A 110,860-nucleotide genomic window follows, 5' to 3' on the forward strand; every position below is an offset into this window, starting at 1 on the left:
TCTGTCACCTACCCCGGGGACCCGTCCCCGCCCCGCACCATGAGCACCCCTGTCGAAGAGTTCTTCAACCACATCAACGGCGAATGGGTCCGCAGCCGCAGCGGGCGCACGTTCGACAACATCAACCCGGCCGACACCCGCGAGAACCTGGGCCGCTTCCAGGCCTCGGCCTCGGCCGACGCCGAAGCCGCCGTGGGCGCGGCCGCCGCTGCCTTCGAGGGCTGGCGCAAGACGCCCATCAGCCAGCGCGCCAAGGTCCTGAACAAGGCGGCCGATTACCTGGAAGCGAACGCCGATCGCTTTGGCGAGGAGCTCACGCGCGAGGAGGGCAAGTCCCAGGCGCTGGGGCGTGACGAGTTCCTGCGCGCCGCACAGACCTTCCGCTTCTACGCCATGGAGAGCCAGACCTTCGGCGGTGAGACCTACCCGCAGGACGACCCGGCGATGCAGGTCTACAGCCAGCGCGAGCCGCTGGGCGTGGTCACGGTGATCTCGCCCTGGAACTTCCCCGCCTCCATCCCCGCGCGCAAGATCGCCCCGGCCCTGGCCATGGGCAACACGGTGGTCTTCAAGCCTTCGTCGGACGCGCCGCTCTCGGGCCTGCGCCTGACCGAGGCGCTGGTGCAGGCCGGTCTGCCCAAGGGCGTGCTCAACTTCATCACCGGGCGCGCCGGTGACGTGGGCCCGATCATCACGACTTCGCGCGCGATCTGCGCCATCTCCTTCACCGGCTCCACGCAGGCGGGCATGCACATCCAGCGCACGGTGCACCTGACCACGCGGCTGCAGATGGAGCTCGGTGGCAAGAACCCGCTGATCGTGATGGAGGATGCCGATCTGGACCTGGCGGTGGACCTGGCGGTCAAGGGCGGCTTCTCGCTCACCGGCCAGGCCTGCACGGGCACCAGCCGCCTGATCGTGGTGAGCGCGGTCAAGGCCGCCTTCACACAGAAGCTGCTGGCGCGCGTGCAGCAGCTCAAGATCGGCCCGGGCCTGACGCCGGGCATGGACCTGGGGCCGCTGGCCACCGAGAAGCAGTTGCAGACGGTGCTCTCCTACATCGAGATCGGCCAGGGTGAGGCCACGCTGCTGTGCGGCGGCGAGCGCCTCACCGGCGGGGTCTACGAGCACGGCTACTACGTCTCGCCGGCGGTGTTTGACGGCGTGAAGCCGAGCATGCGCATTGCGCGCGAGGAGATCTTCGGCCCGGTGCTGGCGATCATCGAGGCGAGCGACTTCGCCGACGCGATGGCCAAGGCCAACGACAGCGAGTACGGCCTGTCCGCGGCGATCGCCACGCGCAACCCGAAGTACATGCACGACTTCGCGCAGAACATCCAGTCCGGCACGGTCAAGATCAACCGCACCACCACCGGCAACCTGGTCAACGCCCCCTTTGGCGGTGTCAAGAACTCCAGCACATCCACCTTCCGCGAGTCCGGCAGGGTCGGCATGGAGTTCTTCACACAGACCAAGATCGTCTACCGCGCCGCTTGATGACCATGAGCGTCTATCAGACCCTGGAGGCCCTCCAGATCCGCTTGCCGGGTGTTCGCCAGCCCGCAGCGGCCTACGTGCCGTACGCGATGGCCGGCAAGCTCGTTTTCCTGAGCGGGCACACCGCCCGGAAAAACGGCCAGCCCTGGGTCGGGAAACTCGGCGTTTCCCTGACCACCGAGGAGGGGCAGGCGGCCGCCCGGTCGGTGGCCATCGACCTGCTCGGCACGCTGCAGGGTGCGGTGGGCGACCTCAACCGCATCGCCCGCATCGTCAAGCTGACTTCGCTGGTGAATTCGGCCCCCGACTTCACGGAACACCACCTGGTGAGCAACGGCGCCAGCGCCCTGATCGCCCAGGTGTTCGGGATCCAAGGCGAACACGCGCGCAGTGCGTTTGGTGTGGCCCAGATTCCGCACGGCGCGTGCATCGAAATCGAACTGATCGCCGAGATCGTGTGAGCATGCGGCGCCACCGCCGCTACCCAGCGCGTTATTCCGTGCGCTGGGGGTCGAGCGCGCCGGACCGCGCCTGATGTTTCTCGGGTGGCTGCCAGCGGAAGAACATCGGGTAGACCTTTTCCACCACCGGGCCGTTGAAGTCCCAGGCCAGGCACTGGCCCAGGTGCATCGGCGGGCGGCCATCGGCAGTGGGTGCGAACGACGCCGATCGTGTCTGGAACGCGGCGGTGGCCAGGTTGAACAGCAGTTCGCGCAGGTGGGTGCAACCCTGGATGCCGCCGAGGTGGCGTTCGATGGTCTTGCGCCAGCCGCGACCCAGCGTCTCGCCGATCAGGCCCTGCATGGGTTCCATGGCCTGCGGGCAGGGCGCGTGCGGGTGGGCGTCCATGGCCACCGCGACGTCGCGGATCACCATGTTGTTGTCCAGCGTGACGCGGAGGTGCATGTGGTGGATGGGCTCGTGGGGTGCCCACTCGCCCTCGCCCTCGATCTCGAAAGCGTGGGGTTTGGTGTCGAGCAACTCGCCTTCGATGTCCCACAGGCCGTCGTCGCGTTCGAACCCCCGGTATTCGACTTTTCGGGTGTGCATGGGCTTGCGGGGATGGGGCGTGGGCAGTGGCAAAACGGGACCTCGGCGAACTAGGGCCTGTTCACACTATTTTTCCAAGTGTGAATGGGCTGAAAACAGCGCCAATCTAGGCGCGGGACGACGGCCAGACTGGATGTCTGGCCTAGGAGGGCAACAACGAGTGGCGCTGTTTTCAGCCCATTCCCTTCGGGTTGCGGCCAAAAAGGCCATGCGCGGCGTTGCGAAGCCTTGCCGGGGGGCGACCCCGGCTGCGTTTCGCGCCTTGCGCATGGTCTTTTTGATCCGCAACGCATCTTGGAAAAATAGTGTGAACAGGCCCTGGTGACTGAACCCCGATTTTCCCCGATGCAAACGATCACCGTCCCGGGCCGGCCGCAATACCTTCAAGGTCATGGGGTGCGTGGATACTGCAGTACCTCCATTCCCTTTCCATCCCGATTCGTGATGACCGCTTCGAACCGACTGCAGGCACAGGATGTGCTCGACCTCGCCCGGCGTCAGTGGCGCGACACCTGCACCGCCTGTGCGCCCTTCGCCAGCCCCGGCTGGGACTCGTTTCCCGGCACGGTCAGCGACGAGGCCCTGCAATTGCTGGGTGCGCTGTGGCTGCCCGGCGACGAGGAGCCGACGCTGGAGGAACATCGCCCGCCCGGCGTGGACCAGTGGTCGGCCGAAGCGCCGATCGCCCTGCATTTCCATCCCTGCAACCGCTGCCAGGTCTGGGCCTGCAAGGCGTGTGGCAAACCGTTCCTGCGCTACACCGAATACGGGGGCTACTACGAAGACCGGCGCATCCGGGAGCTGGATCCGGGGCGGGTGGACCTCGGCGAACCGGAGGTGTGAGCGGTGCAGGCGGGCCCTGCGCATAGCTCCATCGGCGCCCGGCCCTAGTTCCATCGGCGTATTCAGCGGGCGCAGGGCAAGTCGATGAATCCTCATCAGGCCGTGGTGTGCACGCGCCAGGGGATTTTCATGGGGTTTGTTTCAAGGTTTCGTATCGGTACCCGTCTGGCGATGGGCTTCGGGTTGATGCTGTTGCTCATTGCGGGAATGATCGTCTCGTCTTACGGCACGCTGCAACGCATTGGCACAGAGAACAGCCGGTTGATTGACCAGGAACTCGTGAAGGTGAGCGCGGTGGCCGTCATCGACACGACCACGCGGGCCAACGGCCTGAACACCACCGAGCTGCTGCTGGTGGAACCTGCCCAGCTGCCGGTGATCCAGGCGCGCATGCAGCAGAACCGCCTGGCGATCGACGAAGCGCTGAAGACGCTGGACCGCCTCGTGGTCAAGCCCGAAGGCCGCGCCGCGTTGTCCGAGCTGCAAACGGCGCGCGCGGCCTATGTGGCTTCGTTCGTGAAGATTGCGCCGCTGGTGCAGGCCGGCCAGATCGACGAGGCGCGGCAACTGGTGCACAAAGAAACCCTGCCGGCGCTGGCCCGGCTGCAGCAGCCCATCGACACCCTGCGCCAGCTGCAGGACACGTTGGCGCAACAGCACGGCGCCGCGGTGACGGCCGGCATCACCAGCGCCCGCAACCTCATGCTGCTGCTGGGCGGGGCCGCGCTGGTTCTGGGCCTGTTGGCTTCGGCCCTGCTGGCGCGCAGCATCGTGCTGCCGCTGCGGAACGGTGTGGTGGTGGCCAACCGCATCGCGGCGGGCGACCTGACCCAGACGGTGGAGGTCAGCGGGAAGGACGAAGTGGCCGACCTGCTGCGCGCGATCGGCACCATGCAGGCGGGTCTGCGCCAGTTGGTGGCACAGGTGCACCAGGGGGTGGAACACGTGGGCTCGGCGTCTTCGCAGATCGCCAGCGCCAACAAGGACCTGAGCGGCCGCACCGAAGCACAGGCGAGCGCGCTGGAGCAGTCGGCCGCGGCGATGGAAGAGCTGACCAGCGCGATTGCCATCAACGCCGACAACGCCCACCAGGCCCGCACGCTGGCGGTGAACGCCTCGACGGTGGCCGAGGCCGGTGGTGAGACGGTGGGCTCGGTGGTGCGCACCATGCGCAGCATCGACGAGTCGTCGCGGCGCATCGGTGAAATCATCGGCGTGATCGATGGCATCGCGTTCCAGACCAACATCCTCGCGCTCAATGCCGCGGTGGAAGCGGCGCGCGCCGGCGAGCAGGGCCGCGGCTTTGCCGTGGTGGCCTCGGAAGTGCGCTCGCTGGCGGGCCGCTCGGCCGAGGCAGCTCGGCAGATCAAGCAGCTGGTCGCGGCGAGCATGGAGCAGGTGAACTCGGGCACGGCGCTGGCCGACCAGGCGGGCCACGCCATGACCGATGTGGTCAGTGCGATCAAGCGCGTGAGCCAGCTGGTGGTGGACATCTCCACCGCCATGCGGGAGCAGAGCACCGGCGTCGGCCAGGTGGGCGAAGCCATCGCGCAGCTGGACCAGACCACGCAGCAGAATGCGGCGCTGGTGGAAGAAACGGCGGCGGCTTCGCAAAGCCTGGACGACCAGGCGCGGCACCTGGTGGCCTCGGTCGCGCTGTTCCGCATCGATGCGGCGGCACAGATGGCTTGATGCGGTAGCGGGTTGATGCCCCGGGGGCTGCACAGGCAGCGGCCAGGCTGGCACACTGGGCGCACCACCGTCAGGAGACCCGCCATGTCACACGAGCACGAGCACCCGCATTCACACAGCCACGAACACGAGCCGGCCTGGAAGCACGACGGCGTGCGCGTGGTGCCGGGCAACCAGCTCGACGGCAACGTGCCGAGCACGCCGGGCATGGACCGCAAGGCGGCGATCAATTTCGCGCGCGTGGGCGCGCAGAAGCTCTGGGCCGGCACCGTCACCATCCACGCCAACGCCAAGACCGGTGCCCACCACCACGGCCCGCTGGAGAGCGTGATCTACGTCGTGAAGGGCCGGGCGCGCATGCGCTGGGGCGAACACCTTGAGTTCACCGCCGAGGCCGGACCGGGCGATTTCATCTACGTGCCGCCCTATGTGCCGCACCAGGAGATCAACGCCAGCCCGACCGAGGTGCTGGAGTGTGTGCTCTGCCGCAGCGACGGCCAGGCGGTGGCGGTGAACCTGGACATTGAGCCGGTGGAGAAGCCGGAACAGGTGCTGTGGGTGGACCCGACGCACCCACATGGGGGTGTGTGAAACATCTCCGGTTCATCAGGTGGCCTGAACAAGGACTGCTTCGCCCATGGCTTGCACTGCGATCCCGGGTGAACCCCTCAAGGAGTTGGTCCTTCTAGACAGGTTCTCTTGATTCAGCGCAATGGACAAAAAACGGAAGCCGTCCAGACTGTTCTTGGAGTGGGTTTGCAACTGAAAGAGACCTATCCCACACGGAAGTATGGCAAGCCATTACGAGGTATTCACATGAAACTCAAGTCCTGGATACTCATCACTTGTTCTCTGCTGATGGGAACTTCGGCCTTCGCTGCTCAACCCACCTACAAGATGGGTGAAACGATGTTTGTTGAAACCGGCGTGGAAGCACCGGACCTCAACCCCACCTGGTATGCCGCCATGGTGGCAAAGTCTTACGCGCCGGTGTTTGAGATGCTTGCGACCCAAGGCACGCAAGGTCGCTACTACCCATACACCTACCCCGTCACCTTGAAAGACATGGTCAGGTTCCACGGCCATGACTGTGAGGGGACGACCACCGCGGCCAACTCGGCCTGGGTGGCTTTCAAACTGCTGTTTCCGGATGGGGTCATTGACCGCAGCGTACTCAGGGGCATCAGCGGCGAGTCGCCCTGCTGGTCTGATGCGGTCGCCTATCTCACTGGCGCCCGGATCCAATACGGCAACCTGGGTTTTTTCAAGGACCGTCGGTACAGCCACGCCATCATCCTCTACCGCGAAGACACCCAGATGGCCGTGCTCGCCACCTGGAAAGAAGGCATCAACAACATTCCAGGCGAACCGGTCATGCTGCCCGGGAAGATCACATGGAAACCCAAGGTCACCATGAAGGAAGTAGAGGCACTCAAGGCAGCCGTCAAGCAAGCGGGTGGTCGGCCCACGCCGTATCAGGTTGACCTGATGCGCTACCAGCAATGGGTGCATGTCAACGATATCCTGGAGCGGCCACTTGAAGAAAGCTACCAGGCCCAGGTGATCGAAAACTTCAAGTGGGAAGACTGGATCGATCCGACCAAGGTGGTCGCGAAGCCACACGAGCGCACCGACACGCGCCTGAAGAACTACCCCTATCGCGGCAGTCCGATCGAAGGCCCGAAGTAACCTGCCACCAAGCCAACCGGAGAAAACTCCGTCACAGCGGGATTGCTCGCAAGGTGCCCCTGAAGGGGGCACCTCGTGTTGTCCGTCAACGTGACACTTCGCCGGCTTTCGGTGGACGGCGGTGCAGCAGCCATTGCGCGAAGGCACCGCACAGCGCCAGGCCCAGCATCAGCCACCCGAGGTTGAGCGCGCCTTCGTGGCGGAACAGGCCGACGGCAAAGCCGCCGACGGCGCCCATCATCTGCTGCATCAGACCGGCCACCGCCGCGGCCGAGCCCGCCAGCGCGGGCACCAGGCCCACCGTGCCCGCGAGCGCTGGCGGCACCAGCAGGCCGTGGCCGATGCCCACCAGCATCAGCGGCAATGAAAACGCGAGCGGGGTGTTCAGGCCGGCCAGGGCCAGCACCACCACCAGACCGATGCCCGCCAGCGTGCAGCCTTGGCCGAGCCCCATCATCAGGCGCTCGCCGGTGCGGTGCGCCATGTGCGAAGCGAGGTAGTTGCCCACGATGTAGGCCCCCGGCACGCACATGATGTAGAAACCGATGCCGTCGGGTCCCACGCCGTAGCTGCCGAGCACGATGGGCGCGCCGCCGAGAAAGGCGTAGAAGGTGGCGGTGGTCATGGAGAGCAGGGCCACGTAGAGGATGAAGGCGCGCTCGCGGCCGAGCCGCGCGTACGACGACAGCATGGCGCGCAGCCAGTGCGGCTGCACGGTGGTGGCCTTCTGGTGGTCGGGCAGGCCGCGCCACGCCGCTGCGAACAGCACCACCGCCAGCACCGCCATCACCACAAAATTGGCCTGCCAGCCCAGGCGCACGTGCAACTGTCCGCCGAGGATGGTGGCCAGCGGCGGGCACAGGCCCATGGCCATGCCCACGTAGGCCATCACGCGTGTGCGCTCGGGGCCCTGAAACAAGTCCTGCACCATGGCGCGCCCCACGACCATGCCCGCCGCGGCGCCAGCGCCCTGCAGCACGCGCGCGGCCACCAGCAGCGGCAGGTTGGGCGCCAGCGCAGCCAGCACCGAACCCAGGAACGCCACCGCCAGGCCAAACAGCAGGATTTTCTTGCGCCCGATGCGGTCCGACAGCGGGCCGTAGAGCAGTTGCAGGGAGCCGTAGGCCACCACGTAGCCGCTGAAGGTGAGCTGCACCGCCGCCTGGCCGGTGTTGAAGATGGCGCCCCATTCCTGCATCGAGGGCAGGCAGATGGTCATGGTCAGCAGGCCGAAGGCGAGTTGCGCCAGCAGGTTGGCGATCAGCAGGCCGTGGGGCGCGGGCCGGGTTGTCGGAGACGTCATGGAAGGGCGGAAACGGTGGTCGGCACCACACGGGAGGCCGAAAAAACAAGGGGTGGCTGGGCGAAAAGGTCACACGGCCGGGCGAGGCCGTCCGGTGGCGGCACCGGCGTCAGCGAAGGCGCAAGGCTACCCGGAATTCGCCCGCACCGTGGGATTCAGGGTCGCAGAGGCGCACGCTCCAGGGCATCGGACCACATCGCTTTCCAGGGCGCCCAGTCGTGGCCGCCGGGCGCGCTGAGCAGGTGATCGGCCGGCAGCAGACCATCGAACAGGCCGGGGAACGGCTCCAGCCGGTCGCGGGTGCCGTAGCCGATGTAGAGCACCGGGCGCGCCTGCGCCGGGTCGCCATAGCCCTTCAGCCACCGCAGCAGATCGCGCTGGAAGTCGCCGGGCTGCAGCGGCAACGCGGGTTGCCAGCGTGCGATTCCGCCCGCCTCGGCCACTTCGCTCAGCACGCTGTGCGAACCGATGAACGGGGCCAGGGCGATGAGACCCTCGATCTCGCCGGGTGCGCTCTTCGCATACAGCAGGGAACCCATCCCGCCGAGCGAAATGCCGGCCAGCCAGATCGACCGGTAGCCCCGGGCGCGCGCCGGCTCGATCACATCGGCCCGCAAGCGGGCTGCAAAACTGCCGTTGCGGAAGTAGCCCATGTGCGCGTCCGCCACCACCATGTCCACGCCCGGGTGGCGCAATCGCAACTGGTCCACGAAGCCTTCGCGCACGATGTCCTGTGGCACCTCCTGCGACCCCGGCATGAACACGACCAGCGTGTGGCCCGGGCCGCTCGACGACGCCGGCAACCACAGCGCATCCATGGGCACTTTCGCAGGGCGTGGCAACGCGCAGCCCACCAGCAGAACCAGCACCCCCGTCATGAGCAGCCACAGGGCGGGGCGTAGGCGAAGGGGCGTGTGGGCGGTGGTGATCGTGGGCATGGCGGGGCGCCGGGGCGTGTGGCAGGCTGGGCTACTGTAGCGCCAGCATGGGCTTCGATGTCTCGCTAAGATGCCGCGATGACCCCGTACTGGCTGATGAAGTCCGAGCCCGAAGAGTGCTCGATCGACGACGCGCTGGCCGCCCCGCAGGCCACCGTGCCCTGGACCGGCGTGCGCAACTACCAGGCCCGCAACTTCATGCGCGATGGCATGCGGGTGGGTGATGGCGTGCTGTTCTACCACTCCAGCTGCGCCGAGCCCGGCATCGTGGGCCTGGCGCGCGTGGCCTCGGGCACACGCCCCGATCCGACCCAGTTTGACCCCGATTCACCCTACTTCGATGCCAAGTCCAAACCCGAAGCACCGCGCTGGCTGCTGCTGGACGTGCAGGCGCTGAAAAAGACCCGCCTGATCGGCCTGCCCGAACTGCGCGCCACACCCGAACTGGCCGACATGGTGGTGCTGCAGCGCGGTAGCCGCCTGTCGATCACGCCAGTGAGCGAAGCGCACTGGCGCTGGATCACACAAAAGATGCTGGGCGGTTGAACACCGCGGTTCCGTTCAGCCGCGCGGTGCGGCAAAACGCTGCGCCGACCGCTCGCGCGCCTTGACCGCCTCCACCTCGCGGTTCTTCGGCTCGGCGTTCGTCACCATCGACCGGATGAGCCGCCGCGCCGAATCCGCCACCTCGGCCACCGCGCGCTCGAACGCTGCTTCGTTTGCCTTCGAGGGCACGCTGAAGCCGCTGAGCTTGCGCACGAACTGCAGCGAAGCATCGCGGATCTCCAGCTCGCTGGCGGGCGGCTCGAAGTTGAACAGCGTCTTGATGTTGCGGCACATGGGGCGCTCCTGCGTTGAGAGATGGCGCCATGGTACGAAGCCGGCGGCGGGGTTTCAAGCCGGCGGGAAGCGGTGAGGTGAAGCGCAGTCCGGGGCTTTTCGGTCGATCACGGCAACCGGGATGAAGGCGTTGTTTTAGCGATGCGCTCCCAGTCCCGCAGCGTCTGCTGCAAGCGGTTCCGGGCATCGGGGTGGCCGTCGCTGAAGGCCCCGGTCAGCCGCTGTTTCAGCGCCTCGACGGGTGGCGGTGCACCGGTGGTCTTGAGCCGGTCGATCAGCAGCATGACGGTCTGGAAGTTCCGGGATGTGATGGCCAGCTCCAGCATGCTCTGGCCGCTGTCGGTGAGATCGTGAACGTTCGCGCCGTGTTCGAGCATGTACTTGAGCAGGCCGGCCTTGCCTTCCCGGCAGGCCCAATGCAGGGGCACCAGCCCGCCATCGAGCCGGGCCGTGAAGTCGGCGTCGGGGGCCAACAGGTCGGCGGCCAGTGGCCAGGCCGATGCCTTGATCATTTGCTGGTGTTTCCAGTCGGACATGGGATGGGTGGGCTTGGGTGGATGCGCTGCGGGTTCTGGGGTGGGGCAGTCTCTCACAGACGGCAAGGTGGACCACAGGCGGGTGCTTTCAATGAAAATCCCGGCTCTCCGTCGCCAGCCGGCCCAGCAGCGGCGTCAGGTCTTCCAGGTGACCGGCGATGAGGTTGCAGACTTCGCCTTCGCGCTGCCACACGCCGTGCACCGCCATCAGGCGTGAGCGGGTGAGGGCGCTGCGCTGGCGCTCGCGCAGGGCTTTCCAGACGATGACTTGCACGACGCCGGTTTCGTCTTCCAGCGTCACGAACACCACGCCTTTGGAGGTGCCGGGTTGCTGGCGCCCGGTGACGATGCCGCAGGCGCGCACGAGGCGGCCGTCGGGCGCGTCTTTCAGCGCTTCGGCGGTCATGAAGCGGCGCGCCTGCAGGCGCTCGCGCAGCAGGGCGAGCGGGTGGCGGCGCAGGGTGAGGCCGAGTGACGCATAGTCCCAGACGATGGCTTCGCCTTCGGGCGCTTCGGGCAGGTCCAGCGTGTCTTCTTCGACGGGGGCTTCTTTGAGCAACGCGGGTGGGGTTTTGAGGGCGGCGGCGTCCCAGACTTGCTGGCGGCGGTGGCCGCTCAGGGATTGCAGCGCGTCGGCGGCGGCGAGTTGTTGCATGGTTTGCTGGTTCAACCCGGCGCGGCGGGCGAGGTCTTCTGAATCCGTGAATGCACGGCTCGCGCGTGCCGCCACGATGCGCTGCGCTTCGTCGTGTGACAGGCCGCTGACCAGACGCAGGCCCAGGCGCACGGCGGGCAGTGTGGGCTCGGGGGCGGCCCTCCCCTCTGCCCTCTCCCAGGGGGAGAGGCCGTCGAAGCCCTGCTCTTCCAGCGTGCAATCCCAGTCGCTCTCCATCACGTCCACCGCGCGCACTTCCACGCCGTGGCGCACGGCGTCCTGCACCAGCTGGCTCGGCGAATAGAAGCCCAGCGGCTGGCTGTTGAGCAGGGCGGCGAGGAACTCGGCCGGGTGGTGGCGCTTGATCCAGCAGCTGGCATAGACCAGCAGCGCGAAGCTGGCGGCGTGGCTTTCGGGGAAGCCGTAGCTGGAGAAACCCTTCACCTGCTCGACCACACGCTGCGCGAAGTCGAGCGGGTAGCCGCGCTCGGTCATGCCGCTGATCAGGCGCTCCTGGTACTTGCCCAGACCACCTTTGCGTTTCCACGCGGCCATGGCGCGGCGCAGGCCGTCGGCCTCGCCGGGCGTGAAGCCGGCCGCGATGATGGCGATCTGCATGCACTGCTCCTGGAACACGGGCACGCCGAGCGTGCGCTTCAGTGCGGCGTCCAGACCCTTGGGGTAATCGATGGGCTCCTTGCCCTGGCGGCGGTTCAGGTAGGGGTGCACCGCGCCGCCCTGGATCGGACCAGGGCGCACCAGCGCGACCTCGATCACCAGGTCGTAGAACTCGCGCGGCCGCAGGCGCGGCAGCATGCTCATCTGCGCGCGGCTCTCGATCTGGAACACGCCCACAGTGTCGGCGGCGCAGATCATGTCGTAGGTGCTTTCGTCTTCCGCCGGGATGTCCTGCATCTGGAAGTCGAAGCCCTTGCGCTGGCCGATGAAATCGAGCGACTTGCGGATGGCGGTCAACATGCCGAGCGCGAGCACGTCGACTTTCAGCAGGCCCATGGCGTCGAGGTCGTCCTTGTCCCATTCGATCACGGTGCGGTCGGCCATGGCGGCGTTTTCGATCGGGACCATGCGCGACAGCGGCATCTGGGTCAGCACGAAACCGCCGGTGTGCTGCGAGAGGTGGCGCGGAAAGCCCATGAGCTGGCCGGTGAGCGCCACGAGCTGACGCACCTTCAGGCTGTCCGGGTCCAGCCCCGCTTCGGTGATGCGCTCGGGCGCAAAACCATCCTCGCTCCACCAGCGGTGGCCGCTGCCCAGCGTGTCCAGTGCAGCCTCGTCGAAACCCAGCGCCTTGCCCACGTCGCGCAGGGCGCTGCGGGGTCGGTAGCTGATGACGGTGGCGGTGAGCGCGGCGCGCTCGCGGCCGTATTTGGTGTAGAGGTACTGGATGACTTCTTCGCGCCGCTCGTGTTCAAAGTCCACGTCGATGTCGGGCGGCTCGTTGCGCTCTTTGGAGATGAAGCGCTCGAACAGCACCGCCGTGCGCGCCGGGTCCACCTCGGTCACGCCCAGGCAGTAACACACCGCGCTGTTGGCCGCCGAGCCGCGGCCCTGGCAGAGGATGTGCTGCGAGCGCGCGAAAGCGACGATGTCGTACACGGTGAGGAAGTAGTGCTCGTACTGCAACTCGCTGATCAGCGCCAGTTCGTGCTCCACCTGTTGCTGCACCGAGGCGGGCACACCCGCGGGCCAGCGCCGGCCCATGCCTTCGTAGGCCAGCTGGCGCAGGTAGCTCGCCGGCGTTTCGCCCGGCGGCACCACTTCGCTGGGGTACTGGTACGCCAGCTCGTCGAGCGAGAAGTGACAACGACCGGCGACCTTCAGCGTCTCGGCCAGCAAGGCCTCGGGGTAGCGCTGCGCCAGCGCCAGGCGCGAGCGCAGGCGCTGCTCGGCGTTGGGCGCGAGCGCGTGGCCGCATTCGGTCAAGGGCCTGCCGATGCGCGTGGCGGTGAGCACGTCCTGCAGCGCCTTGCGGGAGCGCACATGCATGTGCACGTCGCCCACGGCCACCAGCGGCACGGCGGTGAGCTCGCTGCTCTGGCGCAGCCGGTGCAGGCGCATCTCGTCGTCCATCAGTCGCAGCTGCTCCACGCCGAGCCAGCAGCGGCCGACGAAGTGCAGCAGCAGCCAGCGCGCCACGGTGTCCATCTGTGCCTGCGTGCTGCCGCGCTGCGGCACGGCGATCACCAGGCAGTCGGCCAGCGCATCGGCGCTGATGTGCTTCAGCGTCAGGCGGTACGTGCCCTTGGGCGCCGTGCGGCGCAGCCGGGTGATGAACTCGCAGAGGTTGCCGTAGCCGTTGAGATTCGTGGCGAGAACGACGAGGGTGAACGGCGCGTCGCACTGCACCTGGAACTGGCTGCCCACGAGCAGCTTCAGGCCTTGCTCTTTGGCCGCCACGTGTGCGCGCACGATGCCGGCGAGCGAACATTCGTCGGTCAGGGCGAGGGCGGTGTAGCCCAGCGCCTGCGCGCGCTCCACCAGCTCTTCGGGGCGGCTCGCACCGCGCAGGAAGCTGAAGTTGGACAGGCACAGCAACTCCGCGTAGGAGGGAATGCCAGAGGGTTGTGGCGTCACGGCGAGAGTGCCCCCTCCGGCGCGAAATGCCCGAACCCAGGATGCGGTGGAACCGGCTTTGCCGGGCCACTCGCATCGCGGCGGGGGTCAAGAAAATATGCCATGCAAGAACCACGCAGGCGCCTCGTCCAGCCGCGTCTGGAACACCCACAACACGCCCGCGTGCGCCGACTGCGCGACCCAGTAGTCGCGCACCACGTTGCGGATCTGGCCGGCGGCCTCATCCCGGTCCCACCAGCCGCCTTCCACCCGCTGCGGGCCAGCGAGCAGCTGCAGTTCGCCCTGGTAGTACGGCCGGTTGGCGCGCACCAGCAGCTTGAGCGGGGCGCTCAGGATGAAGCCCGGCTGCGGCAGCTCGCTGCCCATGGCGGGCTTTCGGGGCAGGGGCTCGGGCGCCGGTTGCCAGCGGCACATCCACTCGGGCCGGTGGTCTTCGCACAGCACCGGGCGCATCACACGCTGAGGGCCGAGGCGGGCGGCGATGCGCTCCAGCACCAGGGGCAGCGTCTCGCTGCCGGCGTTGTCGTCGGGCAGCCAGGAGGCGCTTTTTTCCTCCAGCGGCATCACCGCGTCGGCGACCAGTTCCAGGTCGCCCACCGGCGCCAGCAGTTCCACCCGGGCCAGGTGCTCGCCGAGCAGGCGGCAGAGGTGCTCCAGGTTGCGCGTGGGCTCGGCGGTGCGCACGGTGAGGCTGCCGCCATCGCCCGCCGATTTCGCGCGCATCGCGTCGTGCGCCCAGTGCAGCGTGAAGGCGGTGGTGCCGCTGTGGCGCGCGGCGAGCCAGCCACACAGCGCCAGCAGCAGGCGGCGCGCGCCGAACAGCAGGGCCGATGCATCGTCCACGCGGAACATGAGTTCCAGCCGCTGCGCGAAGCGCTCGGGCAGCGCGATCCAGCGGTGCACCTCGGGCGCGCGGCCGTAAGCCTGGTCGAGCGCGGCGAGCAGCTGTTTGTCAAAGCGCCGGCCGACGCCGCCGCGCGGCAGCCGCCGCACATCGCCCAGGCTGAGGCAGCCGATGTGCGCGAGCGTGAGGCGGTGCGGACGCACGGCGCTGAGCGTGTCCATGGGCAGGGCGTCGAGCAACACGTCCAGGGGTTGGCGAAAACCGTCTTGCACGCCAGCGCGCGCCAGCGCCAGCGCGGCCAGGCTGTTGGGCGCCCAGGCGATCCGGCTCACGCCCAGCTCGGTGCCCTCCGAGACCACACGATCACACAGCGCGTGCCAGCCGCCAAACAGGCGCACGCTCGCCGCCAGCTCCATGACCACGGCTTCGTCAGCGACAGCAACCCGGGGCGTGAATTGAAGGGCCCAGAGCGCCAGCGCCTGCAGCGCCGCGTCAGTGGGCGAGGCGGTGTCGTCGGGAGCCGGCAGACGGAGCGCTGACCAGAGCATGGCCGGCCTCGCTGGGAAGAGGGAACGGGGCGGTCTGCGGTGCCGGTTCGAGCGGCAGCAGGGTGCTGGGCTTCTGCAGCCGCGGCGTCAGGATGGCCTGCAGGCCGCCGGGCACCGAGGGCAGGTGCAGCGTGGTCTCCAGCGGCGGGCCCTTGCGCTTGAACACGTCGACCAGCAGTTCCCAGTCGGCCCCCACGCTGGCCAGCAGGCGCAACGGCGCGGCCGACGATTCGCGGGCCGCCGTGGCGGGCCGGCACAGGAACACCGGGCCGGCGCAGCCCGCGGCCAGCACCTGCAGGCGGCGCACCTGCTCGGCGCGCACCTGCGGCAGCCAGGCGATGAGCGCACCGCAGGCGTTGGCCTTGACCAGCTGTTCGGTGGACCACAGGCGCTCGGCCGGCGTCTCGGCCATCACCCAGACCAGTTGCTGCTCGGCGATGCCGTCCAGCCGCAGGCCCGGCGGGTGTGGCGGCCGGGGCGGGCCGACCAGCACCACGCTGCGACCGGCGGCACACACCTGGCGAAGCAAGGCCCCAAGCAGCCGCCATTCCAGCGTGCCGCTCTGGGCGCTCAACAGTTCGGTGACGCCGTGGCCGGGCCAGCCGCCGCCGGGCAGCACGGCGTCCAGCGCCTCGAAGCCGCTGGACCAGGTGGCCGCGACCGGGCTGCCCAGCTGGTCGGCGCGCCAGAGCGCGGCCGCCACGGCCGCAGGCAGGGCGCTGGAGAGCGCGCCCGGCGCAGGCACCGGGCGGGGGGCATTGTGGGCAGGCCGGGCCAACGGAGGGTCGGACGGGCGGGCTGGGGCGGGGGAGGGCATGATCCATCAGATACTGTTCATGCGTACAGTATCTGAAAGTCGACCCGCTGTCCAGCCGGGCCTAGGGGACGGGTGTTCCGGCGTTGTTCAAATCCGTTTCCATAGCACCGAAGCGCCACCCGCTAGGCGTGAAATGGTCCAGCCCAGGGCACCGCCGGGCCGGCTTTGCCGGACGGCCAGTGCGCCTTGCAGGCCGCAGCCTCGCCAGAGGCGAGGCTTCTTCGGGCCGTCCAAGCCTGCGCAGGCAGGCTCGGAGCCGCGGCCCTCAGCCCCCTTTGAGGGGGTCGCGCGAAGCGCGGCGGGGGTGTTTCATCCCAGCTCAGATCCGGGACTCGGTGTAGGTGCACGAAAGGTCGGGGTTGGCCGCCTGCGCATCGCGGCACATGGCGTCGAAGGTGGCGCGATCCCGTTCGGCCTCGTTGGTGTTCCACACACCCATGCCGGCCGCCACACCCAGCACCGGGCAGAGCGCGGCGAAGGCGCCACCCGAGGCGATCGTTCCGATGATGCAGAGGTTGTTGGCGGCAGCACCCCAGCCGAAGGCGCCGTACATGCCCCACAGGCGGGGTTGCTCGGCGGGCGGAGCTTCCTTGATCTGCTGGTAGGCCGCGACCTTGATGCCCAGGGTGAGGATGCCCAGCGGGTTGGCTTCCGCGGCCCCCATCAGCAGGCCGATACCGGTGGAGCCCACGTCGGCGATCTGGCCGTTGACGGCCTGGCTCTCGCCGACCTGCGGTGTTTCGGCGCGGGCCGCGTTCCAGGCCAAGACCATCGCAGCGGCCATCAGCAGACGCAGCCCCAGGGTCCGACCACGGGTGTGCCAGCGGGTGCCCGGGTGTTCACGCTGGTGCACCCCTGCGGTGATGCGGGGGGCCAGGCAGGTCAACGGTTGGACTGAGGCATTCATGGCGCGATTCCTTTAGTACTTAAGTCCCGGGTCCGAAAACCGGTTGAGCGGTTCATGACCAGAACACCTTTCTTATCGGCCGGCGATCCGGAAAATTTCGGCCAATTTCGGGCCTTTCTGTCAAACGATGAGCAGCCGGGCGTGTGGTAGCCGCTGCGCCCGCGCGCAGTCACCCGGGGCCGAGTTGGTGGATGGACACCACACCGGGCCGGATTTGGTGCTTGAAAAGCAAACATCCGGGCAGATGGCCGGGGACGGTGACAAAATGTTCGAAGCCACGCCACCACCCACCATGTCACCACCCGCCGGGCGCCCGGACTCACCAACGAACCACCCGGATATGCACCGGCCGAGTGGGCGGCGGCTGGCATGGCAGCGCTGGCAGACAGCGGCCCGCGCGGGTCTGTCGATCGGTGTGCTGACCGTGTGGCTGGGTCTGGCGGCCTGCAGCGAGCCGCCGGTGCCCGCGCTGACCGTGGGCATGAACACCTGGGTGGGCTACGACCCGCTGGTGCTGGCGCGAGACCGGCAGCTGATCGACACGCAACAGATCCAGGTGGTGGATCTGTCGTCCGGCTCGGAGACCCTGCGCCATTTCCGCAACGGCCTGCTCGATGCGGCCGCGCTCACGCTGGACGAAGCCTTGCGCCTGACCGACGAGGGGTTCGATCTGCGGGTGGTCGCCGTGCTCGACACCTCCACCGGTGCCGACGTGGTGCTGGTCAACCCGGCCGTCCAGAGCCTGGCGCAGCTTCACGGCACAGGCATCGCGGTGGAGGGCACCACCGTGGGCGCGCTGATGCTGGAGCGCCTGCTGCAGGCGGCGGGGCTGGAGCAGACCGATGTGAATGTGGTCAGCATGGAGGCCACCTTGCACCTGTCCGCGCTGCGCAGCGGGCACGTGAGCGCGGCCGTGTCTTACGAGCCGGTGGCCGGTCTCCTGCGCGCGGCGGGCTACAAGGACATCTTCGACAGCCGCCTGATGCCGGGCGATATCGTGGACGTGCTGGTGGTGCGTGCCAGCACGCTGCAGGAGCGCCCCGCCCAGGTCGATGCCCTGCTGGCGGGCTGGCAGCGCGGACTGCAGGCGCTGCAGGAGGGCCCCGAGGCCGCGGCCCGCCTGCTGGCGCCCGGGGTGGAACTCTCGCCCGAGGACTACCTCGCCACGCTGCAGAAGCTGACCTTCTATTCGACAGAGCAGTCGCTCGAACTGCTGTCGGGTGCGCCGCCGGTGCTGGGGCAGGACGCCTCGCGGCTGGTGACGACGCTGCAGACCATGGGGCTGATCAAGGTAGCGCCCGACTGGCGCCGCCTGCTGGCCCCCGAGCCGGCCCGGCGCCTGAAGGAGGTTGCCGAATGAGCTGGACCCGCTGGCCCTTGGCCATTGCCGGGCGCTGGCTGGTGCCGCTGCTGATGATCGTGTTCGCGCTGGCGGTGATGAGCATGCATTACCAGCACCAGATGCGCCAGATCGATCAGGATGTGTCCGCTCAGGAAAGCCAGCGTCTGCGCGAGCGGCTGAGCATCGAACAGGCGCGAATCGATGAGCAGGCGGGCCTGGGCAACAGCTTGCTGCAACACCGGCTGGTGGGCGGTCTGGCCCTGCACCAGGGGCTGAACCAGGCTTATCTGGTCGGGCCTGAAAAACGGGTGTTGTCCTCGCTGTCGCGGCTGGACATCGGGCAGCCGCTGAGCGCGGTGTTGTCCCGGGTGGGGGGGGCTTCGAGCCCGCTTCAGGCACTGGCGATGGCGCCGTTGCCGTCGGCCATCGTGGTGCAGCGGCTGGCTCAGCAGCCGGTTTTCGTCGGGCTGGTCCCGCTTCAGGGGAACCAGCGTTTGCTGGTGCAGGTGGACATGAGTTATCCGCTGGCGCTGCGCCGCGTCAGCGAGCAGGCCGAGCTGGTGCGGGAGGGGCTGGTGTTGCTGGTCGCGGTGGTGCTGCTGGCGGTGCTGTTGCACCTGCTGTGGTTCCGCCGCGCGAAGAGTCTGGCCCTTGCGCTGACCGCCATGGGCGCGGGCAACCTGTCCGTGCGCACCGGCCTGATCGGGCGCGACGAACTGGCCCACATCGGCGAGGTCGCCGACCGGATGGCCGAGCAGTTGCAGGCCGGGCAGGATCGCATCCGCCGCATGAGCGACATCCTCAACCGCTCGCCGCTGGTGGTGATCGAGTGGCGCAACACCGAAGGCTGGCCGGTCCGCTACGTGAGCGATTCGGTGAGCCAGTGGGGCTACGTGCCGGCCGATCTGCTCAACGGCCCCTTGCAGTACATCGACCTGATCCACCCCGACGACGTGCAGCAGGTGAGCGACGAGGTGACGCGCTACTTCGCCCAGGGGCCCGACGAGTACCGGCAGGAATACCGCATCCGCAAGGCCGACGGCGGCTGGGTCTGGATCGAAGACCGCACCTCGCTCACGCGCGACGAACGCGGTGAAGTGGACACCATCAGCGGCATCCTGCTCGACACCACGGTGCAGAAAGAGGCCCAGCTGGCGCAGCGCGAGCAGGCCGAGCAGCTGCGCATGTTCTACGAGCTGCCGTTCCTGGGCATGGCCATTTCTTCGCCGCTGGACAAGCGCTGGCTGCAGGTGAACGACCGCCTGTGCGAGATCCTGGGCTACCCGCGCGAGGAATTGCTGGACATGAGCTGGGCACAGATGACTCCGCCGGGCGACCTGGAGCGCAACGTGGCGCTGTTCGACGAGCTGCTGGCGGGGTTGAGCAGTGGTTACCAGATGGCCAAGCGCTTTGTGCACAAGGACGGCCGCATGGTGCACACCGAGATCGATGTGCGCGCCGTGCGCGACCGCGACGGACACATCCGCCAGCTGTTTTCCACCATCCAGGACGTGACCGTGCGCACCCAGGCCGAAGCGGCGTTGAAGGACTACAAGGAAATGCTGGAGCAGGCCGAAGCGCTGGTCCAGCTGGGCAGCTGGGCGGGCGACGTGGAAAGCCAGCAGTTGACGATTTCTGCGCAGCTCGTTCGCAATATCGGGCTGGACCCGGCAGGGCGGATGCCGTCGGACGCAGAGTATCTTGCGCGCATCCACCCCGATGACCGTGCGATGGTGGCCGAAGACATGCAGTGCATCCGAACCGGGGGGGATGCGGGCGAACTGGTGTTCCGCACCGACCCGGCCCATGGCCCGATGCGCTGGCTGCGCCGCACCGTGCGCCGCATTTCGCGTGAAACCGAAGGCCGCGGGCCGCGCTACATCGGCACCCTGCTCGACATCACCGAGGCGGTGGCCGCCGAGGCGCAGCTCAAGCGCCTGAACCAGGAGCTGGAAGAGCGCGTGACCGAGCGCACCGCACAGCTGAGCCAGGCCAACATGGAGCTTGAAGCCTTTTCCTACACCGTGTCGCACGACCTCAAGGCGCCGCTGCGCGGGATCGACGGCTACAGCCAGCTGCTGGTGGAGGAATACGGCGACCGGCTCGACGACGAAGGCCTCCGGTTTGTCGAGCGCATTCGCAAGGGCGTGCAGCAGATGAGCGACCTGATCGTCGATTTGCTGGCGTATTCGCGCATCGAGCGCCGAGACATGGTGCACGAGCCGGTGGCCCTGCTGCCGCTGGTGGAACAAATCGTGGACAGCTACCACGCCGACATCGAGAAGCAGGGCGCCGAGGTGCGCCTGGCGATGGAGCCTTTCACGCTGCCGCTGGACCGCGAGGGCATGGCGGTGGTGCTGCGCAACCTGATCGGCAACGCGCTGAAGTTCAGCCAGGGCAGCGCGTCGCCCCGCATCGAGATCGGCGCCCGCCACGAGACGGGCCGGCGTATCCTGTGGGTACGCGACAACGGCGTCGGCTTCGACCTGAAATACCACGACCGCATCTTTGGCATCTTCCAGCGCCTGCACCGGGCCGAAGAATTCCCGGGCACAGGCGTGGGCCTGGCACTGGTGGCCAAGGCGGTGCAGCGCATGGGGGGCCGTGTCTGGGCGGAGAGCCAACTCGGCGCCGGTGCCACTTTTTATCTGGAGTTTCCTGAATGAATGCCACAGTTGCCGTGCCCCCGATCCTGCTGGTGGAAGACAACCCGATGGATCTGGACCTGACGCTGCGCGCGTTCAGCAAGAAGAAGTTCACCAATCAGATCCAGGTCGCCCGCGATGGTGAGGAGGCCCTGGCTTTCCTGCCGCGCTGGGAGGCGGGCGAGGTTTTGCCGGCGGTGATCCTGCTCGACATCAACCTGCCCAAGGTCAATGGCCTGGAGGTGTTGCGCCAGCTCAAGGCGCACGAGCGATTTCGCCGCATTCCGGTGGTGGTTCTGACCTCGTCGCGTGAAGACCGGGACCTCACGACCGCCTACGACTTGGGCGTCAATTCCTACATCGAGAAGCCGGTGAACTTCAGCAAATTCATGGACGTCGTGGAGCACATCGAGCTGTACTGGTGCGTGCTCAACGAGCGCCCTCTCTGACAGACCACAACCGTCCCATTTCACGAGCCCAGAGGAGAGCTTCAATGATCAAGATCCTGATTCCTGTAGACGGTTCCGAGCACGCCTTGCTGGCGGTGCGCCATGCCCTGCGACTGGTGAGCGCGGGTCTCAAGGCGCGTTTCGTGGTGGCGAATGTGCAGGAAACGGCGACGCTGTACGAACTGATGGTGGCGCACGATCCGGCGGTGCTGGAGCAGGTGAACGAGGCCGCAGGCCACGATCTCATGCGCTCGGCCGTGCACCTGCTGCAGGCAGCGGGGCTGTCGGTGACGCAGGACACGGCCACCGGAGACCCGGCGAACATGCTGGTCGAGATGGTGGAGCGCAACGGCTGCGAGGCGGTGATCATGACGGCGCACGGTGGCGGTCTGCGCGCGGCGGTGCTGGGCTCGGTGTCGCAGGAGATGGTGCGGCTCTCGCCGGTGCCGGTCACTCTGGTCAAGCCGCCGGTGGACGAGCCGGTCGATGACGCGGTTGACGACATCGCTGGCGAAGCGGGTATCTGATTTTTCTCGCTTCTCGCCCTTTCGGGTGAGTTGCCGACGTGTCGGGTGGCGGCGCGTTGCACGCCCAAGGGTGGGGTTGCCGCGAACGCCGGGCGGTCAACTGCGCTCATGTCCCCCGGCGGCCTGCGGCCGCCTCCTCCTTTACTTCGCTGCGTCAACCACCCGCCGTTCGCGGCCTGCACATGGGTGGACGCTCATAGCGGGAATACCCGCGCGCAAGTCACTGGTGTTTGCAGTCGGCCTGCACGCCGGCGATCAAGGCAGGCCTCTTCGTTCGCTTACCCACGCGCCACCGGTCTGGCGAGGTGGGGTGTTCTGCATAGCGAAGTAAAGGAGGAGGTGGCCGCAGGCCGCCGGGGGACATGAGCGGCGCAGAGCGCCCGGCCTCGCCAGACCCGCCAAGACCCAGACGGACCCAGAGCGGTTCCTCACAGCACCTTTCCTTGCATCCCGCACATCCGGAGGGAACAATCAGGATCACCGTTTTGATGGGTTTACAAATTACGTTTAGAGAAACGTATTTACTGATGTGAAATTATCGGCTACAGTCCAACCCTGACAACGCCACCGCTTTTCTCCAGCGGAGGTGACAACGAAGGAGCAAACACCGGATGGCCACCTACACCTACCCCACCTTCCCGTACACCGGCCCGGCCGACCTCATGCAGGGCGCGCCGCAGCGCAAACCGCTGGTCGTCATCGGCGCCGGTCCGGTCGGCCTCGCCGCCGCCATCGACGCCCGCCTGCAGGGGCTGGACGTGCTGCTGTTCGACGAAGAAGACAGCGTCTCCTTCGGCTCGCGCGCCGTCTGTTACGCCAAGCGCGCACTCGAAATCCTCGACCGCCTCGGCGTCGGCGACCCCATCGTCGACAAGGGTGTGAGCTGGAACGTGGGCCGCACCTTCCTGCGCGAAGAAGAGGTCTACCGCTTCAACCTCGTGCCCGATGCCGGCCACAAGCGCCCCGGCATGATCAACCTGCAGCAGTACCACCTGGAAGAAGCGCTGGTGCACCGTGCCGAAGCGCTGGGCGTGGACCTGCGCTGGAAATACAAGGTGGTCGGCGTCGAGCCGCTGGCCGACGGTGCGCGCGTGAGCATCGAAACCCCCGACGGCAACTTCGAGATCGACGCCGACTGGCTGATCGTCGCCGATGGGGCGCGCAGCAACGTGCGCCGCCAGCTCGGCCTGGACATCGAAGGCCACGTGTTCAAGGACCGCTTCCTGATAGCCGACGTGATCATGAAGGCCGACTTCCCGGCCGAGCGCTGGTTCTGGTTCGACCCACCGTTCCATCCCAACCAGAGCGTGCTGTTGCACAAGCAGAGCGACAACGTCTGGCGCATCGACTTCCAGCTCGGCTGGGACGCCGATCCGGAAGAAGAGAAGAAGCCCGAGAACATCATTCCACGCGTGAAGGCCATGCTGGGCGACGAGCGCGAGTTCGAGCTGGAGTGGGCCAGCATCTACACCTTCCAGTGCCGGCGCATGAAGAACTTCCGCCACGGGCATCTGCTGTTCGTGGGCGATGCGGCGCACCAGGTCTCGCCGTTCGGCGCACGCGGTGCCAACTCCGGCTTCCAGGACACCGACGACCTGATGTGGAAGCTGGCGCTGGTGATGAAGGGCCTGGCGCCCGAGCGACTGCTCGACAGCTACGACGCCGACCGCACCTACGCCGCCGACGAAAACATCCGCAACTCCACCCGCTCCACCGACTTCATCACACCCAAGAGCGCGGTCAGCAAGCTGTTCCGCAACGCCGCGCTGGAGCTGGCGCGCACGCAACCGTTTGCCCGCAAGCTGGTGAATTCCGGGCGGCTGAGCGTGCCGGCCTTCCTGGTGAACTCGGCCCTGAACACGCCCGACGCGGATGCTTTCGACGGTGACATGGTCCCGGGCGCGCCGCTGGACGACGCGCCGGTGCGGGTCGCGGGGCAAGACGCCTGGCTGCTCGATCAGCTGGGCAACCGCTTCCAGTTGCTGGCCTTTGCCGACAGCGTGGAGCAGCTCGACCCGCTGGTGCGCGCGCAGGCCGCGCCGCTGTCCAGTGCTTCCATCCCGGTGGAGGTGGTGCTGGTCACGGCGCACGCCGACAAAGTGTCGGACAAGGCGGCTGGCCTCACGGTGCTGCACGACCGCGACGGACTGATGGCCCAGCGCATGGATGCGCGTCCCGGCACCTGCTACCTGATGCGCCCCGACCAGCACGTGGCCGCGCGCTGGCGCCGGTTTGACGTCGCCGCCGTGCGCGCCGCGCTGGCCCGTGCGACCGCACAGACCACCCCTGAAACCGTGGCGGCCTGAACACCACCCGAGGAGACACAACATGCCCTTGCAACTCCAGCCCAACCTCGCCGAACCCGGCCAGCGTTACTTCCGCGACTTCACGCCCGGCGACGATTTCTACGAAGCCCTGATCGAGACCCACCGCGACCTCAGCGACGAACAGAGCCAGCTGCTCAACGCCAAGCTGATCCTGCTGCTGGCCAACCAGGTGGGCGACATCAGTGCCCTCAAGCAGGCCCTCGCCATCGCCCGCGAAGGCGTCTGAACCCATTCACCCGAAGGAAAACACCATGTCCAACATCCGCAAGATCCACCATGTCGCCTACCGTTGCAAGGACGCCAAGACCACCGTCGAGTGGTACCAGAAGCACCTGGGCATGAACTTCGTGCTCGCCATCGCCGAAGACCAGGTGCCCTCGACCCACGCACCCGACCCTTACATGCATTTGTTCATGGACGCGGGCGGCGGCAACATCCTGGCCTTCTTCGAGCTGCCCAATGCGCCCGAAATGGGCCGCGACCCCAACACCCCCGACTGGGTGCAGCACATCGCGCTCGAAGTCGATACCGTGGCGGAACTGGAAGCCACCAAGGCTCGCCTGGAAGCCGCCGGCATCCCGGTGGTCGGTGTGACCGACCACACCATCTTCAAATCGATCTACTTCTTCGATCCGAACGGCCACCGCCTGGAGCTGGCGGCCAACACCGCCACGCCCGAGATGATGAAGAAGCTCGACGACGTGAAATGGGACATGCTCAACGAATGGTCGAAAACCAAGCGCGCGCCCAAGCACGCCGCCTGGATGCACGAAAAAGAGTTCACATCGGTCTGAACACCCCCGCCGCGCTTCGCGCGACCCGCTCAAGGGGGCTGAGTGCCGGCCCGGCGGTGCCCCTTGGCTGGGGCTTCTCATGCGTTGCGGATCACGCTCCGGCGCGGTGAACATCGGGTATCCGATTTTTGTGCTGCCGTTCGTCGGAACAAGGCGGTGAAAAGGGCTCAAGTTCGGGGATGCACGGCCGAAACCTCAGAGGACCAGCGGAATTGTCTTGATCCGCTGGTCCCGTTCTCAAGGGGTTTGCCATGATCAGTTTCACAACCAGCCAGCCGGTGCATTGGCCGCCAGCCGCGTCCCCCGTGGTCGCGCCAGTGGCCATCGTCTCGGCCGTCCAGCCCACGCGGGCCCTCTCGCGAGACACGCAGACGGGCACGAACACCGGTGGACGAGACGGTCAGGCGCAGGCCACACGGATGGCCAGCGGTGGAAAAGACGCGGCCGAATCCACCGCGCCGTCAACCGCGCCTTTGTTGCCACGGGAGCAGGCCGACGGGGGCCGCGAAAACGCCCCGACCAGCCAGGCCGAGGCGGCGGAAAAGGCAGAACGCCTGGCAGCCGAAGCCCTGGCACAGGAAAAGGCGGCCCAGAAACTGCCACTGCAGGACGTGCTCACCAGCGTCTGGAAGGCCAGCGCTGCGGTGGTTGACGTGGTGCTCGGCCGGGAGCAACAGCTGCAGGTCGCCGAGAGCTCGACCGGCGTGGGGTTATCGGCTGCGATCACACCGGTGGCCACCGATACAAGCCCGGCCCAGGTGACCGGCACCGCGGTCCCCACGTCGGTGTCGAACAACGCAGCGTCTACGCAGCCGGGCGAAGGCCGTCCCGGCCAGGAGCCGGTGGCCTACACCGAGCAGGGCACCAGCAGCTGGGCGCCGCTGGAAGCGGGCAGTCTGATCAGCCGCCGGGTCTGATCAACAACCACGCCCAAAACAAAGGGCAGGTGCCATGCACCTGCCCTTTGTTTTGGCGGGACTGCCGACCGAATGGAGGGCCGTATCGGTACTTTCATGGCGCCGGAGCACACCCCGATGCACGAAGCGGTGCAAACCAGGGCGCCGCCGGGCCGGCCTTGTCGGACGGCTTCATGCCGCCTGGCGCAACTCGAAGTGGCGCAAGGCCTTTTGTGTGAGCTCCATCTCGCGCAGCAGTTGCTGACCCAGCGCCACCGGCACCACGTCCTGCGTCTGCGTGGCCAGGTGTTCGATCTGGGCAGACGTTTTCACCAGCGCGCGGAAGCCCATCAGCATGCAGGTACCCTTGAGCTTGTGGGCGTTGTAGCCCACCGCCGCGTGGTTGCCTTCGGCCAGCGCCGCCAGCAACACGTGCACCGTACCCTCCGGGGGTTCGAACACGGTCTTGAGCAGCTCGTCGAGCGAGTCGTCCGGCATCATGGCCACGATCTCGGTGTACGACTCGGTGTCGACCAGGCCCGCGGCTGAAAGGCTCAGGTCCGGCAGACGCACCGGCAGCTCGTACGACGACAGCGGGAACGGGTTTGACGCGCGCGTGTTCAGCGCGCCCAGCAGCGATCTGTGGCCAGGCTCGTCGAGCAGGCCGCAACGTGCCAGTGCACGCTGCAGGTCGCTGGCCTGCAGCGGTTTGCTGGCGAACTCGTTCACACCTACGTCCAGCGCGCGCTTGCGCGTGTCGTTGACGACGTCGGCCGTGACCAGGATCACCTTGATCTGCGACGCCGGGCCGTCGAGCTGGCGGATGGCTTCGGTGGTGGCCATGCCGTCGAGCACCGGCATGTGGTAGTCCAGCAGCACCACGTCAAACGTGTGCATCGCCAGCAACTGCAGGGCTTCCTGACCGTTTTCGCAGAAGGTGGCTTCGTGCCCCATCTTGTCGAGCAGGATGCTCATGTACTTCAGGTTGATCGGGTGGTCTTCGGCCACCAGCACGCGCAACTGGCGCGTCTGACCGCTGCCGGCCGGGATGACATGTTCCTCGGCCGGGTCCTGCGCCTCGGGCAGTTGCAGGCGCACCGTGAACACCGAGCCCACGCCGGGTTGGCTGCTGACTTCGATGTCGCCGCCCATCATGCGGGCCAGGTTGCGCGAGATCTCCAGACCCAGACCGGTGCCGCCGATGCGGCGACGCAGCGAGTTGTCGGCCTGGTAGAAGCGGGTGAAAAGACGCTCCAGGGTTTCCGGGTCCATGCCCACGCCGGTGTCGCGCACCGCCAGGACCACACCGGACTGTCCGTCGGGCGCGCGCGTGAGTTCGGCGATCACGCTGCCCTTGGGCGTGAACTTGATGGCGTTGTTGATCAGGTTGAACATGATCTGGCGCAGGCGGGTGGCGTCGGCCATGACCCATCCGGGCAGGTCGGCTGCGGCGTACATGTTCAGGCTCAGGCCCTTGTCGCGCGCAGCGACCTGCATCAGACCGTCCACCTCATGCAGCACACCCGGCAGGTGGATCGGCGCCACCGACAGCTTGAGCGTGCCCGACTCCAGGGTCGAGACGTCGAGGATGTCGTTGAGCACACCGAGCAGGTGCAGCGCAGAGTCGCGGGCGGTGCCCAGGTAGTCGCGCTGCTGGCTGGACAGCGTGGCATCGTCGAGCAGGTTGAGCATGCCCAGCAGGCCCTGGAACGGGGTGCGGATCTCGTGACTCATGTTGGCCAGGAAGACGCTCTTGCCGTGGTTCGCCGCTTCGGCCTGGTCGCGCGCTTCGGCGAGCTCCTGGCTGAGCCTTTCCAGCTGGATATACTGCCGCTGCTGGCGCCGGATGTGGCGGATCAGCAAGCCGAGGAAGAGCAGCATGATCACGATCTGGCCCGCGGCCAGACCGATCACCAGCAGGCCCTGCTGTTGCAGCTGCTGGTTGCGTTCGTCGAGGAAACGCGCGACGGCCCGGTTGGCCTCGCGCGTGAGTTCGGCCAGCGGCAGCTGCAACGCGTCAACGCGGTTCAGCAGCAGCTGGCGCTGCTCGGGGTTGTCGATCAATTGCTGCGATTGCGCAAACAGCGGATCGGCGATCTTGACGAAGTCGTTGATCAGCGCCACCGTGGTGGTGTATTCGTACGATGCTTCGAGCAGGTCGCGGCGGGGGATTTTGGTCAGCAGGTCGATGCGGCTGAGGAAAACCTCGTAGCGTTCGACCAGTGTTTCGCCATCCACTTCGGGGCTGCCGGCGTGCGTCAGGCTCTGCCTGAGCCGTCCCAGTTCGCGTTCGAGCTGGTAGGCCTGCCACATGATCGAATCGACCTGGTTGTTCGACACGTCGTCGAGCAGGCGGAACTGCCGCCACTGGATCCAGCCCAGCGGGGTGAGGGTGATCGCCAGCAGCAAGGTGAGGGCAATGACCCATTGCCGACCTTGCCAGCGGGCCAGATTCGGCAACTGGAACATCATTGCACTTCCAGGGCCTTGAGTTGCCAGATCGAACGTTCGTAGTAGGTCGAGGTGCGCAGTTCGGCGGCGCTGTCAAAGTTGTAGACCACAAACAGCGGGCCCTTCTCGCGCACAGGGATGGCCCGGTCGTCGATCAGGCGAGCGACCACCAGCTTGTACTTGGTGGTGTCGTCCACGGGGATGCTGATCTTGTAGTCGTTGATGGCCACGGCGCTGATCTTGCTGCCGCTGGCCTTGACCGCGGCCAGCACGTCGGCCAGCAGCGGGCCGGTGAACTTGACCGGCTTGTCAAACCAGGGCGTGCTGGTGGTGAAGGTGTGCTGCGGCAGGGCCTCGATCATCTTCATGTCGAAACGCGCCTTGTCGCCGGCGTTCTTTTCGGCGATCTTGCCGGTGATGGTCAGGATGGCGCGCTCCTTGGGTGCGTCCAGCGCGAGCGCGGCACCGGAGATCAGGAGACCGGCGAGCAGCAGCCCGGAGGTGAAGGTGCGGCGGGTGTTCATGGGCGTCATGTTCAATGTCAGGGTGGTGGGGCAATGGACTTCAGATGCGGTGGCGCACCAGGGCGGGGTTGCTGGCCAGGCGGTTGAGCAGGGCGGGGGTGATCTGCGAAAGCGGCAGGACCTCGTGCGCCGCGCCGGCCTGAATGGCCATGCGCGGCATGCCGAAGACGACGCAGCTGGCCTCGTCCTGCACGTAGTTGTAGCTGCCGGCGTCCTTCATCTCGCGCATGGCCTGCGCACCGTCGGCACCCATGCCGGTGAGCATGATGCCCAGCGCGTTGGGGCCGAGCACGCGCGCGGCCGACTTGAACAGCACCTCCACCGAAGGGCGGTGCCGGTTGACCGGCTCGGTGTCTTCGACCACGGCGACGTAGTTCGAACCGCTGCGGTCGATGCGCAGGTGGTGGCCACCGGGCGCGATGTAGGCGTGGCCGGGCAGGATGCGCTGGCCGTGGCGCGCTTCTTCCACGTTGATGCGGCAGAGCGAATTGAGCCGCGCCGCAAAGCTGGTGGTGAAACCCGGTGGCATGTGCTGGGTGATCACGATGGCGGGTGAGTCGGCCGGCAGCGGCACCAGCACCTCGCGGATGGCCTCGGTGCCGCCGGTGGAGGCGCCGATGCAGATGATTTTTTCGGTCGACAGGCGCGGCAGCGGTGCGCGGGGCGGCTCGCTCACGCTGAGACCGGGTGCTGCACCCGCTGCCGGTGCCGGCGAGGCGGCGGGCGCGGGGCCCAGGCGCTTGACGTGGGCGCAGGCGGCGACACGGATCTTGTCCACGATGTCGGTGGCGAGTTCCTGCAGGCCGCTGCTGATGCCGATGCGCGGTTTGGCCACGTAGTCCACGGCGCCCATTTCGAGCGCGCGCAGGGTGATCTCGGCACCCTGCTCGGTGAGGGTGGAGACCATCACCACCGGCATCGGGCGCAGGCGCATCAGGCGCGAGAGGAATTCGAGCCCGTCCATGCGCGGCATTTCCACGTCGAGCGTGATGACGTCGGGGTTGAGTTCGCGGATCATCTCGCGCGCCACCAGCGGGTCGCTGGCCGCCCCCACGCAACGCATGTCCGGCTGGCGGTTGATGATCTCGGTCAGCAGGCTGCGCACCAGCGCCGAATCGTCGACCACCACCACTTTGATCTGGGCCATTTCAATCCTTTTTGGGGAAACGCGTGCCTTGCCCAAAAACACCGTGGAACCGGCTTTGCCGGGCCACTGGTGTTGCCCCCTTGAGGGGGGATGCGGCTGCGCGCAGCGAGCAAGCGACGGGGGTGGTTGTCATGTGTTCAGAACAGATCGACCGAGCCGCCGGACGTGGTCTTGGCCACCATCGCCGCGCTGCCCTTGCGCTCCTGCGTTTCCAGCGTCTCGGGGTGCGAATGCGCCAGGCGCTTGCACATGGCTTTGCCGGTGGCCGGGAAATAGCACACCTTGCGCGGATGGATGTCGAGCACGTCCCTGGAGATCACGGCGATGCGTTCGGTCTGCAGGTAGTCGAGCACGAATTCCGTGTTGCGTTCACCGACATTCATGGTGGTGAAGCTGTGCATCACCTGGCCACCGCCGAACACCTTGGCCTGCATGGTCTCGCGCCGGGCGCCGAGCTTGATCATCTCGTTGATCAGCAGTTCCATGGCGTAGGAGCCGTAGCGCCCGGAGGTGTCACCGTTGCCCTCGGGCAGCATGAAATGGTTCATGCCGCCGACGCGGACCTTGGGGTCCCAGATGCAGGCGGCGATGCAGGAGCCGAGCACGGTCATGATCATCATGTCCGCGGTGGTCACGTAGTACTCGCCCGGCAGCACCTTCACGGCGTCGTGCTTGAAGTGGTGGTCGTGGTAGAGGAACGAGGCCTCACCCGGCTTGCGGGGTTGTGCCTTCAGGGCATCCAGGCTGGGACTGCGCATGAGACCCGTCGCAGCGAAGGCGGGCATGGGGGGGCGGACCGGGCTGGGGGCGGCATCATATGCGCTCATACACCGTCTTTCCGTGCAGGGTGAACAGGCTGCGCGCGTCGCTGAAGTTCTCCGCGTGACCGACGAACAGCATGCCGCCGGGTTTCATCACCCGGTGGATGCGCTCCAGCACCTGGCGCTGGGTGGCGGCGTCGAAATAGATCATCACGTTGCGGCAGAAGACGACGTCAAAGGGTTCGCGAAACGGCAGGTCCTGGATCAGGTTGACGCTCATGAACTCCATGTGCTTTTGCAGCTCGGGTTTCACGCGCATGAGGCCGGCGTTGTTGCCCTTGCCACGCATGAAGTAGCGCTGCAGCCGATCGGGGCTCAGGCCCTTCACGCCTTCGCTCTTGTAGACCCCGCGCGCGGCGGTGGCCAGCACCTGGGTGTCGATGTCGCTGTTGACCAGGCTGAAGTTGCCGCTGCTGCCCAGCGCCTCGGTGGCCGTCATGGCGATCGAATACGGTTCTTCGCCGGTGGAGGCGGCCGAGCACCAGATGCGCCAGGGCTGGGTGCGTTTCGCGGCCAGCAGATCGTGCAGGATTTCAAAGTGGTGCTGCTCACGGAAAAACGCCGTGAGGTTGGTGGTCAGCGCGTTGATGAACGCCTGCCATTCGGGACCGTCGTGTTGCTCCAGCCCGTCCAGATAGCTCTTGAAGCTGGTGTGGCCGGTGTCGCGCAGGCGGCGCGAGACGCGGCTGTAGACCATGGCGTGTTTGCCGTCGTGCAGGCTGATGCCCGCCTTCTTGTAGATCAGCGCCTTGATGCGCGTGAAATCGGCGTCGGACCAGAGGAACTCGCGGCCCTGGGACAGGGGGCCGTCGTCCAGCCCCGCCAGATCCTGTGGAGGCTGGGTGGCGCGAAGCGGAGGGCGGGTCGATTGCAGCATGGAGACACCAGGTGGACGGCGGACTTGGAACGCGGAATCAGTGCCTCGAACGGCGCACCAGACCCGAGGTGTCCAGGATCAGGGCCACCTTGCCATCGCCCAAGATGGTGGCGCCCGAGATGTTGGGCACCTTGCGGTAGTTCGACTCCAGGTTCTTGATCACCACCTGTTGCTGTCCCAGCAGCTCGTCCACCATGAGCGCCACGCGGGCGCCGTCGGACTCCACCACCACCATGATCGGGCTGGCCGGGTTGTATTCGAAACGCGGCACCTGGAACACCCGCTCCAGTTCGATCACCGGCATGTATTCGTCGCGCACCTTCACCAGCTGGGCGCCCTGCGCCACGGTGTTGATGTCGCTCGGCCGGATCTGGAACGACTCGATCACCGACGACAGCGGCAGGATGTAGACCTCGTCGCTGACGCGCACGCTCATGCCGTCCATGATGGCCAGCGTGAGCGGCAGGCGCACCTTGACGCTCATGCCATAACCTTCGGAGGAGTCGATCTCGACCGTGCCGCCCAGCGAGGCGATGTTCTTCTTGACCACGTCCATGCCCACGCCACGGCCGGACACGTCGGTCACGACCTCGGCGGTGGAGAAGCCTGGCGCGAGGATCAGGTTCCAGACCTCGGCGTCGCTCAGCGAGTCGGGTGCGTCCATGCCTTTTTCGCGTGCCTTCTTCAGCAGCTTCTCGCGCGAGAGGCCCTTGCCGTCGTCGCGCACCTCGATCAGGATGGAGCCGCCCTGGTGCGAGGCCGAGAGCGTGATGTTGCCGTGGTCGGACTTGCCCTTGGCGCGGCGCTCGTCGGGCATCTCGATGCCGTGGTCGCAGCTGTTGCGGATCAGGTGGGTCAGCGGGTCGGTGATCTTCTCGATCAGGCCCTTGTCGAGTTCGGTGGCCTCGCCGTGGGTGATCAGCTCGACCTTCTTGCCCAGCTTGCCGGCCAGGTCGCGCAGCATGCGCGGGAAGCGGTTGAACACCACCGACATCGGAATCATGCGGATCGACATCACCGCTTCCTGCAGGTCGCGGGTATTGCGGTCGAGGTCGGCCAGACCGGCCAGCAGGGGCTGGTTGGCGGTGCTGTCGAGCTCGCGGCTCTTTTGCGCCAGCATGGCCTGGGTGATGACGAGTTCGCCCACCAGGTTGATCAGCTGATCCACCTTGCTCACCGACACGCGCAGCGTGCTCGATTCGGGCGAGGTCGGGGTGGGCGCGCGCGCCTCAACTTTGGGGCCAGCGGTCGCCACCGGCGCTGGTGTCGCCACCGGTGCGGTGTTGGCGGTGGGCGCCTCCACGGGCACCCCCGGGGCGCCGTCGAAGAAGCCGAAGTCGGCGCCGGGTGTCGGGCCTGGCGCCTGGGTGGCCTGGGCGGACTTGTCCACGATCTGGATCTGTTCCTTGCTCACGTGGAACGTGAACAGGTCCATCAGGTCGGTGTCGCTGGACGTGGTGTGCACGCGGTAGACGCGCCGGTCCGCTTCATCGCAGGGCAGCGCTTCGATGCGGCCCAGGCCGGTGATGTCGCGGAACAGTTCGGCGATGCAGTCGGCCTCGGCCGGGTTGTCCATCGGACCGATGTGGATGTCCAGCTCACGTTCGCCACTGGCGGCGGGCGGGGCGGCGATGACCGGTGCGGCCTGCGGCGTGTTGACCGGTTCCGGCGTGCTCACCACGGGCGCGGCCACAGGTACCCCGTGGGCCAGCCGGCTGATGCGGCTGACCAGATCGGATGTGCCCGGAGAGTCCACGTTGCGGCCCTGGTGGCGCGCCAGCAGCAGGCGCAGCGCGTCGGACGATTCCAGCAGCACGTCCACCATGGGCGGCGTGGGCTGCAGTTCGTGGCGGCGCAGCTTGTCCAGCAGCGACTCCATCTGGTGCGTGAGCTCGGCCACGTCGGCAAAGCCGAAAGTGGCCGCGCCGCCCTTGATGGAATGCGCGCAGCGGAAGATGGCGTTGAGTTCTTCGTCGTCGGCCTGCTCCAGGTCCAGGTGCAGCAGCATCTGCTCCATCTGGTCCAGGTTTTCGCCGGCTTCCTCAAAGAAAATTTCGTAGAACTGGCTCAGGTCGATGTTGCCACCGAGGTTCGCGCCTTCATTCATCATTTCACCCATGTATGGCTCCTGGATCGGGGACGTGTCGTGGCGGTCTTCAGCGGATGACCTTCTGAATGACCTCGATCAGGCGACCCGGATCAAACGGCTTGACCAGCCAGCCCGTGGCACCGGCGGCACGGCCGGCCTGCTTCATCAGGTCGCTCGACTCGGTGGTCAGGATCAGGATGGGCGTGGTCTTGAATTTGGGGTGCTCGCGCAGCTTCCTGGTCAGGCCCAGGCCGTCAAGCCGGGGCATGTTCTGGTCGGTCAGAACCAGATCGATGGCGTGGTTCTGGGCCTTTTCAAGGGCGTCCTGGCCATCCACCGCTTCCACCACGTGAAAACCGGCACCGGTCAGGGTGAACGACACCATTTTTCGCATGGACGCCGAGTCGTCAACGGCAAGAATCGATTGCATGGAGTACTCCGTGTTTCGAACACATATCGGCAAAAAGGGCCGGCTGCTTTAGCTTTAGAACAGGTCGATGGAACCGGCGTCCATCTCGTTCTGGGTGACGGGGCTGGGCCGGTCGGGCGTGGGGTCGATGTACAGAGGCAACTCGTCTTCTTCGGGCTCCATGGTCTCGTCGGCGAGCTTCCAGGCGCAGCCCTGCAGCACCTTGCCGGTGTGCACGATGAGCTGGGTCGCCATGTCGTGGAACTGCAGCTCGGTCACGGCCTGGTGCAGGCTGTGGCGGATGCTCAGGAGATCGTCGGTGTCTTTCTGCGACGCCAGGTTGCCCAGCGCGTGGTTGGCCGTGCTGAAGCGCTCCAGCAGGTTGCCCGTGGCGTGATCAAGCAGGCCTTCGAGCCGCTTCAGATCGGTCATGGCCATCAGCAGCGAGTCCTGGATGTCGGCCACCAGGTTCACGGGCAGGGACACAGACGGTGTCGTCTGCTGCATCATCGGGTGGTCCATGGTGTGCGGTGCGTTGGGTGTATCGGGCTGTGGGTGAGACAGGTCTCGGGCTGTCGGGCATTACAATTTTCCCGACCATAGACATCCTGTATCGGCAGATAACGGGTCAAATTCAGCAGCATTTCGCCGCCTTGCCCCCGGGAGTCTGGCCACCCGTCCGACCCATCCACCAAATAGCGGCATGCCAGAACACACCGACAAGCGCCTGGTGCGCATCCTCCACCTCGAGGATTCCCGGGTCGACCACGCGCTGGTCAAGTTCGCGCTGCAACGCAGCCAGATGAACTGCCAGCTCACCCTGGTCGACACCCTGGACGATTTCCGGCGCGAACTGGCGTCCGGGCAACACGACCTCGTGCTGGCCGACTACCACCTGCCCGGTTTCACCGGCATGGACGCCTGGGAACAGGCCCTCCAGAACGGCATCGACATCCCCTTTGTGATCCTCTCGGGCGCCATCGGCGAGACCGCTGCGGTCGATGCCATGCACCGCGGCGTGAGCGACTACCTGCTCAAGGACAGCATGAACCGTCTCTCGCACGTCATCGAGCGCGCGCTGGAGGTGAGCGAAACCCGGCGCGCCAAGGCCCGCGCCGACGCCGAACTGGCCGATTCGCGCCGTCGACTGGCCGAGCTGGCCGAACACCTGCAGACCAGCATCGAACAGGAGCGCGCCGACATCGCGCGCGAAATCCACGACGACATCGGCGGAGCGCTGGCGGCGGTCAAGCTCGACCTGTCGTGGGTGGCGCGCCGCACGGTCGAAGCCGACATGCGCCAGCACATGGACACCGCGCTGGAGATGTTGCAGCACGCCCTGGGCGCCAGCCAGCGCATCATGATGAACCTGCGTCCACCCATCCTGGACCAGGGCCTGGTGGCCGCGGTGCAGTGGCTCGGCGCCAGCTTCGAGCAGCGCACCGGCCTGCGCGTGCACGTGCGCCGCTCTTCGGAGCAGATGGATGTGCCGCGCGAGCTGCAGCTGGTGGCCTACCGCACCGCGCAGGAAGCGCTCACCAACGTCGCCAAACACGCCCACGCCAGCGCGGTGGAGATCGACCTCAGCGACCGCGAGGGCGTGCTCACGCTGGAGGTCAGCGACAACGGCCACGGCATGAGCGCCGACGCCCTGCGCAAGGCCCAGTCGTTTGGCCTGCTCGGACTCAAGGAGCGCGCCGAGAAGGTGAACGGCTGGCTCGACGTCAGCTCCTCCGGCCGCGGCACCTCGGTCATCTTGTCGGTGCCGCTCGGCGGCTCAGGCACCTCCAGCAACCATCAGGAAGACCCCCATGATCAAGGTGATTTTGTGTGACGACCACGCCATGGTGCGCCGCGGTATCCGCGACACCATCTCGGAGGCGGTCGACATCCAGGTGGTGGGCGAGGCCGGCAGCTACCCCGAGCTGCGCGAGCAGTTGCGCAAGAGCCCCTGCGACGTGCTCGTGCTCGACCTCAACATGCCCGGGCGCGGTGGCCTGGAGGTGCTGGCGGCGCTGAGGGAAGAGGGCTCCCCCGTCAAGACGCTGGTGGTCTCCATGTACCCGGAAGACCAGTACGCCATCCGCTGCCTGCGCGCGGGCGCCCGTGGCTACCTCAACAAGGCCGGTGACCCGGCCGAACTCGTCAACGCCGTCCGCACGGTGCAGCAGGGGCGCAAGTTCGTCACCCCCGAAGTGGCCCAGATGCTGGTGGACAACCTCAACGCGCCGGAAGACCAGGAACTGCACGCCAGCCTGTCCGAACGCGAACTGCAGACCCTGCAGAAAATCGCCTCCGGCAAGAAACTCTCTGAAATCGCCGAAGAACTCATGCTCAGCCCCAAGACGGTCAGCGTCTACCGCGCGCGGGTGCTGGAGAAACTGCACCTGAGCAACAACGCGGAGCTGACGGTTTACGCGATCCGCAACAGCCTGGTGTGAACCCAACGGGCCGCCGGGGTCCGTGCCTTGACCAGGGACCTGACCACTCAAGAGGTGCATCGTGAACATCGAACAATTCATGCAAGGCTACAAGGCGGCGTGGGAACAACGCGATGAGTCCCTGTTCGTGGCCCTGTTCGCGGAAGACGGCGAATACCACAACACCCCGTTTGCCGTTCAGCGTGGCGCCACCGAACTGGCCGCCTACTGGCAGCGCGTGAAGCTGCAGGAAGACGTGCACGTGGCGTATGAAGTGCTGGCTTCCAGCGCGACCGGTGGCATCGCGCACTGGCACGTCACCTACCAGGTGGCCTCCGAAGAACTGTTCCAGATCTGGGCCCAGTCCACTGGCACCCACCTCGTGGCCCGAAACCCCGGCGACCCCTTGCCGCGGATGGTGCTGGATGGGGTGTTGAAAGCTGAATTTGAGGGTGACGTGTGCCAGCGCTGCCAGATCTGGTGGCACAGCCAGCCGCAGACCCCGTGAACGCACACGTGCCATCCTTCTCGACAAGGGCATCGAACAGGGGCGGGGGTTCAGACATGAAGCGGCGGATTTTCATGGGCGTGCTGTTCTGCCTGACTGTCGGGCTCACAGCCTGCAGCAAGGACGATCCCCAGGCTTCTCTCGAAGCCGCCGTGCAGCAGTTGCAGGACCAGATCGAAGCCCGCGACACCGGGGCGGTGATGGACCTGCTCGGTGCCAAGTTCCGCGCGCAGGACACATACGACGCCGACTGGGCGCGCAAGACCATGACGCTGATGTTCCTGCGCTATGCGCAGGTGAAGGTGATCGCGGTGTCGCGCAACAGTCGCATCGATCCACCGGGCTCGCCCATCGGTCTGACCGAGGCCCAGGTGGTGGTGACGGGCGCCCAGGGTCTGATCCCCGAGCGGGTGGCGCCGTATGCGGTGACCCTGGAGTGGCGCCGCGAGGGCGCGGACTGGAAGCTGCGTGATCTGCGCTGGGAGTGAGGGGCGCGCTGCGGGGGTGCTTCGTCGTCAACCGCCGGTGAAGATGTCTGTCGCCAGTTTCAGCAGCGCGACCACCGGGCCGTCGAGCATGGGCAGCGTGGCGGCGATGCCGATCAGGCCGGCCGTGATGGTGAGCGGGAAGCCGATGGCGAAGGCGTTCATCTGCGGTGCGATGCGCGAGACGAAGCCGAGCACGATGTTGATGAACAGCAGCAGGCCGATCATGGGCAGCGCGATCCACAGGCCATAGCGGAACACCACGGCGCCGAGCTCGTGCAGGCGCAGGCGGTTGATCGATTCGAAGGCGCTGCCGCCGAGCGGAAAGGTCTCGAAGCTGGACACCACCGCCTGCAACACCATGAGGTGACCGCCCAGCACCACGAACAGCAGCATGGTGATGTTGCCGAAATAGCGGCCCACGGCGCTGGTCTGCGAGTTGGTGGAGGGGTCGAAGAAGCCGGCGTAGTTCAGGCCCATCTGCAGACCGATGACCTCACCCGCGAGCTCGACCGAAGAGAACACGATGCGCACCGCCAGGCCGATGGCCACACCCACCACCACCTGCTGCAGCACCACGGCAAACGCGTCGGGATCGGTGAGGCCGATGACGGGTTGCTCGGGCAGGACCGCCTGGGCACACAGCGCGATCAGCATGGCCAGCGCCACCCGCGTGCGCATCGGCACCGACCGGGCCGAGAAGATGGGCGCGCTGGAAAACACCGCCAGGATGCGCAGGAACGGCCAGAACACCGGCGACACCAGCGCCATGATGTCGGCTTCGCTGAAGGTCGGCATGTTCGGGACCTACAGAAGGGCTGGCGAGGGGGAGGCCAGCCCCAGGGCACCGCCGGGCCGGCTTTGCCGGACGGCCAGTGCCGCCCCCCTGGGGGGGTGACGCGAAGCGGCGCAGGGGGGAGCCATCTAAATGGCGTAGTCGGGGATCGACAGGATGGTGGTGCGCAGGAAGTCCACCAGCGTGGTCATCATCCAGGGTCCGGCGATGGCGAACACCGCGATGGCGGCGATCAGCTTGGGCACGAAAGACAGCGTGGCTTCGTGGATCTGGGTGATGGCCTGGAACAGGCTCACCAGCAGACCGACACCCAGCACCGTGGCGAGCACCGGCGCGGACACCATGAGGATCAGGAAGAGGGCGTTTTGACCGAGGGTGAGGGCGGCTTGCGGGTCCATCAGTATTCCTTGTCGAAGAGATATCGGGCCGCCGCCGGGCCGCTCCCAAGGCGGACCAGCCCCCTCGGGGGGCAGCGACCCGCGGAGCGGTGGAGCGTGGGGGTGCTCATGTCGCGAAACTGGCGGCCAGCGAACCCAGCAGCAGGTTCCAGCCGTCCGCCAGCACGAACAGCATCAGCTTGAACGGCAGCGCCACCAGCACCGGCGACAGCATCATCATGCCGAGCGACATCAGCACGCTGGCGACCACGAGGTCGATCACCAGGAAGGGGATGAAGATCATGAAGCCGATCTGGAAGGCGGTCTTGAGTTCGCTGGTGACGAAGGCCGGCACGATGACGCGAAAGGGCGCGGTCTGCGCGGTCACGTCGGCGGGCAGTTTGGCGAGCTTGGCGAAGAGTTCGAAGTCGCTCTGGCGCGTCTGCTTGAGCATGAAGGCGCGCATGGGCTCCTGGCCGCGTTCGAGCGCCTGCTCGAAGCTGATCTGGTTGGCGGTGTAGGGGGCGTAGGCGTCCTGGTAGACCTTGTCGAGCGTGGGGCCCATCACGAACAGCGTGAGGAACAGCGACAGGCCGACCACCACCTGGTTGGGTGGCGCCGACTGCGTGCCCAGCGCCTGGCGCAGCAGCGAGAGCACGATGACGATGCGGGTGAAGCCCGTCATCAGCAGCAGCACCGCGGGCAGGAAGGAGAGCGCGGTGAAAAACAGCAGGGTCTGGATCGGCACCGAGTAGCTGGCGCCGCCCGCGCCCTGGCCGATCACCAGCGGCAGCGAAGCGCCGGCAGCGGGGACCGGCGCGGTCTGGGCGATGGCCGCGCCGGACAGGCCGAGCAGCAAGGCCAGGGCCAGGGGCTGGCGCCAGCGGAGGTCAGCGGGGGCCATGGGGGCCTTTCGTGAACTGGGCCAGCCGGGCCGCGAAGCCACTGGCCGGCGCAGCGCCAGGCGACACGGGGGCGACCACCTCGGGGGGCAGCGGCATCTGGTGCAGCGCGGTGATGCTGCCGGGCGCGACACCGAGCACCAGGCAGACGCGGTCGGCGCCTTCGCCCAGCTGCACCGTGACCACGCGTTGCTGCGGCCCGAGCGAGAGCGTGTTCATGAGCTGCAGCGCCGGGCCCTTCTGGCTCGCGATGCCGGGCAGGTGGCGGCGGTAGCGCTGGAGAAACCAGGCCGCGGCCACCATCAACAGCAGCAGCACCAGCGCGGGAGCGGCATTTTGGAACATGTCAGTTCTTCGAGACCCGGCGCATGCGCTCGGAGGGCGTGACGATGTCCGTCAGGCGGATACCGAATTTGTCGTTCACCACCACCACCTCGCCCTGGGCGATCAGGTAGCCGTTGATGAGCACGTCCATCGGCTCGCCGGCCAGCGCATCGAGCTCGACGATGGAACCTTGCGCGAGCTGCAGGATGTACTTGATCGGCACCTTGGTTCGACCCAGTTCAACCGTCAGCTGCACCGGGATGTCCAGCACCATCTGGATGTCCTGCATCGGGTTGCCGTGGGCGGTGACGGGCTGGGTGTGGCTCTCGAAGGCGGGTGCGCTGTCGGCCGCTCCAGAAGGCGCGCTGGCCTGTTCTTCCAGGGCCTGGGCCCAGTCGTCGGCAACGCTGTCTTGGTTCATGGTTTCGGTGCTCTCAGTTGACATAGGAATCTCCCAGCCAGGTCAAATCGGGTCCGCGCAGATTGCGCTCGATACGCAGGGCGTACTTGCCTTTGTGTGTGCCGTACTGGCATTCGAAGAGCGGCACCCCGTCCACATGGGCGCGGATCGCGGGGAGGCGGTCGAGTTCGAGGAAGTCGCCCACCTGCATCGCCAGCAGTTGCTCCACCGTGGCCTCGGTCTGGGCCAGTTCGGCCACCATGGTCACCTCGGCCGCCTGGATCTCGTGGCTCAGCAGCTTGACCCAGCGGCGATCGACTTCGATCGCGTCGCCCTGCACGCTGGAGTACAGAACATCGCGGATCGGCTCCAGCGTGGCGTAGGGGATGCAGATGTGCAGCGAGCCCGTGATGTCGCCGATCTCCAGCGTGAAGCTGGTGGAGACCACGATCTCGCTCGGGGTGGCGATGGTGGCGAACTGGGGCTGCATTTCCGAGCGCTGGTAAGACAGCTCCAGCGGGTACACGCCGCGCCAGGCCTTCTTGTATTCCTCGGCCACCACCTCGACCAGCCGGTCGATCACGCGCTGCTCGGTGGGCGAGAAGTCGCGCCCTTCGATGCGGGTGTGGAACTTGCCGCTGCCGCCAAACAGGCTGTCGATCACGCCGAACAGCAGGGTCGGCTCGCAGACCACCAGACCGTTGCCGCGCAGCGGGCGCACCGCCATGATGTTGAAGTTGGTGGGCACCACCAGCTCACGCAGGAACGCGCTGTACTTCTGCACCTGCACCGAACCGACCGAGATCTCGGGGCTGCGGCGGATGAAGTTGAACAGGCCCAGCCGCAGGTTGCGCGAGAAGCGTTCGTTGACGATCTCCATGGTGGGCATGCGCCCCCGCACGATGCGCTCCTGGCTGGAGAGGTTGTAGCTGCGCACCCCGTCGGTGGGGGCAACGTCTTGCTCCAGCTTCTGGCTCTCGCCGGTGACGCCTTCCAGCAAGGCATCGACTTCTTCCTGGGACAGAAACGAGTCGGACATGGTGGACTGCCGGTTTACTGGACGATGAAGCTGGAGAACAGCACACCCTGTACCGGGTTGGCCGCTGCCTGGCTGCGCTTTTTCTTGCCTGCGGCGCCTTCGGCCCCGGGCTGGGCGGTTTTGTAGCCCATGACCGTGGCGATCTCGCCCATGATGTCCGCGGCCAGTTTTTCCTTGCCCTGGATCGTCAGGATCTCGTCGGCCGTGCGCTGGGAGATCTGGATCAGGATGCCGTTGCGGATGGTGGGCATGTAGACCTTGATGTCTTCACCGGTCTGGGCGTCCTTCAACTGCAGGGTGATCGAGGTCTGGATGAAGCGGTTGCCGCCCGGATCGGCGAGGTTGACCACCATGCTGTCCAGCGGCAGGAAGGTGGGCGGTGACTTGGGGTCGTGGCTGTTCTGTTCGGCCACCACGCCGTCCTCGTCCTCCTCGTGGTCGGCGGTGTTCTTCTTCAGGACGAAGAGGGCCGCACCGGCGGCCAGCAGTGCCAGCACGACCACGCCAACGATGATGAACAGCAGTTTTTTGCTCTTCGGCTTGGCGGCTGTGGCATCAGCGGCGGGGTTGGCGGGGGCGGCAGCGGCAGACATCGGGTTCCTCCAGTGGGCGCCCTGTTGGGGGCGGCACACGCTCGAAAACGTGTGGGGTACGGAAGAATTATTGAGCGCCCCTGTCGCTCGCGTAGCACGGAAAAGAGCGGGAAAAGCCTGTTATTCGACGGCCTCAGCCACCCGGACCGCGCCGCCGCTACACGAACATGTCCAGCGGCTGGCTGCCGTCGCTGCGCGGACGGGGCTGCGCCGGCGCCTGGACCGACGAGGCCGCGGCGGCGTCGGAGGCTGCAGGCGCGCGCGCGCCGCGGGTGCCGGTCTGGGACCCGGGTTCACCCGGCTGGCCAGGCTGCCCCTGGCCTTGTTGCTGCGCGCCGACCGAGACACCGCCGAGCTGGATGCCGCTGCGCTGCAGCAGGTCCGAGAGCTGGGCGCCAGCGCTCTGCTGCAGGCTGGCCCGGGTTTCGGCGTTGTCGCTGCGGAAGTCCACGTTCAGCTCTTCGCCGGCGAGCGAGAGCCGGATGTCGATGGCTTCTTCGCTGCCTTCGCCCACGCGCAGGCTGGCCTGGCGCAGGTTCTGCGGGTTCCAGGCCCCGAGGCCCGCGGCGTCTTCTTCGGCCAGGGTCTCGAAGGGGGCCGAAGCATCGGCTTCCTCCAGTGGGTATTCCGCCGGCCCCGGCGAAGCCTGTTCGCCGCTCTGGCCGGGCTGGCCCGAGCCGGCATCGGCACCCGGCATGGCGGCCGACACCAGGCCCGCGCCCACGGCCCCCGCCGCCAGCGGGGCGGTGGTGGCGGCTGCGTTGAAGCGTTCGTCCAGCGTCACGGTGCTGCGCACCTGGGCGGCCAGGCTGTCGGTGTGGCCTGTCACGCTGACGTTGAAGGCGTGCCGGGTCGTCGACACCGACTGCGCAGCGGCGTTGCCGATGGCCGTGGTGCTGTGCCAGGCGGCGGGGTGGGACGTGCCTTTTCCGCTGGCGTTGCGGGTGGCATCGGTCGCCGGCTGGCCCTGGGCGTTGCGCAAGGCCTCGGCGCCTGCACTGCCCGGGGCGGCCGTGGCGCGCGACAGGGCGGCCAGGGTCTGCGCATCGGGCTCGGTGGCGTGGTCGAGCACGGTCATGTCGGCCGGCAGCGGTGTGGCGCCGGTGGGACCGTCGGCGTTGGTGGCGGGTGTCTGGCCGGCCTGTCCGGTGAGGCGTTCGTTGCCGGCGGCGCCAGTGCCAGCCGGGTTCGCGCCAGGCAGCTCGGCCGCAGCATCCATCGCCACAGGCGCGCCGGGCCAGGCCAGCAGCGCGGCCAGGGGGTTGTCCGAGGCCTCGGGCAGCAAGGCCTGGGTCGGGTCCTCGCCCAGCTCGTCGCTTCCCTGGCCCAGGGTCTTGCGGCCAAGGGCCGGCGGGTCGTCAGCCCCCAGGCCGGCGCCATCGGCCGGCAGGTCGCGGGTGGCGCTCAGCAGGCCGAGCAGGCTGGCGAACAGGCTGTTGTCGCCCGCGGCGGGTGTGCCGGGGCGCTGGCCGGTGGCGGGCGCGTTGCTGCGGGTGGTCGGGGCGGCCTGGCTGGCGCCGCTGGAGGCGGTGGCGGGTGTGCTCATGATCGAAGTCCCTGGGACTGCGCCAGGCGGTGGCGCAGGTGGATGGTGAGGGCCATTTCGTCGGTGCTCTTCTGGTCCTGGCGCAGGGCACGCAGGTTCAGGGCATCCAGTTTGCGTTCGGTGTATTTGCGCAGGCCGGCCACGTCGCGTTCGGCCGCATAGACCTGGGCCTGCCCGCGTTGGATCAGTTCGTCGCGCTGGGCCAGCACACCGCGCTGGAACTCCCTGGCGTGGTCGATCTTCTGCATGAACTGGCGGTGGTGGTGCAGCAGCGCGGCGTCCACACCGGTGCTGGTGCAGCGGGCGTTCCAGCGCTGCTGGGCTTCGTCGGCGTAGGTCTGCAGCTGCTGCATCTGTTCGTGGGCGACCTGACGTTCGCGCTGGAGCTGGCCCAGCGCGCTGAGCGCTTCATCGCGGCGCTTTTCCGCGAGTTCCACCACCTTGTTCAGCGTCTGGATGTTGCTCATGTTCTATAGGGGTTCTGGTTGGGTCGGGCCTGGCGGTTCGGGGCCTCGCGGCCAGCCTTGTCTTCCTGCAGTGCGCCCGCGAGCTGACTCAGGCAGTCTTCCATGCCGGCGGCTTCGTTCATGTCCTGCATCAGGAAACGTTGCAGCGCGGGGTAGAGCAGGATGGCACGGTCGGTTTCCGGGTCGCTGCCGGCGGCGTAGGCGCCGAGCTGGATCAGGTCGCGGCTTTTCATGTAGCGCGAATACAGGCTGCGGAACTTGCGCGCCAGCTCCAGGTGCACCGCACCGGCCACGTTGTGCATCACGCGCGAGGCCGAGGCTTCGACGTCGATGGCCGGGTAGTGGCCCGATTCGGCAAGCGAACGCGAGAGAACGATGTGGCCGTCGAGGATGGCGCGCGCGGCGTCGGCGATCGGGTCCTGCTGGTCGTCGCCCTCGCTGAGCACGGTGTAGAAGGCGGTGATCGAGCCCTTGCCGTTGAGGCCGTTGCCGCTGCGCTCCACCAGCTGCGGCAGCTTGGCGAAGCAGCTCGGCGGGTAGCCCTTGGTGGCCGGCGGTTCACCGATGGCCAGGGCGATCTCGCGCTGCGCCATGGCGTAGCGGGTGAGCGAGTCCATGAGCAGCAGCACGTGCAGCCCGTCGTCGCGGAAACGTTCGGCGATCGCGGTGGCGTAGGTGGCGCCCTGCATGCGCACCAGCGGCGGCGCGTCGGCGGGTGCGGCCACCACCACCGAGCGCTTGCGGCCTTCCACGCCCAGGATGTCTTCGATGAATTCCTTGACCTCGCGGCCACGCTCACCGATCAGGCCGACCACGATCACGTCGGCCTTGGTGTAGCGGGCCATCATGCCGAGCAGCACGCTCTTGCCGACGCCGGAGCCGGCGAACAGGCCCAGGCGCTGGCCGCGGCCGACGGTGAGCAGGGCGTTGATGGCGCGCACGCCGGTGTCCAGCGGTTCGCGCACCGGGTCGCGGTCCATCGAGTTCAGCGGCTGGCGGTCCAGCGCCTCGATGTCCACGTGGGTGATGGGACCGAGGTGGTCGAGCGGGTTGCCGTGCGAGTCCACCACGCGGCCCAGCAGACCCCGGCCCAGCGGCAGGCGCAGCGCACCGCGGTCGTTGGGGGAGGGCGGTTTGTTGACCTGGCCCACGCGCGGCACGGGGCGGTAGGGCGCGAGCGGTGTGACGGTGGCGCCGCTGGACAGGCCGTGCGTATCGCCAGCGGGCATGAGGAATGCACGGTCGCTGGAGAATCCGACCACTTCGGCCAGCACCGGTTCGCGCGAGCCGTTGCCGATCAGGCATTGCGAGCCCACCGGTACCTTCAGGCCCACGGCTTCGAGCACCAGGCCAGCCAGCCGCGTGAGCGTGCCGCGCACCTCCAGCGGCGTGTGCACACTCGCGTTGCTGCGCACATCGTCCATGAAATGGCCCCAGCGGCTTTCACCACCGAATACGCTGTCGGTCATGTCAGTTTCTCCAGTTCGCCGGAACGCGATCCGCAACGCGAGCAGCCATCCAACCCAGGGCACCGCCGGGCCGGCTTTGCCGGACGGCCAGTGCCGCCCCCTGGGGGGTAGCGCGAAGCGCTGCAGGGGGGACCCATTCAAACATCGGCGTTCTCCGGATTCCATGGCGCATTCAGGCCCAGGTTGGCGATCGCGCGCAGCCAGCGCTTCTCGATGGAGGCGTCCACGCCGGTGCTGGCCGACTCGACCAGGCAACCACCGGGGCTGATGTTGTTGTCGGCCACGAAATCGGGTGCGGACGGGCCAAGGTTCTCCAGCAGCGCGCCTTTCATGAGCGCGAGATCGCCCGGGTTCATGCGCACCGTGGCGGGCAGGCCGTCGTCGACCAGCTGCGCCAGCGCCTCGGTGATCACCGGCCTGAGGTGCTGTGTGTTGCACTGCATTTCCTGGCGCACCACCTGGCGCGCGAGGTCGCAGGCCAGATCCAGGATGTGGCGGGAAATCTGTGCCTCGCTCTTTTGCAGGTGTTCTCGGGTGTTGTGCAGCAGCTGGGCCATGCGCACCGCGGTTTCCTCGGCGGTCTTGCGCACGGTGGCCTCCAGCGCGTCGCGCACTTCCTGGCCACCGGCGGCGTGGCCCAGGGCATAACCTTCGGCATGCGCCTGTTCGCGGATTTCGTTCAGGGCCTCGGCTGAGGGGCCGTCGATCACGGGCTCGCTGGTCTCCGCCACCACGGCCGGGGCGTCTTCGCTGCCGTCCATGGCCGAGAAGCGCCAGGCCGAGCAGCCGTCGATCTCCTCCCGCGGAATGAAGCGGGTGTGAGCGCTGGATTTAGACGAAGCCTTCATCGTCGCCTCCTCCCAGCACGATCTGCCCTTCGTCCGACAGGCGCCGCACGATCTTCAGGATTTCCTTCTGCTGGGCTTCCACTTCGGACAGCCGCACAGGGCCGCGCGATTCGAGGTCCTCGCGCAGACCTTCGGCAGCGCGCGTGGACATGTTGGCGAAGACCAGTTCGCGCAGTTCCGAGGTGGCGCCCTTGAGTGCGATCACCAGCGATTCGGAAGGCACTTCCTTGAGCACCATCTGGATCGACTTGCCGTCGAGCTTGAGCAGATCTTCGAAGGTGAACATCTTGTCCATGATCTTCTGCGCCAGGTCGGCGTCGAAGACGCGGATCGACTCGATCACGGAGTTTTCGATCTGCGTGCCCATCATGTTGATGATCTCGGCCGCGGTCTTGACACCGCCCATGGAGGTCTTGCGGATCTTGTCGCCACCCGCCAGCACCTTGTAGAGCACCTCGTTGAGGTCCTTCAGCGCCGTGGGCTGGATGCCTTCGAGCGTGGCGATGCGCAGCATCACCTCGTTGCGCGTGCGTTCGGTGAAGTTCTTCAGCACGTCGGCGGTCTGGTCCGCCTCCAGGTGCACCAGGATGGCCGCCACGATCTGCGGATGCTCGTTGCGCAGCAGTTCCGCAATCGACAGCGGATCCATCCACTTCAGGCTCTCGATGCCCGAGACATCGCCACCCTGCAGGATGCGGTCGATCAGCAGCGAGGCCTTGTCGTCACCGAGGGCGCGCTTGAGCACCGCACGCACGTAGTTGTCGGTGTCGGACACCAGCAGGCTGTGCGAAGCGGCTTCGTCGGTGAACTTCTGCATCACCTGGGCGACCCGGTCGTGCGACACGGCGCGGGTCTTGGCGATGGTCTCGCCGAGCTTTTGCACTTCCTTCGGGCTCAGGTGCTTGAACACCTCGGCCGCCTCTTCCTCGCCCAGCGACATGAGAAAGATCGCGGCGTCCTGGATTCCCTGGTCTTCCATGATCGTGTTTCCTTAGCTATGCGAAGAACGCATGCACGCCGGGGTCGAACCCAGCGCATCCGGAGCGAACTGCCCCAGCCGAGAACGCGGCGGAACTGGCTTTGCCAGGCCGCATCGCGTTGCCCCCTTAAGGGGGTCGAGCGAAGCGAGGCGGGGGTGTTTCATGGTCATGCCGGCGCCTCGCCATTGACCCAGCCCTTGACGATGTTGGCCACCGCCATCGGGTTTTCCAGCGCCAGGCGCTTGGCGTCGGCCAGGCGCAGCGTTTCCGGCGTCGCCTCGTTGCTGGTGGTGGGCATCGGCAGGCCGGGGCGCTCGGGCTGGTCGTTGACCATGGCGTTGAGCTTGGCCTCGGCGGGTGGCAGGGCGGGCATCTTCATCAGCTTGAGGCCGGGGCGCACCATGCCCAGCAGCACCAGCAGGCCCATGCCCACCATGCCCAGCGGCCAGGCCAGGCCACGCGCCAGTTCCATGTTCTCGGGCTGGCGCCACCAGGCGACAGCCACCTCTTCGGGGGCTTTGGAGACATTGAAGACCGCGTTGACCACGTTGACCGAGTCACCTCGATCCTTGTTGAAACCGATGGTCTCGCGCACCAGGGCGGTCATCTGTTCGAGTTGCTCCGGGGGGATGGCCGCCGTGGTTTCCTTGCCGCCCTTGTCGGTGCTGCTGCGGTGGTTGACCACCACGGCGGCGCTCAGGCGGCGCACGGTGCCGCTGGCTTCGCGCACCACCTTCACGGTCTTGTCCACTTCGTAGTTGATCAGCGACTGGCGACGGGTGCTGGCCGCCTTGTCGGCCGCACCGGCCGCGCCCAGGGCCGCGGCTTCGCCGTTGATCGGGGCGGTGCCGGTGGTGGGGGGCTGGTTGGTGGTGGCACCGGGCACGCCGGCGGGCAGGGCGGCGGCGGGGCTGCCGTCTTCGACGATCTGCTGGCTGCGCACGGCGCCCGCTTCGGCGGACTGGTTGGGCTTGTGCAGTTCCGAGGTCGACTCGACCAGCGAGAAGTCGACGTCGGCGCTGACCTGCGCCTTGACATTGCCCTCGCCCACCAGCGGCTCGATCATGTCGAGGATGCGGCGGGTGTACATCTGCTCGATCTGCTGGGTGTACTGCAGCTTCTGGGTGTCGGCGCCCTGGGACTGGCCTTCGGGGGTGGACGACAGCAGGTTGCCCGCATCGTCCACGATGCTGACCGCCTTGGGGTTCATCTCCGGCACGCTCGACGCCACCAGGTGCACGATGCCGGCCACCTGGGCCTTGTCGAGCGTGCGCCCGGGGTGCAGGGTCAGCAGCACCGAGGCCGAGGGTTTCTGCTGTTCGCGGAAAAAGCCGTTCTGGTTCGGCAACGCGAGGTGGATGCGCGCGGTCTGCACGGAAGAGAGCGACTGGATCGAGCGGGTGAGTTCACCCTCCAGCCCACGCTGGAAGGTCAGGCGTTCCTGGAACTGGGTCATGCCGAAACGGTTGGCTTCCATCAGCTCGAAGCCGTTGACGGTGCCCTTGGGCAGGCCCAGCGAAGCCAGGCGCAGGCGCGTGTCGTGCACCTTGTCGGCCGGCACCATGATCGAGCCACCACCTTCGGAATGTTTGTAGGGCACGTTCATCTGGGAGAGCTGGGCGACGATGGCGCCGCCGTCCTTGTCGCCCAGGTTGGTGTAGAGCACGCGCCAGTCGGGTTGCTGGCCCATGAAGAACAGCGCCAGCGCGATCGCCACCAGCGCCAGCGCACCCAGGCCGAGGCGGGTCTTCTGGGTCCTGTCCATGCGCGACAGACCCTCGCCCAGAGCGCTGCGGCTCATGGGGCGGATATCCAGTTCAGCGACGGTGTTGCTCATGGCAGGGCTCGGGAGTTCGGTCAATGTCGGGGGGAATCACCCCTGTTGCGACCGATTATTCGGCTCCCGGGCCGGTGCCATAGCGGGGAAAAGGCCCCGGTTTGACCCCCTATTCCCGGAGCGCCGCCTGGCGCCCTTCAATAGCATCAAAGCCTGCTCACTTTGTGTAGAAGGACACCGCCATGGACCTGCGAATTTCCCCCTTGTCCAGCCAGGCACTCAACCCGGCTGGCCAGACCAAGCGCCCCGGCGCGGCCGGTGGTGTGGGCGGCGGTTTTGCCGACAACTTCAAGACCGCGCTCAAGGACGTCAGCGCGGCGCAGAACGAAGCCACCCGCCTGCAGAAAGAAGTCCAGCTCGGCAACCCCAACGTCAGCCTGGAAGAGACCATGCTCGCCATGCAGAAAGCGCAGATCGGCTTCCAGGCCACGCTGCATGTGCGCAACCGCATGGTTCAGGCGTACACGGACATCATGAACATGAGTGTCTGACCCTCCCCCGTTGCTTGCTCACTGCGTGTAGCCGCATCCCCCCTCAAGGGGGCGATGCCCTCGGACCGGCAAAGCCGGATCTTCGGCATCTCTGGGTTGGGGCACGTTCTCCGGCCAGTTCCCTGCGGTTCGGTTTCTCTTCTTCTTTCTCGCTTTCTTCTGCTTCAACGGCGTGCATCCGGCGCGAAGTTTCTTGAACCCAGAACGCCGCGGAACCGGCTTTGCCGGGCCGCCAGCGTTGCCCCTTGAGGGGCGGAGCTGGCTACACGCAGTGAGCCAGCGATGGGGGTGGTCCTCGTCCTGCGCGGGGGGGTCTCAGTGCACCCGGGTGTCCATCATCAACGCCAGGTCGTTCAACCACGGCTCGGCCAAGTTGCGGATCTCGGCGTCGGTGCGCAGGATGCGTTTCATGATCCGGGTCTTTTCGGTGCGCTCTTCGGGCGCCAGCCGGACGCTGCGGGACTTGCTGCGCAACTGGGCGATGAGCAGTGTGCACGCGCCTTCCAGACGCACCACCTGGTCCCAGTTTTCGGTCTGGGCGGCCTCCAGCATCTTCTGGCTGGCGTTTTCGATCGCTTTGTAATAGTCCAACAAGCTGTGCTCCATGATCAGGCTCCACGGCCCGTGAGGGGCTGAAGGGGGGTGGGCAGCGAACCCTTGATTTGTTGCCACGACTGCGCCAGGGGTTCGATGAGCTGGGTCACCTCTTCGAGCGGCTTGGGGTCGTTGCGCAGGTTTGCCTGGGTCAGGCGCACCACGCAGTAGCTGTAGAGCTGCTGCAGGTTGGCGGCGAGGTCGCCACCTTGTTGCAGGTTCAGGCCGGCCTTGAGGCCTTCTTCGGTGATGCGCACCGCCTTGCCCAGTGCGGTGCCCTTGGCCTCGACGTCACCGCGCGACATGGCGCCACGCGCCTGGGCGATCGATTGCAGCAGGGCGTCGTACAGGAGGCCAACAAGCGTGTGCGGGTCGGCCCCCTGAACGCTGGTTTCGACGGCGACCCGCTTGTAGGCCGATGCGGCGCGTGAATTGACAGAGGTGAACATGGTGTCATTTCCTTGTGTCTGATGCCTTTTTTTATCGGCATCTGCGCCCGGGACTGTAGTTTCTGACATGTTCAATTGCGACGAATTGTTCCAGGTACTCAAGGACTTGAAGGCGCGCTACCCTGCCTCGGAAAATGGCCGGATCTGCCGGTCAAACGGCCATGCCCGTGCGTTGGCAGCAAGGGTTCAGCTAGCCCTTGTTCCACAGCGTGATCTGCTGGCTGACGAAGGCGTTGAGGCCACTGAGCTTGGCCACGGCGGCGTCCATGGCGTTGTATTGCGCCAGGTAGCGGGTTTCAGAGCGGGCAGCACGGTCGTTGACTCGCTGCTGCTCCAGGCCATTCCGATCGATCGATTTCTGCAGCGCGCCGGCCTTGGTGCTGACCAGGCCATCGGCATCGATCAGGCCCTCGGCGAAGGCCTTGATCTTGCGACCGAAGCCTTCCGTTGTGGCACTGCCGGTGTCCACCGTGAACAGGTTTTTGAGGCCATCGAGGTTGGACAGCGAGGCGTCGAACTTCCCGGCGTCGAGGGCCAGGGCACCACCCGTTTTCAACTCGATGCCGACGTCGGTCAGGCGCGTGTGGGGCGTGCCTCCGGTGACCGAGCGCATCATGCCGCGCAAGGCGTTTTGCAGCCCGGTGGCGGTGGAGTCGCCTTGCAGCGCGCCCGCCTTCTTGGTGCCAGCGTCGTAGCGTGTCGCATTGGACAGCGTGCTGTTGAGCGTGTTGTAGGCGTCGACGAAGGCCTGCACGTTGGCGCGCACCGCTTCGGTGTCGGCGCTGACGTCGATCTCCACCGGCGCGGTGGTGACCTGGCTGAGCTGGATGGTCATGCCGGGCAGGGTGTCAGCGAGCCGGTTGCTGGCCGATGAGACCGACACACCGTTGACGGTGGCCAGGGCGTTCTGCCCGCTTTGCGACAAGGCCATCCCATTGGCATTGCCCACGCTGAAGGCCAGGCGCGACAGGCCGCTGGCATCGGTGTCGTTGCCGTCGTCGTCAGCGACTGTGATGCGAAAACCGTTTTCCAGGCCGGTCTCTTTCGAGCGCACCAACAGGCGTTCACCCGAGGCGTCCTTGAGCACGGTGGCGCTCACGCCCGCGTCGGCGTCGTTGATCTTGGCGGCGATCTCGGCGAGCGTGTCTTCGCCGGGGTTGATCGTCACGGAGACCGGTGTGCCACTGCCCGCGGTGAAGCTGCTGCCGCTCCAGGCACCGAGTTCGATCGTCATGCTGCCGGAGCCGACGCCACTGCCCGTGGCCACAGCGGTGGATGCGGTGGACTGCGCCTTGGCCAGCTGCTGCACGGCCATGGTGAGCGAGGTGGCGGGCGCGCCGGCGGCGACGGTCACGCCGATGGCCGCGCTGTTCGACGAAGTGGCGGTGACCGAGCTCCAGCCATTGGGGGACGCGAGCTTGGCGGCTGCGTCTCCCAAGGCCGAAAACTGCGACTTGATGGTGCCGTAGGTGGAGAGCCTGGTCTGGAACGAGTTGGCCTGGGTCTGCAACTGCTTGAGCGGTGCCTTTTCCAGCGCCACCAGTTGCGAGACGATGCTTTGCACGTCGAGCCCGCTGCCGATGCCGGGCGAAGAGATGGTGGCCATGTGGTGCCTTCCTCAGGATGGACGCACCGCACGCGAAGGCATGCGGTCTGTGCATCCCACGAATGGGAGCGCGGCGGGGCAGGGGTCTGCCGCCGCCGCTGGCTCGCACCACCCTGCGGGTGGTGCGCAGCGTTCGGTGCCGATCAGCGCAGCAGGGACAGCACGCCCTGGGGCAGCTGGTTCGCCTGGGCCACCATGGCGGTGCCGGCCTGTTGCAGGATCTGGCCGCGCGACAGGTTCGAGGTTTCCGTGGCGAAGTCGGCGTCCATGATGCGGCCGCGCGAAGCAGCCTGGTTCTCGGACGCGACCTGCAGGTTGGAGATCACGGCGTCGAAACGGTTCTGCACGGCACCGAAGGTGGCACGGGCGGTGGTGATCTCGTCGATGGCATCGTCGAGGTCGTCCATGGCGGCCAGGGCGTTGGTGTCGGAGGTGATGTCACCCGCCGTCACGGCGGCCACACCCGTGCCCGTGGTCAACACGGTGGTGGACACGGCGATCTGATCGGTGGTCACGTTGTTCGCGCCCACCTGGAAGGAGAGGCTGGCGGCCGTGTTCAACAGATCCACGCCGTTGAACTTGGTGCCGGTGAGAACGCGGGTGACTTCGTCGTTGAGCTGCTGGTATTCGGCGTTGAGGTTGGTGCGGTCCGACGCAGAGTTCGAGGCGTTGGCCGACTGCACGGCCAGTTCACGCATGCGCTGCAGCGAGTCACCCACCTTGCCCAGTGCGCCTTCAGCGGTCTGCGCCATGGAGATGCCGTCGTTGGCGTTGCGGATGGCGACGTTCATGCCCTTGACCTGAGCGTTCATGCGCTCTGCAATGGCAAGGCCGGCGGCGTCATCTTTGGCGCTGTTGACACGCAGACCCGAAGACAGGCGCTGCATGGAGGTGGCGAGGGCTCCCGAAGACGCATTCAGGTTGCGCTGGGCATTCAGGGACATCACGTTGGTGTTGATCGAGCTCATGTTTAACTCCTAAAAATTTACAAAGTAGTCCGGCATCACTGCCAGTCCCAACGACAGCCACAGGGCTGGCCGCCATGACCGGAGCTTCCGCAGCGCCAAGTCGGCTGGGCCCAGGGCCTCCGACCGTCTCGCCGCTTCTGCTTGCCGGACGACGAACCTTTTTAGAAGTTCGTTGAGTTCAATTTCGGTGGTCCGGGCCTATTCTTTAGCGTCCTGATGCAAAGATTTCTCTGGATAAGCGCGGGATGCGTGTGCCATTTCTCGCGTTATCGCAGCCGCCCGGTGCGCGCAGGGCTTGGCGCCGGAGGCCCGTTGGTGTGGCATCGGCACGCCGCGCCATGTCTTGATGACCGCTGGATGGTGGGGCACAAAACCACCGCCAGGCCCCGGCCCGCCCCGGCCGCACCCGCCACCCGTGCCCGCCGCCTATCCCGCCGTGTGTAACAACGATGTAGGAAAAAACCTGACACGGCACGGCGCACTGCCTGACAGTCCAAACAGCCATTCGCCGATTCAAGAAATTTTTACGCTCGACACAATTACATACATCGGGAAAGCAGATGTAAGCAAGTCGCTCACCAAGCCGACCCGGGACTCAAGGAGAATTTCATGGACAGCGAACAAATCTTGGCCGAAATCCGCGAAGCCAACCTGACCTACCTGATGCTGGCGCAGAACCTGATCCGCAAGGACCGCGCCGAAGCGCTGTACCGCCTGGGCATCACGGAAGAAGCCGCTGACCTGCTGGGCATGCTTTCCACCGCCCAGCTCCTGAAGATCGCTTCGAGCAACATGTTGCTGTGCCGCTTCCGGGTGGACGACGACCTGGTGTGGAACCTGTTGACGAACCACAACGTGAAGAAGGTCGACAACACCACGACGACCCAGCTGCATGCGTCCATCCTGATGGCTGGCCGGTTTGCCGAGTCGATGACCCCTGCACATTGACCCCCCTGCGCCGCCTGCGGCGTCACCCCCCAGGGGGCGGCGCTGACGGCCCGGCGAAGCCGGTTCCTCGGCGCCCTGGCATTTCAATCGTCTTGTATCTGGAGTTCGCATCATGGCCACGCCCAAAAGCATCTTGAACGAGTCCCGCGACATCGAGCGCGCTGTGGCCCTGATCCAGCTGGGTGCGCGCCTGCAGGTGCTGGAGTACGAAACCAGCCTGTCGTATGAGCGTCTGCTGCGCCTGTACAAGGAAGTGGCGGGCAAGTCGCCTTCGAAAGGCCAGTTGCCTTTTTCGACCGACTGGTTCCTGACCTGGCAGCCGAATGTGCATTCGTCGCTGTTCCTGAACATCCACGAGTACCTGTCCAAGACCAGCGAGCTCGAAGAGATCGACACCGTGATCAAGGCCTTCCGCCTGTACAGCGAGCAGATGACGGCCAGCGCCATCGAACCCCTGTTGTCCATCACCCGCGCCTGGCGCCTGGTGAAGTTCGTCGACAACGGCATGCTCACGCTGACCAAGTGCTCCTGCTGCGGTGGCCACTTCGTGACCGAGCCGTACGAAAACGCCCGCAACTTCGTCTGCGGCCTGTGCAAGCCGCCGGCGCGTGCGGGCAAGGGTGTGGCCAATGGAGGCTTGAGGTTGCACTGACCCCCCGCGCCGCGCCCAAGGGCGCGTCACCCCCTCAAGGGGGCGATGCGAGTGGCCCGGCGAAGCCGGTGCCACCGCATCCTGGATACAGACACTTCGCACCGGTTGTCAAGCTTTGAAAAGGACCCCTCAGTGGGTCCTTTTCGCGTTCATGGCCTCCTTCACTCGGCCCTAAAGTTGACCGATAGAAATCTCAGTTGCTGGAATTCCCTGGTGTGTGCCGATCGTGGTGAAGCTGCGAGCCCGGCCTGCGGTGGAGCCGGCTTTGCCGGGCCACTGCGGGCGCCCCCTTGAGGGGGTGACGCCGAAGGTGGCGCAGGGTGATCCTTTCAAAGGTCTGGAACATGTTTGTCGTCATTGGTTTTCTCGTCTCGATGGCCTGCATCTTCGGGGTGTACATCTTCCACGGCGGCAACATCGGCGTGATCCTCACCGCGTTGCCGTTCGAGCTGATCACCATCCTGGGTGCGGCCATGGGGGCCTTCTTCATGAACAACCAGATGAAGGTCGTGAAGGCTTCGGCGAAGGGCCTGGGCGCTTGTTTCAAGGGCAGCAAGTACACCAAGTCGCGCTACCTGGAACTGCTGGCGCTGCAATACGACATCCTGCAAAAAGCCCGCAAGGAAGGCCTGATGGCGATCGAGCAGGATGTCGAGAACCCCGACCAGTCGCCCGTGTTCAAGAAATACCCCACCGTGGGCAGCGACCACCACGTGGTCGAGTTCATCACCGATTACCTGCGCATGATGGTCTCGGGCAACCTCAACGCCCACGAGATCGAGTCGCTGATGGACGCCGAGATCGAGACCCACCACCAGGAGGCGCATGCACCGGTGGCCGCCATCGCGCGTCTGGCCGGCGGCCTGCCCGCTTTCGGCATCATTGCCGCCGTGCTCGGTGTGGTGAACACCATGGGCTCGGTGGGCCAGCCACCGGCGGTGCTGGGCGGCATGATCGGCTCGGCCCTGGTGGGCACCTTCCTCGGCATCTTGCTGGCCTATGGCGTGGTCGAGCCCATGGGCGGCCTCATGGAGCAGAAGATGGAAGAAAGCGGCAAGGAATTCCTGTGCATCAAGACCACCCTGCTGGCCAGCATGCAGGGCTACGCGCCCAGCACAGCGATCGAGTTCGGCCGCAAGGTGCTGTTCTCCGACGTGCGCCCCAACTTCGCGGAGCTCGAAGGGCACGTGAAAGGCAAAAAATGAGGACGCACCATGGCTGACGGCAAGAAGCTCCAGCCCATCATCGTCAAGCGCATCAAGAAGGGCGGACATGTCGCGCACGGGGGTGCGTGGAAGATCGCCTACGCCGACTTCGTGACGGCCATGATGGCTTTCTTCCTGCTCATGTGGTTGCTGGGCTCGACCTCCAAAGGCGACCTCGAGGGCATCGCCAGCTACTTCAATGCACCGGTCAAGGTCTCGCTCCTGGGTGGCGACGGCACGGGCAACAGCGACAGCATCCTGCCCGGTGGGGGCCGTGACCTGGCCAAGTCGGCGGGTCAGGTGGACGGCGGCGACGCCGAACGGGCGGCCAAACTCATCGGTGCGCAGATGGCGCGTGCCGAACTGGCGCGCAAGGACGCACAACGCATCGACGCGCTGTACGAGAAGATCAAAGACATGGTGGCCAACAACGCCGCCTTGCAGGACTTCGGTTCGCAGATCAAGCTCGAACGCACGGGCGACGGCCTGCAGATCCAGATCGTGGACGATCAGAACCGCCCCATGTTCGACGTGGGCAGCGCGCTCGTCAAACCCTATATGCGCGACATCCTGCGCGCCATCGGCGCCACGCTGGTGGATGTGGACAACCGCATTGCGCTGGCCGGCCACACCGATGCCACGCCGTATGGCAGTGGCGATCGCGGCTACAGCAACTGGGAGCTCTCCAGCGACCGGGCCAATGCCTCCCGCCGCGAGCTGGTCCTGGGAGGCCTGCCCGACAGCAAGCTGGCCCGGGTGGAAGGCCTGGCGTCGAGCCGCCTGCTGGATCCCGAGCAACCGGTTGCCGCCATGAACCGGCGCATCAGCATCCTGGTGATGACCCGCGAAGCGGAGCAACGCATGATGCCCGCGGGTGATGCCCCCGGGGCACCCGGTGAAGACGCCACCCTGCCGCTGGAACCCGGCGCCACAGGTCCGGCGGCGGCGTTGCCGGCCACCGAAGCACCCGCACCGGCCGCAGCGCCCCCGGTGGCCACCGCGCCGCCGCGACCTTTTGGTCTTCCCGATCTACAGAAACTGGCCGAAGTGCCGAAACCTCGGGAAGAGTTTGGTGTCCCGAAACCCCGTTGACCTTCCTCAAGTTCCCGCCCCCGGAGGCCCACCATGTCCAGCCCCATGAAATTCCTGATCGTTGACGACTTCTCCACCATGCGCCGCATCGTGCGCAACCTGCTCAAGGAAATCGGTCATGCCGATGCCGACGAAGCGGAAGACGGCGTCATTGCCCTCGCCAAACTGCGCAACGGCACGTTCAACTTTGTCGTCAGCGACATCAACATGCCCAACATGAACGGGTTCCAGTTGCTGACCGAGATCAAGAAGGACGAAACCCTCAAGCACCTGCCGGTGCTGATGGTGACGGCCGAGGCGCGCAAGGAAGACATCGTGATGGCGGCCCAGGGCGGGGCGGCAGGCTACATCGTGAAGCCCTTCACCAAGGCCACGCTGGAAGAAAAGCTCGCCAACATCTTCAAAAAACTGGGCCTTTGAGCCTGTCAGGGAGTTCAGCATGAGCAGCGACAACGTTCAAGACAGCCAAGGCAACCCCGAAATGTTCCAGCAGCTCGGCAGCATCACGCGCCAGCTGCACGATGCGCTCAAAGAGCTCGGCTACACCGACAAGCTCAAGGGCACGGTCGACCAGTTGCCCGATGCGCAGAGTCGCCTGTCCTACATCGCCCGCCTCACCGGCGAGGCTGCCGACAAGGTGCTCAACCACGTGGAAGGCGCCAAAACCGAACAGGCCCAGATCACGCGCCGCGGCCGCCAGCTGGTGGACTCGATCAGCACCGTGCCGGGGCTTTCCTCGGCCATGCCCGAGTTGCTCAAGTGGTCCAACGAGGTGGTGCAGAACAGCGAAAAGTCCGACGCCCGGCTGACCGAAATCATGATGGCGCAGGATTTTCACGACCTCACCGGCCAGGTGATCGCGCGCGTGGTCCAGCTGGCGTCCACCATCGAGGAACAGTTGCTGGCGCTGTTGCTGCAATCCGCGCCGTGTGGTGTGCCGGGCCAGGACAAGGTGCTCGAGCTCGACGGCCCGGTGGTCGCCCCCGAGGGACGGACCGATGTGGTGAGCGACCAGGCGCAGGTGGACGATCTGTTGGCGAGTTTGGGGTTCTGAGACACCCCCCCGCGCCGCGCCTGCGGCGCGTCACCCCCCAGGGGGCGCCACTGGCGGCCTGGCAAAGCCAGTTCCGCGGTGGCCTGGGCTCGGGCATTTCTCTCCGGTGAGGTGCCTGTTCATTTGAAGATATTCCGGGGCCGCTGTTTTCTGGCCGCCGCTCCCGGAAAAGCGGGACCCAAGAGGGCTTTATCGCCCTTTAGTTTTTCCCCCTGACTTCCACAATCTGACCCATCAACCCGATGTGTCAGCACCATGGACTCTTCCAGTCAGGACAAGAACCTACCCGCCACCGCGCAGCGCCTGAAGAAGGCCCGCGACGATGGCCAGGTGGCGCGTTCCAAGGACTTGTCGAATCTGTCGGTGCTCGGTGGCGGCGCGGTGTTGCTGATGGTGCTGCTGCCCATGGGCTTTGAACAGTTGCGGACCAACCTGCAGCAGCAGTTGCACTTTGACCACCTGGCGCTGCAGCAGCCGCAGATGGTGGTCGAGCGGCTGACGGGGGTCTTCGGCCAGGGGCTCATGCTCTACCTGCCGATGGGTCTGCTGATGATCGCGCTGGCCATCGGTGTGGCGTTTGCCTCGGGCAGCTGGGCACTGAGCACCAAGCCCATGACGCCCGACCTGAGCCGCCTCAGCCCGCTGGCCGGTATTGGACGCCTGTTCTCGCGCCAGCAGCTGGTCGAGACCGTCAAGCTCACCGCCATCACGGCCGTGCTGGGTGTGGTCGCCTGGCAGTTCGTTGCATCGCATGTACAGCCCTTTGGCACCCTGCTGCTGCGTCCGCTCGAAGGCGCGCTCGGGCAGCTCGGCGCCTGGATGAGCACGGGCGTGGGCTTTCTGCTGCTGGTGGTCACCGCGGTGGCCCTGGTGGACGTGCCGCTCCAGAAATTCCTGCACGGTCACCGCCTGCGCATGTCGCTCGAAGAGGTCAAGCGCGAGCACAAGGAAAGCGAAGGTGACCCGCACATGAAAGGCAAGCGCCGGCAGCGCCAGCGCCAACTGGCCCAGCGCAACAGCATCGGCGCGGTGCCCCGGGCCGACCTGGTGGTCATGAACCCGACCCACTACGCCGTGGCCATCCAGTACGACGACGCCTCCATGGGCGCGCCGCGCGTCATCGCCAAGGGCGCCGACCTGCTGGCGCTGAAGATCCGCGACGTCGCCAAGGCGCACAAGATCCCGGTGCTGCAGGCGCCCATGCTGGCGCGCGCTCTCTACGCCCACGCCGAGATCGACGACGAGATTCCCTCGGCCCTGTACACCGCGGTGGCGCAGGTGCTGGCCTATGTCTACCAGCTCAAGGCCGCCATGGCCGGGCGCGGTGCCATGCCCGGCGACATGCCCACGCCGCAGGTGCCGCCCGAGCTCGATCCCCACTTCAAGAAAAAGCCTGCCCCGGAGGTTGCTGAATGAACGCCCAACTGAAGTTCCTCCAGCAGTGGTCTGCCCGTCACGCGGCCTGGCTCAACGGCCTGGCCGCGCCCATGCTGGTGATCACCGTGCTGTCGATGATGGTGCTGCCGCTGCCACCCTGGCTGCTGGACACCTTCTTCACGCTCAACATCGCGCTCGCGCTGGTGGTGATGATGGTCTCGGCCTACATGCGCCGCCCGCTCGACTTCTCGGTCTTCCCCACCGTGCTGCTGCTCACCACGCTGCTGCGCCTGTCGCTCAACGTGGCGTCCACCCGCGTCGTGCTGCTCGAAGGCCACACCGGTCCGGGCGCGGCCGGTGCGGTGATCGAGGCCTTCGGCCACTTCCTGATCGGTGGCAACTTCGCGGTCGGTTTCATCGTCTTCGCGATCCTGGTGGTGATCAACTTCGTGGTGATCACCAAGGGCTCGGAGCGCATCGCCGAGGTCTCGGCGCGCTTCACCCTGGATGCCATGCCCGGCAAGCAGATGGCGATCGACGCCGACCTGGGCGCGGGCCTGATCGACGAGAAGGAAGCCAAGCGCCGCCGCCTCGAAGTGGGCGACGAAGCCGAGTTCTTCGGCTCCATGGACGGTGCTTCCAAATTCGTGCGCGGCGACGCCATCGCCGGCATCATCATCCTGTTCATCAACATCATCGGCGGCCTGATCATCGGCATGGTGCAGCACGGCCTGGGCGCCGGTGAAGCGGCCGACAGCTACATCCTGCTGGCCGTCGGTGACGCGCTGGTGGCGCAGATCCCCTCGCTGCTGATCTCGGTGGCTGCGGCCATGGTGGTCTCGCGCGTGGGCAAGGACGAAGACCTGGGTGGCCAGATCGTCGGCCAGATGTTCGTCTCCAGCAAGGTCATGGGCATCACCGCCGCCGTGCTGTTCATGCTCGGCATCGTGCCCGGCATGCCGCACGCGGTGTTCCTGAGCTTCGCGGCCATCGTGGGTGTCATCGCCTGGTTCCGGTTCAAGGAAGAAAGCAAGCCCGCACCGGTGGCGGACGAGGCCCCCGCCGCCAACGACGGCGAAGCCACCTGGGACGACCTGCAGCCGGTCGACCTGCTGGGCCTGGAACTGGGCTACCGCCTGATCGCCATGGTCGACAAGACCCGCCAGGGCGACCTGCTCACGCGCATCAAGGGGGTGCGCAAGAAATTCGCCCAGGAGGTGGGTTTCCTGCCGCCGGCCGTGCACGTGCGCGACAACCTCGAGCTGCGCCCCAGCGCCTACCGCATCACGCTGCGTGGCGTGGTGGTGGGCGAGGGCGAGGTGTTCCCCGGCATGTTCCTGGCCATCGACCCGGGTGGCATCGGCACCCCGCTCATCGGCACCCCGACCACCGACCCCGCCTTCGGCCTGCCGGCGCACTGGATCGAGGACAAGCAACGTGAGAACGCGCAAATGGCGGGTTTTACCGTGGTTGATTCCGAGACCGTGCTGGCCACGCATCTTTCACACTTGATGCAAGTCCAGGCCGCGAGATTGCTCAGCCGGACGGAGACCCAGGACCTGGTCGAACACGTGACCCGCCTGGCCCCGAAACTGATCGAAGAAGTCGTGCCCAAGATGATCTCCATCGCCACCTTCCAGAAAGTGCTGCAGCTGCTGCTGGAAGAGTCGGTGCACGTGCGCGACATCCGCACCATCATCGAGGCCATCGCCGAACACGCCACCGTCACCACCGACCCGGTCGAGCTGGCCCGCCGTGTGCGCATGGCACTGGCCCCGGCCATCGTGCAGCAGATCTACGGCCCGGTGAAAGAACTCGAAGTGATCGCCATCGAACCCGGTCTGGAGCGCTTGCTGATGCAGGCCCTTTCCGGTGCCGCCGGTGGCGCGCTGGACCCCGGCGTGGCCGAGATGCTCAGCAAGTCCGCCACCGACATCGCCAACAAGCAGGAAGAAAAGGGCGTGCCCGCCTGCCTGCTGGTGCCCGACGCGATCCGCAACGCCATGGCGCGCCTCCTGCGGCGCGCGGCACCCCGTCTCCAGGTGCTCGCCCACAGCGAGATCCCTGAAACCCACCTCATCCGTATCGGCCCGATTCTTGGGGAGCTTGCAGCATGAACATCCAGCGATTCACCGCGTCGACCTCGCGCGAAGCCATGGCCAAGGCGCGCAACGCCTTTGGCGACAGCGCCGTGATCCTCTCGTCCCGTTCCACCGGGGACGGCTTCGAGGTCATGGCCGCGGCCGAAGAAAGCCTGGCGCCGATGGCCCCTCAAGCCCCGCAGACCGGTCGTGGCGAGCGCCTGCCGCCCATCGTGACCCGGCCTTCGGCCGGCCGCGCGGCGCAGCCCCTGCCACCGGGTTCCGACTCGGTGGAAGAGGACACCGAAGCGCTGTCCATGAGCACGCTGTCGTTCCAGGAATACGTGCGCGAGCGCATGCTGCGCAAACGCCGCGCCGCCCTCTCGGGCGAGCCGGTGGCGCCGCAAGCCCAGCAACCCGCCGTGGCCTCCGAGCCGCGCCGCATGGCCGCCGAACCGCGCACGGCCTCTCAGATCCAGGTGCCGGTGCAGCGCTTCAACGGCAGCGCCGCGGCCACGCCCCGCGCCGAGGCATCGCCCCTTCCCATCCGCACCCGCGCGGTGGTCCAGCCCAGCTGGGAAGACTCGCTGCCGCCGCAGCGCCAGGCCGAACACGGCGGCCCGAGCGTGGCTGTGGAACTCTCGGCGCTCAAGGACATGATCGAGGAGCGCTTCAACACCCTGGCCTGGCTCGGTTCGTCCAAGCAGAACCCGATCCAGTCGCAGCTGATGCTCAAGCTCATCCGCGCCGGCTATTCGCCCGCCATGTCGCGCGCCGTGCTCGAACGCGTGCCCGCCGACAGCGCCGCGCCCGACGCCATGCGCTGGCTGATGGACGTGCTCAGCCGCAACCTGAAGACCGCCGCCCCTGGCGCCGGCCTGTGCGACGAAGGCGGCGTGATCTCCCTGATCGGTGCCACCGGTGTCGGCAAGACCACCACCGCCGCCAAGCTCGCCGCCCAGTGCGTCAAACAATACGGCGCCGGCAGCGTGGGCATGATCACGCTCGACACCTACCGCGTCTCGGGCTACGAACAGCTGCGCGCCTACGGCCGCATGCTCGGTGTCGTGGCCCACCTCGCACACGACCGTGCGGCGCTGGTGGACCTGCTCAACCTGCTGGCCAACAAGCGCATGGTGATCATCGACACCGCGGGCCTGGGCCAGCGCGACCAGCGCATCCAGGACATGCTCGACGTGCTCGACGTGCCCAAGGTCAAGAAGACCCTGGTGCTCAACGCCGGCTCGCACGGCGACACGCTCGACGACGTGCTCACCGCCTTCAAGTCCAGCACGCTGCACGGCGTGGTGCTCTCCAAGGTGGACGAAGCCGTCAAGCTCGGCCCGGCCATCGATGCCCTGATCCGCCACCAGGTGGTCTTGCGCGGCGTGGCCAACGGCCAGCGCGTGCCCGAGGACTGGCAGAACCCCGACGCCGCGTCGATGGTGCGCATGTCCATGGGCACCGAAGGCAAGTCCGCCTACGACCCGGTCTCCACCGACATGGGCTTCTATTACTCGCAGGCCTCGTCCCGCGGCCTCGACCTGGGAGCGTCCCATGTTTGAATTTGGCTGGGACCAGGCCGCCGGCCTGCGCTCCGAAACACCCCCCAACGGCCCGGCCATGATGCCGGTCGCCAGCACGGCGCAGCCGGCACGGGCCTACGAGCTGCTCTGCACGCTCGCCACCCACCTCGGTGCCCTCGGACACCAGGCCGTCATCGTCGATGGCACGGCCAGCGAATCGACACCGCGCCGCGGCAACGATGGCGGCCACCTCGGCTTGCTGCACGTGCTGCAGGACCCTTCCATCGCCGGTCTGGGCCGCGCACCCGAAGGGGCGGAATGGCTGGTCATGCCCGGTGCGCAAGGCCTGCAGACCCTGCAGCAGACCGCCCGTGCGGCGGGTGCCCCGGTGGCGCTGGCGCGCCTGCTGGTGCCTTTTTCCCCGGGTACCCTGGTGCTGCTGTACGCACCCGCCATGCACCTGGCTTCGCTGCTCAAAGGGTCGCAGGCGCGCGCGCTGGTGCCCGTGCTGCCGCTGGCGCAGGCCAGCATCGACGCCTACGGCTCGCTCAAGCTGCTGCACGGTGCCGGGCTGTCGCCGGTGCTCGCGCCGCTGGACCACGATCTGGAGCCCGCGCAGGCCCCGCTGCAGCAGGTGGTGCAGGCAGTGACCGATTGCGCCCGGCGCCACCTCGGCTATGCGGTCGACACCTGGCCACTGGAGAACTGGGCCACGCGCGTGCAAGCGAGCGCCCAGGTCATGCCCGTCACCGAACACCTGCACACCCACGAAGGGCAGCGCGGTCAGCGCCACACTGCCCCGGGCGCCCGCCAGCTGGCCGCCCACACACCCTGGAGTTGACGACGATGTACACCGCCAAAGGCACCCTCAACCGGGACGACCAGTTGCGCAAATACAGCCCGCTGGTGCGCCGGCTGGCACACCACATGATCGCCAAGCTGCCGCCCAGCGTGGAGATCGACGACCTGATCCAGGTCGGCATGATCGGCCTGACCGAAGCCATCGCCCGCTTCGAGCCCGCGCAGGGCGTGCAGTTCGAGACCTTTGCCAGCCAGCGCATCCGCGGCGCCATGATCGACGAACTGCGCGAGGGCGACTGGATGTCGCGCGGCTCGCGCAAGAGCCAGAAGGACATCGAAGGCGCGGTGCACCGCCTGCAGCAGAAGCTGCACCGCGCACCGCTGGAATCCGAGATCGCCAAAGAGCTGGGCATGACCCTGGTGGATTACCAGTCGCTGCTGGCCAAGGTTCGGGGCACGCAGCTGGTGTACCTGGAAGACATCAGTGGCCACGGTGACGACGAAGACAGCTTCCTCGACCGCCACATGGGCGAAACCGATGCCGAGCCCTCGGCCGTGCTGCAGGACCACCGCATGCGCGTGGCCCTGGTGGCCGCGATCAAGGTGCTGCCCGACCGCGAACAGCAGATCATGAGCATGTACTACGAGCACGACATGAACCTGAAGGAAATCGCGGCCGTGCTCGGCGTGACCGAATCGCGCATCTGCCAGCTGCACAGCCAGTCCATCGCGCGCCTGCGGGCCAAGTTGCGGGAGCACTAGGGTCTGTCAACTGTGGGCGCCGACGCCCATTTGAGCCACCATGCCGGCTGAATGTTGAGCCAGGGGGTGGAGGCCGGCTCGAGAGGGGCGGCCGTGGACAGGGGCAGGTGCTGTCCGGCACGCTCTTCTACAACCCCTTTCTCAGGCGCTGGCCGCGTTGCAGAAGTCCGGGTCAAGGTGCGTCGGCCTTCGATGCCTGTCTGAGTCCGTCGAGGAAGGTCGTGAGTTGCCTGGGCTGTTCGCTGCGCCGGTACTTCAGTCGGTGTCCACCGGTTTGCGAATGAACGAGGGAACACAGTAATGGCTGTATTTCTCAAGCTTCAGGCGGTGATTCTTCAAGAAATCATCGACGGCATCTGTGGCGCCGGCCACCGCGTTGTAGTCGTCCAGGACAATCAGGCCACCCGGCACGACGCGTTCATAGAGAAGTTCCAGAGCGAAGGAAGTGGGCTCTTTGACGTCCATGTCCAGATGCAGAAAGGCGATTCGCGTCGCCGGATACCTTTCCAGGAATTCCGGGACGGTATCAAAGACGTTGCCCTCGTTCAGAATGAAATTCTGGAAGTTCTTTTCCTTGAAGATGTGTTCCACTTCCTGGCGTGAGAGTCCTTCGCCGCCCGCTTTTTCAAAGTCTTCAATGAAATCCAGATCCACTTTCTGGGTGATGTGGTTGACAGGAAATTTCCCGAAGGCATCGAACCCGACAATTTTCCTGGAGTGGTCGTTCTCGAGCAGGTTCCTGAATGTGGCGAGTCGAACCAATGAGGCGGCTTTGTATACGCCCAGCTCGAAGATGTCGCCCGGCAGGTCGATGATGCTTTTGTACAGCTCGTAGTGGGCCAGCATCTTGTTCATTCGCGCGGGATGGCTGAACCAATAGAACGCGTTTTCGTAGTCCCACACCTGGCTCTTGGACAGGCCTCTGATGGCTGGGGACTCTTGCCGGGTGTGCGTATCCATGGCTGTTTTGGTGTGTGAAGGTGGTTTCGGGGGCGGTTGGCGAGTGCGGGTGTCTGCGGTCACCAGGCGGCTGCGCCAAAGGCGGGATCACGGGTTTTATGGTGCCCAGGCCAGAAGAAATTCGTTGATGGCCTCATCGAGGTCGGCACGCAGGGGCCGCTCAAAGTTCCTGAGCAGAGCGGCGAGACGGTGTGCGCTGGCGCTGACCTGGGTGGGCGCGATATCCAGAAGAAAGTGTTTCAGATAGAACGCCATGCGCTGTTCGATGGTCGCTTGCCGAGACGGCCAGTCGGCACCGTCCACCAGCTGGTTCATGAACGTGCGGATGTCCGCGCAGTCTCCGTGGTAGTACGGGCCACCGTCCACATGCAAGAAGCTCCTGGCCAGCAGTCCGAAGCTCTTTTTGTAGGCCACCGCGTAGGCTTGCACCGTGCTCAGGGTGAAGATGAAGTGGTCGGCGGCATCGAGCAATGTGTGCACGTTTTCGCGCAACGAGATGACACCGGGCTCGCCATGGATGCGCAGCTCGTGGGCTTGGCCCCGGTTGAAGGGGTGTTCCTGAACGAGCAGGTAGTGGCCACCTTCCGTGCAATAGCGCTTGATCTCCTCAAAGATGTGGAGGTAGTTGCTGCGGCTCAGGCCGTGGAGCTCGGCCAGGGTGCCGTCGCCCGCAAACAGGAAGGGCTCGCTGTGCGTGAACAGCGCAAACACCTTGGCATCCGCTGCGATGCCCAGGCGCTGGCGCAGTTCCGCGCCACTTTGCACTGGCGCTGCGGCGTATCGACCGTTCTTGTCGCTCATCAGCCGCTGCCTCATGTGGTCCAGTTCGCCAGGACTCGGCGCGTAGCTGTTGATCAGGCTTTGGGCCACCAGGCTGCGTCCCACTTCGGAGAGGTGGTGGTTGTCCGCCACGTCGAACATCAGTGTGTGGGGCATCCAGCCGCGTTCGGCCGACCAGGTGGGCAGGCTGTGGCGGCGTGCCACCTCCAGCATCAGTTGGCTCAACGGATGGGTCGATTGCCAGGCGATCACCGCGACCGGACCCAGGGCCGTGATGAGTTGATGGAGGAATGCCGAGGCAATCTGGATGCTGGCGCGGGCCAGCGTCTGGTCGCAGCCGTACCAATCCTGCACCTTGCGCTCGAACAACGGGCACGGAAGCGGTGCCGACGACAGATCGATGCTGGACGGGTACTGGGCCGGGAAATCGGTCAGGAGGTAGGGGACCGGCAGGCTGTTGAGCGCTGGGGCCATGGGTGTGGTGCTGGCGATGACCAGGGAGTGCCCTTGCGCTTGGAGCGCGCTTGACGCGCTGTGCCAGAACGCATGGATGCCCGGCTCCACGTCTTCCGGCACGAAATTCAGTGCCAGCACGATGCCGCGGGCCGGCACGGCCGGTGGCGCTTCCGCCGCGGGCAGCAGGTGGCAGGATTCGATCGGTGCGTTCATGGTGAAGAAGGCGCGCGCGGCGCTTCAGAAGAAGCCGTAGTCGCTGACCAGGGAGTCGACGCCCACGCCCAGGGAAATGTCGACCAGGATCTTTTTTTCGTTCGAAATGCGGCGGTACACCTCGTCCAGAACCTGTTTCTCGATCTGGCTGGGGATGACCACCACGCCCTCGGCGTCGCCAAACACCAGGTCGCCCGGGCTGATGCTCACGCCATAGAGCTGGATCTTCTTGTTCATGTGGGCCACGGTGGCGCGCTTGCGGACGTCCTGGCAGGAGTAGCCCGCCGCGAACACCGGCAGGCCGATGCGTTGCACCTCCACGGAGTCGCGCGTCTTGCCGCCCACCACCACCGCCGATGCGCCCGAGCGGATCGCCAGGTTGGCGTTCAGCTCGCCGAAGTAGGCGTAGTCCGCCGCCTCGTTTTCCACCACGATGATGTCGTTGGGCACGATCTCCTTGTAGGAATGCAGTGCGCTGTAGATGCCCCGGAAATCCTCTCCCTCTTCGAGCAGGCGCAGCTTCAGCGTCTTGGCCCGACCGAGGAACTTGGCGCTGGCGATGTTGGGCGCCAGTCCCCGGACGATCTGGTTGGTGTAGCCCAGATCGTCCAGCAGGTCGGACAGCAGGCAGCTGTTGAGGTGGTTCTTGATGTTGGCGAGCAGGTGGCGGTCTTTCTCGCGCATGCCCGCGGCAATCAGATTCGCCATCTCGAAGTCTTCGGGCCAGTTCACATCAAAGGCTTCCAGCGGCGACGCCTCGATCATGGCCGGGTGGTCACCGACGCGCCGCCCGGTCTTGAGCGCGGCTTCGCGCGTGATGACATACAGGCCCATGGTCTCGGCGATCACGTCGGGCAGGTCCACGCTGTTGGGGATGTGCTCGATATCGTAGGCCGGGCGGCCGTTGGCCCAGAGGTAGTGCTTGTCCTTGCGGACCAGCACCGCCGAGTCGTGGGCGCCGCCGGGCGTGGCAACAATGTCCACCGCACGGCGCAAGGTCTCCACCTCGATGAACGGGCTGGTGCCCAGGATCTGCACATAGACGTCGGCTTCGACATGGGCCACCTCGTTCATGAACAGGCGGTTGCCGTCGGTCTGGTTGGAGGCGAGCGCCGGGTCGCGGCGCATGAACTTGCAATGCACCTCGCTGGCCATGTCGATGATCTCCTCGGACTCGGTGTCGAGGTACACCTCGTCGATGAAGTCGCAGGCCGCCAGCTTCTCCAGCGTGTGCAGGAACAGGGGTTTGCCATCGAGCAGCTTGGTGTTCTTGTTGTTGATCCGGGCGCTGGCGCCCTTGGCGGGCAGGAATGCAACGACCTTCATACGGACTCCTCAATGGGACGTGGGGTGGATGTCTGGGCAGGGGCAGTTGCTCCGCGGGTGCCTTGCGATGGCTCGATGTTTGAACCGTCGCGTACCAGCACCGGGCGGAACACCACGCGGATCATGAATTTGCCGTGTTCCTCCGAGCCGCAGGCCGGGAAATACATCATGCCGCCGGTGCTGAACTTGACCAGCGTGCCTTCGACCTGTTCCAGGCCGTCGAGAAACACCGCCTCGCCCAGCGCCAGGTCTTCGCCCGGTTCCTTGTCGTCCAGTGGCACCTTCTGGATGCTGTCGAGCTGCAGCCACTCGTGGGTCTGCCCCAGCAGCAGGCTCTGGTCGAAGGCGGCGCTCATGGGCAGGTGCAGTCGGTAGTAGCCGTCGAAGGTGGCGGTGGCCAGCGTCTGGACGAGGGCGTGCTGGTCGCGGTTCGCGATCAGCGTCGGAATGCTGGTGCTCCGGAAGCTGGCTTCGGACGGTGCGAGGCTGTAGCCGAACCGCTGCGCCGACAGCAGCGTGGTGGCCAGCGAGATGTCCATTTGCCGCATCTCCATGGGGTAGCTGATGCGCATCGCCTTGAGTTCCTGGGTCATGAGGGCGAAGCCCTCCCTGCGGTACTCGTGGACACCGGCCTGCAGGTTGGCCGTGGGCAGCAGCAGGTCGGTCCCCAGGTTGAAGTCGAACTCGAACGCGGAGAGGCATTCGATCTCTGGCGCACTGGGGAAGTAGAGCAGTCGGCCGAGGTCGGCCGCCGCCTGCTGCGCCAGTTCGAGTGGCGTCTGGCGCGGTTGGTGGCGCTCGGGTGTGTGCGCCATGTCGGCCACGAAACGCAGGCAGGCGGCCTGGATGTCGGCCACCACCTCCGACTGCGGACGCGCGGTATTGGACTGGCTTCGGATGGGTTCACCCTGTTCGGTGTAGTCCACCGTGCTGGCCTCGGGTGTGGTGCACATCATCTCGAACAGGCCGATGTACGCCGTCATGGCCAGGATCAGGCGTTCGTCGGCCCAGCTGGCATCGATCAGGCCCTTGCGGTCGGTCTGCAGGCCCTTGACGCGGCTCGCGATGAGGTAGAGGCCAAAGAGATCGACATCCATGGCCTGCTTGAACACCGGGGCCAGCCGGGTTTGTGCCGTGCCGCTGTAGCCGAGGTCCACCAGGACCAGGGTCTCCCCCGGTGCCAGACCGGTGCGCTGCCTGACATGGGTGAACATGCGCTCGCGAAAGGCGGCCGACTGTTGGAACACCAGTTTCAAGGTGTCGTCGCGCAACACCAGGCGGGTGAAGGTGTGGGTCGGCTGGTCCGATCGGTTGGCCTGGTCCAGCAGCGCCTGGGCCTTGGCGGACGGCAGCAGCAGCTGTCTGGCCATGGCCGGCATGGAGCTCTCCGACAGGCTGCCCGCCAACAGCTGGACCACGTCGGCCTTGGTCTGGAGCGAGGATGCGATGGCCGTGAATCGCGAGAGGTTGATCTGGTGCAAACCCTCGGCGCCCATCAGGACCTCGCACACCTTCGCGGGCAGGTAGCCGTCGCGCAGCAGAAAGGCGATCCTGACGCGCTTGCCGGCCGCCTGGAGCGCCTGGAGTTGCTGCTGGATGAAGCGGCCAAAGCTGTAGAGAATGGGGCCCAGCGAGCGGTAGCCGATTTGCTGCGCCGCGCTCAGCGTCTCGGTATCGGTCGCGGCGAGCAGGCCGTGAAAGTAGCTGGGCAGGGCGTGCGTGTGGCGCAGCTCGGGCATGAGCTGAACGGCGGCGCTGGCGCGCTGCTCCAGTTGGCTGGTGACGGACGCCGGATGTTGTCGCAGCCAGGCCGAGGCGATGCCATGCGGCGCCGGGCCTTGCAGGTCGGCGTGGCGGTTGTCCCCCAGATGAAACACCTGTTGCGGCTGGATTTTTTCCCGCCGCAGCACCTCTTTCCAGATGCCCGAGGTCTTGGAAGCACCGAAATCGCATGAGCAATAGATGTGCGAAATGGCGTCGGCGGTCTCTCCCATCAGGGCGCCGAGCATGTGGCCGAGCTGCTGGCCGGTGAAGTAGATGTCGCTCACCACGATCACGCGCAAGCCCTTGGCGCGCGCGCTGCGGATCAGTCGCGCGATCGGTTCGAAGATGAAGGCGTGCGCGATCTCGCAGGCGATTTCGACCTCGCCGGCCTCGACGATGCCTTGGGCGTCTGCGTGCGGCAGCAGTTCCCGGTGGATGTCTTCCAGGGTGACTTCGCTGTTGCCGGTGAGCAGCTGCTTGCGGCGGCGCAGTTCCGATTCGCCTTTGGCCCGCAAGGCGGCGGTGATGCCGGCCGAACGGAAAGGCTCCAGCGACTGCAGGCTGAAAAACACATCGGTCGGTCGGGCCACCTTGCGCCACAGGATGGTGTCAAAACAGTCGAGCGAAAGGACCTTGGTCTGGGGCGCAAGCTGCTCCAGCAAGGTGTCCAGTTCGTGAGCGCCAATTTCTTGATTCATGGGGGAGACTTCCTGCCGGGCATGGAGCCGTGAGCGCAGGGCTGGCCGAGGTCCTGCCTTGCGGGGTGAAAGTCAATGTAGCAGCGCGCTTTCGGGCTGAAGCCCTGAACACATCGCCCTGAAGACGGTTGTTCGGACGATTGCCCCATGAACAGGCCCTGATCGGCGCGCCCGCCCCGGGCGGCACGATCACCGGCTGAATCAATCCACCAGGTACTGCGCCACGGCGTCCTCGTCCCATTCGATGCCCGTGCCCGGCCGGTCGGACACCACGGCCTGGCCGAGTTCGATGCGCAGCGGCGACCGCAGCACCGGATTGGCCCAGTCCACGTACTCCAGCCAGTGGGCGGTGGGTGTGGCGGCCAGCAGGTGGGCACTGACTTCGGGAAACAGGTGGCTCGACAGCGGCATGCCGGCTGCCTCGGCCAGGGCCGCGGCGCGTTGCCAGCCCGAGACACCGCCGATCTTCATGGCATCGGGCATGCCCAGGTCCGATGCACCGGCCGCCAGCGATTTGGCCATGTCGTGCGTGCCCCACCAGTTCTCGCCCATCTGCACCGGAATGCGGGTCTGGCTGCGGATCTGCGCGTGGCCGCTGAAATCGTCGGCCAGCGTCGGCTCTTCCACCCAGTGCAGGTCTTCGTCCTGCAGCGCGTCGGTGCGCCGCACCGCCTCGGCCACCGACAGGATCTGGTTGTAGTCGGCCATCAGGGCCACGCGCTCGCCGATGGCGCGCCGCACCGCCCAGACCACTTCCACGTCGGTCCGCGCCTCGACATAGCCCAGCCGGACCTTGATGGCCTCAAACCCGTGGACCAGCAGGTGCTCGGCTTCGACGGGGGCATCGTGGCTGCCGATCATGCCCAGCCCGCAGCTGTTGTAGGCCGGTACACGGTCGCGGTCGGCGCCGAGCAGCCGGGCCAGCGGCAGGCCCTGGGCCCGCGCCTGCGCGTCCCAGGCCGCCATGTCGATGCCCGCCAGTGCCATGCCCGTCACCCCCTTGAGCCCGAGCAGGCGGAACATTCCCTGCAGCTTGCGCTCCAGCGCCAGCGGGGCCACCGGGTCGCCCTGGATCAGGGGCGACAGGTTCTCCAGCAGCTGCACCACCGGCTTGAGCACCAGCGGCGTGTAGCAGAACAGGTAGGTGTGCCCGGTGACGCCCTGTTCGGTGAGCAGGTCGATCAGGGCCAGCGGCGCGATCTGGATCGTGCCGCTGCTGGTGCGCAGCGGCAGTGGCATGGGCACATGAACCGCGCGCACGCGCAGTTCACGGATGGTCAGCAAGGCGGTGGTGTCCACGGGCATCTCCTGCGGCGGGAGCGGCGCGATGGCCGGACTTCGGAGTTGCACGTTAAATCCGGCCGAACGGCGGGTCAAGTGCCAGGGCGGCGGGGGGTCCGGCGCGCAGGCACAAAAAAACCGGCCAGGGCCGGTTCGTTTTGGTTTTCCATGGCACCCGAGTGCCACCTGCAACGCATCAGGCAACGCCCCCCAGAGGCACCGCCGGGCCGGCTTTGCCGGACGGCCAGTGCCGCCCCCTTGAGGGGGTCGCGCGAAGCGCGGCGGGGGTGTTTCAGCTCAGGCGGAGAGATAGCCCCGACCGGCGCCACCGATGGAGGAGGCCGGGCCGGCGAGGCGGTTGTAGGTGGAGGGCTGGGCCTGCTGCGGCAGCAGGCTGTTGAGTGCGCGCTGGCTTTGCGCACCCGCGCGCAGCACGGTCTGGCGCAGCTGCCCAAAGCGCTGCGCGGCCTGCAGCATGTCGATGCGCAGGCTGCTGCCGGGCACGGCGAATTCGGCGGTCTTCGGGGCCTTCTGCAACACCGTCTGGACCTGGGCGCTGGCCTTCTCCACACCGTCGGGATCGCTGTCGAGCAAAGCCCGTTCCAGACGGTCCAGCCCGGTCTGCAGCGAGGCGATCCAGGGGTGGGTGTCGGGGGCTTGGCTCATGGCGGTGGTCTGGTGAGGGGTGATCAGGCGCGGTTGCCGCTGGCGCCGCTGAGCATTTCAGCCGCGTTGGACAACATTTTGTCAGCAATCGCTTCGGCGTTGACCTGGAAGCTCCCGTTGGCGATGGCCGCTTTCATGGACTCGACCTTTTCGGCGTTGAACACCTCGTTGCCGCTCGCGGTGGCGCTCTGCATCGCCGACACGGTCGACGACGACAGCGTGACGGTCACGCCCGCATTCGCCTGCGGCTTGGCCGTCGCCCCGGCAGCGGCCGCACCCTGGGCGCCAGCCGACGGGTTGTCGGCCGTCTTCTGCGGCCCCCCGGCGACGGAACCAATGTAGGAATCCGGTGATGATGATTCGACTTTCATTTCACTCTCCAAACCTCGAATTCGAGGCGTTGTGGAATGACTATCGGCACAAAAGAGGGCGTACTTAAGGTCTTTTTTGCTGAATAGATCACGAAAACTGCTGACAAAGCGGTACTGGCGGGCTCAAAGCCGGACCTCCACCAGCGGTCCATCGCGCACCGTCCCGGTGACCACGCGACCGCCGTTGAGCCTGACGCGGACCGTCTGGCCCACGACGCCCACCCCCATGGCCTCGCCGCTGACCACCACCTGAAAGCCAGTGCCTTCGCTTTTTACCTTGACCTGAGCGCCCCGGTCAAATGCCGGCACCGGGCGCACCATGTTCTCGCGCAGGGTCTGCCCCGGGTTCAGCGCAAAGGCCGCCTGCTGGCCGATCCAGCTCTCGGGCGTGGCCAGCACGCTGGCCGACTGCTCGGCCCAGTCCATTTCGGCCAGTTCGGCGTCTTCTTGAACCAGGGCGGTGCCGGCGGGCACCGGGCGCCTGAGCACCCAGGCCGGGCCCCAGGCCTTGATGGTGACGGGCACAAACACGTTCCAGCGCACCTGGCCTTCGAGGCAGCGCAGGCCGATGCGGCTGCGCCCCCAGAGGCGGGTGCCCGGGGGCAGATAGGGTTCGATGCGCGGGCAGGGGCTCAGGCGCAGGCGCGAGTCGAGCGCGCCCATGACCACCTCGGGCCGCAGCACGCCGCCGGCGTTTTCAGTGAGGGCGTTGGCCAGGGCCGGTTCGACATAGTCGCGCGCCATCTGCGCGAGCAGGGCGCGGTCGTCGGCGCTGGTGGCCGGTGCCACGGCGAACTGCGCCCGGGCCGGCCCGCTCAGGCCGGCGAGCAGCAGCCCGGCGGCGAGCCACCCGGCGGCGCTGGCTCGGGCGGATCGCAGAAAACAGAAAGAAGTGTGCTTGTTCATCGGGAAGACCTCTGCAGGCGGTCCGGCTGCTGCCGGCGCAAAGGCGGACGGGGGTGCCCAGCCCATGCCTGCTGTGAGCCACTTTAGGCCGGCCCGGCAACCATCAAAGCGGCGAAATGCCCGACTAAGTGGCGTTTGTTCCGGCCATTGCAGGGGCTCAAGTTTTCCCATACTTGCGTTCATGTCGGTGCAAGCCTGCGCTTTTGCCGCCCCCTCAACCCTGTCTGGAGAACGCCATGCTTGAACAGATGACCGCAGGACTGAACTTCCAGTCCAACGCGCTCCTGCTGCGCTCGCAGCGCCAGCAGGTGATCGCCAGCAACATCGCCAACGCCGACACGCCCGGCTTTGTGGCCCGCGATTTTGACTTCGCCGCCGCGCTCAAGGACGCTGCGGGCCTGCAGGATCCGTCGGGTCTGCGCTCGGCGCCGGACCGCACCCACGCGCAGCACCTGCGCCTGGGTTCCACCGATCCGCGCAGCCCGGACATGGCCTACACCGTGCAGACCCAGCCCAGCCAGGACGGCAACTCGGTCGACCTGGATCGTGAGCGCGCCAACTTCGTCGACAACAGCATCCGCTACGAGTCCACGCTGCGTTTCATCAATTCGCATGTGAAAACCATGTTGAGCGCCATCACTGGTCAATAAGGAGCTTGTCATGTCCATGTTTGCCATCTTCGGTGTCTCGGGCAGCGCGATCAGTTCGCAGTCGCAGCGTCTCAACGTCGTGGCCAGCAACCTGGCCAACGCCGATGCCGTGGCCGGACCGGACGGCCAGAGCTACAAGGCGCGCCAGGTGCTGTTCCAGACCGTGCCCATGGGTGGTCCGGGCAACGCGGGCGTGAAGGTGCAGGACATCCAGGAAAGCGACGCGCCCGGGCGCCGCGTGCACAACCCCAGCCACCCCAGCGCCGACGCCGAGGGCTACGTCACCCATTCCAACGTCAATCCGGTGGAGGAGATGGTCAACATGATGTCGGCCTCGCGCTCCTACCAGAACAACGTCGAAGTCATGAACACGGCGAAATCGCTGCTGCTCAAAACGCTCCAGATGGGGCAGTGAAAGGCCTTTGAACCATGCTCACGTCAGCCCTCGATCTCAGCAACCTCGGCACCACCGTGGGCAGCACCACGGCGGTCAACAGCAACAACGCCTCCGATCCCCAGGCCTCGCAGGACCGTTTCCTCAAGCTGCTGGTCGCGCAGATCAACAACCAGGATCCGCTCAACCCGATGGACAACGCGCAGATGACGACCCAGATGGCGCAGATCAACACGGTCAGCGGCATCCAGGAACTCAACGCCACGCTCAAGGGCATGGCCGAGCAGTCGGCCGCACTCGGCTCCCTGCAGGGTGCCGCGCTGATCGGCCGTCAGGCACTGGTCGAGGGCGATGCGCTGGCCTTTGACGGCAGCACCGGCAAGGGCGCCTTCAACCTCGCGGCCGATGCCGGCTCGGTGGAAGTGGACGTGATGGGCAGCACCGGCCAGGTGCTGGACACGATCAAGCTCGGCGCCAAGGGCGCGGGCCAGCACAGCTTCAGCTGGGACGCCGGCAGCATCGACCCGGCCACCGTGTCGCGCTTTGTCGTGCGCCCGGTCTCCACCGGCGGCGAGGCGGTGGCCAACACGGCGCTGTCCCCCCAGCGCATCGATTCGGTCAGCTTCGCCAACGGGGCGATCTCGCTGCAACTGGCCAACGGTCGAGCCGTGGCCTACGACCAGGCCCGCGGCTTCATGTGAGCACGGCTCTTTCTTCATCCCACTTTTCAAGGACATCACCATGGCTTTCCAGCAAGGTCTCTCCGGTCTGAACACCGCCAGCCGCAACCTGGACGTGATCGGCCACAACATCGCCAACGCCAACACCGTGGGCATGAAGGCCTCCCGCGCCGAGTTCGCCGAGCTCTACGCCAGCTCCATCAACGCCTCGGGCGGCGTCAACTCCGGCATCGGCGTGACCGTGGCCACCGTGTCGCAGATGTTCACCCAGGGCAACATCAGCGTCACCGGCAACGACATGGACGTCGCCATCAACGGCAACGGCTTCTTCGAGCTCGCCATGCCCGATGGCTCCATGGCCTATTCCCGCGCCGGCATGTTCAAGCTGGACCGCGAGGGCGCCATCATCACCAACACGGGCGGCCAGCTCATGGGCTACCCCACCGACGCCGCGGGCGTGCGCCAGGGCTTCGATTCCGTGCCGCTGACCCTGCCCACGGGCGGTCCGATCCCGGCCAAGCAGACCACCGCGATCGCGGCCGAATTCAACCTGGACGCCAGCGCACCCATCGCCGCCACGGTCGTGCCGCCCACGCCGCTGGGCACCTACGCCACCTCGCTCAACGCGTTTGACGCCCAGGGCCTGGAGATCCCGGTCGGCCTGGTGTTCGACAAGATCGGCAACAACCAGTGGAACGTCTACACCAGCGTCAACAACGCCGACCCGGCCCTTTCGGTCCCGTTCGCCATCACCTTCCTGGCCGACGGCTCGCTCGACCCGGCCACCGTGATCCCTCAACTGCAACTGGCTTCGCCCAACGACCCGGCCCTGACCTTCAACGTGGACCTGGACTTTGGCGCGGCCACGCAGTTCGGCGCCGACTTCTCGGTCTCCGACCTGACGCAGGACGGCTACCGCCCGGGTGAGCTCACCAGCCTGGGCATCGACGAGTCGGGCGTGATCATGGCGCGTTATTCCAACGGCCAGTCGCAGGCCGCGGGCCAGATCTCGCTGGTGAACTTCCGCAACGTGCAGGGCCTCGTGCCCACCGGCGGCGGCAACTGGGCCACGACCTACGAATCGGGCGAGCCGGTGCGCGGCGCGCCGGGCGAAGGCAAGCTCGGTGCCCTGCGCTCGGGCGCGCTGGAAGACTCCAACATCGACCTCACGGGCGAGCTGGTCAACATGATGACCGCGCAGCGCGCCTACCAGGCGAACGCGCAGACCATCAAGACGCAGGACCAGGTGCTGAGTACCCTGCTCAACATGCGTTGATGAACGCTGAGCGCGACGCGAACAGGAGTCTCCCATGGACCGCATGATCTACACCGCCATGACCGGCGCCAACGCGGCGCAGCAGCGCCAGCAGGTGCTGGCCAACAACCTGGCCAATGCGTCCACGCCGGGCTTTCGCGCCGAGCTCGCCACCTTCCGCGCCGTGCCGGTGCGCGGCGACGGCTCCACCACGCGCGTCTTCGCGCTCGAAGCCACCGCCGGTCACCTGGACACCCCCGGTCCGATCAACCCGACCGGGCGCAGCCTCGACGTCGCCGCCAAGGGCGACGCCTATTTCGCGGTGCAGGGCCTGGACGGCACCGAGGCCTACACCCGCGCCGGTGCCTTTGAAGTCAACGCCGATGGCACGCTCGTCAGTGCCCAGGGCCTGCCCGTGCTCAGCGACGGCGGCGCGCCCATCGTCGTGCCGGCCAACGCGCAGATCGACATCGGCGCCGACGGCAGTGTCAATGCCCGCGTGGGCGACCAGCCGGCGCAGGCCCTGGGCAAGCTCAAGCTCGTCACATCCGATGGCGAGAACCGCCTCAGGCGCAGCGAAGACGGTCTGTTCCGCGGCACGCAGGGTGAGCCGCTGCCCACCAACGCACAGGCCCGCGTGCAGAGCGGTGCGCTCGAAGGCAGCAACGTGAACCCCATCGAGGCCATGGTCGGCATGATCGCCGTCTCGCGCCAGTTCGAGCTGCAGATGCGCATGATCCAGAACGGCGAAGCCAACGACAAGACCGCCAGCCAGCTGCTGAGCCTGAACGGTTAACCACCCCATTTCACGCGGAGATCACCATGATCAATTCCCTCTGGATTTCCAAGACCGGCATGCAGGCCCAGCAGACGCAGCTGGACGTGATCTCCAACAACATGGCCAACGTGTCCACGAACGGCTTCAAGCGCGCCAGCGCCGTGTTCGAGGACCTGATGTACCAGAACCTGCGCCAGGTCGGCGCCGCCGACACCGAGCAGAACAACCTGCCCACCGGCCTGCAGATCGGCCTGGGCGTGCGTACCGTGGCGACCTCGCGTTCGTTCACGCAGGGCAGCCTGCAGCAGTCGGGCAACCAGCTCGACCTGGCCATCAACGGCAGCGGTTTCATCCAGGTGGCCCTGCCCGACGGCACCACCGGCTACACCCGCGACGGCAGCCTGCAGGTGGACGCCCAGGGCCGGCTCGTCACCGCCAGCGGCCTGCCCGTGGCCGGTGACATCACCATTCCCGCCGAAGCCCAGAGCGTCACCGTCGGCAACGACGGCGTGGTCACGGTCAAGCTGCCGGGCAATGCCCAGCCGCAGCAGGTGGGCAACATCGAACTCGCAAGCTTCGTGAACCCGGCCGGCCTGGAGCCGCGCGGCGGCAACCTCTACACCGAGACCGTGGCCTCGGGCAATCCGGTCAACGGCGCGCCCGGCTCAGCGGGTCTGGGCACGCTGATGCAGGGCTATGTCGAGACCTCCAACGTCAACGTGGTGCAGGAGCTGGTGACCATGATCCAGACCCAGCGCGCCTACGAGATGAATTCCAAGGCGATCCAGACCTCCGACCAGATGCTGCAACGCCTCGGCCAGTTATGACCCGCCCCCGTTGCTTGCTCGCTGCGCGTAGCCGCATCCCCCCTCAAGGGGGCGATCCTGGCGGCCCGGCGAAGCCGGTTCCGCGGGATCCCTGGTCGAAAACCCTTCGCGCCCCCGCAACGCTGCATCGAAAGACCATCATGATCCGCGCTTTCCTGTTCCAACTCGCCCGTCCGCTGGCCTGCCTGGGCGTTGTGATCCCCCTCACCGCCTGCATGACCAAGCCGGTCGAGGTGGTGCCGGCCGGTCCCATCAACTACCCGGCCGTTGCGGTCGCTACGCCCACCAACGGCAGCCTGTTCCAGACCGCGCGCTACCGCCCCGCGTTTGAAGACCCGCGTGCGCGCTGGCCCGGTGACACCCTGACGGTCCAGATCACCGAGAAGATCAGCGCCAGCCAGTCGTCTTCCGCCTCGATCGACCGCAGCGGCAGCGCCTCGGGCGGCGTCTCGGCCCTGCCGGGCATCGTGGCCAAGGAGCTCACGCGCGACCGCAACTTCAACCTCGGCGGTGAGTCCGAAAACAACTTTGCCGGCAAGGGCGACAACGAAAACGCGAACGACTTCTCGGGCGTGATCACGGTCACCGTGCAGCAGGTGCTGCCCAACGGCCACCTGCTGGTGGCGGGCGAGAAACAGATCGGCGTCAACAACAACGTCGACGTGCTGCGTTTCTCCGGCACGGTCGATCCGCGCCACGTGCGGCCCGGCAACGTGGTCGCGTCCACGCAGGTGGCGAACGCGCGCATCGAGTCCAAAGGGCGCGGTGCGGTCAGCGAAGCGCTCTCAATTGGCTGGTTGTCGCGGTTCTTTTTGAACGTTTTCCCGTTCTGATGCGGCCTAGCATCAGGGTCATGAAGTCCCAGTACCCGGTGAACCCCATGCACCCGCCGTCCCACCACACCCGCACGGTTGCCCGCACCGGCCGCATGGCCTGGCTGCGCCAGCTGATGGTCTGGAGCAGCCTGCTGCTGGCGGGCCTGGCCTGGCTCGGCTGGCCACAGGACGCGCACGCGATCCGCATCAAGGAAATCGCCGCGGTGCAGGGCGTGCGCACCAACCAGCTCACCGGTTTCGGCCTGGTCGTCGGTCTCGACGGCACGGGCGACCAGACCACCCAGATGCCCTACACCTCGCAGGGCATGAGCAACTACCTGCAGCAGCTCGGCCTGAACCTGCCAGCCGATGCCAAGGTGCAACTCAAGAACGTGGCGGCGGTGCTCGTGACCGCGCAACTGCCGGCGTTCGCCCAGCCGGGCCAGATGATCGACGTCACGGTGTCCTCCATGGGCAACGCCAAATCGCTGCGCGGTGGCACCCTCATCACCACGCCGCTCAAGGGCGCCGATGGCGAGATCTACGCGCTGGCCCAGGGCAACCTGCTGGTCGGTGGCGCGGGTGCTTCGGCCGGCGGCAGCAAGGTGCAGATCAACCACCTGAGCGCCGGGCGCATCCCCAGCGGGGCGCAGGTCGAGCGCAGCGTGCCGACCGCTTTCGCCCTTGGTGACACCATCGACCTCGGCCTGAATTCGTCCGATTTCCTGACTGCGAGCCGGGTGGCCGAGGCGGTCAATGCCAAGATGGGTGCCGGCACCGCCAGCGCCGTGGACGGTCGCGTGGTGCGCCTGCGCGCGCCGGCCAACCCCGACGCCCGCGTGAACTTCCTGGCCGAGGTGGAAGAGCTCCAGCTCGAAGCCACGATCCCGGCCGCGCGCGTCATCATCAACACCCGCACCGGTTCCATCGTCATGAACCAGGCGGTCACGCTCGGCTCCTGTGCCGTGGCGCACGGCAACCTTTCGGTCACCATCAGCTCCACGCCGGTGATCAGCCAGCCCAACCCGCTGTCCAGGGGCGAGACCGTGGTGGCCGAAAAAGCCGACATCAAGATCAGCCAGGACAGCGGCGCCATCATCCAGATGGACGCAGCGCCGCAGCTGTCGGATCTGGTGCGCATGCTCAACGGCCTGGGCGCCACGCCGCAGGACCTGCTCGCCATTCTCCAGGCGATCAAGGCCGCCGGCGCGATGAACGCCGAGCTCGAGGTGATATGACCCACCCCCGCCTCGCTCCGCTCGTCCCCCTCAAGGGGGCAATGCCTGCGGCCCGGCAAAGCCGGTTCCGCGGCATTCTGGGCTCAGACACTTCGCTCGGGAGGAACCGGTCGTGAACACCCCTGGTCTGTCCAACCAACGCCTGGCCAGCGACCCCGGGTCGCTCAACGCGCTGAAGTTCAGCGCGGGGCAGGAAGGCGACAAGGGCAAGGCCGCGCTGAAGGAAACCGCGAAGCAGTTCGAGGCGCTGTTCATGCGCGAACTGATCAAGAGCATGCGCGAGGCGACCATGAAGTCCGGCCTGCTCGAAGGCGAGGGCGGCAACCTGGGCAACGACCTGCTCGACCAGCAGTTCGCCGTGCAGCTCTCGGGCATGCCCGGCGGTCTGTCGGGCGCCATCGAGCGCCAGCTCAGCCGCCAGATGGCGCCTGCCGACCCGGCCGCCGCCGATGCCGCGAAGGCCGCACCGGTGGCGAACGCCGCCCCCATGGCCAGCACCGTGTCGCGCGCCTCGGGCGGTACGCGGCAGGCCGGCTTCGTGGACCAGCACAGCCAGGCCGCGGCCCAGGTGGCGCGCGAGTCCGGCATTCCGGCGAGCTACATGATCGGCCAGGCCGGCCACGAAACCGGCTGGGGCAAGAGCGAGATCCGCCACCGGGACGGCTCGCCGTCGTTCAACCTCTTCGGCATCAAGGCCACGTCCGCCTGGAAGGGCAAGGTCGCCGAGATCACGACCACCGAATACGTCAACGGCACACCGCGCAAGACGGTGGCGAAATTCCGCGCCTACGACTCCTACGCCGATTCGTTCCGCGACTACGCGCGCCTGATCACCAAGAGCCCGCGCTACGACCAGGTGATGGACCAGGTCGGTTCGGTGCAGGGTTTTGCGAGCGGCCTGCAGAAAGCCGGCTACGCCACCGACCCGCAGTACGCGGCCAAGCTCAGCCGGGCCATCAACATGACCCTGAGCCTGCAACGGGCGCAGACATGACCACCCCGCTGCCAGCCCACTTCGTGAGTCACTGACATGTCCTCCGCCCTCAACATCGGTGCCAACGCGCTGTCCACTAACCTGGCGGCGCTGCAGGTCATTGGCCACAACATCGCCAACGCCAACACGGCCGGCTACTCGCGCCAGACGGTCAATACCCAGACCGCCGGCTACCAGCAGCTCGGCGGCAACTATTTCGGCAAGGGCGTCGAGCTGGGCACCGTCTCGCGCTCGCACGACGCCTACCTCACGCGCGAAGCGCAACTGGCCACTTCGGTGGCCGCGGCCGACACCGAGCGCCTGGCCAAGCTCACCAAGCTCGAATCGCTGTTTCCCACCGGTGCGAGCGGGCTCGGTGCGGCCATGAACGACATGCTCAACGCCTGGGCGGACGTGGCCTCCGCGCCCACCAACCAGTCGGCCCGCGTGGTGGTGATCGCGCGCGCCGACGAGCTGGCCGCCCGCCTGCGCGACACCGCCGGCCAGATGGACGCGCTGGCCTATGGCGCGCAGCAGCAGGTGGAAAGCTCGGTGACGGCGGTCAACCGCCTGGCGCAGGACATCGCCACCATCAACCAGCGCATCATCGACACGGGGAGCTCGCGCGGCGAGCCCAACGACCTGCTCGACCAGCGCGACGCCCTGCTCAGCGAACTCAACCAGTACGTGCAGACCAGCACCGTGGCGGCCGACGATGGCAGCGTCAGCGTGTTCGTGGCCGGCAGCCAGCCGCTGGTGCTGGGCCGCCAGGCCAACGCCCTGGTCGCCACGCGCGACACCACCGACAACTCGCAGCTGCGTGTCTCGTTCGTGCAGGGCGGCGTGACGCGCGAGCTGCCCCAGACCGCGCTCGGCGGCCAGATCGGCGGCGACCTGGAATTCCTGAACGAAGACCTGCCAGAGATGCAGAACCTGCTCGGGCGCATGGCGCTGGCGCTCAACACCGAGATCAACACCCAGCACAACCTGGGCGTGGACCAGCTGGGCAATCCGGGTGGCGACTTCTTCGTGCCCGCGCCAGATGTCGCCGGCCTGCCCGCCGCCAGCAACACCGGCACGGCGCAGATCCACAGCGAGGTCAGCGACCCGACCGCGCTGATGGCGTCGGACTACCGCGTCCGGTTCGAGGCCGGCGGGGTCAGCATCCAGCGCCTGTCGGATGGCGTGAGCACCTCGTTCGCCAGCCTGCCCGCGGATCTGGACGGCCTGAGCTTTCAGCTCGACGCCGGCGCCAGCGCCGTGGGCGACAGTTTCCTGGTGCGCCCCTACGTGAACGTGGCGCGCGCCATGACCCTGGCCATCGGTTCGCCCGACAGCCTGGCCGCGGCCAGCCCGGTGGCCGTGACGCCCGGCACCGACAACGCCGGCGGCATGAGCATCGAGAGCCTGTACGCCACCGACCCCTCGGCCAACCTCACCGACCCGGTGAACATCACTTTTCTGGCCGACGGCAGCTTCACCGCCACCGGCCTGGGCCCGGGCAACCCGGCGCCCGACAACGTCGGCCCGCCCGCGAGCTACAACTACACGCCGGGCCAGCCGATCCAGCTCAACGGCTGGAGCCTCACGCTGCGCGGCAGCCCGAGCGCGGGCGACAGCTTCGACATCGCCGCCGCCCCCGCCGGCAGCACCCAGCAGAACGCCGGCAACGCCAAGGCCGTGCTGGCGCTGCGCGACCAGGCCACCTTCGAAGGCGTGGCGCTGGCCGACGGCTACAACAGCGTCCTGTCCCACCTCGGCACCCAGGTGCAGGGGGCCAAGTTTTCGGCCAGTTTTTCCGGCCAGCTGGCCACCAGCACCGAGACCGCGCGCGCCGCGGTCTCGGGCGTCAACCTCGACGAAGAGGCGGCGCGGCTGCTGCAGTTCCAGCAGGCCTACCAGGCCTCGGCCAAGTTCCTGCAGATCGCGCAGAGCACGTTCGACACGCTGCTGCAGACCGTGGGCCGCTGAGTGAACGCACCCGAAGGAACCCCGCCATGAGAGTCGCCACCGCCAACAGCTACGACAACACGATCGCCGCCCTGAACAAGCGCCAGGCCGACCTGACCACCCTGCAGGAACACATCTCCACCGGCAAGCGGGTGCAGCGCGCCAGCGACGACCCGGTGGCCGCCGTGCTCTCCGAAGCCGCGCAGAACCGCCTGTCGCGGGCTGAGGCGGACAAACGTTCCCTCGAAGCCTCGCGCACCAGCCTGACCCAGGCCGAGAGCGCGCTCGGCGATGCCGGCGAGCTGATCCAGGACGTGCGCGACTTGCTGGTGGCGGCCGGCAACGGCGGCTACGGCGGCAACGAATACAAAGACCTGGCGCAGCAGATCGAGGGCCTGCGCGAGCGCCTGCTCGGCGTGGTCAACCAGAAGGACAGCTTCGGCCGCACCCTCTTTGGCGGCCTGGGCGGCTCGTCCACGCCCTTTGTCGAGCTCTACGGCCCCAGCGGCGCCGGGGTGGTGCGCTTCGACGGCCAGCGCGGCCAGGAAGCCACCGGCATCAACAGCCTGCCGCAGACGCTGGACGGCAACGCCATCTGGATGCGCGTGCCCGAAGGCAACGGCACTTTCCGCCTCGACCTGCCGGCTGGCAACACCGGCAGCGTGCGCACCGACATGGGCCAGGTCACCAACCCGAGCGCGCTCACCGGAAACGACTACAGCATCGGCTTTGCCCAGGTGGCCGGCGTGATGCAGTACACCGTGACCAACACCACCACCGGCACGCCGGTGGCCGGCCAGGTCGGCGTGCCCTACATGTCGGGCAGCTCCATCGAGTTCGACGGCATGTCCTTCCAGATGCTGGGCCAGCCCGCCAGCGGCGACACCGTGGAGCTGCTCCCGGTGACGGCGCCGACCGATCTGTTCCAGGTGATGCAGAACGCGGTGGACGCGCTGCGCGGCGCCAGCACCGGCCAGTCCGCCCAGCTCACGCAGACCATCGGCCGCTCGCTCACCGAGCTCGACGCCGGGCACGACCGCGTGCTGCTGGCACGCGCCCAGGCCGGCGAATGGCTCAACCGCGGCGAAGCGGTCGACGGCCTGCTGTCCGACCGCATGGTGGACCACGAGAGCGAAAAATCGCGCCTCGAAGACCTGGACATGATCAAGGGCATTTCGGACTTCCAGAACCAGCAGACCGGGCTGCAGGCCGCGCTGCAGTCGTATGCGCAGGTGCAGCGCCTCTCGCTGTTCCAGTACATCGGGTGATGCATGCTCCACCACCACACGGTTCTTGACAGCGTCGCGCTGACCTACCAGCCGGTGTGGAACCGCCGCCGCCAGCTCGCGGCCGTGCGCTTGAACGTGCTGACCGTGCACCACGAGTCGGTGGACGCCCAGCACCTGATGCAGAACCTGGGCGGCGACTGGCCCGCCGCCGCGCCGCTGCTGATCCTCTCGTTCGCCTCGGCCGCGCTGCTGGAGCAGGCCCTCAACACCGAGCCGGTGCACCACACCTGGATCGAGGTGCCGGGCGCCTGGTTCACCACACCCGAGGGCATGGCCCGGCTGGCCGTCGCCATCCGCCGAGGCCACCAGTTGCTGCGCCACGCGCCGCTGGCCGATGTGCGCCGCGAAGTGATCGCGCCGCTCGATGTGCGCAGCCTGCTGTGCCCCAGCGCCGAAGAAGCGTTGGAGGCCCTGCGTTCCCGGCCGCTGGACGGCGCGTCTCCGGTGGTTCGGCGCAGCCCGATCGTGCCCGGCCAGTTGTACGAAGGCGTCTGCAGCCACGCGCTGGCCACCCACTGCCTCGACGAGGCCGAGGCCTGGGGGCTGGCGGGCTGGCCCGAAGACGACGTGCTCCACACCTGGCGCCACCAGCCCATGGCCTGTGACGCCAGCGTGATCGCCCAGATCCGTCAGGCCATCGACCGCGACAGCTCGCTCGACCAGATCGAGCGCTTCGTGCGCCAGGACCCCGTGCTCGCCTACCGGCTGCTGCTGCTGGTCAACTCCGCCGCCTATGGCCTGAAGCACGAAATCGACTCCCTGCGCCACGCGATCATGATGCTCGGCTTCACCGCCCTGGGCACCTGGCTCTCGACCCAGCTCCCGGGCAGCGACACCGATGCCGCACTGCACCCGATCCGTTATGCCCAGGTCATGCGGGCCCGCCTGGCCCAGCACCTGCTGGACCCGAGTTCTGAAGAAAACCTGCGCGCCGAGGTCTACCTTGCGGCCCTGTTCGCCCAGCTCGACCGCCTGGAACAACAACCGCTGGACGATTTGCTCAACAAGCTGCCGCTCTCGGGCCGCATCTACGATGCCCTGCTGCGCCAGGACGGTCCTTACCACCCGCTGCTCGACATCGCCCGCGCGCAGGGCGAATTCGATCGCCCGCACCAGTTGCCGGCCATCTGCGAACAGCACGACATGGGTCTGGAGGTCGTCAACCGTGGCCTCATCCGCATGCTCGCCACCAGCCGCGACCACGGCGGCGCACCGGAGCCGGCGCACCGGGCCTGAAGGGCCGGCGCGGCGTCAAAGGGCGCGCTACCATCGCGCGCATGAACCCGTCGCCGACCTCAGCCCCCCACCACACCAGCGCGCTCGTCCTCTTTTCGGGCGGGCAAGACTCCACCACCTGCCTTGCCCACGCCCTCGCGCGCTACCCCCGCGTCGAAACCATCGGTTTCGACTACGGCCAGCGCCACAGCGTGGAGCTGCAGGCGCGCCTGGTGGTGCTGCGCGAACTGCGCGAGCGCTTCCCCGCCTGGAGCGAGCGCCTGGGCGAAGACCACATGCTCGACCTCGCCGTGCTCGGCAAGGTCAGCGAAACCTCGCTCACGCGCGACATGGCCTTCCGCATGGAAGAAAGCGGCCTGCCCAACACCTTCGTGCCCGGGCGCAACCTGCTGTTCCTCACACTCGCCGCCGCGCTCGCCTACCGCCGCGGCATCCAGGTCATCGTCACCGGCGTCTGCGAGACCGACTTCAGCGGCTACCCCGACTGCCGCGACGACACCATGAAAGCCCTGCAGGTGGCGCTCTCCCTCGGCATGGACCACCGCTTCCTCATCGACACCCCGCTGATGTGGATCGACAAGGCCGCCACCTGGCGCATGGCCGAAGAACTCGGCGATGCGACGGGCGTGGCCGGTGGCGGGAAAGCCATGATCGACCTCATCGTCGAACACACCCACACCTGCTACCTCGGCGACCGCGAGCACCGGCAGGCCTGGGGTTACGGGTGCGGGAGCTGCCCGGCTTGCGAGTTGCGGGCTCGGGGCTGGGCAGGGTATGCAGGGATGGAATGAGCCGGCGAGTGAACAGTAGCGCAACCCACTTGAAAGAGGATCGATCATGGCCACCACGATTCCCGAACCCACGACCGATGTCCTGCAGGCCTTCGCCGATGCCTGGAATCGCCACGACATCGATGCTCTCATGGCGTTCATGACCGACGATTGTGTTTTTGAATCGTCGGCAGGGCCCGACGTCTGCGGCACCCGCTACGCCGGCCCTGAAGCCGTTCGTGCGGGATTTTCAGAGGTCTGGACGACCTTTCCCGATGCCCACTGGGGGCATGCGCGTCACTTTGTTCAGGGGGAGCGCGGCGTCTCGGAGTGGACCTTCACAGGGACGCGGGCTGATGGCAGCCGCGTGGAAGTGCACGGGTGTGACCTGTTCACCTTTCGGGACGGCAAGATCGCCTTGAAGAATTCCTATCGCAAGAACCGCTCACCGGCCAGCGCCGGGGCGAATCCGCCACGCTGAAGTCGCCCGGCGAGCTGGAGATATCAACCGGAGTCCGTGCACCCGAACCCGTTTCAGGCCGGGTCGCTGGCTGGCGGTGTCACCCGCACCGGCCCCTGGTGTCCCACAGCCGGGCGCGAGCGCGCATCCACCACCGCCCAGGCGAACACGCCCAGCCCGGCCAGCGCCAGCAGCGCGCCCACCCAGCCGGTGGACGTCCAGCCCAGGCCGGCGCTGATGGCCACGCCACCGAGCCAGGCGCCGAGCGCGTTGGCCATGTTGAACGCCGAGTGGTTGAGCGCCGCGGCGAGCACCTGCGCTTCACCCGCCACGTCCATCAACCGGATCTGCAGCGCCGGACCGATGGCGACCACGGTGCCGATGAGGAAGATGTTGATGGCGCCGGCCACCACGTGGTGCGCGGTGAAGACAAAGGCCACCAGCACCACGACGGACCACACCAGCATGCCGCCCACGGTGGGCATGAGCGCACGGTCGGCCAGGCGCGAGCCGAGCACGTTGCCGATCACCATGCCGAGGCCGAACAGGGCGAGCACCACCGGCACGCCGGCCAGCGGCAGGCCGGCCACTTCGATCATGGTGGGCTTCACATAGCTGAACACCGCAAACAGGCCACCGAAGCCGATGGCGCCGATGCCGAGCGTGAGCCACACCTGTTTGTTGCGCAGCGCATCGAGCTCGCGCAGCGGGCTGGCGTCGGCGGGTGCCGCGATGGCGGGTACCTCGCGGTGGATCATGCCCGCGGCCAGCAGGGCGATGCCGCCCACCAGCACGAAGGCGGCGCGCCAGCCGAACAGCTGGCCCAGCCAGGCCGCCAGCGGCACGCCGAGCAGGGTGGCGAGCGTGAGACCCGTCATCACCAGGCCGACGGCACGCGCCCGCTGGCCCGGCGCGGCGAGCCCGGCCGCCACCAGCGCGGCCACGCCGAAGTAGGTGCCGTGCGGCATGCCGGCGATGAAACGCAGCGCGTTGAGGCTGGCGTAGCCCGGTGCGGCGGCGCTGGCGAAGTTGCCCAGCGCGAACACCAGCATCAGCGCCACCAGCAGGGCGCGGCGGCCCCAGGTGGCGGCGAGCACGGCGAGCACCGGCGCGCCGATCACCACGCCGAGCGCGTAGGCGCTGATGACGTGGCCGGCCTGCGGGATGGTGACGCCAATGTCCAGCGCCACCTCGGGCAACAGGCCCATGATGACGAACTCGCCGGTGCCGATGGCGAAGCTGCCGAGACCCAAGGCGAGCATGGCGCGGCCGGGGTGCGCCGCGGGGATGGCGGGGGAGGTCGAGCCAAGCTCGGAAACTGAGGGACTGGACACGGGCGGCGGGTGGGAAAGGGCTGGGCCACGCAGGCGACCCGGTGCGGAAGTGGGAGCGGGGGCAGGGAGCGCTCAGGCTGTGTGCGCGAGCGCGAACCCGCGATCGTGCCACCGCTGGCGAAACCGGGTGCAGAACCTTGGTAGAAACCCTTGGTTTTGCACGTTCATGCGCAGTGCCCGCAGGGCGCTCAGGATGCCACGAGCTGGTAGCGCGGCGGTTCGTCCGGCCCGCGGCTGTCCGCCTCGGGCTCCAGCGTCCAGAGCCGCTGGTGGAAGGCGGCCACGGTGGGCCGGTGGGCAATGGACACCATGGCGCCGTTCTCTTTCGCCACCATGGCGTTCAGGCGTTCGTACAGCGTGCGTTCGGCGGTCTCGTCCAGCGCGCTGCTGGCTTCGTCCACAAACAGCCAGCGCGGTTTTTTCAGCAGCGCGCGCGCAATCGCCAGGCGCTGCTGCTCACCGCCCGAAAGCTTCTGGCCCCAGGTGTCTTCGCGGTCGAGTTCGTCGGCCAGGTGCGGCAGCAGCGCGTCGCGCAGCGCCTGCTGCAGCGCGGCGTCGGTGTACTGCCCGGCCAGCGCCGGGTAGGCCAGCGCGTGGCGCAGCGCGCCGTTGGGGAAGTAGGGTCGCTGCGGCAGGAACATCACGCGCGCATCGAAGTCGGCCGGCCGGCGCACGCGGCTCTTCGCCCAGGGCCAGATGCCCGCGAGCGCGCGGAAGAGGGTGGACTTGCCGCTGCCCGAGGGGCCTTTGATGATCAGCGTGTCGCCCGCGGCCACCTGCAGGCCGGCCAGCGCCAGCAGCTCGCGGCCATCCGGCAGGCCGAGCTGCAGGCTGTCGATGGCCAGTGCATCGGGTGCGCCGGTGGTGGTGTCGGTTGCGGCGGCGGCCACCGCGGTCTGCAGTTGCTGGAAGCTGGCCTCGAAGCTGGTCAGGCGGTCGGTGGTGGCGCGCCAGGCGGCCAGGCTGTCGTAGTTGTCGACGAACCACGAGAGCGAGTCCTGCACGCGGCCGAAGGCCGACGAAATCTGCATCAGCTCGCCAAGCTGGATGGCGCCGCTGAAGAAGCGCGGCGCGGCCACGATGAATGGGAACACCACGGCGGCCTGGCCGTAGCCGCTGGTGAACCAGATCAGGCGCTTCTGCATGCGGATCAGGTTCAGGTAGTTGGCCAGCACGGCGCTGAAGCGGCCGCCGACCTGTTCGCGTTCCACCGGCTCGCCGCGGTCGAGCGCGATGGACTCGCTGTATTCGCGCACGCGCACCATGTGGTGGCGGAAGTCGGCTTCGACACGCTGCTGGCGGAAGTTGAGTGCGATCAGCGGGCGGCCCAGGTAGTGCGCGATCACGCTGCCCGCCGCCGCGTAGAGCACCGCCATCCAGACCATGAAGCCGGGGATGGTGTAGGCGCTGCCGTTGTACGAGAACGCGAAGCTGCCCGAGAGCGTCCACAGGATGCCGACGAAACTCGCCAGGGTGACCACCGCGTTGAGCAGCCCCATGGAGAGGCTCACGGTGTAGGTGGTGAACTGGTTGATGTCCTCGGAAATCCGCTGGTCCGGGTTGTCGGGAATCGCGTCCTCGGCCTTCGAGAAGCGCGCGAGCTCCAGGTGGTAGAAGGCCTTGTTGGCGAGCCAGCGGTCGAGGTAGTGCGCCGTCATCCAGGCGCGCCATTTCAGCTCCAGCAACTGGGTGAGGTAGAAGCGGTAGACCGCGATGATGATGAAGCCGAACGCGAGGTAGGTGAAGCGCCCCAGCTCGCGCCAGAACACGGCGGCGTCCTTGTTCTGCAGCGCGTCGTAGAACACGCGGTTCCACTCGTTGATGAGCACCAGCATGTAGACCGCGCCCAGGTTGAGCGCCACGATGGCCGCCAGCAGACCCCGCGCTTTCCATTTCTCTTCCGACTGGAAGTAGGGCAGGGTGAGCGCGCCGACCTTGGCGGCGAACTGGCGGAAGCTCTGGAGTTTGGACATGGGTTCGGTCATGGAGTCATCCGTTCGAGATGCCGCTGGCCACATGCCCGGCCGGCACGTGCATCGCCGCCGACTCGATGTGGCCGGTCTGGTCGTCGAAGAAGAAGTCGGGTTCGAACTCGCGCAGGAACTCGCCCTTGGGCAGGCCACCGAGGAACATGGCCTCGTCCACTTCGATGTTCCAGTCCATCAGCGTGCGGATGGCGCGTTCGTGCGCGGGGGCGCTGCGCGCGGTGACCAGCGCGGTGCGGATGTGCATGGCGCTGGTGCCCTCGGCCTGCAGGCGGTGCAGGGCTTCGAGCAGCGGCTTGAACGGACCACCCGCGAGCGGCTGGCCAGCGTGGCTGGCTTCATGTGCCTGGAAAGCCGAGAGGCCTTCGGCCTGGTAGACGCGTTCGGCCTCGTCGGAGAACAGCACGGCGTCGCCGTCGAAGGCGATGCGCACCTCGTGCGGGTGCGCGTCGCTGGCGTGCACCGACAGCGGGTACACCTGCGCGGCGGGCACGCCGGCGTCGAGCGCGGCGCGCACGTCGGCCAGGTGGGTGCTGAGGAACAGGTTGGCGCGCAGCGGCCGCAGGTAGCGCCAGGGCGGCTGGCCGCGCGTGAAGCTGCCGCGCTGGATCGGCAGGCCGTAGTGCTGTGCCGAGCGGAACACCCGCATGCCCGAGACCGGGTCGTTGCGCGAAAGGATCACCACTTCCACCCGCTGCGTGCTGACATCGTTGAACGCCAGCAGCTTCCGCACCAGCGAAAACGCCACACCCGGCTGGGCAGGCACCTCCAGCCGGTCCAGCTGCAGCTTCATGTAAGCCCGGTCGTCACCGGTCTCGAAGAGGTGGTTTTCTTCTTCGAAGTCGAACAGCGCACGCGATGAAATCGCGACAACGAGCTGACCGTCAAGCGTTACAGGCATGGGGAAAGATCTCCGCGAACAAAACCATCAGAAGCCGGAAGCGTAGCCGAACAGCGAAGAGGGACGACAAGAGAGGGGAAGCCCACCGGAAACGCGGCGGAACCGGCTTTGCCGGGCCGCGCGCGTTGCCCCCTGGGGGGTGACGCGCCCTTGGGCGCGGCGCGGGGAGTCAGCGGACCAGTTGGTTGAGCTGAATGATCGGCATCAGCACCGCCAGCACGATCAGCATCACCACCGCGCCCATGCCCACGATCAGCAGCGGCTCCAGGATGGTGGCGAGGTGCATGGCGCGGCGCTGCACCTCGGCGCCGAGTTGCTTGGCGGCCCGGCCAAGCATGGCCGGCAGCTGGCCGGTCTGCTCACCCATGCGCGCAAACATCGCCAGCAGCGGCGGAAAACGCTTCTTGCTGGCCATGGCCGATGCCAGCGGAGCGCCTTCGCGCACCAGCACCAGGGCGTCCAGCGCATCGGCGCGCATGGCCTGGTTGCTCAGGGTTTCGGCGGCGGTCTGCAGCGCACGCAGAATGGGCACGCCTGCGGCCGCCAGCATGGCCAAGGTGGCGGCGAAGCGCGCCGCGTTGTAGCCGCGCGCGAGCTTGCCCACCAGCGGCAGGCGCAGCCAGGCGGCGTCCATGACCAGGCGCATCGCCGGCTGGCGCCGTGCCACCACCAGCCCGCCCGCAGCAGCGATCAACACGCCCAGCATCAGCCAGCCGTAACTGCGCACGAAGTCGCTGAGGGCCAGCATCATCACGGTGAGGACGGGCAGGGCGCGCTTGCTGCTGGCAAAGACGCCAGCCACCTGCGGCACCACATAGCTGACCAGAAACACCACGATGACGATCGCCACGATGGTGACGATGGCCGGGTAAAGCGAGGCGGCGATGAGCTTGTTCTTGAGCGCTTCGCGTTCTTCCAGGTCATCGGCCAGGCGTTCGAGCACGGTGCCGAGTTGGCCGCTTTGTTCGCCCGCGGCGATCACGCCGCAGTAGATCTCGGAGAACTCGCGCGGGTGTTGGGCGAGCGCGCGGGCAAAGGGTGAACCGCCGTTGACCTCGGAGCGCAGCGAAGCCACGAGACGCTGCTGGTCTTCTTCCTCGGCCTCTTCGGCCAGTGCGGACAGGGCACGTTCCAGCGGCAGCCCGGCCGAGACCAGACCGGCGAGCTGGCGCGTCCAGATGGCGAGGCGGGTGGCGTTGAAGATCCGCCCGCCCCAGAGCGTGATGTTGAGTCCGCTGCCCGCGGCCGATCCCTGGGCACTGACCGCGGGCTCGACCAGCAGCGGCACCAGGGCGCGCGCACGCAACAGGCCGCGCGCAGCACGGGCCGTGTCGGCGTCGATCAGGCCTTTTTGCGTGGCGCCCTGGGCGTCCAGGGCCTCGAAGGAATAGGCGGGCATGCGGTGATGTTAGCGTGGCCTGTGCGCCACCCGGCCACGACCACCCGCGCTGCGTCGCCTTGGCCTCAGGTGAGTTCCAGGATGGTGCGCAGGATCTGGCGGTGCGAGCCGAGCGCGGGGGACATGGTCCAGCGCTCCAGCCGTTCGTTGCCGATGCGCACCATGCCGGTGTGCTGGTTGATGTCGGCATCCAGGGCCTCGGTGTCCCCGACGAAACCGAGCTTGCGGCGCACCAGGTCCACGTCCTGCGGCTTGCCCGTCAGGAAGGTCCAGCCGGGCTGTATGTCGTACTGCTTGATGTAGTCGCGCAGTGCGGCGCTGTTGTCAAACTCGGGGCGCAGGGTGATGGAGTACATGAAGACGTCCTTGCCCAGCCGTTTGCCCAGCGCCTGCTGCACCTGTTTGAGGTTGGCCGTACTGGAGGGGCAGATGCCGGTGCAGATGGAATACATCATGTTGATGGCGACCACCTTGCCCTTGAGCAGGTCGTCATAGAAACGGACCTTGCGGCCGTCGTGGGTTTCGAGCACGACGTTGGGGAAGTAGTCGGCCATGGAGTTGGGCCGCTCGGGCGTGCGGCGGGGCGCACGCGCCTCGGCCGGGCTCACCAGGGACGCGAGCGCCGCGCCGCCAGCGAGCCGAAAGAAATCACGTTTGCTGTTCATGTCGGTTCTCCAGAGTCGTTGGATTGCGGTGTGGTCGCGGTGACCTAGTCCTCGACATCCCAGCGGACCATCATGGCGTGGTCTTCGTGCGAGAGGTTGTGGCAATGCATCAGGTACTTGCCGGTGAAGTCGCGGAAGCGGATGAGGACACGGACCACCTCGTCCGGCGCGAGAACGTACACGTCCTTGCGGCCACGCTCGTGGGGCGGCGGTGGCACGCCGTTTCGGCTGAGGATGCGGCCTTCCTCCAGGTGGATGTGCACCGGGTGGTGCCAGGAACCGTTGCCCTTGAGCACCCAGATTTCAGCGGTGTTGCGTTTGACCGTCGCACCGGCCTTTTCCGGGTCGAAAATCTTGCCGTTGACAGTCCAGATGGCGTTGTCCTTGTCGAACTCCCAGCGCCGGGTCTTGATCACTTCATCGCGCTTGAGGGGCGGCAGCGGGCGCAGTTTCGCGGGTACCTGGCTGACGTCGGGTTCCAGCGGATCGAAGTCCACGTCGAAGCGCAGCAACTGTTCTCCGGGGGTGGTCAGGCCGTCAGGTCCCTTGCCACTTTCCATCAGCAAACGGTTCACCAGGTACAGGCGCGTGCCGTGCGGGTACTGGCTGAAGTCGATCACGATGTCGCCGCGTTCGGCCGGCGCCAGGCGCACGGCGTTCATGGTCAAGGGTGCGGGCAGCAGGTTGCCGTCGTTGGCGATGTAGGTGAAATTCTGGCTGGTGCTGCCGTTCATGAGGTAGAACTCGTAGAAACGGGCCACGCTGGCATTGATCATACGGAAGCGGTACTTGCGGCGCTGCACCTTGAAGAAGGGTTTGATCTTGCCGTTGACGGTGATCTTGTTGCCCAGGTGCCCAGGGGTTCCGGCCAGGGGGTTGTAGGAAACGTAGCCGCTCTGGTCAAACAGGAAGTCGGCGATCACCAGCGGGATGTCGTACTTGCCCACGCCGCTGGGCAGGCGCAGGGCGCGCGGGTTGGTGTCGTGTTCGTTGCCCGAGTCGAACGCGTCGAACAGCAGGTAGGTTCCGGCCATGCCGCGGTAGACGTTTTGCTCCGTGAAGTCGTGCCGGTGGTCGTGGTACCACAGGGTGCCCAGTGCCTCGCGCCAGTCGCCACGGCCATTGGGGTCGGTGGAGAAGCCGGGGTAGCGGTTCATGAACGCATGGTCCTTGAACAGACCGGGCCGTGTGAGTGTGGGTCCGTATCGCAAGGAGCCCCAATAGTCACCGGCAAAACCATCGCTTTCCGAGGCGCAGTGCAGGTTGTGCAGGTGCACCGAGATCTCGGGTGAACCAAAGCCGACCGCATAGGGATCGAGCTCGTTGTGGAAGCGCACCAGCACGGGCTGGTTGTACCGGGCCACGATGCAGGGCCCCGGGAAAATGCCGTCGTAGCCCCAGATGGGCTGGGTGGGCAACTGCGGGTGGAAGGAGTGCATGCCTTCCTTCACATGGATCTCATACAGTTTCCTGGGCGCCTGCCCGGTCCAGGTCTGGTGGGGAAGCCGACCCGCCTCGCCCTCCACCGGGTATTCGCCGGGGGGCGGATTCAGCGACGCCACCGTCTTCTTGGGCACCGGCACCGGCAGGGGCACCATCCAGGCCGAGGTGGTCGGGCCTGGGGGGGGCAGCTTGGGCTGGTCGCCACCGGGAACGGCCTGGGCGCGTGCATCCCGGTTCAGATGCAGGGCGCCTGCACCGGCGATGGCAACGCCCAATGCGCCAGCCTGGATGGATTGCCGCCGGCTCAGCCGCGGCATGGTTTGAGTGGTGGTATCGGACATTTCGTTTCTCCCGAGCGGGTGACTGGGGCAAGGGCCGGGGAATGCCGGTTTCCTGCTACCTGGGCGGGCTGACATGTTTGTCAGTAGGGTTCTGTAACGGCCGTTGGGTCCGGAGCAGAGCACACGCTTTTGATTACATGTGTGACCCGTTGACGTCAGTGTTTTTCGTGCGGTGTAACGCGTCAATCAATAGAAATGGGTACGCAAGACCTTGGTTGTTAAATGGATAATGTTTCCTTAAGTACTCAAAAGTATCCAAACATTGATACCTGAATGTCGTCAGAACACCTTGAATCAGCCTGGATTGATATCTGTCAGTTGTTTCAGAGTGTTTGTATCCTTATGTAACTTTTACATTAATAAGTTTCATGTGACGTTTTTTCCTTCCCATGAGGGATGGCGTTGACGGGCTGCTCGACCCCCAAGGTCTGGGTCGGACGTCAAAGCGCAGCATCACGGCGTGGTCCTCGTGGGAGAGGGAGTGGCAGCGCATGAGGTCCCTGCCGGTGAAGTTCCTGAAGCGGATGAACACATCCACCCGTTCAGCTCCCAGATCTCGGTCGTACCCCGTTTGACGTCGACGGCGGATTTTTCAACGTCGGGGTCTTTTCGTTCACCACCCAGATGTCGTTCAGTTCCTTTTTGAACTCGAACTGGCGCCGGTTCACCACCTGATGCCGGGCGGTCGGTGGCAGGTCCCGGAGCTTGGCCGGCACCTGGCTCACGTCGGGTTCGGCGGGTTCGCTGTCGACGTCGAAGCCGCGGCAACGCCAACGGCCTCCTGCTGGATGGACTGCCGACGGTTGAAGCGCGGCCCCTGATGGGTGGTGGGTTCCGACATGCTGTTACCTCCGGGCTGGCTGAGGGGAAACCGCCAGAAGATGCCTGGTCTGGCCGCCAGGACGGGTCCGTCACGTGTGTCAAGGGGGCACGCAGGCTTCAGCAGAAGTGCGCCTCCTCTCCCCGCGCATTTGTTTACACGTGTGCGCCGCTGAGCACAGTTTTTGCCCGGCCCGATTCAGCGTCAATCCATAAAACTGGCGACGGCCCTGCCCGGCCTTTTCAAGCGTGCTGAGCGGGAAAGACCACGGTTCAGACACTCATCCGGGCGCCAGACGTCGCTCAAGCGGGTGGTGTTGACAATGCCTGCGCCCCACCGTCAACACCTTGGTCACGTCTATTTCAATAACTTTTGAGTCTTGAAGAAGCGCCGTGAAAGCCGCTGGCTCCAGAGCATCGGTGCCTGTCTGGACACAGCGGCCCGGGGCGGGGCGCTGCCACCGGGACGCCTTCAATCCCGCGTGGTGCGCAGGACTTCTTCCTGGCTGGTCACGCCGGTGTTCACCAGCCGCTGGCCGTCTTCGCGCATGGAGCGCAGGCCCGTCGTTGTCGCCGCTGCCAGCAGCTCGCTTTCGGCCGCCCGGCTGTGGATCAGTGCACGGATCGGGTCGTCCACCACCAGCAGTTCGTAGACACCGGTGCGGCCTTTGTAGCCCGCGTTGCAGTGCGCACAACCGGGCGCGGTCCAGCGGCCGTTTTCGTCCTGGCGCCGGCAATGCACGCAGAGCTTGCGCACCAGGCGCTGCGCCAGCACGCCCAGCAGCGAGCTCGACAGCAGGAAGGGTTCGACGCCCATGTCGGTCAGGCGCGTCACGGCGCTCACCGAATCGTTGGTGTGCAGCGTGGCGAGCACCAGGTGGCCGGTGAGCGAGGCCTGGATGGCAATCTGCGCGGTCTCGAAGTCGCGGATCTCGCCGATCATGATCACGTCCGGGTCCTGGCGCAGGATGGCGCGCAGGGCCTTGGCGAAGTCGAGGTCGATCTTGGGGTTGACCTGGGTCTGGCCCACGCCCGCCAGTTCGTATTCGATCGGGTCTTCCACCGTCATGATGTTGAGCGTGCCGGCGTCCAGCCGCTGCAGGGCGGCGTAGAGCGTGGTGGTCTTGCCCGAACCGGTCGGGCCGGTCACTAGGATGATGCCGTGCGGCTGTTGCACCAGGTGTTCGAACTGGGCCAGCACATCGCCCTGCATGCCAACAGCTTCGAGGTTGAGGCGGCTCTCGCTCTTGTCCAGCAGGCGCAGCACGGCGCGTTCGCCGTGGGCGCTGGGCAGGGTGGACACGCGCACGTCCACCGCGCGCGTGCCGATGCGCAGCGAGATGCGGCCGTCCTGCGGCAGGCGTTTTTCAGAGATGTCGAGCTCGGCCATGATCTTCAGGCGCGAGATCAGCGCGGCGTGCAGCGCGCGGTTGGGCTGCACCACCTCGCGCAGCACGCCGTCGATGCGGAAGCGCACGCTGGAATGGCGCTCGAAGGGCTCGATGTGGATGTCGCTGGCGCCGTCGCGTGCGGCCTGCGTGAGCAGGGCGTTGAGCATGCGGATGATGGGCGCGTCGTCGGCGGTTTCCAGCAGGTCTTCAATCGCCGGCAGCTCCTGCATCATGCGGCTCAGGTCGGCGTCGCTCTGCACCTCGCTCACCACCGCGGCCGCGCTCGATTCGCCCTGGGCATAGGCCGCGCTGATGCGCTGCGTGAGGGCGTCGCCCGGCTCCCACAGGAACTCGCGCACCTCGTGGCACCGCAGGATCTCCGAGAGTGCCGAAAGGCGCTGCGTCTGCACCGCCGGGTCGGCCGCGGGCGTGCTGCTGCCCAGCAGGGTCAGGCCCTGGCCATCGTCTTCGAGCAGCCACAGGTGCTGGCGTGCAAAGGCGTAGGGCAGTGGGTGTCTCATGGGATCAGTTGGCCGGGGCGGCGGGCGGTGCCGGCTGCGAAGCCTCGGGTGCGCGCTGGGGCGGCAACACAGGCGCGGTGTTCACGCGCACCACGCTGCTGGGCACCGGCTGGGCGTCTTTCTGCGCGGCGCGCATGAGGTCGTAGCGGTCGAGCGAGAGATTGGTCGTGGCACGCGCGTCGCGCAGCACCACCGGGCGCAGGAACACCATCAGGTTGGTTTTCTTGCGGCTGCGGGTCTCGCTCTTGAACAGGTTGCCAAAGAACGGCACATCGCCCAGGCCGGGCACCTTTTCCTGGTTGCCGGCGTATTCGTCCTGCAGCAGGCCGCCCAGCACGACGATGCCGCCGTCGTCCACCAGCACCGTCGATTCGATGGTGCGCTTGTTGGTGATCAGACCCGTGGCCGAGTTGATCGACGACGCCTGCACGCTGCTGACCTCCTGGAAGATGGTCATCTTGATGGTGCCGTTTTCGCTGATCTGCGGCTTCACGCGCAGGGTCAGGCCCACGTCCTGGCGCTCGATGGTCTGGAACGGGTTGACCGAGCCCTCGTTGCTGCCGGTGTTGGTGAACTGGCCGGTCACGAAGGGCACGTTCTGGCCGATCACGATCTTGGCCTCTTCGTTGTCCAGTGTCAGCAGATTGGGCGTGGACAGGATGTTGCCCTCGCCGTTCTGCTGCAGGAAGCGCGCCAGAAAGCCGAGGATGTAGACGCCGTTGCGTTGCTGGGCGCCGCCGATGTTCAGGCCGGTGCCTGGCGCTGTGATGCTGGCGGTGTCACCCTGCGCGATGGGCAACAGGTTGGTCAGGATGTTGTTGCCGCCGGTGCCGAAGTTGGTGCCCATCAGGCCCACCACGCTGTCGCCGAAATTGCCCAGCGGGCCTTGCCACTGGATGCCGAATTCGGCTGCCTTGTCGGCGTTGACCTCGGCGATCAGGCTTTCCACGTAGACCTGCGCGCGCCGCCCGTCGAGCTGGTCGATGACGGCGCGCAACTGCCGGTATTGCGGCTCGGGCGCGGTGATGATGAGCGCATTCGTGGCCGGATCGGCCTGGATCTGTCCACCGGTGGACGGGCTGGCGCTGGCGGCCACCGGTGCCGTGGCCTGCGGGCTGCCAGCGGCGGTGGACCCGGTCGCCGCACGGATGGCGACGGCGGTGGGGGCGCTGGTCGGTGCACCGGTTCCGCCCGTGCCGCTTTCGCCGGCCATGGCCGCGCGCAACGTGGTCGCCAGCGAGGTGGCGTCGGCGTTTTTCAGGTAGACCACATGGATGTTGCCGCTTGCTTCCTGGCCGCGGGGCTGGTCCAGCTTGGCCACCAACGAGCGCACCAGCGCCAGGCGCGCCGGGTTGGCCGCGCGCAGCACCAGGGTGTTGCTGCGCGGCTCGGCCAGCAGGGTGGTCTTGTAAGAGGTGTCGGCGGTCTGACCAGCGCCCACGGTGGCCGGCTCGATCAGGCGCGTGATCAGCGGGGCGATGTCGATCGCGATGGCGTGCTGCAGCGGAATGATCTCGACATCGGAGGCGCCGGCCACGTCGAGCGCGGCGACGATGCGCCCGATGCGCTTCAGGTTGTCGGCGTAGTCGGTGATCACCAGCGAGTTGTTGCCGGGGTTGACGTTGATGGTGTTGTTGGGGCCGATCAGGGGACGCAGCACCGGCACCAGGTTGTTGGCGGCCTCGTGGTTGAGGCGGAAGATCTGGGTCACGATCTGGTTCGACGAAGCCAGTGAACTGACCGGGCCGGCGTTCACCGGGTTGCCCTGCAGCTTGGCATCGGCCTCGGGCACGATCTTGTAGAGGCCGCCGGTGTCCACCAGGGCAAAGCCCAGCAGCCGCAGCGCGGCGCTGAACTGGTTGAGTGCGGCCGCAGGAGAAACGGGCCGGTCGGTGGACAGGCTGATGGTGCCCTTGACGCGTGGGTCGACCACCACGTTGCGCCCGCTGATGGACGCCATGGTGCGGGCGACCGCTTCAATCTCGGCGTCGACAAAACTCAGCACCACGGGCTCGCTGCGCCCGCTTTGCGCCAGCGCGACCGGCCCGGGCAGCAGGCACAGGCAGCCGGCCAGGGTGAGCGCCTTCAGCAGACCCGCTGTCTGCCCGGATATCGGATGGACCCGGGTGGGCTGGGCTCGGGAGGGTATGCGGTTCATCGCTTGATCCTATCGCGAAGTGCTGGGCATCGGCGGTGCCGCGCTTCAGCCAATGTTCAGAATCGAGCGCGGTCCCTGCCGGCGCCCGAGGATGTTGAGCAGGTTGTCCAGCGCTTGTTCGCGCCCGGGAGCGGCCTGGGCCTCGCCCTGGAAGCGCAGCCGTCCGCCCACCCACTGGCCGCTGCCCTGCAGCCGCAGCCCGCCGCGCAGCGTGCTCAGGTTCAGCGTGGTGCTGTGGCCGTCGGCCGCGGCTAGCAGTTCCAAGCGGTAACTGCCCAGCGGGCGCAGGGTGGACAGGCGGGACGCCATGTCCAGCGCGTCCACGGTCAGGCCACCTTGCAGGCCCAGGCGACCCTGCACCTGCTGCACGACCAGGCCGCTGGAGCGCAGCGCGAGCTGGCCATCGGGCCGCAAGGTGTTCCAGGGGGTGCCCAGACCCACCAGCAACACGGCGGGCCACTGGCTGCTGAAGGCGGCGATACGCAGTTCCATGCCCTGCCAGCCGGGCAGCAGCAGGATGTCCAGCGGCTCGGGCGAACAGCAGGGTGTGTTGAGCTGGAGCGCGACGGCTGGCTGGCCCGAAGCCCAGGCTGGCGCCAGCCGCCAGCGCAGCCCCAGGGGCAGGGCGCTCAGGCTGCGGCTGCCTTCGCCGCCGGTGAGCAGCAGGTCGGCCTGGCCCTGCCAGACGCTGCCGCGCGCGTTGACCAGTTGCACCTGGCCCGCGCTGGCGCTGTGCATGGCCGCGGCGAGCCAGCGCGCGGGCGCAAACAGCAGCATGGCCAGCAACAGGCCCAGGCTGCCGCCGAGCCAGGCCAGGCGCACGGACCAGCGGCTGCTCATCGTTCGTCCGACTGCAGACCGGGCCCCGCCAGCACCAGTTGCCCGCTCCATCCGACGGGGTTTGCCTGCTGCTGGAGCTGGGCCTGCACTGGCAGCAGACGGGCATTGACGCGCATCTGGTTCAGCCACTGGGACAGGGCCTCGGGTGCGGTGCCCCGGAAATTCACGCTCGCGCGATCACCCTGTACCGACACCTGCGCCGTGCCACCCAACTGGCTGGTGTATTGCTCCAGCGCGCGCAGCGTGGCGGCGCGGCCGGGCGGCGGGCTGGTGTTGAGCGAGCGCAACTGTTCGGCGCTGGCGGCCAGTTGTTGCATCTGTGCCAGTTGGGCGTCCAGCCGGGCATGGCGTTCGGGTGCCTGGCGCAGCGTGCTCAGGGCCGGCGCGAGCGCCAGCCACCACAGCAGACTCAGGCCCACCACCCAGGCGGCGGCAAACACCGCGCGCCGTTCGCGGGGCGACAGGCGTTCGAGCGCTGCGCCCAAACCCTGACCGAAACGGGCCAGGACGGTGGTGGGTCGGGTGCGTGTGTTCATCGGTGTCAGGGGGTTGCCGGGCGCAGGGTGAGCTCGGTGTCTTTGACCTGCGCCTGCCAGCCGCTGCGCTGCAGGGTTTGCTGCAGCGTTGGCAGTGCGTCTTCGCTGCCGGGTGTCATGGTGAAGCGGCCTTCGGCGCTGCTGAAATCGATGCTGCTCAGTGCGGCTGCGGGGGCGTCGGTGGCCCGACCCAACACGCCGAGCATGGCTTCGAGGTCCCCGTGGGCCAAGGTGCCACTGGCCCGCTGCAGGCGGGTCAGCTCGCGCTGCATCTGCAAGGGGGCGTCGAGCACCAGCTTGACTTGCGGAAAGCTGCGCTGCAGCGTCTGCCCCAGGGCCTGCTGTTTGGCCGCGAGCACGCGCCGCTCCTGCCAGGCGGCGGCATTCAGGCCGATGAGCTGGACCACCAGCAGCGCGGCCAGCCCCCAGCGCGCAGACCGCCAGGCCGGCGCGCTGCGCCATTGGCGCAGGGTCTGGCGCAGGCGCTGGCCGCGCCGGGCGGTGCTGGACAGGCTGAGGTCGAACTGCGCCAGATTCCATTCGGACTGGGCGCAGCGCAGCAGCCAGGCCGGCAGCGCCACGAGCTCGAAGCGCTGGCCGAGCAATTGTTCGGCTTCGGCCGCGGCGGCGGGCTCGGCCAGCCACTGGGTGGCGCCGTCGGGCGTTTCGGTGTCCCCCGGGATGGGCATGACCAGGGCCGCCACGCCGGCGCTGCCGGGTTGCAGCGGCGTGCAGACCACGCCCAGCGCGCTGGCGCTCGCGAGCCAGGGCCGACCGGCCTGGTGGTGGGCCCAGTGAACCGTCGGAGAGGCCACGCTGCGCGACGATGCCAGGTGCGGCCAGATCGACGGCACGATGCGCGAAACCGGGCGGCCCGTGTCTTCCAGGACCTGCAGCCAGCCTTTGAGCCAGGCCTTGTGACAGGCGGCGATCCACACCGTCTGCCCGGATCGGCCACCCGGTTCGAGCGCGAAATGCAGCTCGCCGCTGTCGCTCAGCAGGTGTTCTTCCAGCACGCCGTCGAGCACGGCGCGCAGCCTGGCGTTGGCGACACGGGGCAGGGTGGCGCGGTGCCAGGACACGGCGTGGGGTGGCAGGACCAGCACCACGTCGTCGTCGGCGGGCAGCAGCGAGGCCGCGCAGGTGCCGTGCTCGGCCAGTTGTTGCCCGTTGCCTGAGCGCGCCCAGTCCAGCGTCGCACCGGAGGCTGTGGCGCTGGCGACGGAGAACGAAGTGGGTGTGAGGATCAGCACGTCGGGCCTGGGTCAGGGAAGGGTGCGCGCACGCGGGATGTTCTGCATTTTAGGGACCGGCAGCGTACCGGCGGATCGTCTATGGTGTCGGACACCCTGCCGGCGTGTCATGGTCGGGCGGCGACGCGCTCGCGCCACCGGACGTTGACATTGAGCCCGTTGCGCACCACCAGTGAATGTTCTTCGGTCACGGTGTCGTCCAGCCGCAAGCGGACCCGGACCTCGAAAAAGCGGCTGCGCACATCGTGTTGCTGGCTGTTGACGGTCTCGTTGGTGGCGCCGGGAATGCGGGCCTGCGCGCCAGGCAGATCCCTGAAGGGCCGGTCGGCGCGCTCGCTGACCAGCAGCTGCGCCTGGGCCAGGTCCAGACCGGGGATGCTGGCGCTCAGCGCTTCGGCGCTGGCGGTGTTCAGGTTCAGGGTGCTGCGTTCGGGCAGCACCGTGACGTGGGGTTGCAGGGCCTTCAGGCTGGCCGGGCTGACCCCCAGCCATCCGAGCTGCGCGAAGCGCGTCGGGAGCAGCGGCGTGGGCGAGGGCTTGGGGTCGTTCAGCGCCAGGTTCGACGTGCTCAGCAGGGCCGAAACCAGGTTGTCGAGTTCGGCCTGCGGCCGGTCCAGCAACTGGTAGAGCTTGGTGAAAGCCGCCAGATCGGGCGGCGAGACCTCGACCTGGGTTTTCGCACCGCTGCCGGTGCGGCGGACCAGGTTCAAGGCGTTCAGGCGCGACTGCGCGTCGGACATTTCGCCCGACATGAAGGCCGGCAACATGTCGTCGGCGCTGTTGCTGTTGTTGTTCTTGTCGGCGGCCAGAAAACTGGAGAGCTGGGCTTCTTCGAGCGGTGTGGCCCAGGGCTCGCCCAGGTGATCGGCGTGGCCGCTGTTGCGGTTGCCCCGGGCATCTTCCCGCAGGATCAGCCGCGCCCAGTCCAGCGCACCGGTGAGTATCCAGCTCGCCTGCACGCGCTGGCGCTCGGCCGCCTCCACCTCGGCCGAGCGCCATTGTTGCCACACCGCGGCCGAGGCCAGCGTGGCGACCAGGGTCACGACCAGCATGGCCAGCAGCAGTGCCGCGCCGCGCTGGCGACCGATGGGGCGTCGGCGGTTTTTCATCATGGCGATCCGGCCGCCAGGGTCGGCCGCACCCAGTCGCGCACCAGCGTGCCCGAGAGGCCTTGGCCCGCAGACAGTTCGAGCACCAGGCGCACCCCGTTGGGCAGCAGGCTCACCCCCGCCACGCCACGGCCTTCATTGCCGATGGACGACAGCGGATTTCCCCAAGTGGCGCCACGGTGGTAGAAAAGTTGCCAGCGGTCGATGCCGATGAGTGCGAGTGCGGTGTCGTTGGTGCCCGCCCCATCGCGCTGCTGTTCACCGAGTCCCCATTGCGAGGCCCGTTCCCAGGCTTGCGCGAGTTCGTCGCGGCGGCGCAGTGGCGGCGATTGCCAGCGCGTCCATTGCGGGCCGCCGGTGCCGCCGGCCGTCGGGTCCTTGCGCGTCCAGGCGACCACCCGGATGCCTGGGCTCTGCAGTGCGTTTTCGGTGCTGTCGCGCCGGGTCAGGCGCAGCACGCGGCCATCAAAATCCAGCGCACCCAGTTCGCCGGTTTCGACCAAAGCGTCCAGATCGGCACCCCACTGACCCAGCGCCGCCTGCAGCCGCAGGATCTCGTCGGCGCGCTGCTGGGTGATTTCCTGGGCGCGATTCATGCCATCGAGCGAGCGCCAGCTGAGCAAGGCCAGCAAGCCCATCACCGCCAGCGCCACCAGCAGCTCGATCAGCGTGAAACCGCGGTGCTGGTCGTGCGACGACCCGCGCCGCACGAAACGGTCCAGCCCAAGGCTCCGCCGGGCCGGCTTTGCCGGACGGCCAGTGCCGCCCCCTTGGGGGTCGCGCGAAGCGCGGCGGGGGTGTTTCACCTCAGTACCGCCCCATCACCGTGGACAAGGTGAGCAGCCGCGCGTTCACCCCTTGCACCGGCCCCTCGACCACAGCGTCGACGCGCCGGAAGTTGGGGTTCGGCGTCGGCAATACGGCCAGCCGCACCTGCAGCTGCCGTCCCGCCTGTTCGCAGTTGCTCGTGCTCTCGCCCACACCCGGCAGCTGGCGGTTCAGGCGCAGCTTGGTCAGTTCGTTTTCGGCACAGAGCTGGGCCAGCCATTGATCACTTTGCCGCTCCGCGGCACGGGTGAGGGCGCCGGTGGCCTGCATGCCGGCGGCCAGCGTGATCGCCACCACCGCCAGCGCGACGAGGATTTCGATCAGGGTGAAGCCCTGGGTACGGCTTTCACGAAAACGCGCGGTGTTCATGGTGCAGCGGTCTCGGGCAACACGGCGAACGGCGAGAGCCCATCGGTGCCCAGCGTCAGCTGGTGCGCGCCATGCATCAGCCGCAGGCGCTGCGCCGCGATCAGGGGCTCGGGACCCAGCACCAGGCTGCTCGCTCCGGTGGGCTGGGCGATCTGCACCCGGGTCTCCGGGTGCAGCCAGCTGCGTTCGTTCGCCAGAGAGGCTGGCGCCTGCGGGCGCGCCGGCGCGCCCAGGAATTCGAACCCCTCCGCTGTCGGCCGCCAGTACACCGGCACGCCGCTGCTGCGCGATTGGGCACGCGCCGATTCGAGCAGCGCCGACAGGCGCAGGGCTTCGGTCTCCAGCCGGCTGGCGTCGTTGTCGCGCAAGGTCAGGCTCACGCCGGCCGTGGCCAACGCCACGATGGCCACAACGACCATCAGCTCCAGCAGGGTGAAACCGCGCTGGGGCAGGCTGGTGCGTGGAGCAACTGGCAGCACCTCAGCACTCCAGCAATGCGTCTGGGCGCGAGGACAAACAAGCGGGATTCAATAGGCTCCTGCAAGCGAGGTGCATCCGCCCAGCGGGTGCCGAAGATCCGGCTCCGCCGGTCCAAAGGCACCGTCCCCCTGGGGGGAAGCCGCGCAGCGGCGCAGGGGGGAGTTCGTTCACTGCCAGCTGCCGACGTCGGCGTCGCGGCCTTCGCCCCCCGGCTGGCCGTCAGCGCCCAGCGACAGCACGTCGACTTCGCCGTGCACGCCGGGGTTGAGGTACTGGTACGGACGGTTCCAGGGGTCGCCCGGCAGCTTCTCCAGATAAGGGCGCCAGTTGGGTGGCACCGGGTTGATGGTGGGCTTGACGAGCAGTGCGTTCAGGCCCTGCTCGCTCGTGGGGTAGCGCTGGTTGTCGAGGCGGTACAGCTTGAGTGCCTGCATCAGGTTGTTGACGTCGGTCTTGGCCGCGGTGACGCGGGCGTCGTCGGCGCGATCGAGCACGTTGGGCACGATCAGCGCGGCCAGCACGCCGATGATGACCAGCACCACCATCAGTTCAATGAGCGTGAAGCCGCGCTGCAGCGAACGCCGCCAGGTGGGTATCAACGCAGTGGTGTGTGGGGACAGAGGGTGGTGTTTCAAGGCGATCTCCCGGGAGCAGATGGCTGGGGTGCGCCGGTCTGAACGGCATCCAGCGGCAGGCACACCCACAGAGGGTCGTGACAGTCGGTCGATCATAATGCGGCCATGAACAAACGGGCATTCTCCGGGCGCGTCTTCAACCCTGTGGCCAGTGCGGCAGCGGGCTGGGCGGGAGGCCGTTTCTGGCCTGCTCTGGCCGCCGGCTTGTTCTGGCTGGCGGCGGGCTTGAGTGCCGGGTACTGGGCGCTGCGTGCGTGGGGGCAGGGGCCTTTGACCCCGCTGGCCGCGCTGGCGGTATCGGCGCCCCAGGCCGACGTGGCCGCGGTGGCCCGCGCGCTGGGATCGCGTCCGCAACAAGGAGTGGCCGAGGGCGCGCCGCCGCCGCCCGCGACGCGTTACCGGTTGATCGGTCTGGCGGTTCGCCCAGGGCAGGGCGGCGCAGCCCTGATCGCTGTTGACGACCAACCGCCGCGCCCCGTCCGGGTGGGCGATGCGCTGGAGGCGGGGTTGGTGCTGCAGTCGGTGAACGGCCGTGAAGCCCGGCTGGGACCCCAGCGCACCGGGCCCAGCACGGTGCAACTGATCCTGCCGAAGGTCGAGGACTGAAAGACCCCGGTTCAGTGCGTCAAGAGCCGCTGGGCCGCCTGCAGCAGGGGCCAGGCCAGCAAGGTGCCCACACCCTGACCCATGCGCAGCTCCATGTCCAGCAGTGGCTGGGCTTGCAGGTGGATCAGCAGCAAGCGGTGGCCCGGGTCAGCCGACCGGTGGGCAAACACCAGGTAGTCCGCCACAGCAGGGACCAGGCCGCGCGCCACCAGCGCGGCCGCTCCGGCCACAAACCCGTCAACCAGCACCACGCGCCGCTCGCTCGCAGCCTGCAGCATCGCGCCGGCCATCATGGCGATTTCAAATCCGCCCATGGCGGCCAGCGCGTCCAGTGGCTTGACCGCTTTGCGGTGCCGGCTGGCTGCGGCGAAGAGTTTCTCCAGCTTGTGCTTCAGCCAGACCTCGTCCGGGCCGGCGCCGACTCCACAGGCGTCGCTCAGTGGCACACCGCAAAGGCGCGACAGCAGCAGCGCTGCACAGGATGTGTTGGCCACGCCGACATCGCCGAGGGCGAGCACGTTGCCGGGCAGGTGCTTCACCACGTCCATGCCCGCGTGCAGGGCGGCGATGGCCTGCGGTACCGACATGGCCGGACTCAGCACCATGTTGCGTGTGCCGTAACCGATCTTGCGCAGCAGGAGGGGGACTTGCGACGGGGCATCGCCGGGCGGCAGGATGTGGGAGGCCACACCCGCATCCACCACGGTCAGGTCGAATCCCTGCTGCTCGGCCAGGCTGTTGACCAGTGACGTGCCCTGCAACATGTGCAGCACGCGGAGACGGGTGAGGCCTTGTTCAGACTGCGAGACGCCCTCGTCAGAAATGCCGTGGTCGCCAGCAAACACCAGCAGTTGCGGTTGGTCGAGACGGATCTGATCGAAGATCAGCGGGCTGGTGTGCTGGATGCTGGCCAGTTGCACGGCCAGCGTTTCCATGCGGCCCAAGGCGTGTTCGGGCTGGTGCTCCGGCCGGAGCTGTTGCCGCAGAGAAATCGCCAGTTCAGCGTTATCTGTGGGCGCCACATGCGGCCACTGCGGTTCGGGCAAGGCCGTCCTGTTCCGGGGTTCTTCAACCACTGTTTCAGTCCTTGCGTCCATGGTGTCGGTGCCTCAGCTTTTGAGAAACAGACGGTACACCGGATTGGCGGTTTCCTCGACGTACGGGTAGCCCAGTGTGTCGAGGAAGCGCGCAAACGCTTTGTCGTCCTTGGGCGGCACCTGGAGCCCAACCAGGATGCGGCCGTAGTCAGCGCCCTGGTTGCGGTAATGAAACAGGCTGATGTTCCAGCCCGGACGCATGAGGCTGAGAAACTTGAGCAAGGCGCCCGGCCGCTCGGGAAAGACGAAGCGCAACAGACGCTCGTCCTGGGCCAGCGGTGAATGCCCACCCACCATGTGGCGAATGTGTTCTTTGGCGAGGTCGTCGTGCGTGAGGTCCAGCGCCTCGAAACCCTGGCGCTTGAAATTGGTGGCGATCCTGGCCGACTCGCCCTTGCCCTGCGTGGTCAGTCCCACAAAAACGTGCGCCGTGTTGGCGTTGCCGATGCGGTAGTTGAACTCGGTCACGTTGCGCGGTCCACCGGGCAGGTCGCCGATGGTTTCCAGAAAACGTTTGAAGCTGCCGCGCTCTTCGGGGATGGTCACGGCGAACAGGGCCTCGCGTTCTTCACCCACCTCGGCGCGTTCGGCCACGAAGCGCAGCCGGTCGAAGTTCATGTTGGCACCGCACAGGATGGCAGCATAGGTTTCGCCCTTGGTCTTGTGCTTGGCGACGTACTGTTTGACCGCAGCAACGGCCATCGCGCCTGAGGGTTCGACGATGCTGCGCGTGTCGATAAAGATGTCCTTGATGGCCGCACACACCGCGTCGGTGTCGACCACCATGAACTCGTCCACCAGACCACTGGCGATGCGGAAGGTTTCTTCGCCCACGAGTTTGACGGCTGTACCGTCCGCGAAGAGACCCACATCGGCCAGCGTGATGCGCTGGCCCGCCTGGACCGATTGCATCATGGCGTCGGAGTCCACGGTCTGCACGCCGATCACCTTGATCTCCGGGCGCACCGCCTTGATGTAGTTGGCCACGCCCGAAATCAGCCCACCGCCGCCTATCGCTACGAACACCGCGTCCAGGTGGTCCGAACCCAGACTTTGCAGTTGTCGCAGGATTTCCATGGCAATCGTGCCCTGGCCGGCGATCACGTCCGGGTCGTCAAACGGGTGCACGAAAGTCAGGCCCTGCTTTTTCTGCAGCGCCACCGCGTGGGTGTAGGCATCGGAGTAGCTGTCGCCGTGCAGCACCACGTCACCGCCGAGCGCCCGAACCGCGTCCACCTTCACCTGTGGGGTGGTGGTCGGCATCACGATCACCGCGCGGGTGCTCAGCTTGTGGCCGCCCAGCGCCACGCCTTGGGCGTGGTTGCCGGCCGACGCACAGATCACGCCCTTTTTCAGCTGCTCGGGGGTCAGCTGCGCCATCTTGTTGTAGGCACCGCGCAGCTTGAAGCTGAACACGGGTTGCTGGTCTTCGCGCTTGAGCAGCACTGTGTTGTGCAGACGCCGGCCCAGGTTTTTTGCCGGTTCCAGGGCCGATTCAACGGCCACGTCATAGACCCGGGCTGTCAGGATCTTCTTGAGGTATTCGGCGGGTGTCAGCGTTGTGACGGGGGACGAGGCCGGCAGAGCGGCAGGGGCGGCGGGCTTTTTGGGGCTGACGGGCATGGTGTTTCCTCGGTGCTCATCATATAGAGCGCGCCAGCCGGCCAAAAAAAACCCGGACTGGAAGAACCGGTCCGGGTTTAAATCCACCCTTGGAGGGCAGAGGAGACAACCTTCAATACAATGACGTCAGTATAGCGCTCGCATGCTGCATCGCAACATCCTGAATCCTGAATTTGCTCCTTTTTAGGGAGCAGATTCAAAAATCGTCGTTTATTTCACATCTGGAAGCTTCATGGAATGCACCGTCTCCTGGACAGGCGCCACCGGCACCCGATCGCACATGGGTTTTGTGGCGGAAACCGGCAGTGGTCATGTGCTGGCGATGGACGGTGCTCCAGACGCCGCGAAACCTGAAAATGGCGGGGCCAACATGGCGCCGCGGCCCATGGAAACACTTCTGGCAGGCACTGGTGGCTGTACCGCCTACGACGTGGTGCTGATCCTGAAACGTGGCCGTCACGATGTTCGGGGCTGCAGCGTCAAGCTCAGCACCGAACGGGCCGAGACCGATCCCAAGGTCTTCACCAAGATCCACATGCATTTCACGGTCACCGGCAAGGCCATCCCGCCCATGGCGGTGGAGCGAGCCATTGCCATGAGCCACGACAAATACTGTTCCGCCAGCATCATGCTGGGCAAGACGGCGGAAATCACCACCGGTTTCGACGTGCTGGAAGCCTGAGCCCACGCTGAAGGGGGCTTCAGGCGCTCAGATCCGATGCGCCACCGTCGTCATCACACGGGCGGCAAGCCGCATCAGGCCCCTGACGGGTTCTGGCAACTCGGTGGCACCCGCGTGTTGGGCCTCGCGGGCGTGGCGTGCTTCGTCGTCCTTCATCTGAGCCACGATGGCCCGTGACGCCTGATCACCGGGAGGCAGGCGGTCCATGTGGCTCGCCAGATGAGCTTCCACTTGGCGCTCCGTTTCCACCACAAAGCCCAGGCTAACGCCCGGCCCAAAGCGCCCTGCCAGCAAGCCCAGTCCAAAAGCACCCGCATACCAGAGCGGATTCAGCAGGGAGGGACGTGCGCCCAGTTCGTCCAGGCGCTGTCGGGTCCAGGCCAAGTGATCGGTTTCTTCTTTGCCTGCGGCCTCCAGCTGGACCGCCAGTGCCGGATGGGTCGTCCGTTGGTTGGCCCGG

At 66.9% G+C, this 110,860-nt stretch carries 108 protein-coding genes (1 of these 108 cut by a window edge); 47 read left to right on the forward strand and 61 right to left on the reverse strand.

All coding sequences use genetic code 11. The features are described from left to right. Positions 1–39 precede the first annotated feature (39 nt). The gene (locus tag ACN5W5_RS19980; protein ID WP_420048156.1) at positions 40–1,497 is read left to right on the forward strand and encodes an aldehyde dehydrogenase family protein; all 1,458 of its coding nucleotides are present in this window, start codon (positions 40–42) and stop codon (positions 1,495–1,497) included. A 5-nt stretch (positions 1,498–1,502) separates the two neighbouring features. Continuing rightward, on the forward strand, positions 1,503–1,958 hold the full coding sequence (locus ACN5W5_RS19985) for a RidA family protein (protein WP_420050208.1): 456 nt from the start codon (positions 1,503–1,505) through the stop codon (positions 1,956–1,958). A 31-nt stretch (positions 1,959–1,989) separates the two neighbouring features. Here ACN5W5_RS19985 and ACN5W5_RS19990 read toward each other — a convergent pair whose 3' ends face one another. Beyond that, on the reverse strand, positions 1,990–2,547 hold the full coding sequence (locus ACN5W5_RS19990; RefSeq protein WP_420050209.1) for a DUF2889 domain-containing protein: 558 nt from the start codon (positions 2,545–2,547) through the stop codon (positions 1,990–1,992). A 444-nt stretch (positions 2,548–2,991) separates the two neighbouring features. Between ACN5W5_RS19990 and ACN5W5_RS19995 the strand changes: the two genes are divergently transcribed. The 4 genes from ACN5W5_RS19995 (at position 2,992) to ACN5W5_RS20010 (ending at position 6,771) form a co-directional block, all read left to right on the forward strand. Continuing rightward, entirely contained in the window at positions 2,992–3,390 is a 399-nt protein-coding gene (locus tag ACN5W5_RS19995) for a hypothetical protein (RefSeq protein ID WP_420050210.1), read from the forward strand. A 129-nt stretch (positions 3,391–3,519) separates the two neighbouring features. Next, on the forward strand, positions 3,520–5,082 hold the full coding sequence (locus ACN5W5_RS20000; RefSeq protein WP_420050211.1) for a methyl-accepting chemotaxis protein: 1,563 nt from the start codon (positions 3,520–3,522) through the stop codon (positions 5,080–5,082). Between the two features lie 84 nt (positions 5,083–5,166). After that, on the forward strand, positions 5,167–5,673 hold the full coding sequence (locus ACN5W5_RS20005) for a cupin domain-containing protein (protein WP_420050212.1): 507 nt from the start codon (positions 5,167–5,169) through the stop codon (positions 5,671–5,673). A 225-nt stretch (positions 5,674–5,898) separates the two neighbouring features. Then, positions 5,899–6,771, forward strand: a complete 873-nt coding sequence (locus ACN5W5_RS20010; RefSeq protein ID WP_420050213.1) for a formylmethanofuran dehydrogenase subunit E family protein — start codon at positions 5,899–5,901, stop codon at positions 6,769–6,771. A gap of 85 nt (positions 6,772–6,856) precedes the next feature. Here the strand turns inward: ACN5W5_RS20010 and ACN5W5_RS20015 are convergent, their stop codons facing one another. Both ACN5W5_RS20015 and ACN5W5_RS20020 read right to left on the reverse strand, forming a co-directional pair. Beyond that, complete coding sequence (locus ACN5W5_RS20015; RefSeq protein ID WP_420050214.1) at positions 6,857–8,074, reverse strand: multidrug effflux MFS transporter; 1,218 nt, start codon at positions 8,072–8,074, stop codon at positions 6,857–6,859. A 155-nt stretch (positions 8,075–8,229) separates the two neighbouring features. After that, positions 8,230–9,012, reverse strand: coding sequence for an alpha/beta hydrolase (locus ACN5W5_RS20020; protein WP_420050215.1), 783 nt, complete (start codon positions 9,010–9,012; stop codon positions 8,230–8,232). Between the two features lie 78 nt (positions 9,013–9,090). Here ACN5W5_RS20020 and ACN5W5_RS20025 point away from each other — a divergent pair, with 78 nt between their 5' ends. Further along, complete coding sequence (locus ACN5W5_RS20025) at positions 9,091–9,558, forward strand: EVE domain-containing protein (RefSeq protein WP_420050216.1); 468 nt, start codon at positions 9,091–9,093, stop codon at positions 9,556–9,558. 15 nt (positions 9,559–9,573) lie between these two features. Here ACN5W5_RS20025 and ACN5W5_RS20030 read toward each other — a convergent pair whose 3' ends face one another. The 6 genes from ACN5W5_RS20030 to ACN5W5_RS20055 all read right to left on the reverse strand — a co-directional run bounded on the left by ACN5W5_RS20030 (position 9,574) and on the right by ACN5W5_RS20055 (position 16,754). Further along, positions 9,574–9,852: a DUF2277 domain-containing protein gene (locus ACN5W5_RS20030; protein WP_420050217.1), complete on the reverse strand. Its 279-nt coding sequence runs from the start codon at positions 9,850–9,852 to the stop codon at positions 9,574–9,576. A gap of 107 nt (positions 9,853–9,959) precedes the next feature. After that, complete coding sequence (locus ACN5W5_RS20035) at positions 9,960–10,388, reverse strand: ankyrin repeat domain-containing protein (RefSeq protein ID WP_420050218.1); 429 nt, start codon at positions 10,386–10,388, stop codon at positions 9,960–9,962. Between the two features lie 88 nt (positions 10,389–10,476). Continuing rightward, positions 10,477–13,638, reverse strand: a complete 3,162-nt coding sequence (locus ACN5W5_RS20040; RefSeq protein WP_420050219.1) for an error-prone DNA polymerase — start codon at positions 13,636–13,638, stop codon at positions 10,477–10,479. Between the two features lie 87 nt (positions 13,639–13,725). Further along, positions 13,726–15,030 (reverse strand): Y-family DNA polymerase, encoded by a 1,305-nt coding sequence (locus tag ACN5W5_RS20045; protein WP_420050220.1) that lies wholly within the window; start codon positions 15,028–15,030, stop codon positions 13,726–13,728. Continuing rightward, a complete protein-coding gene (gene imuA / locus ACN5W5_RS20050; RefSeq protein ID WP_420050221.1) occupies positions 14,975–15,847 on the reverse strand; it encodes a translesion DNA synthesis-associated protein ImuA in 873 nt (290 codons plus the stop codon). The genes ACN5W5_RS20045 and imuA overlap by 56 nt, the downstream gene beginning before the upstream one ends. Positions 15,848–16,166: 319 nt before the next feature. Then, positions 16,167–16,754, reverse strand: a complete 588-nt coding sequence (locus ACN5W5_RS20055) for a hypothetical protein (protein ID WP_420050222.1) — start codon at positions 16,752–16,754, stop codon at positions 16,167–16,169. 340 nt (positions 16,755–17,094) lie between these two features. Between ACN5W5_RS20055 and ACN5W5_RS20060 the strand changes: the two genes are divergently transcribed. From ACN5W5_RS20060 to ACN5W5_RS20095, 8 genes are all read left to right on the forward strand, one after another. Then, positions 17,095–18,114 carry an ABC transporter substrate-binding protein gene (locus ACN5W5_RS20060; protein WP_420050223.1) on the forward strand — a complete coding sequence of 340 codons (1,020 nt, stop codon included), beginning with the start codon at positions 17,095–17,097 and terminating at the stop codon, positions 18,112–18,114. Next, the gene (locus ACN5W5_RS20065; RefSeq protein ID WP_420050224.1) at positions 18,111–20,762 is read left to right on the forward strand and encodes a PAS domain-containing protein; all 2,652 of its coding nucleotides are present in this window, start codon (positions 18,111–18,113) and stop codon (positions 20,760–20,762) included. Before ACN5W5_RS20060 ends, ACN5W5_RS20065 begins: the two co-directional genes overlap by 4 nt. After that, positions 20,759–21,190 (forward strand): response regulator, encoded by a 432-nt coding sequence (locus tag ACN5W5_RS20070; RefSeq protein WP_420050225.1) that lies wholly within the window; start codon positions 20,759–20,761, stop codon positions 21,188–21,190. Before ACN5W5_RS20065 ends, ACN5W5_RS20070 begins: the two co-directional genes overlap by 4 nt. 44 nt (positions 21,191–21,234) lie before the next feature. Next, the gene (locus tag ACN5W5_RS20075) at positions 21,235–21,717 is read left to right on the forward strand and encodes a universal stress protein (RefSeq protein WP_420050226.1); all 483 of its coding nucleotides are present in this window, start codon (positions 21,235–21,237) and stop codon (positions 21,715–21,717) included. A gap of 611 nt (positions 21,718–22,328) precedes the next feature. Further along, positions 22,329–24,023: an FAD-dependent oxidoreductase gene (locus ACN5W5_RS20080; protein WP_420050227.1), complete on the forward strand. Its 1,695-nt coding sequence runs from the start codon at positions 22,329–22,331 to the stop codon at positions 24,021–24,023. A gap of 22 nt (positions 24,024–24,045) precedes the next feature. After that, entirely contained in the window at positions 24,046–24,270 is a 225-nt protein-coding gene (locus ACN5W5_RS20085) for a DUF2783 domain-containing protein (protein ID WP_210829631.1), read from the forward strand. Between the two features lie 25 nt (positions 24,271–24,295). Continuing rightward, positions 24,296–24,838 (forward strand): VOC family protein, encoded by a 543-nt coding sequence (locus ACN5W5_RS20090; RefSeq protein ID WP_420050228.1) that lies wholly within the window; start codon positions 24,296–24,298, stop codon positions 24,836–24,838. 251 nt (positions 24,839–25,089) lie between these two features. Next, positions 25,090–25,755 (forward strand): hypothetical protein, encoded by a 666-nt coding sequence (locus tag ACN5W5_RS20095; protein ID WP_420050229.1) that lies wholly within the window; start codon positions 25,090–25,092, stop codon positions 25,753–25,755. Positions 25,756–25,926: 171 nt separating this feature from the next. On the opposite strand, the gene ACN5W5_RS20100 is transcribed toward ACN5W5_RS20095, so the two are convergent. From ACN5W5_RS20100 to ACN5W5_RS20135, 8 genes are all read right to left on the reverse strand, one after another. Next, complete coding sequence (locus ACN5W5_RS20100) at positions 25,927–28,206, reverse strand: ATP-binding protein (RefSeq protein ID WP_420050230.1); 2,280 nt, start codon at positions 28,204–28,206, stop codon at positions 25,927–25,929. Then, positions 28,203–28,709 (reverse strand): hypothetical protein, encoded by a 507-nt coding sequence (locus ACN5W5_RS20105; protein WP_420050231.1) that lies wholly within the window; start codon positions 28,707–28,709, stop codon positions 28,203–28,205. The genes ACN5W5_RS20100 and ACN5W5_RS20105 overlap by 4 nt, the downstream gene beginning before the upstream one ends. A gap of 40 nt (positions 28,710–28,749) precedes the next feature. Beyond that, positions 28,750–29,856, reverse strand: coding sequence for a protein-glutamate methylesterase/protein-glutamine glutaminase (locus ACN5W5_RS20110; RefSeq protein WP_420050232.1), 1,107 nt, complete (start codon positions 29,854–29,856; stop codon positions 28,750–28,752). Positions 29,857–29,993: 137 nt separating this feature from the next. Further along, on the reverse strand, positions 29,994–30,641 hold the full coding sequence (cheD, locus tag ACN5W5_RS20115) for a chemoreceptor glutamine deamidase CheD (RefSeq protein WP_420050404.1): 648 nt from the start codon (positions 30,639–30,641) through the stop codon (positions 29,994–29,996). A gap of 28 nt (positions 30,642–30,669) precedes the next feature. After that, on the reverse strand, positions 30,670–31,554 hold the full coding sequence (locus tag ACN5W5_RS20120) for a CheR family methyltransferase (RefSeq protein WP_420050233.1): 885 nt from the start codon (positions 31,552–31,554) through the stop codon (positions 30,670–30,672). A 37-nt stretch (positions 31,555–31,591) separates the two neighbouring features. Next, positions 31,592–33,673, reverse strand: a complete 2,082-nt coding sequence (locus ACN5W5_RS20125) for a chemotaxis protein CheA (protein ID WP_420050234.1) — start codon at positions 33,671–33,673, stop codon at positions 31,592–31,594. 37 nt (positions 33,674–33,710) lie between these two features. After that, positions 33,711–34,073 carry a response regulator gene (locus tag ACN5W5_RS20130; RefSeq protein ID WP_420050235.1) on the reverse strand — a complete coding sequence of 121 codons (363 nt, stop codon included), beginning with the start codon at positions 34,071–34,073 and terminating at the stop codon, positions 33,711–33,713. Between the two features lie 54 nt (positions 34,074–34,127). Beyond that, positions 34,128–34,574 carry a hypothetical protein gene (locus tag ACN5W5_RS20135; protein ID WP_420050236.1) on the reverse strand — a complete coding sequence of 149 codons (447 nt, stop codon included), beginning with the start codon at positions 34,572–34,574 and terminating at the stop codon, positions 34,128–34,130. Between the two features lie 181 nt (positions 34,575–34,755). Between ACN5W5_RS20135 and ACN5W5_RS20140 the strand changes: the two genes are divergently transcribed. The 4 genes from ACN5W5_RS20140 (at position 34,756) to ACN5W5_RS20155 (ending at position 37,468) form a co-directional block, all read left to right on the forward strand. After that, positions 34,756–35,886 carry an ATP-binding protein gene (locus ACN5W5_RS20140; protein WP_420050237.1) on the forward strand — a complete coding sequence of 377 codons (1,131 nt, stop codon included), beginning with the start codon at positions 34,756–34,758 and terminating at the stop codon, positions 35,884–35,886. After that, positions 35,864–36,493, forward strand: coding sequence for a response regulator (locus tag ACN5W5_RS20145; protein ID WP_420050238.1), 630 nt, complete (start codon positions 35,864–35,866; stop codon positions 36,491–36,493). Before ACN5W5_RS20140 ends, ACN5W5_RS20145 begins: the two co-directional genes overlap by 23 nt. A 61-nt stretch (positions 36,494–36,554) precedes the next feature. Further along, positions 36,555–36,980, forward strand: a complete 426-nt coding sequence (locus ACN5W5_RS20150) for a nuclear transport factor 2 family protein (protein ID WP_420050239.1) — start codon at positions 36,555–36,557, stop codon at positions 36,978–36,980. Positions 36,981–37,036: 56 nt separating this feature from the next. Then, positions 37,037–37,468, forward strand: coding sequence for a hypothetical protein (locus ACN5W5_RS20155; RefSeq protein ID WP_420050240.1), 432 nt, complete (start codon positions 37,037–37,039; stop codon positions 37,466–37,468). Between the two features lie 27 nt (positions 37,469–37,495). Here the strand turns inward: ACN5W5_RS20155 and fliR are convergent, their stop codons facing one another. The 13 genes from fliR to fliF form a co-directional block, all read right to left on the reverse strand. Beyond that, positions 37,496–38,263 (reverse strand): flagellar biosynthetic protein FliR, encoded by a 768-nt coding sequence (gene fliR / locus ACN5W5_RS20160; RefSeq protein WP_420050241.1) that lies wholly within the window; start codon positions 38,261–38,263, stop codon positions 37,496–37,498. 126 nt (positions 38,264–38,389) lie between these two features. Continuing rightward, on the reverse strand, positions 38,390–38,659 hold the full coding sequence (gene fliQ / locus ACN5W5_RS20165) for a flagellar biosynthesis protein FliQ (protein ID WP_177133151.1): 270 nt from the start codon (positions 38,657–38,659) through the stop codon (positions 38,390–38,392). Between the two features lie 106 nt (positions 38,660–38,765). After that, complete coding sequence (gene fliP / locus ACN5W5_RS20170; protein ID WP_420050242.1) at positions 38,766–39,542, reverse strand: flagellar type III secretion system pore protein FliP; 777 nt, start codon at positions 39,540–39,542, stop codon at positions 38,766–38,768. Further along, positions 39,529–39,885, reverse strand: coding sequence for a flagellar biosynthetic protein FliO (locus ACN5W5_RS20175; RefSeq protein WP_420050243.1), 357 nt, complete (start codon positions 39,883–39,885; stop codon positions 39,529–39,531). Before ACN5W5_RS20175 ends, fliP begins: the two co-directional genes overlap by 14 nt. 1 nt (position 39,886) lies before the next feature. Beyond that, complete coding sequence (fliN, locus tag ACN5W5_RS20180) at positions 39,887–40,285, reverse strand: flagellar motor switch protein FliN (protein WP_420050244.1); 399 nt, start codon at positions 40,283–40,285, stop codon at positions 39,887–39,889. 13 nt (positions 40,286–40,298) lie between these two features. Next, positions 40,299–41,303 (reverse strand): flagellar motor switch protein FliM, encoded by a 1,005-nt coding sequence (fliM, locus tag ACN5W5_RS20185; RefSeq protein ID WP_420050245.1) that lies wholly within the window; start codon positions 41,301–41,303, stop codon positions 40,299–40,301. 14 nt (positions 41,304–41,317) lie between these two features. Further along, a complete protein-coding gene (locus ACN5W5_RS20190) occupies positions 41,318–41,896 on the reverse strand; it encodes a flagellar basal body-associated FliL family protein (RefSeq protein ID WP_420050246.1) in 579 nt (192 codons plus the stop codon). A 157-nt stretch (positions 41,897–42,053) separates the two neighbouring features. Continuing rightward, a complete protein-coding gene (locus ACN5W5_RS20195; protein WP_420050247.1) occupies positions 42,054–43,442 on the reverse strand; it encodes a flagellar hook-length control protein FliK in 1,389 nt (462 codons plus the stop codon). Beyond that, entirely contained in the window at positions 43,439–43,909 is a 471-nt protein-coding gene (gene fliJ, locus ACN5W5_RS20200) for a flagellar export protein FliJ (protein WP_420050248.1), read from the reverse strand. Before fliJ ends, ACN5W5_RS20195 begins: the two co-directional genes overlap by 4 nt. After that, the gene (gene fliI / locus ACN5W5_RS20205; RefSeq protein ID WP_420050249.1) at positions 43,906–45,378 is read right to left on the reverse strand and encodes a flagellar protein export ATPase FliI; all 1,473 of its coding nucleotides are present in this window, start codon (positions 45,376–45,378) and stop codon (positions 43,906–43,908) included. Before fliI ends, fliJ begins: the two co-directional genes overlap by 4 nt. A gap of 137 nt (positions 45,379–45,515) precedes the next feature. After that, the gene (locus ACN5W5_RS20210) at positions 45,516–46,226 is read right to left on the reverse strand and encodes a FliH/SctL family protein (RefSeq protein ID WP_420050250.1); all 711 of its coding nucleotides are present in this window, start codon (positions 46,224–46,226) and stop codon (positions 45,516–45,518) included. After that, positions 46,210–47,205 carry a flagellar motor switch protein FliG gene (gene fliG / locus ACN5W5_RS20215; RefSeq protein ID WP_420050251.1) on the reverse strand — a complete coding sequence of 332 codons (996 nt, stop codon included), beginning with the start codon at positions 47,203–47,205 and terminating at the stop codon, positions 46,210–46,212. Before fliG ends, ACN5W5_RS20210 begins: the two co-directional genes overlap by 17 nt. Positions 47,206–47,372: 167 nt before the next feature. Further along, the gene (gene fliF, locus ACN5W5_RS20220) at positions 47,373–49,043 is read right to left on the reverse strand and encodes a flagellar basal-body MS-ring/collar protein FliF (protein WP_420050252.1); all 1,671 of its coding nucleotides are present in this window, start codon (positions 49,041–49,043) and stop codon (positions 47,373–47,375) included. Positions 49,044–49,225: 182 nt separating this feature from the next. Here fliF and fliE point away from each other — a divergent pair, with 182 nt between their 5' ends. Continuing rightward, positions 49,226–49,534 (forward strand): flagellar hook-basal body complex protein FliE, encoded by a 309-nt coding sequence (gene fliE, locus ACN5W5_RS20225; protein WP_290964765.1) that lies wholly within the window; start codon positions 49,226–49,228, stop codon positions 49,532–49,534. A 315-nt stretch (positions 49,535–49,849) separates the two neighbouring features. Here the strand turns inward: fliE and ACN5W5_RS20230 are convergent, their stop codons facing one another. The 4 genes from ACN5W5_RS20230 to ACN5W5_RS20245 all read right to left on the reverse strand — a co-directional run bounded on the left by ACN5W5_RS20230 (position 49,850) and on the right by ACN5W5_RS20245 (position 53,151). Then, positions 49,850–50,140, reverse strand: a complete 291-nt coding sequence (locus ACN5W5_RS20230; protein ID WP_177133126.1) for a flagellar protein FliT — start codon at positions 50,138–50,140, stop codon at positions 49,850–49,852. A 2-nt stretch (positions 50,141–50,142) separates the two neighbouring features. Beyond that, positions 50,143–50,577 (reverse strand): flagellar export chaperone FliS, encoded by a 435-nt coding sequence (fliS, locus tag ACN5W5_RS20235; RefSeq protein ID WP_420050253.1) that lies wholly within the window; start codon positions 50,575–50,577, stop codon positions 50,143–50,145. A 190-nt stretch (positions 50,578–50,767) separates the two neighbouring features. Then, a complete protein-coding gene (gene fliD, locus ACN5W5_RS20240) occupies positions 50,768–52,183 on the reverse strand; it encodes a flagellar filament capping protein FliD (RefSeq protein WP_420050254.1) in 1,416 nt (471 codons plus the stop codon). Positions 52,184–52,326: 143 nt separating this feature from the next. Then, the gene (locus ACN5W5_RS20245; protein ID WP_226465190.1) at positions 52,327–53,151 is read right to left on the reverse strand and encodes a flagellin; all 825 of its coding nucleotides are present in this window, start codon (positions 53,149–53,151) and stop codon (positions 52,327–52,329) included. A gap of 609 nt (positions 53,152–53,760) precedes the next feature. Here ACN5W5_RS20245 and flhD point away from each other — a divergent pair. The 11 genes from flhD (at position 53,761) to ACN5W5_RS20300 (ending at position 64,649) form a co-directional block, all read left to right on the forward strand. Then, a complete protein-coding gene (gene flhD / locus ACN5W5_RS20250) occupies positions 53,761–54,099 on the forward strand; it encodes a flagellar transcriptional regulator FlhD (protein ID WP_420050255.1) in 339 nt (112 codons plus the stop codon). Positions 54,100–54,211: 112 nt separating this feature from the next. After that, positions 54,212–54,751, forward strand: coding sequence for a flagellar transcriptional regulator FlhC (flhC, locus tag ACN5W5_RS20255; RefSeq protein WP_177133116.1), 540 nt, complete (start codon positions 54,212–54,214; stop codon positions 54,749–54,751). Between the two features lie 344 nt (positions 54,752–55,095). Further along, positions 55,096–55,956, forward strand: coding sequence for a flagellar motor stator protein MotA (gene motA, locus ACN5W5_RS20260; protein WP_420050256.1), 861 nt, complete (start codon positions 55,096–55,098; stop codon positions 55,954–55,956). Between the two features lie 9 nt (positions 55,957–55,965). After that, on the forward strand, positions 55,966–57,048 hold the full coding sequence (gene motB, locus ACN5W5_RS20265) for a flagellar motor protein MotB (RefSeq protein ID WP_420050257.1): 1,083 nt from the start codon (positions 55,966–55,968) through the stop codon (positions 57,046–57,048). Between the two features lie 33 nt (positions 57,049–57,081). Next, positions 57,082–57,468: a chemotaxis response regulator CheY gene (gene cheY / locus ACN5W5_RS20270; RefSeq protein ID WP_420050258.1), complete on the forward strand. Its 387-nt coding sequence runs from the start codon at positions 57,082–57,084 to the stop codon at positions 57,466–57,468. Positions 57,469–57,487: 19 nt separating this feature from the next. Then, positions 57,488–58,102, forward strand: a complete 615-nt coding sequence (locus ACN5W5_RS20275) for a protein phosphatase CheZ (protein ID WP_420050259.1) — start codon at positions 57,488–57,490, stop codon at positions 58,100–58,102. 255 nt (positions 58,103–58,357) lie between these two features. Then, positions 58,358–59,518 (forward strand): EscU/YscU/HrcU family type III secretion system export apparatus switch protein, encoded by a 1,161-nt coding sequence (locus ACN5W5_RS20280; RefSeq protein WP_420050260.1) that lies wholly within the window; start codon positions 58,358–58,360, stop codon positions 59,516–59,518. Next, complete coding sequence (gene flhA / locus ACN5W5_RS20285) at positions 59,515–61,596, forward strand: flagellar biosynthesis protein FlhA (RefSeq protein WP_420050261.1); 2,082 nt, start codon at positions 59,515–59,517, stop codon at positions 61,594–61,596. The genes ACN5W5_RS20280 and flhA overlap by 4 nt, the downstream gene beginning before the upstream one ends. After that, positions 61,593–63,125, forward strand: coding sequence for a flagellar biosynthesis protein FlhF (flhF, locus tag ACN5W5_RS20290; RefSeq protein WP_420050262.1), 1,533 nt, complete (start codon positions 61,593–61,595; stop codon positions 63,123–63,125). Before flhA ends, flhF begins: the two co-directional genes overlap by 4 nt. Then, positions 63,118–63,927, forward strand: coding sequence for a hypothetical protein (locus ACN5W5_RS20295; protein ID WP_420050263.1), 810 nt, complete (start codon positions 63,118–63,120; stop codon positions 63,925–63,927). Before flhF ends, ACN5W5_RS20295 begins: the two co-directional genes overlap by 8 nt. Before the next feature lie 5 nt (positions 63,928–63,932). After that, entirely contained in the window at positions 63,933–64,649 is a 717-nt protein-coding gene (locus tag ACN5W5_RS20300; protein ID WP_226465198.1) for an RNA polymerase sigma factor FliA, read from the forward strand. A 255-nt stretch (positions 64,650–64,904) separates the two neighbouring features. Here the strand turns inward: ACN5W5_RS20300 and ACN5W5_RS20305 are convergent, their stop codons facing one another. From ACN5W5_RS20305 to flgA, 8 genes are all read right to left on the reverse strand, one after another. After that, positions 64,905–65,609, reverse strand: coding sequence for a TylF/MycF/NovP-related O-methyltransferase (locus tag ACN5W5_RS20305; RefSeq protein ID WP_420050264.1), 705 nt, complete (start codon positions 65,607–65,609; stop codon positions 64,905–64,907). Between the two features lie 96 nt (positions 65,610–65,705). Continuing rightward, positions 65,706–67,058, reverse strand: a complete 1,353-nt coding sequence (locus tag ACN5W5_RS20310) for a hypothetical protein (protein ID WP_420050265.1) — start codon at positions 67,056–67,058, stop codon at positions 65,706–65,708. 24 nt (positions 67,059–67,082) lie between these two features. Beyond that, entirely contained in the window at positions 67,083–68,384 is a 1,302-nt protein-coding gene (locus ACN5W5_RS20315) for a cytidylyltransferase domain-containing protein (protein WP_420050266.1), read from the reverse strand. Next, positions 68,381–70,846, reverse strand: a complete 2,466-nt coding sequence (locus tag ACN5W5_RS20320; RefSeq protein WP_420050267.1) for an HAD family hydrolase — start codon at positions 70,844–70,846, stop codon at positions 68,381–68,383. Before ACN5W5_RS20320 ends, ACN5W5_RS20315 begins: the two co-directional genes overlap by 4 nt. Before the next feature lie 201 nt (positions 70,847–71,047). Beyond that, positions 71,048–72,145, reverse strand: coding sequence for an enolase C-terminal domain-like protein (locus tag ACN5W5_RS20325; RefSeq protein ID WP_420050268.1), 1,098 nt, complete (start codon positions 72,143–72,145; stop codon positions 71,048–71,050). A gap of 279 nt (positions 72,146–72,424) precedes the next feature. Further along, positions 72,425–72,793 carry a hypothetical protein gene (locus ACN5W5_RS20330; RefSeq protein WP_420050269.1) on the reverse strand — a complete coding sequence of 123 codons (369 nt, stop codon included), beginning with the start codon at positions 72,791–72,793 and terminating at the stop codon, positions 72,425–72,427. A 23-nt stretch (positions 72,794–72,816) separates the two neighbouring features. Next, on the reverse strand, positions 72,817–73,164 hold the full coding sequence (gene flgM, locus ACN5W5_RS20335) for a flagellar biosynthesis anti-sigma factor FlgM (RefSeq protein WP_420050270.1): 348 nt from the start codon (positions 73,162–73,164) through the stop codon (positions 72,817–72,819). A 123-nt stretch (positions 73,165–73,287) separates the two neighbouring features. Next, complete coding sequence (gene flgA, locus ACN5W5_RS20340; RefSeq protein WP_420050271.1) at positions 73,288–74,070, reverse strand: flagellar basal body P-ring formation chaperone FlgA; 783 nt, start codon at positions 74,068–74,070, stop codon at positions 73,288–73,290. 236 nt (positions 74,071–74,306) lie between these two features. Between flgA and flgB the strand changes: the two genes are divergently transcribed. The 14 genes from flgB (at position 74,307) to ACN5W5_RS20410 (ending at position 87,406) form a co-directional block, all read left to right on the forward strand. Beyond that, positions 74,307–74,720, forward strand: a complete 414-nt coding sequence (gene flgB / locus ACN5W5_RS20345) for a flagellar basal body rod protein FlgB (RefSeq protein ID WP_177133080.1) — start codon at positions 74,307–74,309, stop codon at positions 74,718–74,720. A 10-nt stretch (positions 74,721–74,730) separates the two neighbouring features. After that, positions 74,731–75,135 carry a flagellar basal body rod protein FlgC gene (flgC, locus tag ACN5W5_RS20350; protein WP_177133078.1) on the forward strand — a complete coding sequence of 135 codons (405 nt, stop codon included), beginning with the start codon at positions 74,731–74,733 and terminating at the stop codon, positions 75,133–75,135. Between the two features lie 14 nt (positions 75,136–75,149). Continuing rightward, positions 75,150–75,815, forward strand: coding sequence for a flagellar hook assembly protein FlgD (locus ACN5W5_RS20355; protein ID WP_420050272.1), 666 nt, complete (start codon positions 75,150–75,152; stop codon positions 75,813–75,815). Positions 75,816–75,855: 40 nt separating this feature from the next. After that, positions 75,856–77,070: a flagellar hook protein FlgE gene (gene flgE, locus ACN5W5_RS20360; protein ID WP_420050273.1), complete on the forward strand. Its 1,215-nt coding sequence runs from the start codon at positions 75,856–75,858 to the stop codon at positions 77,068–77,070. 34 nt (positions 77,071–77,104) lie between these two features. Further along, on the forward strand, positions 77,105–77,845 hold the full coding sequence (gene flgF, locus ACN5W5_RS20365; RefSeq protein ID WP_420050274.1) for a flagellar basal-body rod protein FlgF: 741 nt from the start codon (positions 77,105–77,107) through the stop codon (positions 77,843–77,845). 26 nt (positions 77,846–77,871) lie between these two features. After that, on the forward strand, positions 77,872–78,654 hold the full coding sequence (gene flgG / locus ACN5W5_RS20370; RefSeq protein ID WP_177133070.1) for a flagellar basal-body rod protein FlgG: 783 nt from the start codon (positions 77,872–77,874) through the stop codon (positions 78,652–78,654). 140 nt (positions 78,655–78,794) lie between these two features. Next, positions 78,795–79,487: a flagellar basal body L-ring protein FlgH gene (locus ACN5W5_RS20375; RefSeq protein WP_420050275.1), complete on the forward strand. Its 693-nt coding sequence runs from the start codon at positions 78,795–78,797 to the stop codon at positions 79,485–79,487. A gap of 116 nt (positions 79,488–79,603) precedes the next feature. Beyond that, on the forward strand, positions 79,604–80,707 hold the full coding sequence (locus ACN5W5_RS20380; protein WP_420050405.1) for a flagellar basal body P-ring protein FlgI: 1,104 nt from the start codon (positions 79,604–79,606) through the stop codon (positions 80,705–80,707). Positions 80,708–80,819: 112 nt separating this feature from the next. After that, positions 80,820–81,701 carry a flagellar assembly peptidoglycan hydrolase FlgJ gene (gene flgJ / locus ACN5W5_RS20385; protein ID WP_420050276.1) on the forward strand — a complete coding sequence of 294 codons (882 nt, stop codon included), beginning with the start codon at positions 80,820–80,822 and terminating at the stop codon, positions 81,699–81,701. Positions 81,702–81,737: 36 nt separating this feature from the next. Then, positions 81,738–83,651 carry a flagellar hook-associated protein FlgK gene (gene flgK / locus ACN5W5_RS20390; protein WP_420050277.1) on the forward strand — a complete coding sequence of 638 codons (1,914 nt, stop codon included), beginning with the start codon at positions 81,738–81,740 and terminating at the stop codon, positions 83,649–83,651. A gap of 26 nt (positions 83,652–83,677) precedes the next feature. Then, a complete protein-coding gene (flgL, locus tag ACN5W5_RS20395; RefSeq protein WP_420050278.1) occupies positions 83,678–84,898 on the forward strand; it encodes a flagellar hook-associated protein FlgL in 1,221 nt (406 codons plus the stop codon). Between the two features lie 3 nt (positions 84,899–84,901). Beyond that, positions 84,902–86,155, forward strand: coding sequence for an HDOD domain-containing protein (locus tag ACN5W5_RS20400; RefSeq protein ID WP_420050279.1), 1,254 nt, complete (start codon positions 84,902–84,904; stop codon positions 86,153–86,155). Positions 86,156–86,196: 41 nt separating this feature from the next. Beyond that, positions 86,197–86,946, forward strand: coding sequence for a 7-cyano-7-deazaguanine synthase QueC (gene queC / locus ACN5W5_RS20405; protein ID WP_420050280.1), 750 nt, complete (start codon positions 86,197–86,199; stop codon positions 86,944–86,946). 46 nt (positions 86,947–86,992) lie between these two features. Next, a complete protein-coding gene (locus tag ACN5W5_RS20410) occupies positions 86,993–87,406 on the forward strand; it encodes a nuclear transport factor 2 family protein (RefSeq protein WP_420050281.1) in 414 nt (137 codons plus the stop codon). Between the two features lie 53 nt (positions 87,407–87,459). Here the strand turns inward: ACN5W5_RS20410 and ACN5W5_RS20415 are convergent, their stop codons facing one another. The 16 genes from ACN5W5_RS20415 to gspG all read right to left on the reverse strand — a co-directional run bounded on the left by ACN5W5_RS20415 (position 87,460) and on the right by gspG (position 106,392). Continuing rightward, entirely contained in the window at positions 87,460–88,674 is a 1,215-nt protein-coding gene (locus ACN5W5_RS20415; RefSeq protein WP_420050406.1) for an MFS transporter, read from the reverse strand. A 233-nt stretch (positions 88,675–88,907) separates the two neighbouring features. Next, the gene (locus tag ACN5W5_RS20420; RefSeq protein WP_420050282.1) at positions 88,908–90,704 is read right to left on the reverse strand and encodes an ABC transporter ATP-binding protein/permease; all 1,797 of its coding nucleotides are present in this window, start codon (positions 90,702–90,704) and stop codon (positions 88,908–88,910) included. A gap of 4 nt (positions 90,705–90,708) precedes the next feature. Further along, the gene (locus ACN5W5_RS20425) at positions 90,709–91,605 is read right to left on the reverse strand and encodes a 5'-nucleotidase (protein ID WP_420050283.1); all 897 of its coding nucleotides are present in this window, start codon (positions 91,603–91,605) and stop codon (positions 90,709–90,711) included. A 169-nt stretch (positions 91,606–91,774) separates the two neighbouring features. Beyond that, positions 91,775–93,004 carry a type II secretion system inner membrane protein GspF gene (gene gspF, locus ACN5W5_RS20430; RefSeq protein WP_420050284.1) on the reverse strand — a complete coding sequence of 410 codons (1,230 nt, stop codon included), beginning with the start codon at positions 93,002–93,004 and terminating at the stop codon, positions 91,775–91,777. Positions 93,005–93,069: 65 nt separating this feature from the next. Next, positions 93,070–93,669, reverse strand: coding sequence for an SCO family protein (locus ACN5W5_RS20435; RefSeq protein WP_420050285.1), 600 nt, complete (start codon positions 93,667–93,669; stop codon positions 93,070–93,072). A 44-nt stretch (positions 93,670–93,713) separates the two neighbouring features. Next, complete coding sequence (locus tag ACN5W5_RS20440; RefSeq protein WP_420050286.1) at positions 93,714–95,453, reverse strand: multicopper oxidase family protein; 1,740 nt, start codon at positions 95,451–95,453, stop codon at positions 93,714–93,716. A gap of 1,291 nt (positions 95,454–96,744) precedes the next feature. Then, entirely contained in the window at positions 96,745–98,184 is a 1,440-nt protein-coding gene (gene gspE, locus ACN5W5_RS20445) for a type II secretion system ATPase GspE (RefSeq protein ID WP_420050287.1), read from the reverse strand. Positions 98,185–98,188: 4 nt separating this feature from the next. Beyond that, complete coding sequence (gene gspD, locus ACN5W5_RS20450) at positions 98,189–100,342, reverse strand: type II secretion system secretin GspD (protein ID WP_420050288.1); 2,154 nt, start codon at positions 100,340–100,342, stop codon at positions 98,189–98,191. A 45-nt stretch (positions 100,343–100,387) separates the two neighbouring features. Further along, on the reverse strand, positions 100,388–101,182 hold the full coding sequence (gspN, locus tag ACN5W5_RS20455; RefSeq protein ID WP_420050289.1) for a type II secretion system protein N: 795 nt from the start codon (positions 101,180–101,182) through the stop codon (positions 100,388–100,390). Further along, positions 101,179–101,718: a type II secretion system protein GspM gene (gspM, locus tag ACN5W5_RS20460; protein ID WP_420050290.1), complete on the reverse strand. Its 540-nt coding sequence runs from the start codon at positions 101,716–101,718 to the stop codon at positions 101,179–101,181. Before gspM ends, gspN begins: the two co-directional genes overlap by 4 nt. A gap of 5 nt (positions 101,719–101,723) precedes the next feature. After that, positions 101,724–102,971 (reverse strand): type II secretion system protein GspL, encoded by a 1,248-nt coding sequence (gene gspL, locus ACN5W5_RS20465; protein ID WP_420050291.1) that lies wholly within the window; start codon positions 102,969–102,971, stop codon positions 101,724–101,726. 107 nt (positions 102,972–103,078) lie between these two features. Next, positions 103,079–104,080: a type II secretion system minor pseudopilin GspK gene (gene gspK, locus ACN5W5_RS20470; protein WP_420050292.1), complete on the reverse strand. Its 1,002-nt coding sequence runs from the start codon at positions 104,078–104,080 to the stop codon at positions 103,079–103,081. Next, positions 104,080–104,790: a PulJ/GspJ family protein gene (locus ACN5W5_RS20475; RefSeq protein ID WP_420050293.1), complete on the reverse strand. Its 711-nt coding sequence runs from the start codon at positions 104,788–104,790 to the stop codon at positions 104,080–104,082. Before ACN5W5_RS20475 ends, gspK begins: the two co-directional genes overlap by 1 nt. Before the next feature lie 97 nt (positions 104,791–104,887). Further along, positions 104,888–105,277, reverse strand: a complete 390-nt coding sequence (gene gspI / locus ACN5W5_RS20480) for a type II secretion system minor pseudopilin GspI (RefSeq protein WP_420050294.1) — start codon at positions 105,275–105,277, stop codon at positions 104,888–104,890. Beyond that, on the reverse strand, positions 105,274–105,756 hold the full coding sequence (locus ACN5W5_RS20485) for a prepilin-type N-terminal cleavage/methylation domain-containing protein (protein ID WP_420050295.1): 483 nt from the start codon (positions 105,754–105,756) through the stop codon (positions 105,274–105,276). The genes gspI and ACN5W5_RS20485 overlap by 4 nt, the downstream gene beginning before the upstream one ends. 168 nt (positions 105,757–105,924) lie before the next feature. Then, positions 105,925–106,392: a type II secretion system major pseudopilin GspG gene (gene gspG / locus ACN5W5_RS20490; RefSeq protein WP_420050296.1), complete on the reverse strand. Its 468-nt coding sequence runs from the start codon at positions 106,390–106,392 to the stop codon at positions 105,925–105,927. 105 nt (positions 106,393–106,497) lie between these two features. On the opposite strand from gspG, the gene ACN5W5_RS20495 reads away from it, so the two are divergent. Then, positions 106,498–106,998, forward strand: coding sequence for a type II secretion system protein N (locus ACN5W5_RS20495; protein WP_420050297.1), 501 nt, complete (start codon positions 106,498–106,500; stop codon positions 106,996–106,998). An 11-nt stretch (positions 106,999–107,009) separates the two neighbouring features. On the opposite strand, the gene ACN5W5_RS20500 is transcribed toward ACN5W5_RS20495, so the two are convergent. Together ACN5W5_RS20500 and ilvA are read right to left on the reverse strand one after the other, a co-directional pair. Continuing rightward, positions 107,010–108,020 carry a nicotinate-nucleotide--dimethylbenzimidazole phosphoribosyltransferase gene (locus tag ACN5W5_RS20500; protein WP_420050298.1) on the reverse strand — a complete coding sequence of 337 codons (1,011 nt, stop codon included), beginning with the start codon at positions 108,018–108,020 and terminating at the stop codon, positions 107,010–107,012. An 87-nt stretch (positions 108,021–108,107) separates the two neighbouring features. Further along, the gene (gene ilvA / locus ACN5W5_RS20505; protein ID WP_420050299.1) at positions 108,108–109,718 is read right to left on the reverse strand and encodes a threonine ammonia-lyase, biosynthetic; all 1,611 of its coding nucleotides are present in this window, start codon (positions 109,716–109,718) and stop codon (positions 108,108–108,110) included. A 232-nt stretch (positions 109,719–109,950) separates the two neighbouring features. On the opposite strand from ilvA, the gene ACN5W5_RS20510 reads away from it, so the two are divergent. Beyond that, positions 109,951–110,400 carry an OsmC family protein gene (locus ACN5W5_RS20510; protein WP_420050300.1) on the forward strand — a complete coding sequence of 150 codons (450 nt, stop codon included), beginning with the start codon at positions 109,951–109,953 and terminating at the stop codon, positions 110,398–110,400. Between the two features lie 27 nt (positions 110,401–110,427). On the opposite strand, the gene coq7 is transcribed toward ACN5W5_RS20510, so the two are convergent. Next, positions 110,428–110,860: the 3' portion of a 2-polyprenyl-3-methyl-6-methoxy-1,4-benzoquinone monooxygenase gene (gene coq7, locus ACN5W5_RS20515; protein ID WP_420050301.1), read on the reverse strand. It continues 215 nt past the right edge of the window; 433 of the gene's 648 nt are visible here — the last part of the coding sequence; its start codon lies off the right edge, out of view; it ends in the stop codon at positions 110,428–110,430.

This window comes from Hydrogenophaga sp. ZJX-1 (assembly GCF_048590325.1).
In the GTDB taxonomy this organism is placed as follows: Bacteria; Pseudomonadota; Gammaproteobacteria; order Burkholderiales; family Burkholderiaceae_C; genus Hydrogenophaga.

Excerpts from the sequence above, each read along its gene's own strand:
- ACN5W5_RS19980 (WP_420048156.1), top strand. The coding sequence starts at position 40 with ATGAGCACCCCTGTCGAAGAGTTCTTCAACCACATCAACGGCGAATGG.
- ACN5W5_RS19985 (WP_420050208.1), top strand. The coding sequence starts at position 1,503 with ATGAGCGTCTATCAGACCCTGGAGGCCCTCCAGATCCGCTTGCCGGGT.
- ACN5W5_RS19990 (WP_420050209.1), bottom strand. The coding sequence starts at position 2,547 with ATGCACACCCGAAAAGTCGAATACCGGGGGTTCGAACGCGACGACGGC.
- ACN5W5_RS19995 (WP_420050210.1), top strand. The coding sequence starts at position 2,992 with ATGACCGCTTCGAACCGACTGCAGGCACAGGATGTGCTCGACCTCGCC.
- ACN5W5_RS20000 (WP_420050211.1), top strand. The coding sequence starts at position 3,520 with ATGGGGTTTGTTTCAAGGTTTCGTATCGGTACCCGTCTGGCGATGGGC.
- ACN5W5_RS20005 (WP_420050212.1), top strand. The coding sequence starts at position 5,167 with ATGTCACACGAGCACGAGCACCCGCATTCACACAGCCACGAACACGAG.
- ACN5W5_RS20010 (WP_420050213.1), top strand. The coding sequence starts at position 5,899 with ATGAAACTCAAGTCCTGGATACTCATCACTTGTTCTCTGCTGATGGGA.
- ACN5W5_RS20015 (WP_420050214.1), bottom strand. The coding sequence starts at position 8,074 with ATGACGTCTCCGACAACCCGGCCCGCGCCCCACGGCCTGCTGATCGCC.
- ACN5W5_RS20020 (WP_420050215.1), bottom strand. The coding sequence starts at position 9,012 with ATGCCCACGATCACCACCGCCCACACGCCCCTTCGCCTACGCCCCGCC.
- ACN5W5_RS20025 (WP_420050216.1), top strand. The coding sequence starts at position 9,091 with ATGACCCCGTACTGGCTGATGAAGTCCGAGCCCGAAGAGTGCTCGATC.
- ACN5W5_RS20030 (WP_420050217.1), bottom strand. The coding sequence starts at position 9,852 with ATGTGCCGCAACATCAAGACGCTGTTCAACTTCGAGCCGCCCGCCAGC.
- ACN5W5_RS20035 (WP_420050218.1), bottom strand. The coding sequence starts at position 10,388 with ATGTCCGACTGGAAACACCAGCAAATGATCAAGGCATCGGCCTGGCCA.
- ACN5W5_RS20045 (WP_420050220.1), bottom strand. The coding sequence starts at position 15,030 with ATGCTCTGGTCAGCGCTCCGTCTGCCGGCTCCCGACGACACCGCCTCG.
- imuA (WP_420050221.1), bottom strand. The coding sequence starts at position 15,847 with ATGCCCTCCCCCGCCCCAGCCCGCCCGTCCGACCCTCCGTTGGCCCGG.
- ACN5W5_RS20055 (WP_420050222.1), bottom strand. The coding sequence starts at position 16,754 with ATGAATGCCTCAGTCCAACCGTTGACCTGCCTGGCCCCCCGCATCACC.
- ACN5W5_RS20060 (WP_420050223.1), top strand. The coding sequence starts at position 17,095 with ATGCACCGGCCGAGTGGGCGGCGGCTGGCATGGCAGCGCTGGCAGACA.
- ACN5W5_RS20065 (WP_420050224.1), top strand. The coding sequence starts at position 18,111 with ATGAGCTGGACCCGCTGGCCCTTGGCCATTGCCGGGCGCTGGCTGGTG.
- ACN5W5_RS20070 (WP_420050225.1), top strand. The coding sequence starts at position 20,759 with ATGAATGCCACAGTTGCCGTGCCCCCGATCCTGCTGGTGGAAGACAAC.
- ACN5W5_RS20075 (WP_420050226.1), top strand. The coding sequence starts at position 21,235 with ATGATCAAGATCCTGATTCCTGTAGACGGTTCCGAGCACGCCTTGCTG.
- ACN5W5_RS20080 (WP_420050227.1), top strand. The coding sequence starts at position 22,329 with ATGGCCACCTACACCTACCCCACCTTCCCGTACACCGGCCCGGCCGAC.
- ACN5W5_RS20085 (WP_210829631.1), top strand. The coding sequence starts at position 24,046 with ATGCCCTTGCAACTCCAGCCCAACCTCGCCGAACCCGGCCAGCGTTAC.
- ACN5W5_RS20090 (WP_420050228.1), top strand. The coding sequence starts at position 24,296 with ATGTCCAACATCCGCAAGATCCACCATGTCGCCTACCGTTGCAAGGAC.
- ACN5W5_RS20095 (WP_420050229.1), top strand. The coding sequence starts at position 25,090 with ATGATCAGTTTCACAACCAGCCAGCCGGTGCATTGGCCGCCAGCCGCG.
- ACN5W5_RS20100 (WP_420050230.1), bottom strand. The coding sequence starts at position 28,206 with ATGATGTTCCAGTTGCCGAATCTGGCCCGCTGGCAAGGTCGGCAATGG.
- ACN5W5_RS20105 (WP_420050231.1), bottom strand. The coding sequence starts at position 28,709 with ATGAACACCCGCCGCACCTTCACCTCCGGGCTGCTGCTCGCCGGTCTC.
- ACN5W5_RS20110 (WP_420050232.1), bottom strand. The coding sequence starts at position 29,856 with ATGGCCCAGATCAAAGTGGTGGTGGTCGACGATTCGGCGCTGGTGCGC.
- cheD (WP_420050404.1), bottom strand. The coding sequence starts at position 30,641 with ATGCCCGCCTTCGCTGCGACGGGTCTCATGCGCAGTCCCAGCCTGGAT.
- ACN5W5_RS20120 (WP_420050233.1), bottom strand. The coding sequence starts at position 31,554 with ATGCTGCAATCGACCCGCCCTCCGCTTCGCGCCACCCAGCCTCCACAG.
- ACN5W5_RS20125 (WP_420050234.1), bottom strand. The coding sequence starts at position 33,673 with ATGGGTGAAATGATGAATGAAGGCGCGAACCTCGGTGGCAACATCGAC.
- ACN5W5_RS20130 (WP_420050235.1), bottom strand. The coding sequence starts at position 34,073 with ATGCAATCGATTCTTGCCGTTGACGACTCGGCGTCCATGCGAAAAATG.
- ACN5W5_RS20135 (WP_420050236.1), bottom strand. The coding sequence starts at position 34,574 with ATGGACCACCCGATGATGCAGCAGACGACACCGTCTGTGTCCCTGCCC.
- ACN5W5_RS20140 (WP_420050237.1), top strand. The coding sequence starts at position 34,756 with ATGCCAGAACACACCGACAAGCGCCTGGTGCGCATCCTCCACCTCGAG.
- ACN5W5_RS20145 (WP_420050238.1), top strand. The coding sequence starts at position 35,864 with ATGATCAAGGTGATTTTGTGTGACGACCACGCCATGGTGCGCCGCGGT.
- ACN5W5_RS20155 (WP_420050240.1), top strand. The coding sequence starts at position 37,037 with ATGAAGCGGCGGATTTTCATGGGCGTGCTGTTCTGCCTGACTGTCGGG.
- fliR (WP_420050241.1), bottom strand. The coding sequence starts at position 38,263 with ATGCCGACCTTCAGCGAAGCCGACATCATGGCGCTGGTGTCGCCGGTG.
- fliQ (WP_177133151.1), bottom strand. The coding sequence starts at position 38,659 with ATGGACCCGCAAGCCGCCCTCACCCTCGGTCAAAACGCCCTCTTCCTG.
- fliP (WP_420050242.1), bottom strand. The coding sequence starts at position 39,542 with ATGGCCCCCGCTGACCTCCGCTGGCGCCAGCCCCTGGCCCTGGCCTTG.
- ACN5W5_RS20175 (WP_420050243.1), bottom strand. The coding sequence starts at position 39,885 with ATGTTCCAAAATGCCGCTCCCGCGCTGGTGCTGCTGCTGTTGATGGTG.
- fliN (WP_420050244.1), bottom strand. The coding sequence starts at position 40,285 with ATGAACCAAGACAGCGTTGCCGACGACTGGGCCCAGGCCCTGGAAGAA.
- fliM (WP_420050245.1), bottom strand. The coding sequence starts at position 41,303 with ATGTCCGACTCGTTTCTGTCCCAGGAAGAAGTCGATGCCTTGCTGGAA.
- ACN5W5_RS20190 (WP_420050246.1), bottom strand. The coding sequence starts at position 41,896 with ATGTCTGCCGCTGCCGCCCCCGCCAACCCCGCCGCTGATGCCACAGCC.
- ACN5W5_RS20195 (WP_420050247.1), bottom strand. The coding sequence starts at position 43,442 with ATGAGCACACCCGCCACCGCCTCCAGCGGCGCCAGCCAGGCCGCCCCG.
- fliJ (WP_420050248.1), bottom strand. The coding sequence starts at position 43,909 with ATGAGCAACATCCAGACGCTGAACAAGGTGGTGGAACTCGCGGAAAAG.
- fliI (WP_420050249.1), bottom strand. The coding sequence starts at position 45,378 with ATGACCGACAGCGTATTCGGTGGTGAAAGCCGCTGGGGCCATTTCATG.
- ACN5W5_RS20210 (WP_420050250.1), bottom strand. The coding sequence starts at position 46,226 with ATGAAGGCTTCGTCTAAATCCAGCGCTCACACCCGCTTCATTCCGCGG.
- fliG (WP_420050251.1), bottom strand. The coding sequence starts at position 47,205 with ATGGAAGACCAGGGAATCCAGGACGCCGCGATCTTTCTCATGTCGCTG.
- fliF (WP_420050252.1), bottom strand. The coding sequence starts at position 49,043 with ATGAGCAACACCGTCGCTGAACTGGATATCCGCCCCATGAGCCGCAGC.
- fliE (WP_290964765.1), top strand. The coding sequence starts at position 49,226 with ATGGACCTGCGAATTTCCCCCTTGTCCAGCCAGGCACTCAACCCGGCT.
- ACN5W5_RS20230 (WP_177133126.1), bottom strand. The coding sequence starts at position 50,140 with ATGGAGCACAGCTTGTTGGACTATTACAAAGCGATCGAAAACGCCAGC.
- fliS (WP_420050253.1), bottom strand. The coding sequence starts at position 50,577 with ATGTTCACCTCTGTCAATTCACGCGCCGCATCGGCCTACAAGCGGGTC.
- fliD (WP_420050254.1), bottom strand. The coding sequence starts at position 52,183 with ATGGCCACCATCTCTTCGCCCGGCATCGGCAGCGGGCTCGACGTGCAA.
- ACN5W5_RS20245 (WP_226465190.1), bottom strand. The coding sequence starts at position 53,151 with ATGAGCTCGATCAACACCAACGTGATGTCCCTGAATGCCCAGCGCAAC.
- flhD (WP_420050255.1), top strand. The coding sequence starts at position 53,761 with ATGGACAGCGAACAAATCTTGGCCGAAATCCGCGAAGCCAACCTGACC.
- flhC (WP_177133116.1), top strand. The coding sequence starts at position 54,212 with ATGGCCACGCCCAAAAGCATCTTGAACGAGTCCCGCGACATCGAGCGC.
- motA (WP_420050256.1), top strand. The coding sequence starts at position 55,096 with ATGTTTGTCGTCATTGGTTTTCTCGTCTCGATGGCCTGCATCTTCGGG.
- motB (WP_420050257.1), top strand. The coding sequence starts at position 55,966 with ATGGCTGACGGCAAGAAGCTCCAGCCCATCATCGTCAAGCGCATCAAG.
- cheY (WP_420050258.1), top strand. The coding sequence starts at position 57,082 with ATGTCCAGCCCCATGAAATTCCTGATCGTTGACGACTTCTCCACCATG.
- ACN5W5_RS20275 (WP_420050259.1), top strand. The coding sequence starts at position 57,488 with ATGAGCAGCGACAACGTTCAAGACAGCCAAGGCAACCCCGAAATGTTC.
- ACN5W5_RS20280 (WP_420050260.1), top strand. The coding sequence starts at position 58,358 with ATGGACTCTTCCAGTCAGGACAAGAACCTACCCGCCACCGCGCAGCGC.
- flhA (WP_420050261.1), top strand. The coding sequence starts at position 59,515 with ATGAACGCCCAACTGAAGTTCCTCCAGCAGTGGTCTGCCCGTCACGCG.
- flhF (WP_420050262.1), top strand. The coding sequence starts at position 61,593 with ATGAACATCCAGCGATTCACCGCGTCGACCTCGCGCGAAGCCATGGCC.
- ACN5W5_RS20295 (WP_420050263.1), top strand. The coding sequence starts at position 63,118 with ATGTTTGAATTTGGCTGGGACCAGGCCGCCGGCCTGCGCTCCGAAACA.
- ACN5W5_RS20300 (WP_226465198.1), top strand. The coding sequence starts at position 63,933 with ATGTACACCGCCAAAGGCACCCTCAACCGGGACGACCAGTTGCGCAAA.
- ACN5W5_RS20305 (WP_420050264.1), bottom strand. The coding sequence starts at position 65,609 with ATGGATACGCACACCCGGCAAGAGTCCCCAGCCATCAGAGGCCTGTCC.
- ACN5W5_RS20310 (WP_420050265.1), bottom strand. The coding sequence starts at position 67,058 with ATGAACGCACCGATCGAATCCTGCCACCTGCTGCCCGCGGCGGAAGCG.
- ACN5W5_RS20315 (WP_420050266.1), bottom strand. The coding sequence starts at position 68,384 with ATGAAGGTCGTTGCATTCCTGCCCGCCAAGGGCGCCAGCGCCCGGATC.
- ACN5W5_RS20320 (WP_420050267.1), bottom strand. The coding sequence starts at position 70,846 with ATGAATCAAGAAATTGGCGCTCACGAACTGGACACCTTGCTGGAGCAG.
- ACN5W5_RS20330 (WP_420050269.1), bottom strand. The coding sequence starts at position 72,793 with ATGAGCCAAGCCCCCGACACCCACCCCTGGATCGCCTCGCTGCAGACC.
- flgM (WP_420050270.1), bottom strand. The coding sequence starts at position 73,164 with ATGAAAGTCGAATCATCATCACCGGATTCCTACATTGGTTCCGTCGCC.
- flgA (WP_420050271.1), bottom strand. The coding sequence starts at position 74,070 with ATGAACAAGCACACTTCTTTCTGTTTTCTGCGATCCGCCCGAGCCAGC.
- flgB (WP_177133080.1), top strand. The coding sequence starts at position 74,307 with ATGCTTGAACAGATGACCGCAGGACTGAACTTCCAGTCCAACGCGCTC.
- flgC (WP_177133078.1), top strand. The coding sequence starts at position 74,731 with ATGTCCATGTTTGCCATCTTCGGTGTCTCGGGCAGCGCGATCAGTTCG.
- ACN5W5_RS20355 (WP_420050272.1), top strand. The coding sequence starts at position 75,150 with ATGCTCACGTCAGCCCTCGATCTCAGCAACCTCGGCACCACCGTGGGC.
- flgE (WP_420050273.1), top strand. The coding sequence starts at position 75,856 with ATGGCTTTCCAGCAAGGTCTCTCCGGTCTGAACACCGCCAGCCGCAAC.
- flgF (WP_420050274.1), top strand. The coding sequence starts at position 77,105 with ATGGACCGCATGATCTACACCGCCATGACCGGCGCCAACGCGGCGCAG.
- flgG (WP_177133070.1), top strand. The coding sequence starts at position 77,872 with ATGATCAATTCCCTCTGGATTTCCAAGACCGGCATGCAGGCCCAGCAG.
- ACN5W5_RS20375 (WP_420050275.1), top strand. The coding sequence starts at position 78,795 with ATGATCCGCGCTTTCCTGTTCCAACTCGCCCGTCCGCTGGCCTGCCTG.
- ACN5W5_RS20380 (WP_420050405.1), top strand. The coding sequence starts at position 79,604 with ATGGTCTGGAGCAGCCTGCTGCTGGCGGGCCTGGCCTGGCTCGGCTGG.
- flgK (WP_420050277.1), top strand. The coding sequence starts at position 81,738 with ATGTCCTCCGCCCTCAACATCGGTGCCAACGCGCTGTCCACTAACCTG.
- flgL (WP_420050278.1), top strand. The coding sequence starts at position 83,678 with ATGAGAGTCGCCACCGCCAACAGCTACGACAACACGATCGCCGCCCTG.
- ACN5W5_RS20400 (WP_420050279.1), top strand. The coding sequence starts at position 84,902 with ATGCTCCACCACCACACGGTTCTTGACAGCGTCGCGCTGACCTACCAG.
- queC (WP_420050280.1), top strand. The coding sequence starts at position 86,197 with ATGAACCCGTCGCCGACCTCAGCCCCCCACCACACCAGCGCGCTCGTC.
- ACN5W5_RS20410 (WP_420050281.1), top strand. The coding sequence starts at position 86,993 with ATGGCCACCACGATTCCCGAACCCACGACCGATGTCCTGCAGGCCTTC.
- ACN5W5_RS20420 (WP_420050282.1), bottom strand. The coding sequence starts at position 90,704 with ATGACCGAACCCATGTCCAAACTCCAGAGCTTCCGCCAGTTCGCCGCC.
- ACN5W5_RS20425 (WP_420050283.1), bottom strand. The coding sequence starts at position 91,605 with ATGCCTGTAACGCTTGACGGTCAGCTCGTTGTCGCGATTTCATCGCGT.
- gspF (WP_420050284.1), bottom strand. The coding sequence starts at position 93,004 with ATGCCCGCCTATTCCTTCGAGGCCCTGGACGCCCAGGGCGCCACGCAA.
- ACN5W5_RS20435 (WP_420050285.1), bottom strand. The coding sequence starts at position 93,669 with ATGAACAGCAAACGTGATTTCTTTCGGCTCGCTGGCGGCGCGGCGCTC.
- ACN5W5_RS20440 (WP_420050286.1), bottom strand. The coding sequence starts at position 95,453 with ATGTCCGATACCACCACTCAAACCATGCCGCGGCTGAGCCGGCGGCAA.
- gspE (WP_420050287.1), bottom strand. The coding sequence starts at position 98,184 with ATGAGACACCCACTGCCCTACGCCTTTGCACGCCAGCACCTGTGGCTG.
- gspD (WP_420050288.1), bottom strand. The coding sequence starts at position 100,342 with ATGAACCGCATACCCTCCCGAGCCCAGCCCACCCGGGTCCATCCGATA.
- gspN (WP_420050289.1), bottom strand. The coding sequence starts at position 101,182 with ATGAGCAGCCGCTGGTCCGTGCGCCTGGCCTGGCTCGGCGGCAGCCTG.
- gspM (WP_420050290.1), bottom strand. The coding sequence starts at position 101,718 with ATGAACACACGCACCCGACCCACCACCGTCCTGGCCCGTTTCGGTCAG.
- gspK (WP_420050292.1), bottom strand. The coding sequence starts at position 104,080 with ATGAAAAACCGCCGACGCCCCATCGGTCGCCAGCGCGGCGCGGCACTG.
- gspI (WP_420050294.1), bottom strand. The coding sequence starts at position 105,277 with ATGAACACCGCGCGTTTTCGTGAAAGCCGTACCCAGGGCTTCACCCTG.
- ACN5W5_RS20495 (WP_420050297.1), top strand. The coding sequence starts at position 106,498 with ATGAACAAACGGGCATTCTCCGGGCGCGTCTTCAACCCTGTGGCCAGT.
- ilvA (WP_420050299.1), bottom strand. The coding sequence starts at position 109,718 with ATGCCCGTCAGCCCCAAAAAGCCCGCCGCCCCTGCCGCTCTGCCGGCC.
- ACN5W5_RS20510 (WP_420050300.1), top strand. The coding sequence starts at position 109,951 with ATGGAATGCACCGTCTCCTGGACAGGCGCCACCGGCACCCGATCGCAC.